A 115,343-nucleotide genomic window follows, 5' to 3' on the forward strand; every position below is an offset into this window, starting at 1 on the left:
CAGCAATCGGCCATCCACTACTTATCTCGGAATCAGCGCCCCTGGCACTTGAATGACCCGACTGGCCAAGCAGTGCCCCGCCTCCGCCGCCTGCGCAGGGTTTGCGCCCGACAAGCGACTGGCCAGATACGCCGCGCTGAACGAATCTCCCGCTGCCGTCGTATCCACCACCTTCTCGACCTTCTGCGCCGGCACTTCGAACGCCTCCCCGTCGCAACGGATCAGACAGGCTTCGGCGCCGCGCTTGAGAACCACCTCCGGCGTGCCGATCTGCGCATAAGCCTCGAACACCGCATCGCAATCGGCAAATTGAAACAGCGCCTGCTCATCGTCCACCGTCAGCAACGCCAGATCGACATAAGGCAGCACGCTGCGATACGCCGCCCGCGCCTCTTCCACCGAGGCCCACAGCCGTGGCCGGTAATTGTTGTCGAAGACGACTCGCGCATCGCGCTGGCGGGCCTCAATCAAGGTCTCGATCAGCTTTTCCCGACCCGACGCACCGAGTACCGCCAGCGTGATACCGCTGAAATACAACACATCGTAGTCCGGCAGCGCCGCCAGGATCGGCGCGGCCGCCGGAGTCGTGAAACAGTCGCGAACGGCCGCCTCGTTGCGCCAGTACAGAAAACGCCGCTCCCCGGCGGCATCGGTCTGGATGCAATACAGCCCCGGCAGGCGACCGGGCAAGCGCTGAACGAGATCCAGACCGATGTTTTCGTCGGCCCAACTGCGGCACATGGCGTCGCTGAAGCTGTCATCGCCCAGCGCGGTGACGTAATCCACCTGCGCCTTGTCGCCCATGGCGCGAGACAGGTAGACCGCCGTGTTCAACGTGTCTCCGCCGAAACGCTGTTGCAGACTGCCGTCGGCACGTTGCTGAAGTTCGATCATGCACTCGCCGATCAGGGCGATGCGCGGGGTGTTCGGACCCAAAGGACTGAGCGCGTTCATCAGAAGCAGGTTTCCATGGTTTCGATCACCGACAACTGCTCGTCCACCAGCAGCCCCACGCGCCATTTATCGAAGGTCAGGCACGGGTGCGAGGTGCCGAAGGAAATGATGTCGCCGACGCGCAATTGAACCCCGGGTGCCACGGTCATGAACGCATGCTGGTCCATCACCGCAGTTACCTTGCAGGCACCTGCATCATCGCCCACCGCAGGCACCACCCCTGCCTTGTAACGCCGCAAAGGCACCGGCATCCCGGCATCGAAGGCCACGTCACGCTTGCCCAGGGCAATCACCGCGAATCCCGGCTCCGGCATCGACTGCACGTGGGCCCAGACTTCCAGTGCCGGACGCAGGCCTTCGTGCAGATCGCTGCGACGGTCGAGCACGCAGCACTGCGCCTCTTTGTAGATGCCATGGTCATGGGCCACGTAACTGCCCGGACGCAGCACGCTGAGGAAGCGCCCGCCCGCGTTCTGCGCTTCGAACGATTCGGCGATCAGGTCGTACCACGCCGAACCCGACGCCGTGATGATCGGCCTGGCGATGGCGAACGCGCCGCTGTCTTGCAACTGCACCGCCAGGCGCACCAGCGAGGCCGCGAATTCACGGATGCCGCTGACGGCATGATCGCCATGGATCACGCCTTCGTAACCTTCGATACCGGTCAAGGCCAGCGACGGTTGCGCGCCGATGGCCTTGGCCAGTTCGATGACTTCCTGCTCGGTACGGCAACCACAACGGCCGCCGACGACGCCGTACTCGATCATCACGTTCAGGCGCACGCCGCGCGACGCGAAGTAAGCGCCCAGATCGGCGACATTGTCCGGATGGTCGACCATGCAATAGAAGTCGAAGCCCGGATCGGCCGCCAGCAGATCGGCAATCAACGCCATGTTCGGTGTACCGACCAGTTGATTGGCCATCAACACCCGGCGCACGCCGTGGGCATAGGCGGCGCGGGTCTGAGTGGCGCTGGCCAGGGTGATGCCCCAGGCACCGGCGTCGAGCTGACGACGAAACAGCGCCGGGGTCATGCTGGTCTTGCCATGAGGCGCCAGCTCGGCGCCGCTGTCGCTGACGAATGTCTGCATCCAGCGGATATTGTGCTCCAGCGCCTCGCGATGCAGCACCAGCGCCGGCAGGCTGATGTCACGCACCAGTTGCGCACCTAGGACAGCGTCGCCCTTTTCCACGGCAGCAGTGTTGTTGGCAGTCGTCATGGTCGAACTCCTCACAGTCGCGCCCGAAGGCAAGCGCGGTTATTCGTGAATACGCCGGGCGAGGCTGTTGGCGCTCTCGATCAACACCCGGCGATAGTCGTTGTAATTGTTCCTGGCATCGGCACGCGGCGCGACAATGCACAGGGTGCAGATGGCTACGCCATCCGGGTCTTTGACCGGGGCGGCGAAGCAATGGGTGAAGGTGTCGGCGACACTGTCGAACGAAAAGAAACCGTCGATGCCGGCCTGACGGATTTCCTTGAGAAAGGTCTCCATCGGCAGGCGCTCGCCATCCGGCAAAATGAAATCTTCAGGGTCGATCAGGTCGCTGATCTGCTGGTCACTCAAGTGCGCCAGCAGCAAGCGGCCGGACGCCGTCCACGGGATCGGTGCGTTTTCGCCGATATCGGAAGAGATGCGGAAATGCCGCTCACCCTCCTTCATCAGCGCCACCGTGTATTTGCGCCCGTTGAGCAGGCACATCTGCGCGGTTTCCCGGGTCTGGCTGACAATCTCCTGCAGCGCATGATCGGCCTCGCGGCTGAGGTCGAAATGACGCAGATGCGCCTGACCGAGAAAGTACAGCTGACGCCCGAGATAGACATGGCCGTCCTTGCCCACCGGTTCCAGAATCCGCCGTTCGAGCAACGAGGCCACCAGCTCGTAGACCGTGGATTTCGGGCTGCCGATGCCGTTGGCAATGTCGTTCGGACGCAGCGGCTGGCCGATCTCCTTGAGGAAATCGAGGATATCGAACGCCCGGTCCAGACCGCGTGCCCGGCGCTTGATGGTGTCTTCGGTCATGTCTTCAGTTCCCAATGAAAGTGCCGGGAGTTTAACGAGAGTGCAGCGTCGACCGTTAGATCGCTTTCGCGAGCAGGCTCGCTCCCACATTTGGAATGCGATCCCCTGTGGGAGCGAGCCTGCTCGCGAAAAAATCAATACAAGTTTCAGGCCTTCTTCTTGTATGCAATGCAATCGATCTCGACCTTGCAGTCGACCATCATGCTCGCCTGCACACAGGCCCGGGCCGGCGCATGTTCGGGCTTGAAGTACTCGCCGAAGACCTTGTTGAAACTGGTGAAATCCCGCGGATCGTCCAGCCACACCCCGGCACGGACCACGTCTTCCAGGCCATAACCGGCCTCTTCGAGGATCGCGATCAGGTTCTTCATGGTCTGATGCGTCTGCTCGACGATGCCCCCGACAATGATCTCGCCATCCACCGCCGGCACCTGCCCGGAAACGTGCAGCCAGCCGTCGGCCTCGACTGCGCGCGCGAAGGGTCGTGGCTGGCCGCCGGCGGCGGTGCTGCCGGTGCCGTAGCGCGTAATGCTCATGGGTGTTTCTCCTGATTGAAAAAGTGAAAGTCAGAACCGCGTGCTTTTGAGAAACTCCGCCAGCCGCGGTGATTGCGGACGCTCGAACAGTTCCCTGGGAGGCCCCTGCTCTTCAATGCGCCCCTGATTCATGAAAACGATCTTGTCCGAGACCTCGAACGCAAAACGCATTTCGTGGGTCACCAGCAACATGGTCATGCCGTCTTCGGCCAGGCCCTTGATCACGTTCAGCACTTCGCCCACCAGTTCCGGGTCGAGGGCCGAGGTGACTTCGTCGAACAGCATAAGGCTCGGGTTCATCGCAATCGCCCGGGCAATCGCCACACGCTGTTGCTGACCACCGGACAGCTGGCCGGGAAAGTGATTGCGCCGTTCCAGCAGGCCGACCCGCTCCAGCCATTTCTCAGCCAGCACCACGGCTTCGTCCTTGTGCATCTTTTTGACTTTGAGCAAGCCGAGGGTGACGTTCTGCAACGCGGTGAGGTGCGGAAACAGATTGAACTGCTGGAACGCCATGCCGGTCATCGCACGATGGCGGGCGATGACCTTTTCCGGATGGCGCACGCGTTTGCCGTTGAATTCGTCATAGCCGATGGATTCGCCGTCGAGCAGGATCTGCCCACCCTGAAATTCCTCCAGCATGTTCACGCAGCGCAGCAGCGTGGTCTTGCCCGAGCCACTGGAGCCGATCAGCGTCACTACGTTGCCGCGCTGCATGCTCAGGTCGACCCCCTTGAGCACTTCGACCGCGCCGTACTGTTTGTGCAGACCACGGATATCCAGCAGGGGCTGACCGTTCTGGACGTTGGAAACTTGAGCTTGAGTCATGGCAGGGCCACCCGCTTTTCAATGTGCCGGCCGAGTAATTCGATGCCGTAGTTGATGACGAAGAACAGAAAACCGGCGAACAGATAGAACTCCAGAGTCATGAACGTCCGGGCAATGATCTGCTGGGTGCTGAGCAGCAGCTCGGCCACACCGATCACCGACAGCAAGGTCGAGGCCTTGACGATTTCCGTGGACGAGTTGACCCAGGTCGGCAGGATCTGTCGCAAGGCCTGAGGCAACAGCACGTAACCGAGGGACTGATAGAACGTCAGGCCGATGGCTTTGCTGGCTTCCATTTGCCCGCGAGGCAACGCCTGCAATGCACCTCGCACGATTTCGGCGACGTGGGAGCCGCAGAACAGCGTCAGCCCCAGGGCTCCGGCCTGAAACGCGCTGATCTGCCATCCCAGTGCCGGCGCCATGTAGAAACAGGCAAGCACCAGGACGAACACCGGAGTGCCGCGAATCAGGTCGACATAAAAACGGAACGGCGCACGCTTCCAGAATTTGCCGTAGGTCAGTACCAGACCGGCAAACACACCGATGACCGTGCCGAACAGAATCGCCAGCGCCGACACCTGCACGCTGGTCAGAAAGCCTTGCCACAAGGCTTCGCGGGCAATCCACAACTCATGCAACCAACTGGGAGATTCGTACATCGCAGCCTCCTATCGGCGGATTGCCAGACGCTGCTCCAGGTAACGCAGCAGCATGGCAATGAGGTAACAGGCCGCGACATACAGCGCCGTGGTCACCAGCCAGGTTTCAATGACCCGGTAGCTCTCGACGTTGATCTTGCGCGCGTAATAGGTCAGCTCCGGTACCGCGATCGCGGCGGCCAGCGAGGTGTCCTTGAACAGCGAAATGAAGTTGTTCGACAGCGCCGGCAGCACATTGCGCAACATCACCGGCACGGTGACGTAGGCTTTCACCTGCCATTCGCCCAGGCCGATGGCCAGGCCTGCTTCGCGCTGACCCTTGGGGATGCTCAACAAACCGCCGCGGAACACTTCGGTCAGGTACGCCCCGGCATACAGCGACAGGGTGATGATGAACGACGGGATCTTGTCCAGCCGGATCCCCAGGCTCGGCAACGCAAAGTAAATCAACAGAATCAACACCAGAATCGGCGTATTGCGGATCACCGTCACATACACCGAGGCCAGCACCCGCAAGGCGCGATGCTTCGACAGCAAGGCAAACGCCATCAGCAGGCCGATCACGCAGCCGATGGCGATCGACACCAGCGCCAGCTCAAGGCCCAGACCCAGCCCCGCCAGCAAGGTGTCGAAATCGCGCCACACGGCGGCAAAGTTCAACTGATAGTTCATGGTTGGCAGTACCTTGAGCGGGGCGCGTCAGAGCGCCCCGCTCTCACGGGGATCATTTGAATTCGACAGGGAAACCGATGGCTGGCGATGGCAGATCGACGCCGAACCATTGCTTGAACGATGCCGCGTAAGTCGGGAATTCGACGCCGGTCATGGCTTCATGCAGGGTGGTGTTGACGAAGTTCAGCCAGTCCTGATCGCCACGCTTGACGGCGCAGGCGTAGGTCTGCGGGCTCCAGGCGTACGTCGGGCTGCGATAGCGACCCGGGTTCTGCACCATCAAGTATTTGACCGAAGACTGGTCGGTGGCGGCGGCATCGGCACGACCGGAGTTCACGGCCTGGTACATCAGATCAACGCTGTCGTATTGATCGACCTTGGCCTTGGGCAACGCCTGATGCACCAGTTCCTCGGCGTACACGTTTTGCAGCACCGCCACAGTCACGCTGTCGCCGGCAGCCTGCAGATCTTCGATTTCCTTGTATTTGCTGCTGTTCGGCAGCAGCAGGCCGACGCCCTCGCGGTAGTACGGCAGTGTGAACGCCACTTGCTGCGCGCGGCTGGCAGTGACGGTGATGAACTGGCAGCTCATGTCGACCTTGTCGGTCAACAGGTTCGGAATTCGCGCATCGGAGGACTGCACCACGAACTCGACCTTGTTCGGGTCATTGAACAGACCTTTGGCGACCATCCGGGCGATATCGATATCAAAACCCTGCAACTTGCCGTCCGCGCCCTGGAAGTGCCATGGCGCGTTGGTGCTGCCAGTGCCCACGATCAGTTTTCCACGGGCCAGGACGCTGTCGAGCTTGCTGTCGGCCGCCTGGGCCACGCCCATGACAGCGGACGAAGCCGCGAGAACAAAAACACACGCTTTGAACAAGGAAGGTCGGCGATGCATGGCAAGCACTCCAGGAAGTTGTTTATTCCGCTATACCGGAACGTGGTTTGTTACTACGGAATAGACAGCAGAAAGTGTGCCACAGGATTCCCGGGGAATCTGCAATGGATTGAATTTTGTTTTGAATCAAAGAGATGGCGATAACCCAGAAAACGGTGTAACCAAACGCGACTCCACATTTCGCTACTTTGCGTCACACCTGGCGGGTATCCGGGCCACATCCTGGTGCGCGATGCACGATTGGGCACGGCTGCACCTGTCAACTCTGACAGTTGCAGCAACGGCCGCAGCTCCCCTAACGTCGTGCTGTCCAACACATTGGATAAGGAAGCTCCAATGACGAAGCCGACTCGATATTCAGCGTTGCCCCCGACATACCGGAAGGTCTTGAAAGCCAGGCACCTTGTCGTCCTGTACTTCTTCAACGAGCACTGCGGCGCCTGCGTTTTCGCAAGTCCAGTGTTCCTCGATATCGCCAAACCTTTCCGCCCCTGGATGGATATCTTCATGCTCGATACCGCACAGTCGTGCCGACATCCGGACGTTACGGGGACACCGACAGTGTTGTTCTATAAGGAAGGCGTTCTGATCAAAAAACTGAAAGGCATCGGTACGGAAGAATCCCTGCTGCAAGACTTCACCCAACACCTGGGCAAACCCAGAACCTGCGCCGCTGTGCGCAAACCGGCCCATGACCTGAAGTGGCTGCGCCACACCCTCAGCACCCTCTGCACCATCCCCCGCGCAAAACGATGGAACTTTTCCTGAAAGTGCCACCTAAGAGCCATCAGGTAATGGCACTTTCGTTCCAATTGATCTGTACCAACTAGCCTCGAGGCCGGATTGGACAAGCTCCCGTCCGGCTGCTTTTCTTTATTTCTCAGAAAGAGATAGGTGCTGGTGGCCTGTTGGCCACGGCCTTGCTTCGTCCCAGGAGGGGTCAATGTCCTTTAATGTCATGATGGTTTTCGGTACTCGCCCGGAGGCCATCAAAATGGCCCCTTTGGCCCGGGTTCTGCGTCAGTGGCCCGATATCAAACTCAACATCTGCTCCACCGGCCAGCATCGGGAGATGCTCAAACAGGTGCTCGACGCGTTCGAACTGACCGTCGATGAAGACCTTCAAGTCATGACTCAGGCCCAGACCCTCAACGGTCTCTCGCAACATCTTCTTGCACAACTCGATCAGGCATACGAAAGGGTCAAACCGGACATCGTGCTGGTACACGGCGATACCACCACCAGCTTCATCGCCGCCCTCGCCGCCTTCAATCGCCAGTTGCCCATCGGCCATGTCGAGGCAGGCTTGCGCACGGGCAACCTGCGCGCGCCCTGGCCGGAAGAAGCCAACCGGCGCCTGACCGGCGTGATCGCTGACCTGCACTTCCCGCCAACCGGCAAGGCCGAAGCCAACCTGCTGCACGAAGGCGTACCGCAGGACAACATCGAAATCACCGGCAACACCGTGATCGATGCACTGCTGTGGATGCGCACACACCAGCAGCAGAGCCAGTGGCGTCCGGCGGCCGATTCCCCCTTGTCGGTGCTCGACGACAGCCGTCGCATGGTGTTGATCACGGGTCATCGCCGGGAAAACCTCGGCGACGGTTTCCAGAACATCTGCCAGGCCCTGGCCGATCTCGCCCTGCGCTATCCGGATGTGCAATTTGTCTATCCGGTGCACCTCAACCCACAGGTGCAAAACGCGGTGTACGGCATGCTCGCCGACAAGCCCAACATTTATCTGGTCGCTCCTCAGGATTACCCGAACTTCGTCTGGCTGATGGGCCGTGCGCACTTCATCCTGACCGACTCCGGCGGCGTCCAGGAAGAAGCCCCGGCCATCGGCAAGCCGCTGCTGGTCTTGCGCGACGTCACCGAGCGCCCCTCCGTACTCGAAGGCGGCACCGTGTTGCTGGTGGGTACCGACACCGCGAGGATCGTCAAGGAGGCCAGCCAGCTGCTCGATGATGAGGCAACCTACAAACGCATGAGCCGTGTCCACAGTCCGTACGGTGACGGCCACGCCAGCGAACGCATCGCCACTCGCCTCCACGCCTGGCTGAGCGCACGCTCGGCGGCGGGTAACGGCGTATGAGCCTGGGATGGGTCGACTTCTTTGCGTATGTGCTGTTCGGATTGAAATATGTGGCGATTATCCTCGCCCTGCTGATGTTCATCCTTGGTCTCGATGACCTTTTCATCGATCTGGTGTACTGGGGCCGCAAGTTCATCCGCCGTTGGCGCATCTACGAAAAATTCAAGCGTGCCGACGAGGAGCGCCTGTATTCGATTCCCGAGAAGCCCCTGGCAATCATGGTGCCGGCGTGGAACGAAGTCGGTGTGGTCGGCGAAATGGCGCGCCTGGCCGCCTCGACCATCGACTATGAGAACTATCAGATCTTCGTCGGCACCTACCCCAACGACGCCGAAACCCAGGCCGACGTCGATGCGGTCTGCCAGCACTACCCCAACGTGCACAAAGTGGTCTGCGCCCGCCCCGGCCCGACCAGCAAGGCCGACTGCCTGAACAACATCATCGACGCGATCCTGCGCTTCGAAAGCGAGGCGAGAATCGAGTTCGCCGGGTTCATCCTGCATGACGCCGAAGACGTGATTTCCCCGATGGAGTTGCGCCTCTACAACTACCTGTTACCGAACAAAGACCTGATCCAGATTCCGGTCTACCCCTATGCACCGGAATGGAAGGGCTTCACCGCCGGGCACTATGTGGATGAATTCGCCGAAAACCACGGCAAGGACGTCATCGTCCGCGAAGCCCTCACCGGGCAGGTGCCGAGTGCCGGGGTCGGTACCTGCTTCAGTCGCAAGGCCATCAGTGCGCTGCTGGAGGACGGCGACGGCATTGCCTTTGACGTACAGAGCCTTACCGAAGACTACGACATCGGTTTCCGCCTCAAGCAGAAAGGCATGAAATGCATCTTTGCCCGCTATTCGGTCAGCGATCCGAAACTGGCACTGGAACAACCGTGGGTGTTCGGGATGAACCGCGAGTTCTCACAAGTGATCTGCGTGCGTGAACACTTCCCGAGGGACTTGCAACATGCGATCCGACAGAAGTCGCGGTGGATCGTCGGCATCGTGTTTCAAGGTACCAAGAACCTCGGCTGGAGCCGCAAGGGCCTGCTCAATTACTTCCTGTGGCGCGACCGTCGCGGCTTGATCGCCTACCTCCTGAGCTTTCTGGTCAACCTGCTGTTCCTGGTGCTGCTGGCGATGTGGGCAGTCACGGTGATCTCTCCCGAGTCATGGCGTTATCCGTCGATCCTCGCCGACAGCTCGTTGCTCTCGGCGCTGCTGTGGCTCAACGGCCTGATGCTGTTCAACCGTCTGTTCCAGCGTGGCTGGTTCGTGACCCGTTATTACGGACTGATCGAAGGCCTGTTGTCCGCGCCGCGGATGATGTGGAGCAACTTCGTCAACTTCTTCGCCAACCTGCGCGCCCTGCGCCAGGTCATGGAAATGGGCGACTCGCGCCGCGTGGCCTGGGACAAGACCACCCACGAGTTTCCGGCGCTGACCAAGGCGCAGCGGACCCCGCTGGGCCATCGGCTGGTGGAAAAAGGTCTGCTCACCGAAGAACAGCTCGAAGCGGCGATCACCAGCCCGGTGCGCCGTCGTCTGGGGCGCGAATTGCTGCTGCGCGAATACATCGACAGTACGCAGCTCGTACAGGCCCTGGCCGAACAGCTGGATCTGGAATGGGCACCGCTCAACCCTTTCAAGCTCGACAAGCGTTTGATCGATGCCGTGCCACGCCGGGTCGCATCGCACTACGGCGTGCTGCCGGTGGCCGAAGAAGGCGAGACCCTGATTCTTGCTTCCGAAGGTCCGGTCAGCCAGGTCTCGCTCGGAGCCATCAGTCGTCAACTGAAACGCCCGGTGCGTAGCCGTCTGGCACCCCAGGGCCGCGTCACCTTGGGGATTCGCTACTGGTATGCCAGTCCCCGTCAGAATGAGGAAGTGCGTCATATGCTCGAAGTGCTTGAGCGCCATCAGGACGATGAAAACCTCCTGGAGCGGGTCAGCCGCCATCAGGTGCTGCTGGGTAATCTGTTGCAGGTGCGCGGCATGGTACCGCCGACCCTTTTCAATCAGGCGCTGATCGACTTTGACGCCGAACAGATGTCGCTCGGCGAACACCTGATTTCCCGGGGCATGATTACTCAGGAAATTCTGCAACAGGCCCTGGCCGACCAGGCCAGTGAACAGCAAGCCGCCTACCGCATTGTCCGGGAGGTCGCATGAAGCCTGTGCATCGTCACACCTTGCTGATGGGCAGCCTGCTACTGGGCCTGAGCACGGCTTACCCGCTGCAGGCTGCGCCGCTGAGCGACTTTGAACAGTTTCGCAGCTATCCCTACATGGACCGCAGTTACCGCGAAGCAAAAAAGGGCAACTGGAAAGAAGTCGAGCGCCTGATGCGCCACCTGCTGGAAAAGGTCCCGAAAAACGACGAGGCCCGAGCGCTGCTGGTCGAGTCGCTGGCCAAACAACGCCGCTACAAGGATGCCATGCAGGCAATGCCGGCCAACAGCGACGCCCTTCTTGACCTGCGCCTGACCTGGATCGAGCAGAATCCTCCCACCAGCACTCAGGTTGAAAGCTGGATGGCCACCAGTAACCTGAATGACCGCGTGCGCCTCTGGCAGGCCTACAGCCTGAGCCTGGCCAAGTTTGGCGGCGCAGCCAGGGCCCATGACTGGCTGGCGCAACTGTCGCCCAAGGGAGACGACAATATCCTGCGCCTGGCACGGGCCAACTGGTCGGAGCAACTGCGCGACTGGAGCGGCACCATCGATCAGCTCGCACCGCTCGCTGCGCGCAAACAGCTGGATGCCGACGGCTGGCAGCGTCTGGCCAACGCTTACGTGCAGCGTCTCGACGAAAAACCGCTGCAACAACTGCTGCAACAGGCCCCGAGTCCAGAGGCAGCACGCAAGATCCGTCTGGCAATGGTCGACCGCGCCATCGCCATGGGTCATGAACAGCAGGCACAACGCTGGATTCAGTCGTTGCCGGACTCCGACCTGGCCGACCCGGCGCAACGCCAGCGCTTGTGGGAACTGGCACGCAAGACAGAAGACGTGCCGACCGTGCAGCGTTTGAGCAATGACCTGCAGCGTCCTTGCCTGGAAACCACCGAATGGCTGTCGCGCCATGATCCGGAAGCAGCACTCAAGCAATTTCGCAGCTGCACGCCTGACGACGCCCCGCAAACCTGGCTGATACTCGCCCAGCGCCTGCAAGCCACCGACCTGTTGCAAAGCACGCGGCTGCCGCAGCCGTGGGAAAGTCGCCGCCAGGCGCAACTGCTGGATGTCTGGCAGGATCAGGGGCGCAGCGACAAGGTCGACGCCTGGCTGGCCGGCCAGACGCAAACGCCTGAAATCGTCAAACGTCGGGCGGAACTGTCGCAACGCATGGGCCGCATGACTGAAGCGCAGACCTTGTGGGAACTTCATTACCGGCAGACCGGCAACCTGAACTCGCTGGATCAGGCCACCTTCCTGGCGGTCAACAACGGCGATCGCGCACCGGCGCAACAACTGCTGGAAACCGCCTTCGACTGGTATCAAGGACGCCTGCCGGACACTGCACTCCAACGGCTGGCCGGGCTTTATGCCGCTTCGAAAACCACGACGCCGCAACAGCAACGACGAATGGCCCTGCTGATCAGCCGTGTCGACAGCGCCACCCGTGGTCAGTTGCTTGCGCAACTCGCGGAAAACGGCCAGTGCGACGCCGTTCAGCAAGCCATCGGCAACCACCCGCAGGTTGCCGGCGATTACCGCGCGCTGGGTCGCTGCGCGATGCCGGACCGACCCGGCGAGGCCGTTGTGTATTACCGGCAAGCGGAAAAACTCGGTGACCGCAGCGTTCGTCTGCCATTGGCCTACGCTCTGGAAGCCGCCGGTGATTCCGTTGGCGCACTGGCCATCTGGCGCAGCATTCCCATAACAGAACTGAGCGACAACGCCCGCCTTACCGCCAGCCGCAGTGCGCTGAATACCGGTGACAGTCAGACCGCCGAACATTACTGGCAGCAGAGCAGCACACGGGGAGCCAATGAATGGGCTCTGGGTGCAGCCATCGCCGACGCACATGGCGATCATGCCCAGGCACTGGAGCGTCAGCGCCAGGCGTTACAAAAAGCACCGGACGCCGGGCATTTCTACGCGGCGTCGGTCACTGCGCAAAAAGCCGGGAATCTGCCGCAAAGCACCGCATGGCTGGCCGAGGCTGTACGCCTTGACCCGAACAACCCGCGTTACCGCGCGGACTACGGCATGCGTCTGGCCGGTGCCGAAACTCGCGAAGAACGCGCCACCGCAATCCCCTATCTGCAACAGGCCACCCGCGACTTCCCCGAGGATTACCGACTCGGCGAAACCCTGGCCTGGCGGTATGACGAAGTGGAAGACAGTGCTGCTGCCCGCAAGGAGTTACGCCGGGTAATCGACCTGGAACAGAATCCGGTGGCCGCCGACGACGAGGATGGCAGCATGGAAGCCAGGCGTTACCGCCAGCGCCGTGCCCATGAAACCCTCTCCCGTCGCGACAGCCGGACGATCGCCAGCACCTGGTCACCGGCCGGCGTTTCAACGAATGACTTCGTGCGACCGGACGAAAGCAAAGGCTCGCGCCGCCATGCCGACTCGCAGAACGTGCAGCTGGCGATGTGGGATCACGCCCTCGGCGAAGAACCGAGCCGGGCCGGCAGCACGCTATCGGTGTATGGCCGGGTCCTGCTCGGTGGACAGGGACGCTCCAGTTACGCCGAATCCCTCGCCGCCGGTGTCGGCCTGCGCTACAAGCCGTGGGGCACGCAGAACATCAACTTCTACGGTGAAATCTACAAGCAGAGCCAGTTCAGCGATGACGACAGCCACAGCCTGAGCCTCGGCCAGATGCTGGTGCCGGAGAAGTTGCTCGATCAGATCAACGACCACCGCAAGGACGGTCACACCACCACGGACTACCTGCTGCGCGCCACGGCGTCGTTTCTCGATCAGGGCAAGTACCGTAACGACTGGCGCGTTGACGAAAACGATTGGGATGAGCGCTTCCTCTACCTCGATGCCGCCTGGTGGACGAAGGCTGGCGATCATCAGTGGCTGTCGCGGTTCCAGCAGGGGCACGCCTGGAAGCTGCCGGACAGCGGCGCCCAGACCATCATGCCTTACGGCTTTCTTGAGTTTGCCAGCCAGGATCCGAGCAATGACTGGCGGCAGGATCTGCGTACCGGTGTCGGGCTGCGCTGGCAATGGTGGTACGACGAGGACCGCTACAACGCCTACCGCTCGAAACTGACGGTACGCACCGAGTATCAACAGTCGCTGGGCGGCAACCTGTATGAAGGCGGCAACGGTGTGCTGCTGGGCGTGGAGTGGAATTTCTGATGGCTCGCTGGATGTTGTTGTTCTGCCTGGTGCTGGGTGCCACGCTCGTGCGGGCCGATGAGCGGGTGTTCTATCAACCGTTGAATGTCGATGCCGGTCTGACGCCTGCGCAATGGCAGAAAGTCTGGCAGGACACCGCCCGGCAAGGTGCGCGGACAGTCATCGTGCAATGGACGGCTTACGGCGATTCGGACTTCGGCGGCGCCAACGGCTGGCTCGCCGACAGCCTGAAACTCGCCCGACAGCAAGGTCTGCAACTGGTGCTGGGGCTGTCGATGGACCCGGCGTACTACAAACGCATTGATGAACTGGACAGTGCCGGCCTCGGCGCCTACTGGCAGGCGCAACTGGGGCAGTCGCTGGCGCAGCAACAGAAGCTGCGCCAGGAATGGAACCTCCCGGTCAGCGGCTGGTATCTGCCGCTGGAACTGGATGATTTGCACTTTCTGGCAGCCGACCGGCGGGCAACGTTACAGCGACAGCTGCAAGACTTCGCGGCCAAACTCGATGCCCCGTTGCATGTCAGCGCCTTCAGTGCCGGAAAACTTGCACCGACGGTCAACGCCCAATGGCTGGGGGATCTGACCGCAGCCGGCGCACACGTCTGGTGGCAGGACGGCGCCGGTACCGGGCGCCTGCCGCCGCTGGTGCGAAACGGCTACTCCAGCGCACTGCCCTGCTCCGTCGGCATCGTGCGCGAAGCGTTCCGCCAGGTCAGCCGCGAGGGCGAGCCGTTCCGTGCAGAACCGGCCCGCCCGGATGACACCGCAACCGGTTGTCATCAAAGTGCCGTGTTTTCCCTGCGATACCGGCCGTGGGGCCAGGTGATTCTCGACAACCAGCGCAAGCATTCGGGCAGCAATGTACAAAACCATTGAAGACGAAGTCCTGAAGCGAACCGCGCCCGCCGAGCTGTGGGACGAGTTCATCCAGCATGAGTTCGAACGGCTGCATTCGTTCTGCCTGCTGATCTATCTGGCCAGCATGGGCATCTGGCTGGCCTTCGACCTGATCGTCAGTTTCCTCGGGGATCAGGGTTTCACCTGGCGCTCGATGGTGTTCATCGCAGCGTTCGCAGTGCTCGCCGTGGTGCTGCTGTTCACGCGCAAGGCCCGTCATTTCGACTGGCTGAACCTGACGTTCGTATTGCTCATCACCCTGGGCATACGGATGGTGATCGACGGTTTACCGCCGACCTTTCATGGCATCTGGCTGGTACTCGCTGCCGCCACCACACTCTACAGCGCCTCCGTGCTGCCCCTCAGTCGCTGGTCGTTCTTCGCGGCGCAGGCCGTCACCTGGCTGATGCTCAACCCGTTCATGGGCACCGGGATCAGCCTGCTGGAGCTCAAAGGCGTCATGACCATCGCCTACAGCGTGTTTCTCTGTGCGCTGACGATCTATACGTTTTTGAAACTGCGCGAGACCAAGCTCTACAACTACATCATGTCCCGACTGTTGCTGGATCAGGCCTACAACGACACCCTGACGGAAATCCCCAACCGTCGCTCGTTCATGACCCGCGCCGAAAAAAGCCTGCAAGCATTACCCCGCGAGCAAGACCATTACCTGGCAATGATCGACATCGACAACTTCAAGAAAGTGAATGATGTTTACGGCCACGACATCGGCGATGAAGTGCTCAAGCGGATCGCGGCGGACATCAAAGCCGTGATGGCGCCATTCGAGTACGCGCGACTGGGGGGCGAGGAGTTTGCGATTTATCTGGCCGGCGTGCGCCGCGAGGACGTCGAAACATTGGCCGGTGAGTTGTGCCGGGTGGTGCGTGAGCAGACCACCCGACACCCGGTGACCATCAGCATCGGTGTGGCCCGCGTCGAGGACGACGACACCCTCAACCAGGCACTGATCAAGGCTGATGAAGCGTTGTACGAGTCAAAGCACGCCGGGAAAGACCGGTATACCTTTCATCAGTGAGGCAGTCAGGCCTCACGTTTGAGCAACACTCGTGTCACCCGCCGCTCCTCGACCGCCATCACGGTCATGCCCCAGCCTGCATGCTCCAGACGATCACCCTTCATCGGCAGCCGATCCAGCAGGCTCATTACCAGCCCGGCAAGGGTCTGGTAATCCTCGGTCGGTTCGGCAACGAAACCGGTGCGCTGGCGAATCCGCGTCAGGTTCAACGCACCACTCACCACAAACCCGCCCTGCTCTTCGACCACGTCCGGGCCGGCGATTTCGCTGGCGTCCGGCAACTCGCCGGCAATCGACTCGAGGATGTCGGTCATGGTCAACACACCGACAAAGTCACCGAACTCGTTCACCACGAAAGCGATGTGAGTCGATGCCGCCCGCATCTGTTCCAGCGCATTGAGGATCGAATAGCTGTCGAGCAGGTTCAGCGTCTTGCGGGCCAGATGCTCAAGGTCGGGTTCGTTGCCGGCCAGATACTCCTTGAGCAATTCCTTCTTGTGGACGAAGCCCAACGGTTCATCTACCGCACCGTTGCGAATCAGCGGCAGACGCGAGTAGGACGAATGCATCAGTCGCGTACGAATGGCTTGCGCACCGTCCGCCAGATCTACGTAATCAACGTCGGCACGAACCGTCATCAAAGTACGAATCGGCCGTTCGGCCAGTTGCAACACGCCGCTGATCATCACCCGCTCGCGACGGTCGAACAGCTCGGCACTCGGCGCTTCGCCATCATCCAGCAGGTCGGAAATTTCCTCACCCACCTCTTCTACCGCCAGTTTGCGGCCACCCAGCAGACGCATCACCGCGTGAGCCGTACGCTCACGCATCGGGCGCAGGCCCTGCATCGAACGCTTGCGGCGGGCCCGGGCGATCTGGTTGAACACCTCGATCAGGATCGAAAAACCAATGGCCGCGTACAGATAGCCTTTCGGGATGTGGAAGCCCAGGCCTTCAGCGGTCAGGGCAAAACCGATCATCATCAGGAAACCCAGACACAGCATGATCACCGTCGGGTGCGCGTTGACGAAACGAGTCAGCGGCTTGCTGGCCACGATCATGACACCAATGGACACCACCACCGCGATCATCATCACGGCCAGTTCATCGACCATGCCCACGGCGGTAATCACCGCATCGAGGGAGAACACCGCGTCGAGTACGACGATCTGCGCAACGATGGGCCAGAACAGTGCATAGGCGGTACTGGTCGAGCGTTCGCCGACATGGCCCTCAAGCCGCTCGTGCAGTTCCATGGTCGCCTTGAACAGCAGGAACACACCACCGAACAGCAGGATCAGGTCACGGCCGGAGAAGCTCTTGCCGAATATCTCGAACAACGGCTGCGTGAGCGTAACCAGCCAGGAAATGCTCGCCAGCAAGCCAAGACGCATGATCAGCGCCAGGCTCAGGCCGATGATGCGTGCGCGGTCGCGCTGATGCGGCGGCAGCTTGTCCGCCAGAATCGCGATGAACACCAGGTTGTCGATACCCAGCACCAACTCCAGCACGATCAGTGTCAACAAGCCCAGCCATGCCGTGGGATCCGCTAACCATTCCATAATCAGTCTCTTCTCTCTTCAGTGAATTCAGGCTGCCGGGCACGGCAAAGTGCGGCGCGAAAGCTCGGAAGCTGCGCCATCAACGATAGTCGGGAGTCGGAAAACCGGATGCTGCGAGTGCGTCAAGACCGCGCCATGGCGCGAGGGGAACGTGGTTCTTTGAGTCGAACCGGGAGGCTCCGAGAGCGTGTTCATGGAAATCCTGAATGAAAAAGGGTCTTGAAGCGTACAAGCTCTGATGACTTTTCCTACAGCCGGAAATCATTTCAAAATCTGTACGCCTTCAACCTTGCTCAGGATTCCGGGTAGATCGCGGCCAGGACCCGTTCGGCATTGGCACCGCAACTCATGCCTTCCGGTTTCGATTGAATGTTGTCGATGACCTCCAGCAACCGTGCCTTGCTCCGGGCCAGATGCTGCTGCATGACTTCGATCTGTTGCACCTTGCGCGTGAGCCCCTCCACCAGTTCATCGTGCTTGAACTCTCCGGTCCCTGCGAGTGGCAACAGCTGCTTGAGTTCTTCAAGGGAAAACCCGGCCTGCTGGGCACTGCGGATGATGTTGAGGGTTTGCAGCACTTGCGGCGGGTAACGCCGATAGCCATTGCCCAGCCGTTCCACTTTGGGAATCAGGCCCTGAGCCTCATAAAAGCGAATGCTCGAAGCGCTCAGCCCGCTCTGTTGCGCCAGTTCACCAATTTTCATTTCAGCCTCGTTTTGCCTGCTTGACATTAAAGTTGACTTTAAGCTTAGCCTCTCGCCATCACTGATGAGGAGTCAAGCAATGTCGCCCTTCCAGATTTTGAAACTGCCCAACGGTCAGACCGTCGGCAACCGCATCGCCAAAGCCGCCATGGAAGAAAACCTCGCGGATCGTGATCAGGCACCATCCCGCGAACTGTTCCGTTTGTACCAGGCCTGGGCCGATGGAGGCGCCGGTCTGCTGCTGACCGGCAACGTGATGATTGACCGTCGGGCCATGACCGGCCCAGGCGGCGTGGTCCTGGAAGACGAGCGACATCTGGAGCGTTTCCGCCAATGGGCCGAAATCGCCCGCAGTGGCGGCGCGCAGGTCTGGGTGCAACTCAACCATCCTGGCCGCCAGACCTTCGCCAATATGGGCCAGCAAGCGCTGGCGCCGTCGGCAGTGGCGCTGGAAATGGGCTCGTTCTCGAAACTGTTCGCCGAACCCAGACCGATGACCGAAGACGATATTGAAGAAGTCATTCAACGTTTCGCCAGGAGCGCCGCACTGGCCGAGAAAGCCGGGTTCACCGGCGTGCAGATCCACGCGGCCCACGGTTATCTGCTCAGCCAGTTTCTGTCGCCGCTGACCAATCGCCGTACCGACCGCTGGGGCGGTTCGCTGGAAAATCGTGCACGTCTGCTGCTGTCGGTGATCGAGGCTGTGCGTCAGGCCGTTTCACCACAGTTCTGCGTGGCAGTGAAGCTCAATTCGGCGGATTTCCAGCGCGGCGGTTTCGACACTGACGATGCCCGCCAGGTGATCGAATGGCTCAACGAACAGCCCATCGATTTGCTGGAACTGTCCGGCGGCAGCTATGAAGCTCCGGCCATGCAGGGCGAAGCCCGTGACGGGCGTACCCTGGCCCGGGAGGCGTTCTTTCTGGAGATGGCCAGCGAACTGGCCGGCGTGGCGCGCATGCCGGTGATGGTCACCGGCGGCATCCGGCGCCTGCCCATCGTCGAGCAGGTACTCGACAGCGGCATCGCCATGGCGGGCATCGCCACGGCAATGGCGATCGAACCGGGTCTGGTCAGACATTGGCGCGAAGGCCGCCACAGCGAGCCGCAACTGCCACCGATCCGCTGGAAGCGCAAGGCACTGGCCGCGCTGGCGAACATGGCCGTGGTGCGATTCCAGATGGCGCGCCTGAGTCGGGGTCGCAAGCCGCATCCCGAAGTCTCGGCACTCTGGGCGCTGATTCGCGACCGTTTGTACCTCAGCCGACGCACCCGCCAGTACCGTCAGGCGATGGGCGCATAAACCCTAGCGCCCGGCAAACCGCAGGCGCGACAGCTGACGCAGATCCCCTTCGACGTAATAGTCGTTGGTCCAGCTATCATCCGCCGCCAGCGGCTGCACCTGTTTCAGCTCGAGTTTTTTCGCGAAATAGCGGAAACGGTAGTGTTCGTAGAATCGCAGCAGTTCCAGGCCATAGCGGTCCGCCAGTTCGGTGTCGCCGCGGATGATCAGGAAGTTCTCGTCGTTGCCGTTGCTGGCTGCCGTGCTGAGATTGTGGCTGCCGCTGATGATGGTCGGGCTGTCGCTGGTGAAATCGGTGACGATTGCCTTGGTGTGCACCAGCAGATTGCCCTTCTGGCCTTTCATGTTCTCTTTCAGCCAGCCTTCCAGCCCTGTGTTGAGCAGCGCGGTGGCGGCGAATTCAGCCGTGCGGTCGGCGTGGAATCCGGTGATGCGACTGGCGGTGTTCTGCAGGCCGTAACGCAGGATGTCGTCATGGGGCTGACCGAGCAATGCGTTGAGAATGACGTCGGGCAAGGTGAACGCGGTGACGAACAGCACGTCCTTCTTCGCCGCATTGATGATGTCGACGAACTCGCGCAGATCGGCACCCCCACTGCGCGGCGAGAACCCGGCAAACAGCGGTTGCGCCGGATTCATCGGATTGTGCTGGGTGATCCAGTCGCGGGTGGCGCCGACATCCGCCGGCGTCGCCCAGACCTGCTCGAAGGTCTGCAGATAGCTCGCCGCGACAGCCGTGTCATCCAGCACATGCACCACGTTGGCCTGGCGATACACGCCATTGGCGGTGAAATTGGTACTGCCGCACAACACAGCCTGGGGCTGCCGCTCACCGCCGGCGATACGACTGAGGACAATGAACTTGTCATGGAAAATATCGTGGGTCACCCGCCCACGCTTGCTGGTTTGCGGCAGCTTTGCAAGACTGGCCTCGTTCATTGCGGTGTCTTCGTCACCGGGCCGGGCGTGATACAGCACCCGCACTTGCACACCGCGATCGAATGCAGCGTTCACCGTGTCGATAATGGCTTGCAGTTGATACTCGTAGATCGCGATGTCCAGCGCCCATTCGCCATCGGGCGCACGTTCGATGAACCCCTGCAGGCGCCCGAGCAGACCGTTCTCCAGCCATTGCCGTGCAGCGTCGGGCCAGGCTTCAATGGGCATGTTCTTGTTGGCGCTGATCTGTGCGTCAAGGTCGGGAAACTTGCGCTGGAACGCCTGACTGGCGGCCACGGCGCGGTTGAAAATCACACGTTGATTGGCCGGATGACCGTCGTCCGAGGTAATGCTCAGTTCCAGCGACTCCCCCAGGACCGGCGCATCGGGCGTGCCGTAAGTCAGGTGCACACGGTATTGCAGTGTGATGCCCGGATTGACCGCGTAATCGGCCCAGCGAAATTTCTGCAGCGGCGCGATATTACTGGGCGTGGCGTGAAACTGCGGGAAGGTGTGAGTCTTGCCGGGAAAGGTCAGGCTGTTGAACAGAAATTGCCACGGCTTGTCGCCCTGCTGTTTCTCGATGGCAAACCCCAGCAGGCCTTTGCGGCGGGGCTCGGCAAGATCCATTGCCAACAACACGCCGTTGGTGCCGGCGTAGGCCTTTACGCGAAAATCGTCCTGAGGGTTGGCGACCAGTACGCGCATGATTCACTCCTTGTGAGTTGGGCTGGATGCAGCATAGACCTCAAATGGACAACAAATCGTCGATATGACGGTAATCCGTGGCCAGGGCAGTGGCCAATTGTCTGGCCCGACCTAACCGGATCGGCCCGCGCTCGATATCGATGAGCAAGCCCGGACACTCGAAAGCCGGCAACCCGGACCAGTCTTTCAGGCGTCCATCGGTGAGCAGCAGCAGACGTTGTTGTTCGGCGGGAAATCGCTTGCGGCGCACCGCCAGCCATTGCTCAGCCTCGGTCAGCGCCGCCAGCAGGGGCGTGCCGCCGCCCGCCCCCAATTCATCCAGCCATGCTCGCAACCCGCTGGAAGCTTTCAAACCCTGCACCTGCCATTTCGGTGCCGCGCCGCTGGCGGTCAGCAAGGTGAGCCGTGCCCGTTGCCGGTAAGCGTCATCGAACAGCTGCGCCAGCAGACCCTTGGCATCGCTCAATGCCTGGTGACGGCGGGTCGAGGCCGAGGCATCGACGATCACCAGCCACAGTTCGTGGGGTGTCCGGGTGCGCAATTGAAACAACAGATCCCCACGCACTTTCGGTCGACCATTGAGTAACGTTCCTGGCCAGTTCACCGAGCCATCGCTGGCGGCATGACGCTTGCCCTGTCGGCCATTGTCCAGACGTCCGGCGCGGGGTCTGGCATTCGCCCCCGCGTCGGATCGGGGGCGAATGCCTAGGACTTTTTTGGCCAGGCAGGTACTTCGCGGCGCGCGCCGGTGGCCAGGGCCGGCGCCGGCATTTCACCCCACTGCCCCTGCCCTTCACTCGGCTCGGCCTGAGCGCCGGATGGCGATTGCGCGGGTGTTTGCGTGTTGGTTGATGACTGCTCACGGCGACGGTGACGCAGTGCGAAGTCAGCCACGGCCTCGATGTCCTGCTCCGCAATCGCCGACGCACCGCGCCAAGCCGCATGAGCCCGTGCAGCACGCAACCAGACCAGATCGGCGCGCAAACCATCGACGCCAGCGGCAAAGCAACGCTCGGTGATCTGCGCCAGGGTTTCATCATCAAGAGGAATGCTTGCCAAGGCGTTGCGGGCGTTTTCACAGCGCTCGCGCAGGGCTTGCTGTTCGGTTTCCCACTGTGCGCAAAAGGCCTGCGGATCGCTGTCGAAATCCAGTCGCCGACGAATGATCTGCCCGCGTTCGACTGGCGCCGTGTGGCCACTCAGGGCAACGTTCAAGCCAAAACGATCGAGCAGTTGCGGACGCAATTCGCCCTCTTCCGGATTCATGGTGCCGATCAGCACGAACTTCGCCGAATGCCGATGGGAAATGCCGTCGCGTTCGATCAGGTTGGTGCCGCTGGCCGCCACATCGAGCAGCAGATCCACCAGATGATCCGGCAGCAGATTCACTTCATCGACATACAGCACACCGCCGTCAGCCTTGGCCAATACGCCGGGAGAAAACTGCGCACGGCCGTCGCTGAGCGCCGCATCCAGATCCAGTGTGCCGACCAGTCGCTCTTCGGTCGCCCCCAAAGGCAAGGTAACAAACTGACCGCTGGCCAGCAGATCCGCCAGGCCCCGGGCCAGGGTCGACTTGGCCATGCCGCGCGGGCCTTCGATCAACACGCCGCCGATCTTCGGGTCGATGGCGGTCAGGTACAGCGCCAGCTTCAGATCGTCGGCGCCGACCACGGCGCAGAGCGGGAAATGCGGGATGTCGGTCATGTTCAGCTCTCTTCTTCAATATCCAGCAGCAGGTTTTCCAGGGCCTCTTTGTAGGCCCCCGGCTCCTGCCACATCCCACGCTGCTGCGCTTCGAGCATGCGCTCGGTCATGTCGCGCAGCGCGTGAGGATTATGCTCGCGCACAAATTCCCGGGTCGACGAATCCAGCAGATAGGCGTCGGCCAGCAACGCATACTGGTGATCGTCGATCAATTGTGTGGTGGCGTCGAAGGCAAACAGGTTGTCGACTGTCGCTGCCAGTTCAAACGCGCCTTTATAGCCGTGGCGTTTGACGCCGTCGATCCATTTCGGATTCGCCGCACGGGAGCGGATTACCCGGTTCAGCTCTTCTTTCAGGGTGCGAATTTTCGGCAGGTCCGGCTGGCTGTGATCGCCGTGATAACTGGCTGCCGCTTCGCCACGCAGGCTTTCCACGGCGGCGAGCATGCCGCCCTGAAACTGGTAATAATCGTTGGAGTCGAGCAAATCGTGCTCGCGGTTGTCCTGGTTCTGCAGCACGGCCTGCACCTGGCTCAGGCGCTGGACGAATTGCTCACGGGCGGCGGTGCCTTCATCTGAACCGCCGTAGGCGTAGGCGCCCCAGTTCAGATAAACCTCGGCCAGATCCTCGCGGGTTTGCCAAAGGCGACCGTCTATGGCGCCCTGCACGCCCGCGCCGTAAGCGCCGGGCTTGGCACCGAAGATCCGCCAGCCGGCCTGACGCCGTGCAGCCTCTTCATCCAGCCCGGACTGCCGCAAGGCCTCCCGTTCGGCACGCACCCTGGCGGCCAGCGGATTGAGGTCGTCCGGTTCGTCCAGGTCTGCGACGGCCTGCACGGCGGCATCGAACAGACGAATCAGGTTGGCGAACGCATCACGGAAGAAGCCGGAAACCCGCAACGTCACATCGACCCGGGGCCGGTCGAGCAGGCTCAGCGGCAGAATCTCGAAATCGTCGACCCGCTGACTGCCTGTGGCCCACACCGGGCGCACACCCATCAGTGCCATGGCCTGGGCGATGTCATCGCCGCCGGTGCGCATGGTTGCGGTGCCCCAGACCGACAGGCCGAGCTGACGCAAATGATCGCCGTGATCCTGCAGGTGCCGTTCCAGAATCAGCGTGGCCGACTGGAAACCGATGCGCCATGCCGTGGTGGTCGGCAGGTTGCGCACATCCACGGAATAAAAATTGCGCCCGGTGGGCAGCACGTCGAGGCGACCGCGACTGGGTGCGCCACTCGGGCCGGCAGGGACGAAGCGGCCGTTCAGGGCGTCGAGCAGACCGCGCATTTCAGCCGGGCCACAGGCGTCCAGGCGCGGGGCGATCACTTCGCGCAGGGTGTCGAGGATTGCGCTGACTTCGGACCAGCGCGGCTCCTGTGGGAGCGGGCTCCCACAGGTATTGTGCAAGGCTTGACTTTGGTTGAGTGTCTGCTCAATCAAATGCGCCGCGAACAGCTCAAGGCGTTCACGGGTATCCCCCGCCGTGCGCCAGACCTCGTCGCTGACCGAAAGCAGTTCCGATGGACGCAGGCCGGTCCAGGAATCAGCCAGTGCGCAATCCAGCGGATCAAACCCCAGTTCGAACGCCTTCGCCAACGCCCGCAACAGACTCGATTGCGCACCTTTGCCATCGCCACGGGGAATCCGCAGCAGCGCCAGCAAAGTATCAATGCGCAAACGCCCGGTCGGTGACTCTCCGAAGATGTGCAGGCCATCGCGGATCTGCGATTCCTTCAGATCACACAGATAAGTGTCCAGACGCGGCAACCAGATGGCTGCATCGGTATCGCTGTCGAGGCCTTCGTCGAGTTGCAGTTCGCGATCAATCTGCGTGTCACGCACCAGTTGCAGAATGTCGCGCTGCAATTCCCGGGCGCGGCGCGGGTCGAGCAGTTGAGCTTCGTAATACTCGTCGGCCAACAACTCCAGATTGCGCAACGGGCCGTAGGTTTCAGCGCGAGTCAGCGGCGGCATCAAGTGGTCGATGATCACCGCCTGAGTACGACGCTTGGCCTGCGCGCCCTCGCCCGGGTCATTGACGATAAACGGATAGATATTCGGCAGCGGCCCGAGCAATGCATCCGGCCAGCAATTCGCCGACAGGCCCACGCCTTTGCCCGGCAGCCATTCGAGGTTGCCGTGCTTGCCGACGTGAATCACACCGTGGGCACCGTAGGTCTGACGCAGCCAGAAATAAAACGCCAGGTACGCGTGCGGCGGCACCAGATCCGGGTCGTGATACACCGCGCTCGGGTCGACCTGATAACCCCGTGCCGGTTGAATGCCGACGAAGGTCAGGCCAAAGCGCAGACCGGCGATCATCATCCGCCCGTCACGGCACATCGGATCCTTTTGTGGTGCGCCCCAACGCTCCAGCACCGCCGCGCGATTGGCTTCGGGCAGCGCGTTGAACATTGCCAGATAATCGTCCAACGCCAGACTTTGCTGACACGGACGCTGATCGAGGGTGTCGAGATCGTTGCTGACGCCGCCGAGCAGTTGCCGGATCAATTCTGTGCCGCTGTCGGGCAGTTCGGCCGGCAGCGGATAACCCTCAGCCTGCAACGCTCGAAGGATATTCAGCGCGGCGGCTGGCGTGTCGAGGCCGACGCCGTTGCCGATGCGTCCGTCCCGGGTCGGATAGTTGGCAAGGACCAGAGCGATACGCTTTTCAGCGTTCGGCACCCGCGCCAGATCGACCCAGCGCCGCGCCAGCTCAGCGACGAAATCCATGCGCTCGGGCTGCGCCCGGTAACACACCACGTCGGACTGACTGCGTTCACTGCGCCAGGCCAGGTCCTTGAAGCTGACGGGCCGGCTGATGATCCGACCGTCCAGTTCCGGCAGGGCAATGTGCATCGCCAGATCGCGAGGCCCAAGGCCCTGCTCGCTGTCGCGCCAGCCGGGTTCGTTGTCCTGCGCGCAAATGGCCTGGATCACCGGAATATTTCGACGGAATGGCCGCAGATGCGGCGCTTCCGGGCTGGACTGGGCGAAACCGGTGGTGTTCAGAATCACCGACGCGTCTACTTCATCGAGCCAGTCCTCGACCACCGACAGGCAGCCGGGCTCTTTCAGACTGGCCACGGCAATCGGCAGCGGATTGAGTCCGGCCACCTGCAACCGTTGGCAGAACACGTCAATGAACGCCGTGTTGGCCGCTTGCAAATGCGAGCGATAAAACAACACCGCCGCCACCGCTTGACCGGGCCGCCAATCGGCTTGCCAGTCACTCAGTGCGGCGGTGTTTTTGTTCGGGTGGTATATCGCCGTGCGCGGCAGCGTTTGCGGCTCGCCCCACTCGTAATCCCGCGCCAGCCAGCGATTGGCCAGGCAGTGGAAGAAATCCAGTGCGTTGCCCATGCCGCCCTGACGCAGAAACTGCCAGAGCCGGTCGCGATCCTCGGCGCCCACGGTGCTCAAGTCGCTGAGTTCCGGATCGGGACGATCATCGCCCGGCACCAGAATCACCTGCACACCGCGCTCGGACAATTCGACCAGCCGCTCGACGCCATAACGCCAATAAGCGATGCCGCCGTGCAGCGAAATCAGAATGACCCTGGCGTGACGCAGCACTTCATCGACGTACAGGTCGACCGATGCATGGTTTTGCACCTGCATCGGATTGGCCAGGCGCAGGCTCGGGTAATCCTCGGGCAGTTGCTGTGCGGCCTCGGCGAGCAGCGCGAGACTGGAGTCGCCGCTGCACAGAATCACTAGCTCGGCGGGGGTTTGTCCAAGGTCGGCAATGTTGTCATCCGACACGAAACCGCCGGGCTGGGTCCTGAGCAGATGCATGGCTTAAACGCTGAGCGCGGCGCGCAGTTGCGCTTCGAGACTGGCCGCGTCCAGTTCCTGGCCAATCAACACCAGCCGCGTCACACGTGCCTCATCGGCTCCCCATTGACGGTCGAAGTGCTTGTCGAAACGCGTGCCCACGCCCTGAATCAACAGGCGCATCGGCTTGTTCGGGATCGCCGCGAAGCCTTTGACCCGCAGGATGCTGTGCTGGACCACCAGTTGCGTCAGCGCATCGAGCAGCAGGCTTTCGTCGGCTTGCGGCAGTTCGATGGAGATCGAGTCGAAAGCGTCGTGATCGTGGTCGTCGTGATCGTCATCACCGTCGTGGTGGTGATCATGATGGCTGTGGCGGCCGTCGATGTGATCTTCCGCGCCGGCACCCAGACCGATCAGTACATCCAGCGGCAGGCGACCGTTGCTGGCTTCGATGATCTTCACCGCCGGCGGCAGCTCTTCGGCGACTTCCAGGCGCACGCGGGCGAGATCTTCGGGGCTGGTCTGGTCGGCCTTGTTGAGAATCACCAGGTCGGCGCTGGCCAGTTGGTCGGCGAACAGTTCGTGCAGTGGCGATTCGTGGTCCAGGTTCGGATCGAGTTTACGCTGGGCGTCGACCTGATCCGGGAATGCGGCGAAGGTGCCGGCGGCCACAGCCGGGCTGTCGACCACGGTGATCACCGCATCAACGGTGCAGGCGCTGCGAATTTCCGGCCACTGGAAGGCCTGAACCAGCGGTTTTGGCAGGGCCAGCCCCGAGGTTTCGATCAGGATGTGGTCGAGGTCGCCGCGACGGGCCACCAGCTCGCGCATCACCGGGAAGAACTCTTCCTGTACGGTGCAGCACAGGCAGCCGTTGGCCAGTTCGTAAACGCGACCGGTGGCTTCTTCTTCGGTGCAGCCGATGGTGCACTGCTTGAGGATTTCACCGTCGATGCCCAGTTCGCCGAATTCATTGACGATCACCGCAATGCGGCGGCCCTGAGCGTTGTCGAGCATGTGCCGCAGCAAGGTGGTCTTACCCGAGCCGAGGAAACCGGTGACGATGGTGACGGGGAGTTTGGCCAGTGTTTTCATCGGATGCCCTTTGGCAAGGTGGCGGGCATACGGGACGAGGCCGGCAGCGCGCAAGCGTGCCTGGAGAGTTCGCCACCGGATCACCCCGCCCGGTTGAAAGTGAGAATCTGTGACGAGGCAGGTCTCCTGGCTGACGGTGTTCGGGCGTTGGCCCGGTATTCGCTGCGCCTTCCCGCTGGCTCCTGGATTGGGCTGGCAGTGGCGTGGCAGCGAACGGCACCGTTCACAGTTGCGGGGGCAGCCGCGGCTTGGACCGCGTTCCCTTCTTAGCTTCGGCGTAGGCCGAAGAACCTCGAAAGCGCAAGGCTACGCATCGTGTGTTGACCGGTCAATGTTTGGATTGGGGGGCATATCCGTTGCTGCGGGTGTTGCCGCTGGCGGTTTAGCTCTTACAGCGAGTCCCTTTTTCAAACGCCGGAATGCCGGCCCAGCAAAAAGGAACCAAAAGGCTTTGCCCCGGCGTACGGCACTTCGCCTAGGCTCAGTGTTCCCTCGCTACGGTGCCCATCAGGGGGCATCGCCTACGGTTTGCTTCGCTGCACCTCCTCTCGATGTATGCGGCTTCGCCGCACGGCGCTGCGCGCCTGCCCCCTGATGAACACCTCCGCTCGGCCTGCCGAAGAGGCAAAAAATCAAAAGCCAGAGCCAGATCGAGAGCCACTCACCACGATGAGCGTTAGCTCGAGAAAAGCTTTTGATCTCAAGGCCCGTCGGCAGGCTGAGTGGAGGGATTGCTCCGGGGGTGGGAGCGCAGCGACCGTTTGGCGAAGCCAAACACATCGAGAGGAGGTGCAGCGAGGGCCGAACGTCAGGGTAAAGCCTTTTGGGTTACCTTTTCGCTGGGCCGGCACTCCGGCGTTTGGAAAAGGTGACTCGCCGTAAGGGCGAAACCGCCAGCGGCAGCACCCGAAGCAACGGATATGCCCCCAATCCCAATCCCAATTGACTCAAATCCCCCCTCATGGTCTCCTACACAACTTGTTACGGGTGCCCTGCAAAGGGTGAAACGGGAAACCGGTGAATCATGTGCTTTACTCAAAAGCCATGTCAGTCCGGTGCTGCCCCCGCAACGGTAAGCGAGTGAAGTGTCAGATCCACTGTGCCCACGGGCATGGGAAGGTGACGCTTGCAGGTCGGCAGACAGCCACCCCTCGCGAGCCCGGAGACCGGCCCGCAACACACAGTGCGCATCCTGCGTCACTGAACATAACAACCCGCGGTGGGCGGGCGCTGTTCGAACCGCTGCGTGCCCGCTCGCAGGGGTTTTCATGCGCTCCATTCACCCGCTGACACTCCAGAGGGAAGCGCCATGTCGATCACCAGCAGCACCGCCGGCAACACGGACAAAATCGCCAGCACCACCACCCTGAGCCAACGCCTGACCGCTGCGATCTTAGCGTCGATCCTGGGTGCCAGTCTGGTCTACTTCGCCGGTTTCTCGCACATCGAAGCGGTGCACAACGCCGCACACGATACCCGCCACAGCGCCGCGTTCCCGTGCCACTGAGGCCTGACGACATGATCAAGCGTATTGCGCAGACCGCAGGCTTCAGCGGTCTTCTGGCCGCCCTGCTGTTGACCTTGCTGCAAAGCTTCTGGGTTTCGCCGCTGATTCTGCAGGCGGAAACCTTCGAGAAAGCCGAACCGGTGGCCGAGGTCCATGAACACGCCGCCGGCACCGCCGCACACACCCACGATGCCGAAGCCTGGGAGCCGGAAAACGGCTGGCAGCGCGTGGTCTCCACCACCGGCGGCAATCTGGTCGTCGCCGTAGGCTTCGCCCTGATGCTGGCCGGTCTGTACACCCTGCGTGCGCCTACCAAGACTTCGCAAGGCCTGCTCTGGGGTCTGGCCGGTTACGCGACGTTCGTGCTCGCACCGACAATGGGACTGCCACCCGAGCTGCCGGGAACTGCCGCCGCGGATCTGGCCTCGCGCCAGATGTGGTGGATTGGCACTGCCGCTTCGACCGCTGTGGGCCTCGCGCTGATCGTGTTCAGCCGCCACTGGCTGATGAAGATCCTCGGCGTGGCGATCCTCGCCGTGCCACATGTGATCGGTGCGCCGCAACCGGAAGTGCACTCGATGCTCGCTCCGGAAGCACTCGAAGCCCGGTTCAAAATCGCTTCGCAGCTGACCAACGTGGCGTTCTGGCTGGCCCTGGGCCTGATCAGCGCCTGGTTGTTCCGCGGTAAAAGCGATGGTCAGTACCACGCATGACCGATGACAGCGCAGCGCCGACCCTGGTGGTCGGCCTGGGCTGCCAGCGCGGTTGCCCCGCGAGTACGCTGCGCGCCTTGCTCGACCAGGCCTTGCAGGCCCATCACATCGAAATCGAAGCGGTCAAGGCTTTGGCGAGCATCGACCTGAAACGCGACGAACCCGGCCTGCAGGAACTGGCGGCGCAACTGGCGCTGCCGTTGCTGTATTTCAGCAGCGAAGAACTGGCCGGCTATCAGCAGCGACTGAGTCACCATTCACAGATTGCCTTCGAACGCACCGGTTGTTACGGCGTGGCGGAAAGCGCTGCACTGGCGCTCGCAGAACAGTTGATTCAAGCCCCGGCAAAACTGCTGATTTCCCGGCAAAAGTACGCTAAGGCAACCCTGGCATTGGCCGGCGCGGCGTAAATTTCCGATAATCCCCGCTTTCGATCATGAGCATTCTTCATCTGAAGTGCTTATGAAGCCTCGACCCGCCCTACTTTCACAGGATTGAGCGATGACCGTTTACTTCATCGGCGCCGGCCCCGGCGACCCGGAATTGATCACTGTCAAAGGCCAGCGGCTGATCCGCAGTTGCCCGGTGATCATCTATGCAGGATCGCTGGTGCCGGCGGCGGTACTCGAAGGTCATTCGGCTGAAACCGTGGTCAACAGCGCCGAACTGCATCTGGAACAGATCATCGACCTGATCAAGACAGCCCACGCCAACGGCCATGATGTGGCGCGTGTGCATTCGGGCGATCCGAGCCTGTATGGCGCCATCGGCGAGCAGATCCGCTATTTGCGAGAGCTGGAAATCCCGTTTGAAATCGTCCCCGGAGTGACAGCCACCGCCGCATGCGCTGCGCTATTGGGCGCCGAGCTTACGCTGCCGGACATCTCGCAAAGCGTGATCCTGACCCGTTACGCAGACAAGACTGCGATGCCTGCAGGAGAAGAACTGGGCAACCTGGCGCAGCACGGGGCGACGATGGCGATTCATCTGGGGGTCAATCATCTGGAGAAGATCCTCGCCGAGCTGCTGCCGCACTATGGCGCAGACTGCCCGATTGCAGTGATCCACCGGGCGACGTGGCCGGATCAGGATTGGGTGGTCGGGACGCTGGAAGATATTGCCGCGAAGGTGGCCGCCAAGGGCTTTCGACGTACGGCGCTGATTCTGGTCGGGCGGGTGTTGGGCAGCGATCATTTCAGTGAGTCGTCGCTGTATCGCGCGGGGCACGCGCATCTTTACAGGCCCTGAAAGCAATTGTGGCGAGGGAGCTTGCTCCCGCTGGATCGCATCGCGATCCCGAAACCAGGCAACCCACTCATCACGGGTCAATGCGTTGCCTGGTTTGTGACTGCCAAGCAGTCAAGCGGGAGCAAGCTCCCTCGCCACATGCCGTTCGACTGTGCAGCGTACGCCTTAGTAGTAGGCGTTTTCTTTCTGCGTGTGGTCGGTCACGTCGCGAACGCCCTTGAGCTCCGGAATGCGCTCGAGCAAGGTGCGCTCGATGCCTTCCTTCAGGGTCACGTCCGCCTGGCCACAGCCCTGGCAACCGCCGCCGAACTGCAGCACGGCAATGCCGTCGTCAACCACATCGATCAGACTGACCTGGCCGCCGTGGCTCGCCAGCCCCGGGTTGATTTCGGTTTGCAGGTAGTAGTTGATGCGCTCATTGATCGGGCTGCCGGCATTGACCATCGGCACCTTGGCGTTTGGTGCCTTGATGGTCAGCTGGCCACCCATGCGGTCGGTGGCGTAATCAACGACGGCGTCGTCCAGGAACGCTTCGCTGACCGAGTCGATCCAAGCGGTGAAGCTTTTCAGCCCCAGCGCGGTGTCTTCAGGTTTCTCTTCGCCCGGCTTGCAGTAGGCAATGCAGGTTTCGGCGTATTGGGTGCCAGGCTGGGTGATGAAAATACGAATGCCGATGCCCGGGGTGTTCTGCTTGGAAAGCAGATCGGCCAGGTAGTCATGGGCGGCGTCGGTGATGGTAATAGCGGTCATGGAAACTCCTCGCAGGCTTGGGCGGAGTTTACGCCAATCGGCGTGCGACACAAAGTCCCAGTATTTACGTAGGAATAGTTCGCAATCGCCTAATCCGCAGGTTTGCCGTCGATACGTGCTTTAAGCCACTGATAACTGCGCTTTTCTACCCATTCGTAGCTCAACCGGGAACCGATGAGGATGGTCAGCGCACAGACAAAAAACATCAGATACGGGTTGATCCCATAGCGTCGGGCCAGATAACCGCCGGTCGACAGTATCAGCACGTGCATCAGATACACCGAGTACGAACAGTCGCCCAACAGCTTGAGCAGCCTGTAACGTTGCACATGACGTTCCAAAGCCATGCTTGCCATCACCAGCACCGCACTGGGCACGCCCCAACTCAGCAATCGGGGTTGCGGCGGCAGTTGGTAGATCGTCAGCAATGCCGCACCGATCCCGAACAGCGGCAGCCAGAGCGCCGGCCCGATCCAGCCACGGCGATAGAGCATGCCGATGCCGATCCCCAGCAGGAACTCGTAAACGATGTCCGAGCGATAGAACTCGCTGATCCAGCCGAACCCGGTCCAGGCCTGGCACACCGCGAACAGCAGCGCCGCAACCACCCACAACCGGACTTGCAACCGAAACAACAGTGCCCAGGCGAACAACACGTAGAACAGCATTTCGTAATTCAGCGTCCAGCCGACATTGAGGGTCGGATAGATCCCGTAACCGCCGGGGTTTTCGGTCGGAATAAACAGCAACGACAGCAGCAAATGCCCCCAGTCCAGTTTCTGATCCGGCAACAGCGGTCGGGCGAACACCACCAGCAACGCCATCAGCACCGTGTAGAGCCAATACGCCGGAACAATGCGAAACAGTCGATACAGCAGAAACCGCGCAGGCGGCAGCGCCTTGCCCTCGGTGGACAGAAAAATCACCAGCCCGCTGATCACGAAAAAGATGTCGACGCCTACGGCACCCTTGTCGATGAACAGTTGGCCCAACGGCCCGCTCGCCTCGAAGCCGAAGAAAATCTGCATGAAGTGATGGCAGACCACCGCCCACGCAGCGAGCGCTCGCAGGGCCTGCACTGAAATCAACATCGATGGCGCTCCCGCCCAGGATTTGGAGAGCACCGCCGCTCCCACAATGGATTACGGCGCCCCTAAGGGTTCGGACAGCAGGCTGATCCCGAAAGATCAAAGATTCTCGTACCGGTTCATATCCAGCACCCCCTCTTCCACCGGGTCGGTTTCGTGGATGTACTGGCTCAGGTCATGAAAGTAGAACCAGAACTGCGGATGGCTGCGGCGTATGCCCCAGCGCTCGACGATTTTCTCGAACTGTGGCGCATCCTTCGCGTTTTCCATGGCATCGACAAACGCCGGCACCTGATCCGCCGGGATGTTGAACATGAAATTCGGGTAGCTGCTGAGCACGCCCGGATAAATGGTCACGGTGTCGAGCCCCGGCTGATAACGCAGTGACTCGCCCAGCAGGAACGCCACGTTGCTGTGGGCGCGATTGCGCAGCAGGCTGTAGACCTCGCGCTTGCCGCTGCGGGTTTCGATGCGCAGCATGGTGGCTTCCGGCAATTGATCGATCACTTTCAGACCGGCCGCGGGACGCGCCGTCAGGCGGCTCAGGGCCTGCTCGGCGTTTTGCAGCGCCGGGTCGATGTTCGGCCGCGAACAGTAAGCATCCTTGCATCGGTTGATCGGATCGGGCCGCGCATTGAGGTCGCCGTAACGGGCAAGCAACTGCATGGCGAAGTCGTGTTTCGGGTCTTTTGCGTCCAGTTTCAGCGCCGTCGGCTTGTCATCGTCGATGGACTCATAGTCCAGCCACATCTTGAACTGGCCGCTGCTCTGATACCAATCGTCGAGATAAGCCTCACGGGAATCGGCGGGCATCAGGCGCAGAAAGTTCTGCTCGGCACCATTACGGATCAGGTCGAAATACAAGCGTGTCTGCGCCTGATGGGAAACGTTGCCGAACACATCGAAATTCACCGCCAACTGGTAATAGGTGCGTTCCAGCAGCGGATAGTCGAACAGCCACATCGTCTGCGGCACCTCGCCGATCAGGCCTTTGGTCACCGAGGCGCTGTCGAAATGGCGGAAAATGCTCAACAGCGCATTGTCATTGCCGGCCCACAGGGTCGACCAGCTCGGCGGCGGCAGTTCGGCGTAGCTGTCGCGGCGCAGGGCCTCGTATTTATTGCGCTTGTTGCGATAGTCGTGCCACAGGCTCAGAACGCTTCCGACATCGTCGTTCTGCCCCGGCATGGCCAGCAACGGCGTGGCCTGGCCGCGATAGTTCGGATCGGTGATGTACAGGTCGTGTTCCGGCGCCTGAAACAAGGCCCAGAAATTGTCACGGATCACATCAGTCGCAATCTGCCCGCGGCACACCGGGCCACGAATGAAAGTGCGCACAAAATACTCGGCGTTATCGAGCATGAACTGATAACGCGCCTGCGCCGGAATCGCCTCGAAGGTCGCGAACGGATTGGCCCGGCTCTGCGGCCCGTAACCCGGCAACGCATGCACTTGCCAGTTGCCGTTGTAGAACAGGCTCTTGACCCGCGCCATCTTCGCCGCACTCAGCGGGTAGGTGATGTGAGTCTTGTGCACGATCACGCCCTGCACCGGCCACAAGCGGTAATACACCTGGGTGCCCGGGTCGTCGTTGGGGCGGCGGGTGGCGATCAGGTCGATCGGCTGGCCGGTCGGCGTGCGCGAACGCACCCACTGGAAGAAATGTCCCGGTTCACCGTCCTTGAAATAAACATGCGCCAGGAACCAGTGCTCGAACAGCCAGCGCCCGACCAGACTTTCCCGGGCCCCCGGCTGGTTGAGCAGGTTCTCCCACTGCACGATCTGCAGCGCTTCCCTGGCGCTCGGCGCCAGGCCTTGCTCATCGATCGGCGCGCCGGACGCCAGCCAGCGCTGCAACGTCTGATATTGCTGATCGGTCAGGCCGGTCACCGCCAGCGGCATGCCCTCTTTCGGGTGTGCGCCTGCATAGCCGTCAAATTCGGCGGGCATCGCGCACATGTTCTCGCGGTTGAGGCCCAACACGATGTCTTCAGGCAGTTTGGCGTTGGGTGTCAGCGGCGTTTTGTGCCCCAGCTCCAGCATGCGCGCCATTAGCGCGGCCTGGCTGCCCTGGGCGTCGAGCACCGAATAGAAGTCTTTCTGTTGCCAGGCGCGCTTGCCAAAAGCGTCGTAGAACAGCCGCGTGGTTGGCGCTGCCCGGGTGCGCTCACCGTCGTAGACAGGCATTTTGCTCGCACCACGGGCCGCGCCCTCGCCACTGCCCAGGTTCAACTGGCAGGCCGAGTCGTAGCACGCATGGCAGGCCACGCACTTCTCGGTGAAGATCGGTTGAATATCACGGGTGTAGGAAATCGAGGGTTGCTGCGCAGCGGCGCCCCAGCTTAAGAACAGCAAGAAAATGCTGACGACGCGATACGACATGTCCCTGATCCTGATCCTGAAGAAAATCGCCGCGATTCTACCGTTATGACGCCCGTGCCAACATGAGCGATATTCATGCAAAAGCCGCGCATGCTCTAAATCCGCACAGGTTTGTTATGATCCGGGCCCTTAGTCATGGTCTTTTTTCGAGTAGCCCCAATGTCCGATCGCAGCGTCCGCCTTCAAGCTCTCAAGCAAGCTCTCAAAGAGCGCATCCTGATACTCGATGGCGGTATGGGCACGATGATCCAGAGCTACAAGCTCGAAGAGCAGGATTATCGCGGCAAGCGTTTCGCCGACTGGCCAAGCGACGTCAAGGGCAACAACGACCTGCTGGTGCTGACCCGTCCCGACGTCATCGGCGGCATCGAAAAGGCCTACCTGGATGCCGGCGCCGACATTCTGGAAACCAACACGTTCAACGCCACCCGGATTTCCATGGCCGACTACGGCATGGAAGAACTGGTCTACGAACTCAACGTAGAAGGCGCCCGTCTGGCGCGCAAGGTGGCCGATGCGAAAACCCTCGAGACGCCGGACAAGCCACGTTTCGTCGCCGGCGTGCTCGGCCCTACCAGTCGCACCTGCTCGCTGTCGCCGGACGTCAACAACCCCGGCTACCGCAACGTTACCTTCGATGAACTGGTAGAGAACTACACCGAAGCCACCAAAGGCCTGATCGAGGGTGGCGCCGATCTGATCCTGATCGAAACCATCTTCGACACCCTCAACGCCAAGGCCGCGATCTTCGCCGTGCAAGGCGTGTTCGAAGAGCTGCACATCGAACTGCCGATCATGATTTCCGGCACCATCACCGACGCCTCCGGCCGCACCCTGTCTGGCCAGACCACCGAGGCGTTCTGGAACTCCGTGGCCCACGCCAAACCGATTTCCATCGGCCTGAACTGCGCCCTCGGCGCCCGTGAACTGCGCCCATACCTGGAGGAGCTGTCGGACAAGGCCAGCACCCACGTCTCGGCACACCCGAACGCCGGCCTGCCGAACGAATTCGGCGAGTACGACGAGCTGCCGGTGGACACCGCCAAAGTCATCGAAGAGTTCGCCCAGAGCGGTTTCCTCAACATCGTCGGCGGTTGCTGCGGCACCACCCCGGGCCACATCGAAGCCATCGCCAAGGCTGTGGCCGGTTACGCGCCACGGCAGATTCCGGACATTCCGAAGGCCTGCCGCCTCTCGGGTCTGGAGCCGTTCACCATCGATCGCAACTCGCTGTTCGTCAACGTCGGCGAGCGGACCAACATCACCGGTTCCGCCAAATTCGCCCGTCTGATCCGTGAAGACAACTACACCGAAGCCCTGGAAGTCGCCCTGCAACAGGTCGAAGCCGGCGCCCAGGTGATCGACATCAACATGGACGAAGGGATGCTCGATTCGAAGAAGGCCATGGTGACCTTCCTCAATCTGATTGCCGGTGAGCCGGACATCTCCCGCGTACCGATCATGATCGACTCCTCGAAATGGGACGTGATCGAAGCCGGCCTCAAGTGCATTCAGGGCAAAGGCATCGTCAACTCGATCAGCATGAAAGAAGGCGTCGAGCAGTTCATCCACCACGCCAGGCTGTGCAAACGCTACGGCGCGGCAGTGGTGGTGATGGCGTTCGACGAAATCGGCCAGGCCGACACCGAAGCGCGCAAGAAAGAAATCTGCAAACGCTCCTACGACATTCTGGTCAACGAAGTCGGCTTCCCGCCGGAAGACATCATCTTCGACCCGAACATCTTCGCGGTGGCCACCGGCATTGAAGAACACAACAATTACGCTGTGGACTTCATCAACGCTTGTGCCTACATCCGTGACGAGCTGCCGTATGCCCTGAGCTCCGGCGGTGTGTCCAACGTGTCGTTTTCGTTCCGCGGCAACAACCCGGTGCGCGAGGCGATCCACTCGGTGTTCCTGCTGTACGCGATCCGCGCCGGCCTGACCATGGGCATCGTCAACGCCGGTCAGCTGGAGATCTACGACCAGATCCCGCAGGAACTGCGCGACGCTGTTGAGGATGTGATCCTCAACCGCACCCCGGAAGGCACCGACGCCCTCCTCGCCATCGCCGACAAGTTCAAGGGCGACGGCAGCGTCAAGGAAGCCGAGACCGAAGAGTGGCGCAGCTGGGACGTCAACAAGCGTCTGGAGCATGCGCTGGTCAAAGGCATCACCACCCACATCGTCGAAGACACGGAAGAGTCCCGGCAGTCCTTCGCCCGTCCGATCGAAGTGATCGAGGGCCCGTTGATGGCGGGCATGAACATCGTCGGCGACCTGTTCGGCGCCGGCAAAATGTTCCTGCCGCAGGTGGTCAAGTCCGCCCGCGTGATGAAACAGGCCGTGGCCCACCTGATTCCGTTCATCGAGCTGGAAAAAGGCGACAAGCCGGAAGCCAAGGGCAAGATCCTCATGGCCACCGTGAAAGGCGACGTGCACGACATCGGCAAGAACATCGTGGGTGTGGTACTGGGCTGCAACGGCTATGACATCGTCGACCTCGGCGTGATGGTGCCGGCAGAGAAGATCCTGCAGGTGGCCCGCGAAGAGAAATGCGACATCATCGGCCTGTCCGGCCTGATCACGCCTTCGCTGGACGAAATGGTTCACGTGGCCCGCGAGATGCAGCGTCAGGACTTCCATCTGCCGCTGATGATCGGTGGCGCGACCACCTCCAAGGCGCACACGGCGGTGAAGATCGAACCGAAGTACAGCAACGACGCGGTGGTCTACGTGACCGACGCCTCCCGTGCCGTGGGCGTGGCGACGCAATTGCTGTCCAAGGAACTCAAGGCCGGTTTTGTCGAGAAGACCCGCGAAGAGTACATCGACGTGCGTGAGCGCACGTCCAATCGCAGCGCCCGTACCGAACGCCTGAGCTACGCCGCATCGATCGCGAAAAAACCGCAGTTCGACTGGGCTTCCTACACGCCGGTCAAACCGACGTTCACCGGCACCCGCGTGCTGGACAACATTGACCTCAACGTCCTCGCCGAATACATCGACTGGACGCCGTTTTTCATCTCCTGGGACCTGGCCGGCAAATTCCCGCGCATCCTCGAAGACGAAGTGGTCGGTGAAGCCGCCACCGCGCTGTACAGGGACGCCCGCGAAATGCTGACCAAGCTGATCGACGAGAAGCTGATCAGCGCCCGCGCGGTGTTCGGCTTCTGGCCGGCGAATCAGGTGCATGACGACGACATCGAATTGTACGGCGACGACGGCAAGCCAATGGCCCGCCTGCATCACCTGCGTCAGCAGACCATCAAGACCGATGGCAAACCGAACTTCTCCCTGGCCGACTTCGTCGCGCCGAAGGACAGCGAAGTAACCGACTATGTCGGCGGTTTCATCACCACCGCCGGCATCGGCGCCGAAGAAGTGGCCAAGGCCTATCAGGATGCGGGCGACGACTACAACTCGATCATGGTCAAGGCCCTGGCTGACCGTCTGGCCGAGGCGTGCGCCGAGTGGCTGCATGAGCAAGTGCGTAAAGAGCACTGGGGTTATGCCAAGGATGAAGCCCTCGACAACGAGGCGCTGATCAAGGAACAGTATTCCGGCATCCGCCCTGCTCCGGGCTACCCGGCGTGTCCGGATCACACCGAGAAGGCCACCCTGTTCGCCCTGCTCGACCCCGAGGCCCGGGAAATGCGCGCCGGCCGCAGCGGCGTGTTCCTGACCGAGCACTATGCGATGTTCCCGGCGGCAGCGGTCAGCGGTTGGTATTTCGCTCATCCGCAGGCGCAATACTTCGCCGTGGGCAAGATCGACAAGGATCAGGTGCAGAGCTACACCTCGCGCAAGGGCCAGGAGCTGAGCCTGACCGAACGCTGGCTGGCGCCGAACCTGGGTTACGACAACTGATCCAGCGTCACGCGACACCCTGTGGGAGCCTGTTGGCTCCCACAGTTATTTCTGCGGTCTGAAAAGGGTTGACTATGCTTGTCTGACACACACGGCAGACGAGGGATTTATGGACGATCCAGTCGACAACAAGCCACCGACCTTCTGGCAGATGCTGCACAGCGTCATGGCGGCAGCGTTCGGCGTGCAGAGCGGCAAGAACCGGGCGAGGGACTTCACCCATGGAAAGCCCAGCCACTTCATCTTCCTGGGCATCGCATTCACGGCAGTGTTCGCCCTGACGCTGTTCGGCATTGTGCAACTGGTGGTGCATCTGGCAGGCGCCTGAGCGGCGTCAGTGCATGAGGGTCTGCGAGTTGAACGGGTAGCGATACGAAACCGGACGGCCCTTCGCCGACATCTTGCTGAAGCGCACACCGTAATCCGGCGTCGTGCCCATGGCCAGCATTCGACGTGCCTGCTCCTTGTCGATCAATTGCAACAACGGGATCTGTCGGTCGCGGCCACCGTACTGATTCAGGTCGACGCCCTGAGCATGATCGTGCACTTCGACCAGCGCCCAGCCGCCGAGCGTGAAATGACCGCCGAGCAAGGCGCTCAGGCGACCGTCGACCAGAGCCTGCAACGCCGCAGGTGATGTGTTGACTGCGCTGAACAGCACGTCCTTGCCGGGCACTTTTCCGTTTTCCGAAACCGCCCGCATTGCACCGAAGGCCATTTCGTCGTTGGCGGCCCATACCAATGACACTTTCGGATAACGAACCAGCAACTGCCTGGCTTGTTCGTAGGCGCGCTGCTGTGTCCAGCCGCCGTAGACCAGTTGCCGCAAACGCACTTCAGGGTGCTCCGCCAGCGCCCGTTGCATGCCCTTCTCGCGCAACTGCGACGATGGGGTGATCTTCAGGCCGGAGAACGCCAGCAATTCGATGCTCTCGCCAGGCATCACTGGTGGGTGCAGACGGATCAATTCCTTCATCAACAGGTAGCCGCCCTCCTCGTCATTGGGCACGAGACTGCCGATCCGGTCGGCCCGATCCCCGACCAGCGCTTGCTGGTTAGGGGTCAGCGCAGCATTGACGATGAACAGTTTCACGCCGCTCTTGTCGGCCATTCGCAGGATCTGCGGCGCGATGTATTGCTCGTTGGCGAACATCAGATAGTCGGGACGATCAGGCCCCTGCAGGGCCAACCGTGCCTGGGCCAGTGTCATTTCGGGCCGGCGCTGGGAATAGAGGATACGCAGATCGACGCCCAGGTCCCGGGCGGCCGCCTGCATGAACTGTGAATAGCTGACCCAGAATGCTTCGTTGGTCGAACCGGGGTTCAGAAACAGCACGGACTCGGCCCGCACACCGGCACCAAAGGCCAGGCCCAGCAACAGCAGGCTGATGTGAAGAAACTTGAACATGAAGCATCCGGGCCCGGGGAAAAATGGCCACGCATTATAGCCATTCAATCGCCGGCCATTAGCGCCTGATCCCGCTTTTTGTCCGACAACCGTCGGAAGCGGGCCCGGAGAGGTCGTTTTACTGATGACTGACCCAGAACACCGCCGTTCCAACGACCAGAATGATCAGGAACAGAATGGCCCACGCATCGACACTGCTATCGCTTTTCCTTGCCTTGGTTGGATTGCTCATTGCATCGCCTCTTGTCGGTTTTATCGGTGATTGCAGAAAGACTCGACCACAGTTAAGACGATGATTGTCCGCACGACAAATGTGGGTTAGTTGACACGCATTCCTGTTAGGCGATTTGGTTCTTTACATATACTCAAACATCACTTTTGCGCATAACTGCAAACGGGTATATTGCTCCGGCTCCATCAGGGAGTGCGCGGCCGTGCGCGCGTAATTGCCGAGGCACCATCGGACTCCAGCAAGCGAAAACGCAGCGTTTTCCGAGTAGCCCAAAGCCTGAGAACAGGACTTATATGTACGTATACGACGAGTACGATCAGCGGATCATCGAGGACCGCGTCAAGCAGTTCCGTGATCAGACCCGACGCTATCTGGCAGGTGAGCTGAGCGAAGAAGAATTCCGCCCCCTGCGCCTGCAAAATGGCCTGTACATCCAGCGTTTCGCGCCGATGTTGCGGGTGGCGGTGCCCTACGGCCAACTGACCTCGCGTCAGGTGCGCATGATGGCCAAAATTGCCCGCGACTACGACAAGGGCTATGCCCACATCAGTACTCGCCAGAACGTGCAATTCAACTGGCCGGCAGTGGAAGACATCCCGGACATTCTCGCGGAACTGGCCACCGTGCAGATGCACGCGATCCAGACCAGCGGCAACTGCCTGCGCAACGTCACCACCGACCAGTTCGCCGGCGTCGCGGCGGACGAGCTGATCGACCCGCGTCCATGGTGTGAAATCGTTCGTCAGTGGACCACGTTCCACCCGGAATTCGCCTACCTGCCGCGCAAGTTCAAAATCGCCGTCAACGGTTCGACCTCTGACCGCGCAGCCATCGAAGTCCACGACATCGGCCTTGAGCCGGTACACAACGCCGCCGGCGAACTCGGCTTCCGCGTGCTGGTCGGTGGTGGTCTGGGCCGTACCCCGGTGGTCGGCGCATTCATCAATGAGTTCCTGCCGTGGCAGGACCTGTTGAGCTACCTCGACGCCATTCTGCGGGTCTACAACCGCTATGGCCGTCGTGACAACAAATACAAGGCGCGGATCAAGATCCTCGTCAAGGCGCTGACTCCGGAAGTCTTCGCCCAGAAAGTCGATGCCGAGATGGAACACTTGCGCGGCGGCCAGACCACCCTGACCGAAGCCGAAGTGCATCGCGTGGCCAAACACTTCGTCGATCCGGACTACAAGGCACTGAGCAATCAGGACGCCGAACTGGCCGCCCTCGACAAGGAACACCCGGGCTTTGCCCGCTGGCGCGCCCGCAACACCCTGGCCCACAAGAAGCAAGGCTATGTGGCCGTGACCCTGTCCCTGAAGCCGACCGGTGTTGCACCGGGCGACATCACCGACAAGCAACTCGACGCCGTCGCCGATCTGGCCGACCGTTACAGCTTTGGTCAACTGCGCACTTCCCACGAGCAGAACATCATTCTGGCCGACGTCGAACAGAGCCAGCTGTTCACCCTGTGGGGCGAGTTGCGGGAAAGCGGTTTCGCTACCCCGAACATCGGCCTGCTGACCGACATCATCTGCTGCCCGGGTGGCGATTTCTGCTCCCTGGCCAACGCCAAATCGATCCCGATCGCCGAATCGATCCAACGCCGTTTCGACGATCTGGATTACCTGTTCGACATCGGCGAACTGGACCTGAACATTTCCGGTTGCATGAATGCCTGCGGTCACCACCACGTCGGACATATCGGCATTCTGGGTGTGGACAAGAAAGGTGAAGAGTTCTACCAGGTCTCCCTCGGCGGCAGCGCCAGCCGCGATGCGAGCCTGGGCAAGATCCTCGGCCCGTCCTTCGCCCAGGAAGACATGCCGGACGTGATTTCGAAACTGATCGACGTGTACGTGGAACAGCGTACCGAAGACGAACGCTTCATCGACACCTACCAGCGTATTGGCATCGACCTCTTCAAGGAACGCGTCTATGCAGCGAATCATTAAGAACAACGAGGTCGTCGACGAAACCTGGCACCTGCTGCCCAAGGATTTCAACATCGACGAGATCAGCAACTGCGACGATCTGATCGTCCCGCTGCAACTGTGGCGCGATCACAGCCGCATGCTCAAGGCCCGCGATGGCGGTCTGGGCGTATGGCTGGATGCCGATGAAGAAGCCGAGGAAATCGCTGCCGACGTGGATCAGTTCCAGGTCATTGCGCTGAACTTCCCGGCCTTCACCGACGGCCGCAACTATTCCAACGCCCGCCTGCTGCGTGACCGTTACGGCTTCAAGGGTGAGTTGCGGGCGATTGGCGACGTGCTGCGTGACCAGTTGTTCTACATGCGCCGCTGCGGTTTCGACGCCTTCGCCCTGCGCGCGGACAAAGACCCGTACGACGCCCTTGAAAGCCTCAAGGACTTCTCGGTGACCTATCAGGCCGCCACTGACGAACCGCTGCCGCTGTTTCGTCGTCGTTGAGAAAATGCCCCGGACCCTCATCACGGGTTCGGGGCATTTCCTTGCATGTTCTCCTGCTGTTGTTCTTGCGTCCCCGTAGACTGCCTCGTGTCAGGGTGCCGAGCCAACACCTCGTTGGTCAGCCTTCTCAGCACGGCAGTATTTTCATTTCTCAGATTCTCCAGAATCACCGTCACCTGCCGTGAAGCCGCTTGCGGGGACAATTCGTTGCGCCTTTCCAGTTGCGCCAGTGACGCTGCGCAGCGTTCCAGAGCGGCCGAAAACTCCCCCTCATGGGATGCCCTCAGGTACTCGGACCAGAACTCCTGATTGCTCATCGACACTGACAATTGAGTCGTCTGCTCAAGACTCTGCACTTCCCGGTACACATGCTCGATCTGTGCATCAGTAACCTCGACATCGAGCCGTGTGTTCAACGCATCCGGCTGAGCAGGCAGTTCAAGACGTTGCGCCAGTCGTACGCGGTAAAGCAGGCTGAGTTCCAGCACCTGCTCGCGAGTGAACGGACCCGATCGCGCCCGTTGGGCGGCGTCAATCGATGCAAGCCTTTCCACTTCCCGCAATCGAAACCGTCCCCGCAACAGCCGGACCAATCGCCCTTCCACCGACCCGACCGACGATTGATCCGCCACGACCCGGTCGCACAGGACCCTGATTTCCAGATCACTGAACACCTCAGCGGCATTGACCATGCTCACCCTGCCCGCCCAGGCCATGCGAAAAAGCGTGCGGCGCAGCCTGTCACTTTCACAGGCCGCCTCCAGCATATTCCAGACTCGTTGAGACAACTCACCCAGCGAATGTGAATAATCGGCAGTACCACGCAACGCCTCCAGAACGTCGAAAAAGCTCCTGGATTGTGGATCGGCGGACAACGCCGACCACACCTCCTTGACCCGCGATATCCTCACAGCGGGCAAACCGATCACCCAGCCCGAGGCTGTACCATCGGCGACGGAGTGCTGCGCAGTGGCGTAATCAGACGTGATCACACCCAGGTTAATACCTTGAGACTGCTGATAGGTCGCAATCGCTTCAAGACTCGCCTCCGATAACGGATTGCCATCGACCTGGGTGCCTCTGTTCAACGCTTCAGGTGCATCGAAAACAGACCGAGGTATTTCGACGATCCGGTTGTCACGCAGGTCGAGGGTTTCCAGAGCCGTCAGCCCCTGCGTCTCAGCCGGCCACTCGCTGATGCCGGTTTCACGCAAACCCAGGTGACGCAATCTGCGCAGTGCGCCGACCCGTGGCGGGCGCCCCAGCGTCGGGTTGAAACTCAGCTCCAGTGACTGCAAATGCTCCAGGGATGCCAGGGTGCTCATCGCCTGCTCGATCAACTGAATCCGGTTGTCACTCAAATCCAGCACCGTCAGTCCGGACATTGCTTCAATGGCCCGGGGAATGCGCGTCAGTTCATTACCGGTCAGACTCAACATGCGCAATCCCGGGAAGTTGTGCAGGAAACTGTTCAGCCCGGAACCGGCGCCAACGGCATTCATGTGCAACGCATCGACATGGCTGAAGTCACCGATCAAGACCGGCAAGTCCCCCAGAGCAATGCCATCAAGCGTCAAAGGATGCTGGAAGTATCCGGCGTTTGAAGCAACGGCAGACTCCCTGCGCCAGGCGCGCAATATCGCTTGCGTTGCCCGCGCCTTGTTGTGCACGGGCACCTGACGCCTGGGACCGTCTCCAACCTGATAATAAGTCGTGCGATGGGTCCAGCGCTCCAGCGCTTGAACCATTGCCTGGTATTGCTCCCGCATGTGATCCAGCGCTCGGATGGCCAACACGTCATTGCTGTCGAGGGACAACAGAAACCGATCGATTTGAGCGGACGAAAATGACGGATACAGCTCCCGTGCGCGCTGTACCAGAACAGCTGACCTGCGCCCGACAGTCTCCGTGTCGCCGGTCAGAGGGACAGAGCGTTCGATTCGCCGATCCGCAAGCCCCATCGGTGAACGGTAACGCCTGTCCGACTCTGCGATGCCCAGAAGCCCGCGGATTTCCTCGCGTCGCTGCAGCGCCTTTGACGTGATCTTCTTGCGCAATCCCTGACCTCCCGTTTCGGGCCCGAGCGCCTGGCGACTGTGAACCGGCAGGCTTTCCCAAAGCACCCGAAAGAAATCCGTGCGGGTGCGCATCAGTGAGCTGGAAACCAGGTTCTCTTCAGTATCCAGCCCCGTATACCGGTCGGCGAAGGCTTCGATAATGACCTTGTAACGGGCGTCTGACGGGCCGATGCTGGCTGTTTCCTCGTTACTTGCTGCCCAGTCACGAATCTCGATATACACATCGCCCGGCCAGCCCGGAAGATGACTCAAGGTATCGAGAATCAGCCTGTTCACGTCCCGGCCGCAGGCAGCGTCGAGGTACAAACCTTCAAAGGCACGATTCAGACGCAGAATCCCTTGATAGCGTCGCGCTTCTTCGGCCAGGCGCAACGGCACCTTGCCAGCCACCAGTTGCTGCCACTCACTGCCGTAGGCATGCAGCACCAGCTCATCGGCGACACTTGCCGGCAGGTTCGCGAAAGCGGCCCGGACCTGTTCGGCCCTCGACTGTTCGACAGTGTCCGTTCGACGGTACAGACGGTCCGTCAATGCGATCCGCTGAAAGGGGGCGAGTTCGCCCAGGTGCTCGGCCAGTAATGTGCCTTGAAGGTCCGGGTCTTCGGTCACCTCCCCCAGCAGATGCAAGCGTTCGCGCTCGCCAAGTGCTGCCAACAACTGCGAATAAAACGCTGCTTTTCGAAGCGCCTCCTGTTTTACCGTGACGGATCGAGAGGCGTTGAGATCCCCATACCGTGCGACCTCGATGTCCCGGGCATCGGTGACAACAATCGCCAGGTCCTGCGGCCAGTGCCCCGCTGACGTCAGCAAAAACAACTGCAGATCGGCGTCTGCCTGTTGCGCAGACAAAGGTGATGCGACCGATGCCATGAAATGCCCGGCCTCGGTGTCAGCCTGAAAGCGGCGCACCGTGTCCGTCAGTATCGCCATGGGTCTGCTGCGGCTGATGATCGCCTGCCGCATCGCAGATTCGTCGACGTTGCTGGCAGCGAGAATCTGCAGGGCTCGGGCATCCGGTATCGCCTCTTCGCGATAACCCGTACGACGAAACAGCGTGAGCAAGCTCCAGTCCTGCGGAGTTTCACTGTGATGACGCCAGGCGCCGACGCCGTTGGTCTCAAGCGGGGGTCGATAACGCGCCGATGCCTGCAGATTGCCGATTTCCCACAACCCGCTGCCTGGCACGGGGCGCACCGTATAGACGTGGTTGCCCAATTTCAGTAGCCGGTGATGTTCGTGCAGGATCAGGCCTCGATCATCGGCCGGAAGTCTATCAAGCAAGCTCTCGGGCATGCGCAAAGCCGACACATCGGGATTCCAGAGTCTTCGGGACATCCAGCCAATCGGTACCTGTCTCAGTCCCTGCACGAAACGAGATGTCCGGACACTTCGATAGGCTCTGCCTGCGGCTGCGCTGCCTGCCGAAAAAGCCGCCATGGTTATAAGGTTTTCAAGGGTGTCGAACAGGTAGTCCGTCGCGCTTTCCTGATCAGCATGTGCCCAGCTGCCGATGCCTTCGTAAACCTCATTGAGCAACTGCAGGCCGGCCACGGCACACATGACCTCTCCAAGAACCGGTACAAAGGAGGCCAGGAACAGCAATGTATTGACGCCGATGGACTCGTAGGTTTCGAGCCTTTGCTGACGTGTTTTTTCATCTTCATCGTCCGTGGACACGACCAACACTCTGGCATCGGCCCGGACCTGTTCGGCTCGATGTTCGAAGAGGGCCAGAAAGAGCTCCATTTTCGCTTTACCTTCCGGGTACGCGACCGTAAGCGGCAAATACGGGGTATCGAAAGGAAGATGGAGCGGCCCGACATTCAGCAGTCGCACATCGATGCCCTTGAGGAATGACGGGCGATCCCGCAGCGTGACAAAGCGCATGAAAAAACTTCGGAAACCGGCGTCTTTCAAGCGCTTGCTCAAGCTGATCTCGAAGTCGAGAAAGGATGCGTACTCTTTCAACGGGTGATCAGGGTCCTCCGGTATGTAAACGACGCAACGATCAACGTCGCCCGCAGACACCATGACCGAACCGATAAACATAGGTCCTCTCAGCGTGACGCCAAGTATTTCAATATTCTGATATTCAAGTGCATTCTCGCCAGGCTGCGAAACTGCAACAGATTTGAGTCTTTGATAAACACTGACACTGATATGCCCGCGTAAATAGGCAATATGTCGATCGACTTCAAACCGATCACGAAAACAGGCAACGGAGGCATCAAGCAGAGTTGCAGGTCGTGCGCCATCGCCAAACAATGTCTCTATATGTTTCCGGTACTGTTTTCCAAGGTCGAGATCCCGACACAAGATGGCGAACTCGTGAGGTCTGATTGGCAGCACGCGACTCGTTTTCCCCGTTACCTGTTCCGGAATGTAGAGCAGCGAAAACTCGTGGTAATTGCCGGGCAACGTTTCGGACAGTTCGAAGTTCTCGCAGGCTGCGGTCAGCAAATCCCGGCCGATAGGCAGGATCAGTTTCTTGCGTAAGCCCAAAAGGCTCGACGTAGAACGCACATGCTGAAAAACCGCACCTGCGACATCGAATGTTTCGCCCAGCCTGTCTGACATGGCTTTGGCCAGCAATGGCGCACAAAAATGTTCCGGAGACTTCAGTGACTGCAACTGTTTGAGAAGAGTCTGTCGGGACTTAAAGCTGGATTTCAGATTGTTATAGAGAACATTTCGATCATTGACCGATGCATTGAGCAGCCAGGATGGCATCTGTTGTTTGAGTAAATCAAAGAAAATGCCCTGTTCTTCCGGCGTCATTACAGGCATTGCTTCAAGACGGTTGTCGACATCCATGTTCGACACTCCCTGATCTGAAAAGGAACATTCAGACTAAGGTGCACTCACACTCGAAAACAGCACAAATAACTGATGCTTTCAAACTCAATCAAACAACAATACGAGACAATGAAATAGATAAATAAGACAGGTTTGCGTATTGAAGTTGATATACGCCCGCACGGCATGGCCGCACGAGCGTAAAACCCGTTACCAGAAACGTTGCTGGGTCAAACGGCTCCACCAGCTCAGCAACAGACGGTCCACCGAACCGCTGGCCGCCATGCCGATGCGCTCCTGCAGGCTCTTGCGCTCGGCATAATGCAGGTGATAGACATCGGTTTTTTTCGCCCGGTCCGCCAGATATTCGTCACTGGTCTTGAGTTCGTCCACCAGTTGTTTTTCCAGCGCCGCAAGGCCGAGCCAGACTTCACCGGTGGCGACTTCGTCGATCGCCAGCTGCGGACGATAACGGGCGACGAAGTTCTTGAACAGCTGATGGGTAATGTCCAGGTCTTCCTGGAATTTCTCCCGGCCCTTCTCGGTGTTTTCGCCAAACACGGTCAGGGTGCGCTTGTATTCGCCGGCGGTCAGCACTTCGAAGTCGATGTCATGCTTCCTCAGCAGGCGGTTGACGTTCGGCAACTGCGCAACCACGCCGATGGAACCAAGAATGGCGAATGGCGCGCTGATGATCTTCTCGCCGATGCACGCCATCATGTAGCCGCCGCTGGCCGCCACCTTGTCGATGCACACGGTCAACGGCACGCCGGCCTCACGGATACGCGCCAGTTGCGACGATGCCAGACCGTAGCTGTGCACCATGCCGCCACCGCTTTCAAGACGCAGGACAACTTCGTCCTTTGGTGTGGCCAGGGTCAGCAAGGCAGTGATTTCATGACGCAGGCTTTCGGTAGCGGAGGCCTTGATGTCGCCATCGAAATCCAGCACGAACACCCGGGGTTTGCTTTCGGGATTCTTCTTTTGTTTCTTCTCGGATTTGGCCTCGCCCTTGCGCAGGGCCTTGAGCTGATCCTTGTCGAGCAGGCTTTGCTCCAGGCGTTCACGCATGCCTTTATAGAAATCATTGAGCTTGCTGACCTGCAACTGACCTGCGGCTTTGCGCCGGCCTTTGCTGCGCAATGCAGCGAAACTGGCCAGCACCACCAGAATGGCGATGACCAGTGTCACGGTCTTGGCCAGGAAACTGGCGTATTCAGTCAAAAACTCCACAGTGACTCCTTCAAACGATGCGCCGTTGCTTGCCAGGCGCGGAATGCTTCCAGCATACCCATGCCGTGCGTCGTCGGCCAGCCGTGAAACCTCTGGAAACAGCCCTGTAACGGGCATTTCAAACAAGCGTATGTTTTTTCATTGACAGCTCACCGTCATCCCCATAACCTCGCCACAACCTTCAACGTACCGGGATGACGCGGACGTGGGCAGCATCTACTTGATTCGACATGGCCAGGCCTCCTTCGGTGCAGACGACTATGACGTCCTGTCGCCGACCGGTGTACGCCAGGCAGAGATCCTCGGGCGCCATCTCGCCGACCTCGGAATCAGCTTCGACCGCTGCCTGTCGGGCGACCTGCGTCGTCAGCAGCACACGGCGAACAGCACGCTGGAACAGTTCGCCGCAGCCGGCCTGCCGGTTCCTGCGCTGGAAATCGATCCGGCCTTCAACGAATTCGACGCCGACGCCGTGATCCGCGCCCTGCTGCCGGCCATGCTGCCCGAAGAGCCCGAAGCACTGGACATCCTGCGCAACGCCGCGCAGAACCGCGGCGAGTTCCAGCGCATCTTTGCCCTGATCATCGAGCGCTGGCTGGCCGGTACCTACGACACGCCCGGCCTGGAAAGCTGGCTGGAGTTCGTCGAACGGGTCCAGACCGGTCTGAACCGTATTCTCGATCAGGCCGACAACACCCGGAAAATCGCAGTCTTTACCTCGGGCGGCACCATCACCGCCCTGCTCCACCTGATTACGCAGATGCCTGCCCGGCAGGCCTTTGAACTGAACTGGCAAATCGTCAACACCTCGCTCAACCAGCTGAAGTTCCGTGGTCGCGAGGTGGCTCTGGCTTCCTTCAACAGTCACGTGCACCTGCAACTGCTGAAGGCCCCGGAACTCATCACTTTTCGCTGAGTCCGGATTACTGTGACCCTGCTGCAACCAACCAAAAAGGATCGAACAATGACCTCCGTAGCCGATGCCGTAAAAGCAATGCAAGCCAAGTTCAACCCAGCTGCCGCTGCCGGCCTGGACCTGGTTTTCGGTTTCAACATCACTGACGAAGACAAGCACTACGCCCTGATCGTCAAAGACGGCACTTGCGACATCCAGGAAGGCGAAAACGCCGACGCCAACTGCACGCTGGTGCTGGACAGCGAAACCCTGAAAGGCATCGTCAGCGGCGAAACCGACGGCATGCAGGCCTTCATGGGCGGCAAGCTGCGCGTCGAAGGCGACATGATGCTGTCGATGAAACTGTCCGAGCTGTTCCCGGCGTAAGTCGCAGGCCAGCCAAAAAAAATCCCGCCTTGATGGCGGGATTTTTCGTTTCAAGCGCCCGATCCGGCAAAGGACGCCGCCAGCAGCTCCCTTGTATACGGATGCCGTGCCGAGCCGAACAACGCGTTCGTTTCCCCTCTTTCCACCACCTCACCATCCTTCATCACGATCAGATCGTGTGCCAGCGCTCGCACCACCGCCAGGTCATGACTGATGAACAAATATGTCAGCCCGTGCTCCTCCTGCAACCGGCGCAGCAGCGCGACGATCTGTTTCTGCACCGTGCGATCCAGCGCCGAGGTGGGTTCGTCCAGCAGGATCAGATCAGGTTTGAGCACCAGCGCCCGGGCGATGGCGATGCGTTGACGTTGCCCGCCGGAAAACTCGTGGGGGTAGCGGTGACGCGCGGCAGGGTCGATGCCTACTTCCCTCAAGACATCGATCACGGCCTGTTCACGTTCCCTCGCGCTCAAGTCACTGTGCACCTGCAACCCCTCGGCAATGATCTGCTCAACACACAAGCGCGGACTGAGGCTGCCGAACGGGTCCTGAAACACCACTTGCAGGCGCTTGCGCAATGGCCGCAGTTGTTTGCCGCTCAGCCTATCCAAGGCTTCGCCTGCAAAGCGGATGCTGCCGTCGGCGTCGATCAGACGCAGGATCGCCTGGCCGAGGGTGGACTTGCCCGAACCGGATTCGCCGACGATGCCCAGGGTCTTGCCTCGCTGCAGAGTCAAATCAATACCGTTGACCGCGTGCAGATACGACTTGCGCCGCAGCCAGCCGCCACCGAGGCGAAAACGCACGTTGAGATTGCGCACCTGCAGCAGATCCTCCGCCCGGTCCCGGCATGACGCCGTACCGCCGGGTTCGGCATTGAGCAACTCGATACTGTAAGGATGCTCCGGCGCCCGGAATAACTGCTCGCAAGTCGCCTGTTCGACGATTTCGCCGGCACGCATCACCGCCACCCGCTGGGCGATGGTGCGCACCAGATTCAAGTCATGGCTGATGATCAGCAGCGCCATGCCCAGTCGTTGCTGCAGGTCCTTGAGCAGCAGCAGGATCTTGCGTTGCACGGTGACGTCGAGGGCCGTGGTCGGCTCGTCGGCGATCAATAACCGAGGCTCACACGCCAGCGCCATGGCTATCATCACTCGCTGCCGTTGTCCGCCGGAGAGTTGATGCGGATAAGCCTTCAGACGCTCGCCCGGGCGTTGAATACCCACCAGTTCCAACAGCTCGATAATCCGTTTGCGCGCCGCCACACCCGCCAGGCCTTTGTGCAGCGCCAGGCTTTCCCCCAGTTGCCGCTCGATGCTGTGCAACGGGTTCAGCGAGCTCATGGGCTCCTGAAAAATCATGGCGATCCGGTTGCCTCGCAGTTGCCGCAGGTAACGCTCATGCACGCCAAGCAACTCTTCGCCAACATAGCGAATGCTGCCATGGATCTGCGTAATGCCCGGGTCAAGCAGTTGCAGGATGCTGTGGGCCGTCACCGACTTGCCGGAGCCCGACTCCCCTACCAGCGCCAGGCATTCCCCCGGACGAATGTCCAGATCAATACCGTGAACCACTGCCTGGCCTTTGAAAGCCACGCGCAGGTCGCGTATTTCGATCAAGTGTTCACACATATCAAGTCCTCGGGTCGAAGGCATCACGGCAGGCTTCGCCAATGAAGACGAGCAATGAAAGAATCAACGCAAGCGCAAAAAACGCCGTCAGTCCCAGCCATGGCGCCTGGAGATTGCTCTTGCCCTGACCGATCAACTCGCCCAGCGAAGCGCTGCCCGCCGGCATGCCGAAGCCGAGAAAGTCCAGTGCCGACAACGTCGCGATAGCCCCGGTGAGAATGAACGGCAGGTACGTCAGCGTGGCGCTCATGGCGTTGGGCAGGATGTGCCGCATGATCACCTGTGTATTTCCGACGCCCAGCGCACGCGCTGCTTTTACGTACTCCAGGCCCCGGCTGCGCAGGAACTCGGCGCGCACCACGTCCACCAGACTGAGCCAGGAAAACAGTGCCATGATCCCCAGCAGCCACCAGAAATTCGGCTCGACGAATCCCGACAGGATGATCAACAGATACAACACCGGCAGCCCCGACCAGACCTCCAGCAAACGCTGCCCGATCAAGTCGACCCAACCGCCGTAATAACCCTGCAGAGCGCCGGCGGCAATGCCGATCAAAGCACTGGCGACAGTCAGCGCCAAGGCGAACAGCAACGAAACTCGAATGCCGAAAATCACCCGCGCCAGCACATCGCGCGCCTGATCATCGGTACCCAGCCAGTTGTCGCCGGAGGGCGGGCTCGGTGCCGGCTCCGTGAGATCGTAATTGACCGTGTCGAAGCCGAACGGAATGGGCGCAAACCACATTCGGCCGCCCTGCCCTTCGATCAACTGGCGCACCTGGGCGCTGCGATAGTCCGGTTGAAATGGCAGCTCGCCACCGAAATCCTGTTCGGTATAACGCTTGAATGCCGGAGAAAACCATTCCCCTTGAAACGTCAGCAACAGCGGTTTGTCATTGGCAATCAGTTCACCGCCCAGACTCAACCCGAACAATCCCAGAAACAGCCACAACGACCACCAGCCGCGCCGATGAGCCTTGAACCGCGCCCAGCGGCGCTGCCCGATGGGAGAAAGTGTCAGCATCACGCAGCCCTCGCAGTCAAGTCGATACGCGGGTCAACCAGCGTGTAGCACAGGTCACCCAGCAGCTTTATCAGCAGCCCGAACAAGGTGAAGATGAACAGCGAACCGAACACCACCGGATAATCTCTCGATACTGCCGCCTCGTAACTCAGGCGTCCGAGGCCGTCGAGGGAGAAGATCACTTCGATCAGCAATGAGCCGCCGAAGAACACCGTCACCAGTGCCTGAGGCAACCCGGCGACCACCAAAAGCATCGCATTGCGAAACACATGTCCGTACAACACCTGCCGCTCACTCAGGCCCTTGGCCCGGGCCGTGACCACGTACAGCCGAGAAATCTCGTTGAGGAAGCTGTTCTTGGTCAGGATCGTCAGGGTCGCGAAACCGCCGATGACCAGCGCGCTGACCGGTAGCACCAGATGCCAGAAGTAATCCGCTGCCTTGCCCCAGAGCGTCAGCTCGGCGAAGTTGTCCGAGACCAGCCCGCGTACCGGAAACCAGTCCAGCACCGTGCCGCCGGCGAACACCACGATCAGCAGCAGCGCGAACAGAAATCCGGGCATCGCGTAGCCGATGATGATCGCTGCGCTGCTCCAGACATCGAACGCCGATCCGTTGTGCACGGCCTTGCGAATGCCCAGCGGAATCGACACCAGATAAGTGATCAGCGTCGCCCACAACCCCAGCGACAAGGTCACCGGCAGCTTCTGCCAGATCAGTTCGGTCACCGTGGCCCCGCGAAAGAAGCTCTTGCCGAAATCCAGTTGCGCGTAGCTTTTGAGCATCAGCCACAAACGCTCGGTGGCGGGCTTGTCGAATCCGTACTGACGCTCGATATCGGCCACCAGTTTCGGGTCCAGACCGCGAGTGGCGCGGGACTCTCCGCCAATGGTTTCGACATGGCTCGCTCCCACGGCACCACCGGCGCCGATCCCCTGCAACCGGGCGATGGCCTGCTCCACCGGGCCGCCGGGTGCGGCCTGCACGATCACGAAATTGACCAGCAGAATCGCCAGCAGAGTCGGCACGATCAGCAGCAGACGCCGCAGGCTATAACCCCACATGGGCGAACTCCTTTTGCTGTTTTTGCGCCTGAGTGGCGGTCAACGCCGTCGGGCTTATTTCCCACCAGGTATCCAGGCCTGCGTCGTACAGAGGGGCAATCGCCGGCCGACCAAAACGGTTCCACCACACCGTGGAGATTCCGGGCGGGTAATAGTTGGGAATCCAGTAGTAGCCCCACTGCAGTACCCGATCCAGCGCCCGGGCATGACGCAGAAGACTTGCGCGACTGTCGGCCTGCACCACGCCTTCGAGCAACGCATCCACCGCCGGATCACGCAGCACCATGTAGTTGTTGGAGCCCGGATCATCGGCGCCGTCGGAACCGAAGTAATTGAACATTTCACGGCCCGGCGCCTGGCTCACCGGATAACCGACCACGATCATGTCGTAGTCACGACTGCGCACGCGGTTGGTGTATTGCGCGGTGTCGACCTGACGGATTTCGAAACCGATGCCGATCTGCGCCAGGTTGCGCTTGAACGGCAACAGCAAGCGCTCAAAGCCTTTCTGGCCATTGAGAAAGGTGAATTGCAGCGGCTCGCCGGCAGCGTTGACCAATCGATCGCCGCGGGGTTTCCAGCCGGCGGCCTCCAGCAGTTTCAACGCCTGCAACTGCTGCGCGCGAATATTGCCGCTGCCATCGGTGCGCGGCGCTTCGAACACTTGGCTGAACACCTCGTCGGGGATCTTGCCGCGCCAGGGTTCGAGGATTTTCAGTTCCTCGACGTCCGGCAATTCAGTGGCCGACAGCGCGCTATGGGAAAAGAAACTGCGCTGGCGCAAGTACATGCTGCGCATCATCTGCCGGTTGCTCCATTCAAAATCCCAGAGCATGGCAATCGCCTGGCGCACCCGGCGATCCTGAAACATCGGCTTCTGCAGGTTGAACACAAACCCCTGGGCACCTTGCGCAGCGCCGGGTGCGAGGTGTTCGCGCAGCAGCCTGCCCTGCTCCAGCGCTGCACCGGCATAGCCTATTGTGTAACTGGTGGCAGAAAACTCGCGGTTGTAATCGAACCCGCCGGCCTTGAGCACTTGCCGTGACACGTCGGTGTCGGCAAAGAACTCCACGCTCAGCTGATCGAAGTTGTAGAGCCCGCGAGTGATCGGCAAATCCCTGGCCCACCAGTCCTTGATCCGCTGGAATTTCACGCTGCGCCCGGCATCTACCCCGCTGATCCTGTACGGTCCGCTGCCCGGCGGAATCTCGAACCCACCGCCTTCGGCAAAGTCCCGCGCGCGCCACCAGTGTTCAGGCAAAACGGGCAGCACCGCCAGATCCAGCGGCAAGGTGCGGCTGTCGTTGTTCTTGAACACGAAGCGCACCTGGGTGGGTGATTCGACCTGCACCTCGGCGACATCGCGGAACTGCTGCCGGTACTTCAGGCTGCCCTTGGTGATGAACAGTTCAAAGGTGTAGCGCACATCCTCGGCGGTGATCGGCGCGCCGTCTTCGAAACGCGCCTTTGGGTGGAGATAGAAACGCACCCAACGCCGATCCGCATCCAGTTCCATTCGCTGCGCCACCAGACCGTAGACGCTGTAGGGTTCATCCTTGCTGCGATAAGCCAGCGGCGCATATAGCCAGCCATCGACTTCGGCGACACCGGTGCCTTTGTCGACGTAGGGCATCAGGTGATCGAACGGACCGCTTTCCAGCGAGGAACGCCGCAGAGTGCCGCCCTTGGGCGCATCGGGATTGACGTAGGCCAGATGCTGGAAATCCGCAGCGTATTTCGGGGCTTCGCCGTAGACCGTGAGGGCGTGCCGTGGCTGCGCAAATATCGCCGGGCTCAGCAGAAGACATACACCCAGCAAAGTGATTCGGGAGAACATGGTCAAATCCTTCAACCCGCGCCCGCCTGATTGTGATGTGCAACAGGCGGGCATTTTTTATAGGGCCGGTTTTAGAACGATGGGTTACTAAAATCGGCCATGACTGGTCATTCTCAGAACTTGTAGTTGACCCGCGTGTACAGCGTCCGCCCGAACGGGTCGCCGTATTTCGGGTCGTAGCCGCTCTGGAACGTGTAGGTCTGATTACTGAATGGCGGCTCGCGATCGAACAGGTTTTTCACGCCCAGCGTCACGGCCAGTGTCTTGCGCCAGGTGTAGGTGCCGGCCGCGTCCCAGACGTTGTACGAACCGACGTAGTCGTGAGTTTCGCGATCCGAGTCGTGATAACCGCTGGTGTAGCGGTTGGTCAGGCTCGCGCCGAACGGGCCGTAGTTCCAGCTGCCGGTCAGGCTGTGACGCCAGCGGGCCACCGCGCCGGCCGACGCGAAGTCGCCACCCCGAAAATCGCCAAGCTTGTCGATGAAGTCGCCCTTGAGTTGCTGCTGATACTCGTAACGACTGACATAGGTGCCTTGCAGACCAATGCCGAAATCGCCGTACGGCGTGCTCGGCAGGCGATAGTCGAAACTGACGTCAACGCCGTTGGTCTTGATCTTGCCGAGGTTGGCCAGGCCGGTGACAACGTGATCGATGGAGCCGTCAGGCTTGCGGATCAAACGCTCCGGATACAGCTCCGGACTCTCGAACACTGCCGACTCGGGGAACTCGGCGATCTGGTTGGCGATGCTGATCCACCAGAAATCCAGCCCGGTGGTCAGTCGGTCGAAGGGCTGATAAACGAAACCGAGGGTGACGTTGCGTGCCGTTTCCGGACTCAGGTCAGTATTGCCGCCCGTGGTGCGGTTGAACTGCTGGGCGCAGTCGCGGTTGGCAATGCCGCCGTTGCTCGGATTGCCACCGGCACACAGGCGCGGGTCGTTGTAATTGGCGTTGGTGAAGGTGGTGAAGTTGGGGTTGTAGAGTTCGTACAGCGACGGCGCACGGAAGCCTTCGCTGTAGGCGCCGCGAACCACCAGTTCCTTGAACGGCTGGAAGCGGAACGAATACTTGGGGTTGGTAGTGCTGCCGAAATCGCTGTACTTGTCGTGCCGAACGGCGGCGGACAGCTCCAGACTGTCGAGCACCGGCACATTGACCTCGGCGTATTGCGCCGAGACGCTGCGATCCCCTGACACACTGCCATTGGGGTCCACACCGAGGCTCTGCACATCGCCGGCAAACGCGGCGAAGTCCTGATGAAAATCTTCCTTGCGATACTCGCCACCCAACGCAAGCGCCGAAGGACCGGCGCCGAACCAGTCGCCAATCTCCCGGCTGACGCGACCATCGATCGCCTTCACCCTGCCCACGGCTGTCGCGTAATCACCGTCCACAGCGTTGGCCGCCAGCAATGCTGAACCGGCAGCATTCTGCGGGCCGAACGGGTTGATCACGCCGTTGGCGATGCCCTGGCTGACGGCACGATCATTCACGTAACCGCTGCGAATGGTATTGACCACTTTGTTCTGGTTGTAGGAGGCGCCCAGATTGTAGTCCCAGCCCGCCAGCGCACCGTCGAAACTCAGCAGCAGGCGCTGGCCGGTGTTGTCGTCTTCGTGGCGGCGGGCGCCGACAGCGGTTTCACGCCAGTTCACATCCACCGGTTGCGTCGGATCAAGGTCGAAACCGCTCGGTCCGGGGGTAATGCCGTTGCCCGGATAGAACGCCGTGCCGGGATTGACCTGGTTGCCCATCAACGTGCCGGGGCCGATCCGGGTTCGGTTTTCATTGCGCGCCCAGAAGTATTCGAGGCTGACATTATGATCGTCCGACAGCTTGCCGGTGGCTTTGGCGAAGGCCGACGTTTTTTCGGTTTCCGGCACCAGGTCGAGGTAATTCCACAGGCTCTGACGGCAGATGCCGTTACGCAACAGCAAGCCTGGCGCGTTGCATCCGGAACCGGCCAGCGGGTTGGTGGCGTTGCGGCCCTGGCTCCAGTTGGCGGGCGATGCTGTGCCGGACGTGTAATCAAGCCCCCGTCCAGGCTGGTAGTTGTAGGTGTAACCACGGTCTTCGGCGGCCAGCCGTTGCTGCTTGTCGTAACTCACGACGCCGAAGACGTTGAAGCGATCGTCCTGCAAATCACCGACCCCCCAACTGCCGCTGAAGTTGCGGCTTTCACCGCCGCCGGAATGAGTCGGTGTGTCGTAGCTGGTGCTGATCTGGCCTTCGGTGAGGCTGGTTTTGGTGATGAAGTTGATCACCCCGCCGATCGCATCGGTGCCGTACAGCGCCGAAGCACCGTCGCGCAGAACCTCGACCCGGTCGATGGCGGCGAACGGAATGGTATTGAGATCCACGCCTGAACCATTGATGGCATTGGTCGCGTTGTTACTCAAGCGGCGCCCGTTGAGCAGCACCAGCGTCTTGTTCGGCCCGATGCCGCGCAGGTCCGCGTAGGACGCCCCGCCGCTGCTCGAACCCACCGAGCGCCCGGAACCGACGGAGGACTGGTTGGCCGAGATCCGGCTGACCAGTTCCTCAGTCGTCGTCACACCTTGCTTTTGCAATTCTTCCACCCGAAGGCTGGTGACCGGCACGGCGGTTTCGGCATCGACCCGGCGGATCGCTGTGCCGGTGACTTCGACGCGTTGCAGTTGGGTCGTCGGCTCGGTTGCCGTGCTGTCGGCGGCGACAGCCGGCAACGTGTTGATTGCCAGCAGCAAGGCCAGGCTCAAACGGGATTTAACGGGTGAAAAATGAATCATGAAAAGCCATCCCTGCGTTCTGTTTTATGCAGGGATGTGCGATGGCGAATGAAGATTTATAGAGTTCGGTTTAGACCGTTGGGTGCTGAGGTTATGCAAAATGCAGGATGGCGATTTATCAGACCAATGCCATTTCCCTGAGTAAACGGGTGTCGAGGCCGAACCGCTCCTGCGAGACCATCCTGAACTGCCCTTCTGCCAGTTCACAGCTCACCAGTAGATTCCACGAGTAGCGGGTCGCTGCCGACGGGATCAGCACAAATGGATGCTCCGCCAATAACGCGTCAGCGAACAATCGCTGATTGGGAGAAGGCCGTGCAGGGCTCAGCCAGTAAGGATTCGGTACCTCTTCGGGCTGCACGATTTTGACCTTCGCATTGTTGATGACTTCGAAACACGTCAAAACGTAAGGTTCGCGGTCCAGGTCATCGAAACTGCGGTTGGCTGCCACCTCCAGAATAGCCGAGGACGGATCGACCGATGCATAGACGACACGTCGTCCGGGTCTATTCCATCGACCGCCTCTCAGCTTTGATCCCATCCCGCTGTCCCACGTTCTTCCGTAAACCTCGCGATCCAGCCGCCATGCATACCAATGCTCGTCCCAAGGCAATGGGTTCATGGATAAACCCCATAGATAAGTTGCCCCAGATACTGCTCCACCATCTGAAAGCCCAGTGGGTGCCGGGTCAACTCCAGGGGAACACGACCGTGAAAATAGGTGGAGGGTTTCTGCATCCAGGCCTCCGCCCGAGGCTGCCCACCGAAGGCCTCGATGGCCAACTCCAGCACCAGTGCATATTGGTAGGCGATGACGCTCTGCCGGGGGTCAAGCCGTACCGGCCTGCCTTCTTTCAACAGGCGCCGAACCGTTCTGACAGACTTGCCAGTGATGCGCCGGACCATCTCGCCTTGCTGGTAAAGCGCGGAGGTCGAAAGCATGTCGACGACGTCGCTCAACTCGAAGCCTTCATCGGTCAGGTGAACGATCAGCATGGCGTCATCACCGATGTTCCGGCCATGCACAAGCAAATCGACAGGTTTGCCCTCCACCTTCTTCAAGCCCGCCAACCGGGGTACTTTGGCACTGGGCAACGCGACATCCTCCTTGGGGCACCTGGCAAGATCGTTGCGCCATTGCTGACGAGTGGAATAGGCAGGCGTTTCGTATTCGAGCTGTGCGGTTCGCATGATCCATCCATTATCAGAGGCCTTAAAGTCCAGGCCGATTGCGACTTCAATGTCAAAGCCGATGCTATAGATCATGCTTCCGACGACCAACCTGAAAAAGTCGTCGGAAATATCCCCGATTTCACGCAAAAACTTCTTGTTTCCGTAGGACGATACCGAGCACAGAGACTCAGCTCCCGAAGTGATAACTCACATCCAGCCACCACTGCCGCCCATACGGGTCGTAGTTGCCAGTGGGGTAATAAGGCCAGCCTGCGGAGTCGTCATGCTTGACCTGATTGAGCACGTTGTTCACGGTCAGTCCGACGCTCGCCCGGTCGTTCAAGCGGTAACGCGCACTGGCGTTGAATACCGTCCACGGAGACAGACGCCCGTCGCCCGCTCCGTTGGTGACCGAACCATAGCGAATGCCCATCAGCGTCGCCGTGGCCTTCTGGTATTCCCAGGTCAGGCTGGCGTTGACCTTGCTGCGCCAGTCGTAGTTGCTGCGCGAGGTGCGCAAGTCCTGGGTCGGGGCCTCGTCCGATTCCTTGTAGTAGTGCGATAAAACCAGGGTGTAACCCAGCGCCGAACTGAACGCTCCGTATTGCCCCGCCCCCCAACGGATGTTGCTCTTGAAATCGAGCCCGCTGACCCGCTCGCTGGCGGCGTTGATCGCATTCACCCGCACTCGCTGCAACTGGTCGGGATCGATGGCGGCATTGCCAGGATTGCGATCGACGCGGGCCAGCGTCGACTGACAGTTGGCCGAATTGATGTCTTGAGTGCCGTTACGGCATTCGTTCTCTTCCTGCAGCAGACGGTTTTCGTCGACGGTGGTCAGCAAATCATCGATCTCCACCCGCCAGAAGTCGGTAGAGAAATCGAAGTTGCGGGACGGCGACCAGACGAACCCGTAAGTCCAGGATTTGCCGCGCTCGGATGCCAGATCCGCCGTACCGCTCTGGGTGTAGTTGACCCGCCCGCGATCACAGGCGCCCTCCACACCCTGGCTGCAACCGTAGTAATCGATCTGCGCCGGGTAGTAGCCGTTGCTGTCGGACTGGTAGATGTAGTTCAGGTCCGGCGCCCGGAAACTGGTGCCGTAGCTGCCGCGCAACAGCAGACTGGTGACCGGTCGCCATTCCAGACCGAGGTTGTAGGTTTTCTGCTGCTCGGTGCGACCACTGAATTTGTACTGGTCCCAGCGCCCCGCCGCAGTTGCCAGCACCGTGTCGGTGACCGGAATGCTGAACTCTCCGCCGGCTGCGTAACGCTTGCGCGAACCGCCGGAGCCTTGCGCCGGCGTCACGCCGTAAAAGCTGCCGTCGTTGAGGCTGTCGTCCGGATCGATTCGGTACTCCTGCTTGCCCGCCTCCAGCACGCCGGCAAATCCCACCGGGCCGGCCGGCAGGTCGAACAGATCGCCATTGACCGAGGCGTTGTAACTGGTGGATACCGACTTGCTGCTCTGGGTCAGGTTGCCGCGAAACTGCTGCCATTCTTCGGGCGTCAACGGCCGGTCGAGGCGCGAGGCGTCCGGTGCGAACACCGGATAACCGTCACGGGTGCCGAGCTGCGGGCCGAGATAAAAGTCCTGAATCGACGACAGCGGCGTATAGCGCGTGGTGCGCACGCTTTTGTATTCCGAGCGGTTGGCCGCCAGGTCATAACGCCAGCCGGTATCGGCGATCTTGTCCGAAAGCCCCAACGTGCCGGTCCATGATGTATCGCGCCACTTGCTGTTGTTGCGGGTGCGCCCGCCGATTTCCTCTTCACCGAAGCGGCGATACCAACGCTCAAGATTGCCGCTGTTCCGGTTGATGAAATCCGGCGACGTAAAAGTCGGGCCACGGGTGTTGTTCTGGATATGATCGAGGCCGTACATCAGGTCAGCGAACACTTGCCCGCTGTCGCTGAAATGCCAGGTACCACGGGTGTAGCCGTCGTAATTTTCCTTTTGCGTCTGGATCGTCCAGTAATCGTTGTACATCTGGTCTGTGCGGCAACGCCCGCCGTTATTGAACAGCTTGTTGTCGAACGTGCCTTGATAAGCACCGCAGCCCGGCCCCAGATAACGGTTGTGGGTCAAGTCACGACGGTAGCCGACATCCGCCAGCGGACCGCTCTGCATGAAGCCGCGATCATCGGCCCAGATCGGGTCGCGGTTGGTCAGCTCAAGTCCGAACAACCCGTCGAAATCGCCCCAACTGCCGCCGCCGCTGATTTGCAGCCGCCGGTTGTCACCGCCGCCACGCTCGCTGGTGCCGCCCTTGAGATTGACGTCGACGCCATTGATCTTGTCCTTGAGGATGATGTTGACCACCCCGGCAATCGCATCCGAACCGTAGATCGCCGAGGCGCCGCTGCTGAGGATTTCGATGCGGTCGATGATCGCCGACGGAATGTTGGCAAGGTTGGTGAAGTTGACCTTGCCGTCGTACGGCGTCGGGTAATCGGCGACCCGCCGGCCATTGATCAGCACCAGCGTGTGGTTGGGTCCAAGGCCGCGCAGGTTGAGGGCGCTGGCCGCCGGTTGCCAGGTGTTGCCGTAGTCTTCGCCCTGGGTCATGCCGGTGTTCTGGGTTTGCGTGGCGAGGGCGTCGTAGACGTTCTTGTAGCCCCGCGCTTCCATCTCTTCATGGGTGATGACGTTGACCGGCGTCGCGCCATCGCTCTGCGCCCGGGCGATCCGCGAGCCGGTGACCGTGACCTTTTCCATGCGGTAATCGGCGCTGCTGGCGGGCACCACGGCGGCAGCCTTGACCGATGCGGCGCCTGGCGCATCGGCCTGGCGAATGCTCAGGCCTTGAGTGCCCTGCTCCACTTGCAGTCCGCTGCCGAGCAAAGCTCTCTCTACGGCTTGCCGGCCACCCAACGCACCCCGAACCGCGCTGCTGCGCTTGCCCTGAACCAGATTCTGATTGAAGGAAATCGGCACGCCGGTCTGGCGCGAGATATCCAGCAGTACCTCGTCGAGCGCACCTGGGGCGATGTCGAAAGTGAACACTTGCGTGGCAGCGTCTTGCGCCAGAACGGCCGAAGGAACGATGCCTGTCGCCAGCGCGACGGCCAGCGTCAGGAGGGGTAATTGTTGTTTGAATGAGAACATCGAGGGGCTTCCCTGTTGAAGGCGTCTGCAGGGAATGAGCAGCGGGCCGGCGCTTTTTATAGGGTGGCGGATAGACCGGGAAGTTATGGTTTTATAACCGCGCTTCGACGCTCACCCAGTACGGGTTGTGCCAGGTGACACGGATCGGCAGGGAACGCTCAAGCAATTGCAGCGTGCGGTCACTGTCGTCCAGCGGAAAAAGACCGCTGAGGCGCAAACCGGCGACCTCGGGGCTCAGGTGCAGGATGCCCCGACGGTAGTTGCGCAGGCTGTCGATGACTTCACTCAAGGGACGGTCGCGCACTTCGAGACGACCCTGAACCCAGGCACTTTCCTGTCCCTTGCTGCGTTCCAGAGAGAGGATTTGCCGTTCGTTGAACAACAGGCTTTCGCCCGCCTCCACCACCTGTCGCACGCCGCTGGCGGTTACGACTTCGACCTGTGAATGCAGCATCACCAGCCGCGTCGCATCTTCTGCGCGCTGCACCAGAAATGTCGTGCCGAGTGCGCGCATCCGTCCGTGGCCGGTTTCGACCACGAAGGGCCGGGCCGGATTTTTCGCCACATCGACCAACAGTTCACCGCTGCGCAAATCCAGCAACCGCTCGACGCTATCAAATCGCGGCACGACGCGGCTGCGGGCGTTGAGCGTCAGAGCGCTGCCATCCTCCAATGTGAACGCACGTCGCTCGCCTGTTCCGGTGGACAACTCGCCAGCCTCCGGCAGCCAGCCATAACGACGGCCGAGCAGACCGGCCAGCACCGCGATACCGAGCACGCTCAGGCTGCCGCTGATAAACCGGCGACGGCTGGACGGTGCATTGAGGCTGTGCAACAGACTTGCACGGGGCACCCCGCGCAAATCCGAATGGCGCAACAGGCTCAGCCCTCCGCCCATCTGCTCGATGATCTGCTGGTGCCTCGGATCCGCCGCACGCCAGGCTTCGAACGCTGCACGCTCCTGCAGGCTGACGTCCCCCGACTGCAACAGCGCCATCCATTGTGCGGCTTCATCGATCAGCGTTTCGTCCGGTCTCATGCCTGCATCGCCTGATAGCAACGCTTGAAGGCTTCGACCATGTATTGCTGCACACGGCTGGTGGACACGCCGAGGTGTTCGCCGATTTCGCTGTAGGTCAGGCCATCGAGTTGATGGTAGAGAAACGCAGCCTTGGCCTTGGCCGACAGACCGTTGAGCAAGCGATCCACCGCCAGCAACGCTTCGATCACCAGCGCCCGTTCTTCGGGTGACGGATGCACCGGCTCCGGTGCCAACGCCAGGCTCTGCAGATAGGCGCGCTCCAGATCCTGCCGTCGCCAGCCTTCATAGACCAGCCGCCGGGCAATCGTGGTCAACAGCGCGCGCGGCTCGCGAATGGCCAGCGGATCGGGCAGCGCCAGCACCCGCAGAAAAGTTTCCGAAGCAATGTCCTGTGCACTGTGCGGGCAACCGAGGGTACGGCTGACCGCGGCGCATAACCATCGGTAGTCCTTTTGGAACATCTGCCCGATGACCTGGTAATGCGGGTTGTGACTCCCCATGCCTTGCTCCCTGAAAACGGGCTCCACCCGCTGCGAAAATCCATGGATACGCCGGGATCGTCCGGCGTTGATCAGGGCTGCGACTGTGCAATAGCGTCGCGGACATTTGAAGTAATAAAAAATCAGGATATGCAAACCGTTGAGCATAAGACGTTTTATCGCCACGGCAACATTGGCTGACACAACGTTGATCTCGATCAGTGGCGCCCGCCACGCCAATCTCTAACCTTGCGCCTCCATCGATAGCCACGGACGGCTCACCGGGAGCTGCGGCTGACCTTTCAAGGAAGAGCAATCATGCGATCACTCAACATCATTCTTTTGTCTTCGGCGTTCAACGGTCTGACTCAACGTGCCTGGCTGGATCTGCGCCAGGCCGGGCATTCGCCCAGTGTGGTGCTGTTCACCGATGAAGCTGCCGTGTGCGAGCAGATCGAAAACAGCGGCGCCGATCTGGTGATCTGCCCGTTCCTCAAGGAGCGCGTACCCCATGCACTGTGGAGCAACCTTCAGCGTCCGGTGGTGATCATTCATCCCGGCATCGTTGGCGATCGCGGTGCCAGCGCACTGGACTGGGCCATCATGCGCGAACTGCCGACCTGGGGCGTGACGGCCCTGCAAGCCGTGGAGGAAATGGATGCCGGGCCGGTCTGGGCCACCTGCGAATTCAACCTGCCGGCAGGCCTGCGCAAATCCGAGCTGTACAACGGCCGGGTCGCCGACGCGGCAATCCGTTGCATACGCGAGGTGGTGGAAAAATTCATCGACGGTTTTGTTCCGGTACCCCTGGACTACACCGATCCCAAGGTTCGCGGCTGCCTGCAACCGAACATGAAGCAGGACGACCGCACCTTCAGCTGGCACGACTGCTCGCGCTTCATCAAACGCTGCATCGACGCGGCGGACGGCCAGCCCGGCGTGCTCGCCAGCCTCGCCGGCGGTCAGTATTACGTGTACGACGCACACCTCGATCAGCGCACCGGCATCCCCGGCAAGATTCTCGCGGTACACGACGACGCCGTGCTGGTGGCCACCGGTGATCACAGCCTGTGGATCGGCTCGCTGCGACGCAAACCGCAACCGGGCGAAGAAACCTTCAAGCGTCCGGCGCGGCATGTACTGGCCGGGCAACTGGCAGACGTGCCGGTGCTGGACTGGTCAATCGCCAATGCGCCGTTCAGCGATGAAGCGTATCAGCCGATCCGTTATCGCGAATCCGGACACGTCGGCGAGCTGACGCTGGAGTTCTACAACGGCGCCATGAGCACCGAACAGTGCCAACGCATGGTCGAAGCGCTGCGCTGGGCCAAATCCCGTGACACCCGGGTGCTGCTGGTCAAGGGTGGGCGCGGCAGTTTCTCCAACGGGGTGCATCTGAACGTGATTCAGGCCGCCGAAGACCCGGGCGACGAAGCCTGGGCCAATATCCAGGCCATCGACGATGTCTGCGCCGAGTTGCTCAGCGCGCGGCAACTGGTGGTCAGCGGGATCACCGGCAATGCCGGCGCCGGTGGCGTGATGCTCGCGCTGGCGGCGGATATCGTGTTTGCCCGTGCCGATATCGTGCTCAACCCGCATTACAAAAGCATGGGCTTGTACGGCTCGGAATACTGGACCTACAGCCTGCCCCGCGCCGTCGGCCCGGCCATGGCCGAACAACTGACCCAGGCCTGCCTGCCGGTCAGTGCTGCTCAGGCACTGCAACTGGGCATGATCCAGGAAGTCGGCCCGCGCTGCCCGGACGAATTTGGTCTGTGGTTGCTGCAACGGGCCAACGCGGCGCTGACCGATCCGACGTATGCAGCGGTGCGCGAACGCAAGCTGCGGCTCGATCACGAGCTGATCCGCCAATGCCGCGAGACCGAGCTGCAAGAGATGCAGGAAGACATGCTCTACAACCGCAATCAGTTTGCCGAGAAGTGCCGCAATTTCGTGTACAAGCGCAAGACGTGCTGCACGCCGGCGCGGTTGGTGGAGGATTGGGCGCGGGTGCGGGAGGCTGAGTTGGCCGGTTGAATCCCGATGCAGGTTCGCGATTGCACGATGACGTGATCGCGAACCTGCACCTACAATGCCGGCACCTCAACCACCGGCCCGCCCATGGACATCGACCTCGCCCGCACTTTTCTGGAAATCGTCCGCCACGGCAGTCTCGCGGCAGCGGCGGAAAAACTGTTCGTCACCCAGACGGCAATCACCGCCCGGGTCCAGAAACTCGAAAGCCACTTGGGCAGCACACTGTTCGTGCGCAACCGTGCCGGTGCGCGTCTGACCGCCAACGGCGAGGCCTTCGTGGTCTACGCCAATCAACTGGTGCAGACCTGGGAAGCCGCCCGCCGCGACTTGCCGCTGCCCGAAGGTTACGACAACGTGCTGCACATCGGCGGTGAGGTCAGCCTGTGCAACCCGTTGATGCTCAGTTGGGCTGCCGAGCTGCGGGAAAAAATCCCCAGCCATGCCCTGCGCATGGACATCCGTGACGGCGAGAATCTGCTGCGCCAGCTCGAACTTGGCGTGCTCGATGCCGCCCTCGTCTATCAACCGGAATATTGGCCGGGACTGCAGGTCGAGCAAGTGCTGGAAGAAAAACTGATTCTGGTCCGCACGCCAAACCGCCCCGCTCCCTACGTGTACATCGACTGGGGCAGCGACTTCCGCCGCCAGCACGATGCCGCACTGCCGGAAAAAGCCAAGGCCGCCCTGAGCTTCAACCTCGGCCCGCTGGCCCTGCAATACATTCTGGAGAACGGCGGCAGCGGCTACTTTCGCACCCGAGTGGTGCGCACTTACCTGGAAAGCGGCGCGCTGGAAGTGGTGACCAAGGCTCCAGAGTTCGGCTATCCGACCTACCTCGTCTACTCCCGCGACCGCGACTCGGCGACCCTGCAACAGGCGTTCGACCTGCTGCGCGAAGTGATCAGGGCCGATGACGACTGGTCGCAGCGCTGGAACCCGTTGAGCTGACGGCCACTTTGCACCGAAGCATGGCCGTTGTGTCGTCAAGGCAGGCCCTGCATAAACGGCGGGATCGACTAATCTGCCGGGATAACGACAATATCCGCAGGTGACCGCAGTGAGGCAGACCACCGAGGCATTTCGCAGCCGCTACCGTGCGGCGATTCATCCGCTGTACAACCCGTGGCTGCACGGCGCCTTCGTGCTGCTGTTCGGCGTGCTGGCCATCGGCGCGTTCTGGAGCAGCGTGCAGCAGGTGCGTGCGCTGGAATGGTTGACGGTGCCGCTGACTTTGCTGTTCTTCAATTTCGGTGTGTACGTGGTGCATCGCCACCTCGGGCATCACAAAAAAGCTTTCGCCAGGATGTTCTACGCCCGCCATGCCGGCGACCATCACAGTTTCTTCACCCCCGGCCACATGACCTGGGACAGCGCCCGCGACTGGCGGGTGATCCTGTTTCCGGCATGGCTGATCGTGGTACACACCCTGGTGATCACCCTGCCCCTGTGGTGGTTGTTCGCACAGGTCAACGCCAATGTTGCCGGGCTGTTCGGCGGCTGCATGGTGCTGGGTTATCTGACCTATGAGGTGTTTCACGCCTGTGAGCACCTGCCGCAAGAGCATCCCCTGAGCCGTCTGCCGTGGCTTCGTCAGATGCGTCGTCTGCACGAATTGCACCATCGCCGCGAACGCATGCAGGAGCGCAATTTCAATATCGTCTTGCCGCTGATGGATTACCTGTTCGGCACCCTCTACCGGGAGCCGGAGCCCGTCCCGCTGACTGACCCGAGACTCTCCATGACCCGCATACAGCACCCGATCGACATTACCGGCGAGCCGATTGCCGTTCTCGCCTACGCCGCCACGGTCAGCCGTTGGCCGGAGTGGCATCCGTCTTCGCTGAAGATCGACGGCCCTGCCGGCCCGCTGCATGCCGGCGCGCGTTTCGAGGAAGACATTCACGCCGGTGGCCGCGAAGGGCATCTGAGCTGGGAGGTGACTGAATACCTGCCGGGCCGGCGCTGGTGCGCCCGTGCCCAGGGCGATCATGGTCTGTCGCTGCTGCTGACCTATGAATGCTCGGCCCAAAGCGATGGCACGCGATTCGTACGCACACTGGATTACCGGTTCGAAAGCCTGGGCATGCGTATCGCCAATCAGCTGTTGCTCAAACGTCGTATCGAACGCGAGTCGGCCGCCTCGATGCTGGCCCTGCGCGACAGGGCGACCCGACACCTTTCACTCGCAGGGGCCCACGTGTGAAGCTGCGCCATCTGATCCTGCTGCTGGTGATGCTGATTCTGGCCTTCCTGCTGCTGATGCCGACCAAAGTCGAGCCTGTGGCGTGGACGCCACAAACGGCCCCGTCGCTCTCCGAGGGGCTCTACGCGGACAACCAGCGTCTCAAAGGTGTAAAGCAGGTGGGCCCGAGTGACATCGAAGGTCCGGAAGCCCTGCTGCTGGAAAACGACTTTCTGATCACCGGCCTGCACGACGGGCGCCTGCTTCGCACCAGCCTCGACGGCCAGCAACGCCAGGTGCTCGCCGACACGGGCGGCCGGCCGCTCGGGCTGGCGCGGCATCCCAATGGTTTGCTGGTGATTGCCGACGCCGTGAAAGGCTTGCTGTCCCTCGATGCCCAGGGCCGGCTGACCGCGCTGACCACTGAAGCCAACGGGCTGAAATTCGGTTTCACCGACGATGTGGCCATCGACAAGTCCGGGCATTACGCCTACTTCAGCGATGCCAGCAGTCGCTGGGGCTACGGCCACGACGGCGAAGCGATCATCGAGCATGGTGGCGACGGCCGCTTGCTGCGCTATGACTTCCAGAGCGGCAAGACCAGTGTCCTGCTGGACAGGCTGGAGTTCGCCAACGGCGTCACCCTCGGCCCGGATGACGCCTATGTGCTGGTCAATGAAACCGGCGCTTATCGCATCAGTCGCTACTGGTTGAGCGGACCGAAGGCCGGCACCCACGACCTGTTCATCGACAACCTGCCGGGGCTGCCGGACAACCTCGCCTTCAATGGCCGCGACCGCTTCTGGGTGGCGCTGTACACGCCGCGCAATCCGCTGCTCGATGGCACCGCCGGACACCCGTTCGTGCGCAAGATGATCGTGCGGGCGATGACGGTGCTGCCCAAACCGGTGGAGAAGCGCGCCTTTGTCCTGGGGCTGGACCCGGACGGCAAAGTGATCGCCAATCTGCAGGATGGCGGCCCTGGCAACTACTCGCCGATCACCACGGCGCGCGAGTATGGCGACTGGCTGTATTTCGGCTCGCTCAAGGCGACGCACATGGCGCGGATGCCCCTGGAGGCTGCCTTGAAGTGAACCCCGACCGGCGATAGCGGGCAGTCAGTTGCCGGATCGATCGAATTTTTCGGGATCTTCGTCTTCCGGCAAATCGTCTTCCGTCGGCTCTGCCTCGGGATTCGCAGTCGTGTGGGCCGGGCTGTTGCGCTCGGGATGGGTGGGGACCGGGTCGAATGCGCCCTGCTCTTCACTGGGGAATCGGGGATCGCTCATGAGGCACCTCGCAAGGGAGTCGATGACAATGGACTCTGAGCTTTCGAGGTGCCGATCGCGGGAATCGTTTCAATTGATCCGCCCGGCGGCCGGGAGATCGATCACGGGTCAGAGATGCGGCTGTAATTTATCGGCAATCTGATCCTTGATGCGCACGCGGGTTTCTTTCAGCTTGCGCAAGACATCGTCGCTCGGCGCATTCGATGTCGCGTTCTCAGCCTCGACGACGTCTTTGTCCGCCAGCAGGTATTTGTTGATCAGTGCATCCAGATGCGGGTCCTGAGAGCGTATCTGCTGGATCTTTTCCTTCGTGATGTTCAGATCCTGATAAAGATCGTGGGAAACCGGCATAAGACACCTCCATAATTGATCGAGGGCGAGCGCCACTGATTGCGCTGCCGGCTTCAGAATGGCCCGTCCGCCCCCCTTCTGTCGACCCCAGCGGCAAACCGCCGACAGCCGTTCGTCGCCCTGACGCAAATACGATAAAACCTTCCTTCACCCGCTTCCCTCCATTGAATGACACCTACAAAAACCTGCGTGGAGAAACATCAATGGACGGATTCAACCTGCGTCACCTTGCCCTCGCCATCGCCTTGAGCACCAGCGTGAGCGGTGCTTTCGCCGCCACCTCCAACAGCTTTGTCGATAACGCGGCGGCCGGCGGCATCGCCGAGATCGAAACCAGTCGTCTGGCGCTGGAAAAGAGCCAGTCGGCGGACATCAAGGATTTCGCCAACATGATGATCACCGACCACAGCAAGGCCAACGATGAACTGGCGGCCATTGCCCAGGCCCACGACATCAAGGTCCCGGATTCCACCACCCTGGTGAAACAGGCCAAGGAGAAAATCCTCGACATGCGCGATGAATCCTTCGATGCGGCCTACGCCAACAATCAGGTCAAGGCTCATGAGGAAACCATCGAGCTGTTCAAGAAAGAAGCCAATACCGTGACCGACGACAAGGTCAAAGGCGCCAGCGAATTGAAAGGTTTCGCCCAGAAGATGCTCCCGGCTCTGGAAAAACACCTCGCTGCAGCCAAGGAGCTGCAGGCCAAACACCCAAGCAAATAAGCGCCAGACACACGAAAAGGCCGTATCCGATGGATACGGCCTTTTCGTTTGCGCCCCCTTGCCAGCCCGCCAGCCGTGAAAAGTCCGCCCCCGTCCTCTACGCCGACTAGAGTTACTCGAGCGTTGCTTGCGGCAAATCAAAAAAATCCCTTCCGCAACGAACAACTATTTCAAACGGCAAATGTCATTGATTTCGCGCCGGGCATTTCTTTTGCACCGGCCCCCATTCGCGAAGGAGCAAGACCCCCATGGCAGCACTGCAGAACAGCACATTCGATGCAATGAAGAACAAACAGGCACAGCTGCTGGGTGAATGGATACAAAACATGGAGGACAGTGGCGCCACCCGCCACCTCAAGGAACAGGAAGTGCTGCAACAGACCACCGAGTTCCTGCAGCTGGTGGTCGATGGCATCGCCAGAAACAACGGCACCGACATCTACGCCCCCGATTGGGAAACCACCCGTCACTTCCTCGAACGGCTGTCCCACAGTCGCGCCCTGCTCGGCCAGGATTCGCAACAGACCGCCAGTTTCATCTTCGCGCTGAAGGGCCCGCTGTTTGGCCTGTTGCAAAGCCATTACCGGGAACAACCGGCATTGCTCGCCGAACAGCTTTGGGAAATCTCCGAACTCCTCGACGCCTTCGGCCTGCACACCGTGCGCACCTTCCAGAAATCCCGTGAAGCGGTGATCAAGCGCCAGCAGGAAGAACTGCTGGAATTGTCGACACCGGTGGTCAAACTCTGGGAAGGCGTCCTCGCCCTGCCCATGATCGGCACTCTGGATTCGCAACGCACTCAGGTTGTCATGGAGTCGTTGTTGCAACGCATCGTCGAGACCGGTTCGGAAATCGCCATCATCGACATCACCGGTGTACCGACCGTCGACACCCTGGTGGCCCAACACCTGCTCAAGACCGTGACCGCGATTCGCCTGATGGGCGCCGATTGCATCATCAGCGGCGTGCGTCCGCAGATCGCCCAGACCATCGTCCACCTCGGCCTCGACCTGCAAGGTGTGGTGACCAAGGCCAATCTGGCCGACGCGCTCAAAGTGGCCCTGACCCGCCTGGGTGTCAGCCTGAACAAGACGGTTTGAGTATGGAACGTATCCCGATTCTCCAGATGGGCGACTTTCTGCTCGTGACCATCCAGGTCGACATGCATGACCAGCTCGCCCTGACCCTGCAGGACGACCTGTCCGAGCGCATCAGCAAGACTTCTGCGCGCGGCGTGTTGATCGATATCTCGGCGCTGGACATGGTCGACTCGTTCATCGGTCGAATGATCGGCACCCTCTCCGGCCTGTCGAAAATCATGGACGCCGAAACCATGCTGGTGGGCATGCAACCGGCCGTGGCGATCACGCTGGTTGAGCTGGGCCTGAACCTGCCGGGTGTCAGCACGGCGTTGAATGTCGAGCGCGGCATGAAACTGCTGCAGGAACGAGTACGCCAGCAATGACCGTGCGCAGCAGTGGTACGCAATCGATTCACATCGAACAGGACGTGGTGCTGGCCCGGCAGACGGCGCGCAAACTGGCCACCGAATGCGGCATGCGCCTGATCGACCTGACCAAACTGGTGACCGCCGTCAGTGAGCTGGCACGCAACACCATGGTGTACGGTGGGGGTGGCGACATGGACTGGCAGATCCTCGATGACGACCACAAGGTCGGCCTGCGCCTGACCTTCCGCGACGAGGGACCGGGCATTGCCGACATCAAACTGGCGATGACCGACGGCTGGACCTCCGGCAACGGCCTGGGCCTGGGGCTGACCGGGGCCAAGAGGCTGGTGGACGAATTCGAACTGGACACCGCCCCCGGCAAGGGCACTCGCGTCACGATCACGCGATGGACATGAGTATCAGCGGGTCATTGACCCAGGTGTTGTTGATCGAAGAGAACAGTCAGATCGGTCACGCCCGGCGCATCGCGCAGAAACTTGCCGAACGGCACGGCTTCGACGAGCGTGACGCCGGACGTGTGGCGCTGGTGGCGACGGAACTCGCCAGCAATGTGCTCAAGCATGCCGGGCGCGGTGAACTGCACCTTCGCGTCTTGTTGCGTGGCACCGGTTTCGGTATCGAAATGCTGGCGGTCGACAGGGCCAACGGTTTCGACCTGGACAATTGTCTGACCGACGGGTTTTCCACCGGAGGCACCCAGGGCATCGGCCTCGGCGCAATATCCCGACAGACTGAAGTCTTCGACGTCTACTCCGACACACGGGGCGCCGTATTGCTGGCACGTCTCTATTCGCGCAATGACAGTCAACCCGACATGCGCTTCGGAGTCAGCCAGCACTCACTGCACAACGACCCGGCCTGCGGGGATGTCTGGCACCTGGCGTTCAACGGGGCAGACATCAGCGCCCTGATCATCGACGGTCTCGGCCATGGCGAAGACGCGGAGCGCGCCGCACGGGCCGGAGAGAAAGCCTTCGCCCTCACCCCGTTCGCTTCCCCGGCGTCGCTGATGGAAGACCTGCACCGTGAAATGATCGGCACCCGTGGCGGTGCTGTCGCGTTCGCGCAGTTTCAGGGCGAACGCGACAGCCTGACCTTCGCCGGTGTCGGCAACATCGGCGCCAGCCTGGTCTGCGCTGAAAAGGCCCGCGGGCTGGCCTCGCACCCGGGCATCGTCGGCGGCCAGTACCGGAAAGCCCAACCCTTTGACTATGCTCACGTGAACGGACATCTATTGATCATGTACAGCGACGGCTTGCAGTCCCGTTGGAACCTTCAAGACTATCCCGGCCTGGTGCATCGCCACCCCGCCGTGATAGCCGCCGTCCTGCACCGCGACTTCAGTCGTGGACGCGACGATGTAACGGTGCTGGTCGTTGCGCTGGAGGCCACCCATGGCTGAGTCCTCGAGCTTGAGCCACGAAGAACAGGCTGCGCTGATCGTCCGCTTGCAGAACGAAACCGCTGCGCTGCGCGATGAACTCGACGAAACCAATCAGGGTGTGCTGGCGTTGTACGCCGAGCTCGATATCCAGGCCGAACAACTGCGTCAGGCCTCGGATCTGAAAAGCCGCTTCCTGTCGTACATGAGCCACGAATTTCGCACCCCGCTGGGCTCGATCCTGAGCATCAACAGCTTGCTGGCCGATGAACTCGACGGGCCGTTGAGTCCCGAACAACACAAGCAGGTCGCGTTCGTCAGCAGCGCCGCCCGGGAGCTCAGCGACATGGTCGACGACCTGCTGGATCTGGCCAAGATCGAGGCCGGGCGCATTTCCATTTCCCCGGCATGGTTCGACATGTTCGACCTGTTCGCGGCGTTGCGCGGGATGTTCCGGCCAATTGTCGACGCCTCGGCGGTGGACCTGATTTTTGAAGAGCCCGTGGGCCTGCCGCGTCTGTACACCGACGACAAGAAGCTCGCGCAGATCCTGCGCAATTTCATTTCCAACTCGCTGAAATTCACCACCCGAGGTGAAGTCCGGGTTTCGGCGCGTCTCGAAGGCCAGGACAAGGTGCGTTTCGCCGTCAGCGACACCGGCATCGGCATCGCTGCGGAGCTGCACGGCGCGTTGTTCGAAGACTTTTCCCAGGTCGATTCACCGCTGCAGAAACGCCTGCGGGGCACCGGTCTCGGGCTTTCCCTGTGCAAACGTTTCGCTACGCTGCTGGGCGGCGAAGTCGGTATGCAAAGCGCACCGGGAATCGGCTCGACCTTTTTCGTGATCATCCCGCTGGCGATCGCTCAGGAGAACGTCGATGAAACCTGACATGCGCCTGTTGATCGTCGACGACAACGTCGCCACCCGCTACGCCCTGCGCCGACGGCTGGAGCGCCATGGCTATCAGGTGCTCGAGGCCGGTACCGGCGGCGAAGGTCTGGCGCTGATCGCCAGCGAAGCGCTGGATGCACTGATTCTCGACGTCAACCTGCCGGACATGAGCGGCTTCGACATCGTCCGGAAGCTACGCGCCGACCTGCGCACCGCCCTGCTGCCGGTGATCCACGTCTCGGCGGCATCGATCCAGACCGGTGACATCATTACCGGTCTGGATGCCGGGGCCGATGCCTACCTGGTTCACCCGGTGGACCCGGATGTACTGCTGGCCACCCTGCGCACGCTGTTGCGGGTGCGCGACACGGAAAACGCCCTGCGCGAAAGCGAGGCGCGGTTCCGGGAGATTTTCGTCAACGTCTCGGCGCCGATTGCGGTGCTCGACGCGACGCTGACCGTTCACGAATGCAATCACGCCTTCGCCCGGCTGATCCAGGACAACCGTGACGCGCAGCCGCTCGATGATTGTTTTGTCGAGGATCAAGGCACGATCCTTGACGAGCTGCGCCTGCGGGTGGTGGATGGCGAGCGCTGGAAAGGCACGCTGAACATGCGTGTGCAAGGCGAGATCCGCGAAACCGAATGGCAGATTTCTCCCTATCGCACGGCGGGACTGAGCCTGGTGTTCGTCGAGGACGTCACCGAACACCGTCACCGCGAACGCTCGCACCTGGCGCGTCTGGACGACACCACCACGCAACTGGCCAAGGAAGTCGCCGACCGGGTACGGGCCGAAACGCAACTGCTGCAAGTGCAGAAAATGGACGCACTGGGCAAACTCACCGGCGGCATCGCCCATGACTTCAACAACCTGCTGACGGGAATCATCACCAGCCTGGAACTGATCCACAAACGTGTCGTCGATACCCGCCTCGACAAGGTGCAGTTCTACGCCGACGCAGCGCTGAGCTCGGCGATGAGCGCCGCGTCACTGACTCATCGTCTGCTGGCCTTTGCCCGGCAACAGCCCCTCGACACCCGCCCGGTGGACATCAACGATCACGTGCGCTCACTCGAAGAGCTGCTGGTGCGCACCATCGGCGAACGCATCGCCCTCAAGCTCGAACTGACCAGCAAGCCGGCCATCGCCCTGGTCGATCCGATTCAACTGGAAAGCGCGGTGCTCAACCTGGTGATCAACGCTCGGGATGCACTGCCGCACGGGGGCAATATCTGGGTCAGCACCTATGCAACCTACTCCCACGGTGACCCGAACCTGACCGATGGCTCCTATGTGGCATTGTCGGTACGTGATGACGGCACCGGTATCGAGCACAGCGTTATCGACAAGGTGTTCGACCCGTTCTTCACCACCAAACCGCTGGGTCAGGGCACGGGGCTGGGGTTGTCGACGATTTACGGTTTCGCTCGCCAGTCCGGCGGTGATGCACACATCCGCAGCGTCGCCCGGCGCGGCACCGAAGTGACGATTCTGTTGCCGGCCACCAGCGATCCCACCGCCGTTGAAGGGGTGCCGCCGGCAGTCGATCCGCAAGGTTCCGGCGAGCATGTGCTGATCGTCGAGGACATGCCTTCGGTGCGCCTGTTCGTCACCGAAGTACTGGAAGACGCCGGCTATCGCTGCACCCAGGCCGGCGATATCGAAACCGCACGGGAGCACTTGCAGAACGACCCTTCGATCAACCTGCTGCTGACCGACGTCGGCCTGCCGCGCATGAACGGCCGTGAACTGGCAGACGCTGCCCGGGGCTGGCGCGAAGGGCTGCCGATCCTGTTCATGACCGGCTACGCGGAAACCGCAATCAACCGCCAGGTGTTTCTCGGGGCCGGAATGGAGATGCTGGTCAAACCGTTCCAGATCAGCGAGTTGCTGGACAAGGTGCGCCGCACCCTCGACGGTGCCTGAAACACCGCCATCGCGGGCAAGCCCGCTCCCACGCTTTTTGGTGCCGTACACACATTCGTGAACACATCAGACTCTGTGGGAGCGGGTTTGCCCGCGATGAGGCCAGCCAAGGCGCCGCACTCAGCAGCTCAAAGCCCGGGCAAGAAACGGCGCAGTCCGGCTTCTCTTGCTCGCCGCCACTTTTTGCGGGGTGCCGGCCACAACAATTTTGCCGCCCTGTTCCCCTGCTCCGGGGCCAATGTCGATCACCCAGTCGCTCTGCGCCACCACGCGCATTTCGTGCTCGACCACGATCACCGTGTGCCCGGCGCTCACCAGATTGTCCAGTTGTTCCAGCAAGCGGTCGACGTCACGCGGATGCAGCCCGGTCGTGGGCTCGTCCAGCACGTACAACGTCGCACCACGGGCATTGCGCTGCAGCTCGGTCGCCAGCTTGATCCGCTGCGCCTCGCCTCCGGACAGCTCGGTCGCCGGTTGCCCGAGACGCAGATAACCGAGGCCAATATCCCGCAGCACTTCCAGTGAACGGCGGATCGCAGGCTGCCCGGCAAATACGGTCACCGCCTCGTCCACGGTCAATTGCAGCACCTGAGTGATGCTCAACCCCTGCCACTCGATCGCCAGCGTCTCGGCGTTGTAACGTGCGCCATGGCAGGTCGGGCATGGCGCATAGACGCTGGGCATGAACAGCAATTCGACACTGACAAACCCCTCGCCCTCGCAAGTCGGACAACGGCCCTTGGCGACGTTGAAGGAAAACTGCCCGGCATCGTAACCCGCCGCTTTCGCCTCAACGGTCGCGGCGAACAGCTTGCGTACGTTGTCGAACAGCCCGGTGTAGGTCGCCAGATTAGAGCGGGGCGTGCGGCCGATGGGCTTCTGATCGACCTGCACCAGCCGCTTGATCGATTCCAGCCCGGCGCTGATATGACCGGTGCTGGCGGGTGGGGAGTCGTCTTCCAGGTTGAGTTCTTCCGGCTCGGCGTCACTGCTGCTGCGACCGAGCTGCGCGCCGACCAGTTCCAGCAGCGCCTGACTGACCAGGCTCGACTTGCCCGAGCCCGACACCCCGGTCACAGAGGTAAAGCAGCCCAGCGGAAACTCGACGCTGAGGTTATTCAGGTTATTGCGCGTGACACCTTCCAGTCTCAACCAGCCTGAAGGTTCACGGGCAGCTCGCGCCGACTGCTGATGTTCAGCGAACAGATAGGCACGGGTCTGCGACCGCTCGACTGCGGCCAGTCCGGCGGGCGGACCGCTGTAGAGAATCTGCCCGCCCTTTTCCCCTGCCGCCGGACCGACGTCAATCAGCCAGTCAGCGCGGCGCATGGTTTCCAGGTCGTGCTCGACCACAAACACACTGTTGCCGTCAGCCTTGAGCCGCTGCAAGGCTTCGAACAATGCTTCGCCGTCGGCGGGATGCAAACCGGCGGAGGGTTCATCGAGCACGTAGATCACACCAAACAGCTGCGAGCCCAGTTGCGTCGCCAGGCGCAGGCGCTGCAACTCCCCGGACGACAGGGTCGGCGTGCTGCGCTCCAGGGCCAGATAACCGAGGCCCAGATCGGTCAGGGTGCCGACCCGCTCCAGCAGATCCTGGGCAATGCGCTGGGCTGCCAGGCGCTTCTCCAGCGACAGGTTCGGCGTATGACGCACGTCCGGCGCGTTGGCGTGACCGCTGGCGCCATGGGCCACGCGCTGCGCCCGGGCTTCGCGGGTCTGGCTGTGGGTCAGGGTTTCGCCGGGCTCATCGGCGTGTTCCAGCCAACTCGCGTCCGCCACCGGCTTCAAGACTTCGGCGACTTGCAGCAGCGGCATCCGCGACAGCTCGCCGATGTCATGGCCGGCAAACGTCACCGACAGCGCCTCGCGCTTGAGGCGTTTGCCATCGCACAACGGACACAGGCTGCCGAGCATGAACCGGGAAACGCGCTTCTTCATCAGCGCACTTTGCGAATGCGTAAAGGTGTGCAGGATGTAGCGTCGGGCACCGGTGAAGGTGCCTTGATAACTCGGTTCCATCTTGCGCTCGAGGGCGACGCGGGTTTCTTCCGGCGTCAGCCCGGCATAGACCGGAACGGTCGGGGTTTCTTCAGTGAACAGGATCCAGTCGCGCTGTTTTTTCGGCAGTTTGCGCCAGGGGATGTCGACATCGATGCCCATGGTCACGAGGATGTCGCGCAGGTTCTGCCCCTGCCAGGCCAACGGCCAGGACGCCACGGCGCGCTGGCGGATGGTCAGCTCCGGATCGGGCACCATCAAGGCTTCGGTCACTTCATAGACCCGGCCCAGTCCATGGCACTCCGGGCATGCCCCTTGTGGGGTATTCGGTGAAAAGTCCTCGGCGTACAGCATCGGCTGGCCCGCCGGGTAACTGCCGGCACGGGAGTACAGCATGCGGATCAGGCTCGACAGCGTGGTCACGCTGCCCACCGACGAACGTGTGCTGGGCGTGCCGCGCTGCTGTTGCAGCGCCACCGCCGGCGGCAAGCCGTCGATGGCGTCGACGTCCGGTACGCCGACCTGATCGATGAGCCGTCTGGCATACGGCGCCACCGATTCGAAATAGCGGCGCTGCGCTTCGGCATACAACGTGGAAAACGCCAGTGACGACTTGCCCGAGCCGGACACCCCGGTGAACACCACCAGCGCATCCCGGGGAATATCGACATCAACGTTCTGCAGATTGTGTTCGCGGGCGCCGCGCACCCGGACCATGCCGGCGGCGGAATTTGAGCTGCGCTTGGAAGTCATCGGCCAACCCTGGTCTGAAGAGAAATTGCTCAGGCGCTCAGCACTGCACGGATCATCTGCAACAACGCCTCGGGGCCGTAGGGCTTGCCGAGCAAATGGGTGTCGGGGCTGAGCTGGTGATTGCGCGAGATGATGTCGCGGGTGTGGCCGGAAGTGAACAGCACCGCCACCGGCGGTGTCTGGACCTTGGCCCATGCAGCCAGGTCGGCACTCTTGATCAGCCCCGGCATGACCACATCGGTGAAAATCAGATCCACCCGGGCGCCGTCCAGCAGCATTTGCATGGCCGCGTCGCCATTACCGGCGACCAGGATCCGATAGCCTTCTTCGCGCAACAATTCGACCGCCGAAGTGCGCACCGCTTCGTTATCTTCCACCACCAGAATGGTTTCGTGGCCGCCCGCCTGTTGCCGGCGCACGCCAGGCGTTTCATCGAGCAATGGCCGCCGACTGCGCGGAAAATACAGCTGCACCCGCGTGCCCTCGCCGACCCGGCTGTCGATCTCGACATGCCCGCCGCTTTGTTTGACGAACCCGAACACCATGCTCAACCCGAGGCCCGTGCCCTGGCCGTCGGCCTTGGTGGTGAAGAACGGTTCGAACACCTGCTCCAGCATATGCGGAGCAATCCCCACGCCAGTGTCACTGACCGAGACCCGCACGAAATCCCCCGGCGCGATGCCCTTGCCGGCGCAGAACGCACGATCCAGCGACGTGTTGGCGGCGCCGAGCACGATGGTGCCCTCGCCTTTCATGGCGTCCCGGGCGTTGATCGCCAGATTGAGAATGGCGTTCTCCAGCTGGTTGCGGTCGACGTTGATGTGCCAGGGCGTTTGCGGCAATTGCACGTCGATCCGGATGGTTTCCCCCAGTGCACGTTGCAGTAACTCGCCCACGCCTTCGAAAATCTGCCGTGGATTGCACACCGCCGGCGACAGCGGCTGACGTCGGGCAAACGCCAGCAATTGCGAGGACAGCTTGGCCCCGCGCTCCACCGCTGCCAGCGAGGCGCTGACCCGGCGTTGCACATTGGCATTGTCCGGTTCGTGTCGCGCCAGCAAATGCAGGTTGCCGGCGATCACTTGCAGCAGGTTGTTGAAGTCGTGAGCCACGCCACCGGTGAGGCCGCCGATGGCTTCGAGTTTCTGCGACTGACGCAATTGCTCTTCGGCATTGAGGCGCGCTTCCACCTCATCAGCGACCCGCTGTTCAAGATTGCGGGTGAATTTGAGCAAGGATTCTTCAGCGGTCTTGCGCTCATGGATGTCGATCAGCACCCCGGGGAAACGGAACGGCTTGCCCTGTTCATCGAACTCGCAACAGCCGCTGGCCAGCACCCACAAATGGCTGCCATCGGCGCGCAACACACGGTATTCGGCGTTGTAAGGTTCGCCGGTGCGTATCGAGTTTTCGACGCACTCCTGCACCCAGGCGCGGTCGTCGGGGTGAATGTGCGCTTCGGCAATGTGCTGCGGCAGGTTGGTCAGGTCCTGATCCGGCGGGAAGGAAAAGGTGCGGGCGAATCGCTCGTCCGCCGACAGCACGTTGTTTCTCACGTCCCAGACAAACGAGCCAATCAGTGCCCCGGCGTTAAGGGCCAATCGAACCCGTTCGTTGTCGGCACGATAGGCATCTTCGGCGGCCTGGCGCAGACGTTCGGACAGTATCAATTCGGTGGTTTCCACCACCATTGCCATCACGCCTGAAGGCACTCCCGCATCGTCGGCGACCGGACTGTAATACAGATCCATCCAGACATCTTCCGGCACGCCGGCGCGTAGCAGGACCAGTTCCTTGTTGCGATAGGACAACGTGCCACCGGCCAGACAGGTGTCGACCACATGCCGGTTGAAATCGGCGACTTCCGGCCAGCCCAGTTCCACCGGCACACCGAGCAGGTACGGGTGACGGCCGCCGGCGAACCGCGAGTAGGCGTCGTTGTAGATCATGTAGCCGGCCTGGCCCCAGAGCATGACCATCGGCAACGGCGAGGCCAGCATCAGTTGCACCGTGCTGCACAGGCTGGCCGGCCAGGTTTCAAGCGGGCCCAGGTCGGTCTGGCTCCAGTCAAAGGCGCGGATGCGTCCGGCCATCTCGCCCTGCCAGCCGTCACACCCGTGGCTATCGGATAAAAACTGCATCGACTGCTTGAACGCCTTGTGGTTGGTTCGCTCGATCGCTACGTCCGTTGACGTGGCGCCCGTAAGCTTCGAGCGCTTCGGACAGCGATGGTTTCATAGAGGTATAGCCGATTTCACCGGGACCGACGGTCAGACCTCGATCAGGTGCTTGAGCGGATGGTAGCCAGTCTTGAGCTTGGCGGCCACATCGAGAATCGCCTTCTGAATGCCGTCCAGGTGCATGCAGGTCAACTCGATCGCCGCGTTCTGATTGCCGGCCTCGATGTACTCGATCAACCGCAGATGCTCGTCGTCGCGACAGGCTTCGTGGCTGTCGTCATCCAGCGCGGCGGCGTACAGCGAGGCGCGGGAGATCAGCTTCTGGAACCAGTCGAGCAGCACCGGGTTGTTGAGGCTGCGAGCCAGTTTGATATGGAACTCACCCAGCAGGTGAATCAGCCGCTCGTGGTCACCGGCTGCGTGGGCTTCATCTTCCAGCAACAAATGCTCGCGCAGGTCCTGCATCGCGGCGGAGTCCTTGCGTCGGCACAGTTCGGTGACGATGCCGATCTCGATCAGGCGCCGGGTTTCGAACAGAGAACGGATCTCTTCATCGCTGGGCAGCGACACCGATGCACCTTTATTGGGCTCGGTGGTGACCAGCCCGTCGGCCTCCAGTTGCTTGAGTGCGGCGCGAACCGACGTGCGGCTGACATTGAACAACTCCGCCAGCGACGCCTCCCCCAGTTTCATTCCCGGACGCAGCGAACGCTTGCTGATCGCCTCGTAAACCCCCTGGTAGACGCGGTCGACCGTGGTTTCCGTTTTTTTCTCGGTCATTTGAAAGCTCCTTCAATGCTGGCAACGCGGCCCGACGCACGACTCGGTCAGGGAAATGGGGGTTGCACAAGCAGATTAATCCGGGTATTTCTAAATTGCATTCATATATTGCATACAATAATTAGAGGATTGCACCATTATGGGTCAACCAATAGCAATTGAAGTGCGTAATGTCTCCAAACGGTATTCTGACGACCCTGGCCTGGCGCCAGCCCTCGACAACGTGTCGGTGAACATCGCCGACAATGAGTTCTTCACCCTGCTCGGCCCCTCGGGCTGCGGCAAAACCACCTTGCTGCGCACCATCGCCGGTTTCGAACACGTCAGCGACGGCGAGATCCGTCTGGCGGGCGAAACCGTGAACCACCTGCCGCCGTTCAAACGCCGGGTCAACACGGTGTTTCAGAGTTACGCGCTGTTTCCGCACATGAGTGTCGCGCAGAATATCGCCTTCGGCCTCGAGATGCAGGGTCTTGATCGCAAGTCGATTCCCGGACGGGTCGAGGAAATGCTCGCGCTGGTGCAGATGGAGCACCTGGCCGGGCGCAAACCGGCGGAACTCTCCGGCGGCCAGCAACAGCGCGTCGCTCTGGCCCGGGCCCTGGCGCCAAAGCCGAAAGTGCTGCTGCTCGACGAACCGCTGTCGGCGCTGGACCTGAAGCTGCGCAAGGAAATGCAGGTCGAACTCAAGCGTGTGCAGCAGGAAGCCGGGATCACCTTCATCTTCGTCACCCACGATCAGGAAGAAGCCCTGACCCTGTCCGACCGGATTGCAGTGATGTCCGCCGGCAAGATCCTGCAGATCGGCACGCCGAACGACATTTATGAACGTCCGCAGCACCGGTTCGTCGCCCAGTTCATCGGCGACATCAATTTTCTCCCCGGCCAGCTCAAGCGCGGCGACCACAACCAGAACCTCTTCGTGCCCAACGGCATGCCGGTGGAAATCCCCTGCCCGCCCCAAGGTGTCAATGGCAGCAGCGTGCAACTGGCATTCCGGCCCGAGCGCTCGCAACTGGTCACAGCAGATCAGCCCCATCACCTGCGCGGGGTGATCGAAGCGGTGCTCTATGTCGGTACTGCGACTCTGTACCAGTGCCGCTTGAACAACGACGTCAAAGTCATGCTGCGGGAAAACAATGAAGGTTTGAACGCCTGTCGCGCAGTCGGTGAGCCCGTGGCGGTGCATCTGCCACCCCAGGCCTGCCTGTTGATGGAGGCCTGAAATGAGCGTCAGCAGCACTTCTCCCTCTCTCAACCGTGCGCTGTTGCTCAGCCCGGTGGTGTTGACCCTGCTCGCCCTGATCGCCATTCCGCTGGGGATCATGGGCTACATCAGCCTGTTGCCGCGCAACACTTACGGCGGCGTCGACTGGCAGGCCCAATGGCAACTGCAAAGCTACGTGCAGCTGTTTTTCCAGGAAGGGTTCGACGGCGAACTGGAGCTGAACTGGGTCTATGCCCAGGCCTTGCTGCGCTCGGTGTTCCAGGCCGGCGGCACCACAGTGCTGTGCTTCCTGTTCGGGTTTCCGGTGGCGTTGTGGATGTCGAGCCTGACCCCGCGCCGGCGCAACCTGATGGTGTTGCTCATCACCATTCCGTTCTGGACCAACCTGCTGATCCGCAACTACGCGTGGCTGATCATCCTGCGCGAACAGGGCTGGGTCGCCCAGAGTCTCAACGCGCTGCTTCCGGGTGCCGGCGGCATCACCCTGCTTTACAACGACTTCGCGGTCAGCGTCGGTCTGGTCTACAGCTTCCTGCCGTTCATGATCCTGCCGATCTACTCGACCCTGGAAAAACTCGACTGGCGCCTGGTGGAAGCCGCCTATGACCTGGGCTCGAACCGCTGGCAGGCGCTGCGGCGGATCATTCTGCCGTTGTCGATGCCCGGCGTGATTGCCGGTGCGTTGCTGGTGTTCGTGCCGAGCCTCGGCGCTTTCATCACCCCGGCGATCCTCGGGGGCGGCAAGACGTTGATGATCGGCAACCTGATCCAGCAGCAGTTCGGCACCGCACGCAACTGGCCGCTGGGCAGTTCGCTGTCGTTCCTGTTGCTCGGGATCCTGCTGTTGTCGCTGGTGCTCTACGCCCTCTACAGCCGCAGCGCGGCGAAAACCCTGAATCGGGGAGCGAAAGCATGATTTCTCTGCACCTGAAAAAACTCCCGGCGACCCGGGAAATCAGCCTGCTGGTCCTCGCCTATCTGTACGTGCCGATCCTGGTGTTGATCGTCTACAGCTTCAACGCCAACCGCTCGGCGACGGTGTGGACCGAGTTCTCGTTCGCCTGGTACGGGCGGATTCTGGCCAACCCGTCGATCCAGACCGCCGCACTGAACTCGATCATCGTCGCGACCATCGCCACGGTCTGCGCCACGGCGATAGCGCTGCTGGCGGCACTGGCGACGTACCGGCCGTTCTACGGACAGAAAATGGTCGAGGGCGGGATCAACCTGCCGCTGATCCTGCCGGAGATCGTCACCGCCGTGGCCACCCTGCTGCTGTTCATGGCGCTGGGGATCAAGCTCGGTCTGGTCACGGTGATCGTCGCGCACATCGGCTTCTGCATTCCGTTCGCCTATTTGCCGATCCGCGCACGGCTCAACGATCTGGACAAGAGCCTGCTGGAAGCCGCCAACGACCTTTACGCCAACCCGTGGCAAGTCTTTCGCCGCGTCACCTTGCCGCTGTTGTGGCCGGCGGTGCTGTCCGGTTCGGTGCTGGCGTTCGTGGTCAGCCTCGACGATTTCATCATGACCTTCTTTGTCGCCGGTCCCGGCTCAACCACGTTGCCGGTGTACATCTTCTCGGCGATCAAGGCCGGCGTGACGCCGGAGATCAACGCGATCTCGACGCTGATGCTGATGATTTCCATCGTTCTCGTGGTGCTGGCCTTCTGGCTCGGCCAACGCGGCAAACAACAATAAACCTGGAGCGCGCTCATGAAAGTCAAACACATGCGTCTGGCAGTATCCGGTCTGGCCCTGAGTTGTTTCACCGCGTTCGGCGCCCACGCCGCCGAGCCCAAGGAACTGTTTTTCTACAACTGGACCGATTACTACCCGGTGGACCTGCTGGCCAAATTCGAAAAGGAGACCGGGATCAAGGTCACCATGGACGGCTACGACAGCAACGAAACTCTGCTCGCCAAGTTGCAGGCCGGTGGTGCGGCCTACGATGTGATCGTGCCGTCGCAGTCAATCATGCAGACGCTGATCAAGCAGGACCTGCTGCTGGAAATCGACACTCCGACCCTGAGCAACTTCCAGTACGTCAAAGGTCCGTTCCGCGACCCGGGCTTCGATCCGGGCCGCAAATATTCGGCGCCGTATCTGTGGGGCACCACCGGGTTTTCCTATGACAGTGCCCGGGTGCCTGGCGGCAAACTCGACGACTCGTGGAAAGAGTTCTTCGAACCGCGCAAGGAACTGCAGGGCCAGCTCGCCGCCCTCGACACCTCCAGCAGCGTGATCAACGCCGCCAGCCATTACCTGAACGTCGACGAATGCACGGAAAACCCGCAGGACGCCAAGCGCATCCTCGAACTGCTGCAAAAACAAAAACCGTTTTTGAAGATGTACAGCTCCGACAACACCGTCGATCGCATGGCCTCGGGTGAAGTGATCATGATGCAGAACTGGAACGGCTCGACGGCCCGCGCCACGTTGCAGAAGAGCACCATCAAGTACGTGTACCCGCGTGAAGGCCTGGCGATGTTCCAGGACAACTTCGCCGTACCGAAAAGCGCGCCGCATCCGGGCAACGCGAAGATCTTCATCGACTGGATGATGAAACCCGAAAACGCCGCCGCCGTGTCCAACGCGATCGCCTACGCCAACGGCATTCAGAGCGATCAGTTGCTGGATGCGAAATGGAAAGTCATGGATGCCATCAACATGCCCGAGGAATACGCCTCGCGTCTGCGCCCGGAAAAGGAATGCAGCAACAAGGCGCGGGAGCTGCAGGACCGGATCTGGTCGAAGCTCAAGGGTTGATCGCCTGACTCAGGACCCGGTTGCGGCCATCGCGAGCAAGCTCGCTCCCACAAGGATCGGTGGCGCTCACAAGTTCAATGTGGGAGCTGGCTTGCCAGCGATGAGGCCCGCCCAGACAACATAGAAACAGAGGTATGAAATGTCCCACCCCCGCTGGCTCAGAAACATCCGCCCCTACGGCGCCCCCGCCGAAGACTTGCTGATCGAAAACGGCCGGTTCAGCCAACGCCGCCCGGCCTCCAATGCGCCGTTGGCCGCCACTGACATCGACGGCCAGAACCAGCTGCTCACCGCCCCGCTGGTGGAAAGCCACGTCCACCTCGACAAAACCCTGTACGGCCAACCCTGGCGCCCGAACAGCGCCGGCCCGACGCTCAAGGACTACATCAGCAACGAACGCCACGTCCTGCGTGAAGTGAAAGCGCCGATTGCCGAACGCGCCGGCGCGCTGCTGGAAAACTGCATCGCCCGGGGTTCGCTGACGATGCGCTGCCACGTCGACATCGACCCGGAGTTCGGCCTGCGTCACGTCGAAGCCATGCAGCAACTGCGCGAGCGCTATCACGACCTGATCGACTTGCAACTGGTGGTGTTCCCGCAAACCGGCCTGATCAGTCGCCCCGGCACCGCCGAACTGATGCGCGAAGCCATGGCCCTGGGCGTGGAAAACGTCGGCGGGCTCGACCCTTGCGGCATCGACAACGACCCGATTGCGCAACTGGATTTCGTATTCAAACTGGCCGGCGAGTTTCAGCGCGGTGTCGACATTCACCTGCACGACAAAGGCGAACTGGGCCTGTGGCAGATTGCGCGGATCGCCGATTACACCGAGCGTTTCAACCTGCAAAACCGGGTGATGATCAGCCACGCCTATTGCCTCGGCATGCTGCCGTGGAGTCAGGTCAAGCCGGTCGCCGAACGCCTCGCGACGCAGGGTATTTCGCTGATGAGTTCGGCACCGGCCGACTGTGCGGTACCACCGTTTCTGGCGTTGCGTGAGACCGGCGTCAACGTCTGCCTTGGCTCCGACGGCATCCGCGATGCATGGTCGCCAATGGGCAACGGCGACATGCTGGAGCGGGCGATGCTGCTGGCGTTCCGTTTCGATCTGGGCAAGGACGATGAATTGGCGGCGGCGTTCGAAGCGGCAACAGTCAATGGTGCTCGCGCGTTGGGGATCGAGGGCTACGGCTTCGACATCGGACGGCCTGCGGACTTTTTGCTGATGCCCGTCGAGACCCTTGGCGAAGCGGTGGTCGCCCGACCTGTGCGTCAGGTCTATCGTGGCGGTGAACTGATCGCCAGCGGCGGTCGTCTGCTGGGCAGTCGGCTGTGAAACGGATCGGCCTGCGGGCGAGTTGCGTGGTCGGTTTCGACGGCACGCACCATGTGCTGTGGCGCGACGGCGAAGTGGTATTTGCCGGATCGCGAATCGAGTTTGTCGGGCGCGGTTATCCAGGGCCGGTGGATCAGTGGATCGACTACGGCAACGCGCTGATCGGCCCCGGTTTCATCGACCTCGATGCCCTCGGCGATCTTGATTCCACGGTGCTGACTCTGGACAACGGTGACGAACGCGCCATGGGCCGCATGTGGTCGGCGGAGTATCTGGCGGCCGGCCCTCGTGAATCGTTCAGCCCGGAAGAAGAAGTCTTCAAATACCGCTACGCCTTCACCCAGTTGCTCCGCAACGGCATCACCACGGCGATGCCGATCACCTCGATGTACTACCGCGAATGGGCGGAGACCTGCGACGAGTTCGCCGCCGTCGCCGACGTGGCGGGCGAACTGGGACTGCGCACATACCTCGGCCCCTGCTATATGAGCGGCATGAGTTACTGGCGCGCCGACGGCACCCTCGCCCACCACTGGGATGAGGCGCGGGGTCTGGCCGGCCTCGACGCAGCCGAACGATTCTTCAAGGATTTCGATGGCGCCCATGGTGGTCTGATTCGCGGTGCGCTGCTGCCGGATCGCATCCAGACCTGCACCCCGGCGCTGCTGCAACGGACGTCCGCATTGAGCCGTGAACTGAACGCACCGATGCGTCTGCATTGCTGTCAGGCGCTTGGCGAAGTGGCGATGGTCGAGCAGCTACGCGGCACCTCACCGCTGGGCTGGTTGCAGCAACTTGATTTGCTCACCCCGCGCAGTCTGCTGCCCCACGGCCTCTACACCTCGGGCGATGACGATCTGCAACGGGTCATCGACGGCGGCGCGAGTCTGGTGCACTGCCCGTTGGTATTTGCCCGTGACGGCGAGGCGCTGAATTCGTTCGGTCGCTATCGCGCCAAAGGCATAAATTTCGCCCTCGGCACCGACACCTGGCCGGCGGACTTGCTGGAGAACATGCGCCACGGGTTGAACATCGCCCGGTTGATGGAGGGCGGGCCATCGTTGACCAGCAGCCTCGACCTGTACAACGCCGCGACTCTCGGCGGTGCCAGGGCTCTGGGCCGTGACGACCTCGGACGTCTCGCCCCCGGCGCCAAAGCCGATATCACCGTGTTCAATCTGCGCGGCCTGCACCTGGGCCCGCTGTTCGATCCGTTAAAAAACCTGATGCTGGCCGGACGCGGCGATGACTGCATCGCCAGTTACATCGACGGTCGCTGCGTGATGCACGACGGCCAGGTCAATGGCGTCGACTACCCGGCCCTGCAACGCCAGGCCCAGCGCCAATACGAAAAACTGATGCGCAGCCACAGCGACCGGGCATTTGGTCGACCGGACTGGAAAACCCTGTTCCAGCCGGCCATTCCCTTTGCCGATGACTACAGCGCCGAAACGCCGTTGAGCGCCATTGATCCACTTTTTTAGAGAACACTGCCATGCACAGCTTCGATTTCAGCCAACTGAGCCCACGGGAAAAATACAAGCTACTGATCGGCAGCGTGGTGCCGCGCCCGATTGCTCTGGTCACCACCATCGATGGCGAAGGCCGGGTCAATGCAGCGCCGTTCAGCTTCTTCAACGCGCTGTCGGCGGATCCGCCCATTCTCGCGCTCGGTGTCGAGAACTACGACGACCAGAGCCCCAAGGACACCACGCGCAACATCCAGATGAATCAGGAGTTCACCGTCAACATCGTCAACGATGCGCTGGTGGAAGCCATGAACGTTTGCGCGGTGCCGTTCGCACCGGGCTTCGATGAACTGACCGCTGCCGGCCTGACGGCAATTGCCGGTACGTCGGTCAACTGCCCGCGAATCGGCGAAGCACCGGTGGCGCTGGAATGTCGGCGGATGATGGCGCTGAACATCGGTCAATCGCGGGAGATCATTTTCGGCGAGGTGTTGATGGCGCATGTGCGCGACGAATTGATCGACCCGAAAACCCTGTACATCGATCAATTGGGGCTGGATGCGATCGGCCGCATGGGCGGCCACGGTTATGCGCGGACCCGGGACTACTTCGATTTGCCGACCCGCTCGTTGCAAGCATGGACGGAGGCGCCGGGAGGCGGCGAACGGTTCTGGCCCGTCAAATAAAACGGCGGATGAACACATTGCCCCCCCTGTGGGAGCGAGTTTGCTCGCGAAGGCGGTCTGTCATTCAACATGGATGCTGACTGAACCACCGCTTTCGTCGGAGCGCCGCCCGGAGCAAGCTCGCTCCCACAGGACCTATATCGTTTGCTCAGTCAGTGCCGTACTTCGGCGATCGTGGCCCGTACAGCAGGCCCGCCGGATGTCCGGCCGACAGCAGTCGATTGCTGGCCACACCGGCAATCGGGTAACCGGCATCGGTGGAGCTGTTGACGATCTGTTTCACCGCAGCGGTGATCAGCGCGCCGATCAGGCCGCCACCACTGTTGTTGCCGCCCTCCTCGCTTGAAGCCCGGGCCGCACCGGTCCACAGGGTGGTGCCGGTTTTCAGGTCCACCAGTCTGGCGCTGGCCGTCACTGCGGTTTCGCTGCTGAGGACCATGTAGCGCGTGCCGTACTCGCTGACGGTGATGTACAGCGCCGCGTCGGCACCGAAGATTTCCTGCAGCTTGTTGACCGGTGCCTGATGAATGTCATCCGGCGTGGTCAGGCCGTTCTGGCGGAACGTCTCGTCGACCAGGGTGATCGGCAGCACGTAATAACCGGCCTCGGCCAGCGGGAACGTCACTTGCGACAGCAGGCTGTAGGACGCCTTGACGTCCGGCGAGGTGTTCAGCGGCGGCAAAACCAGAATGGACTTCGGGCGTGCCTGTTTGTACGCCGAATAGTCCACGGTCTTCGGTGCGACGCAGCCACCGAGAACCGTCAGCGCGAGGCCAGCGGCCAGCCGCTTCAAGGCACGGGAAATCATTGGGCATCTCCGGTCTTGGCATTCTTGAGCAGGAAATCCATATAGGTGCCGGACTCGGGGAACAGGGTCTTCTCGGTGCGCAGCTGCTGCACCATCTGATCATCCTTGCCCATGCTCAGGTACAGCAGACCAAGGTGCGCGTGGTAACCCGGCGGGACAGGCTTGCCACTGGCGCGGATCTTTTGCAGATCGGCCTCCAGCGCTTCGGCCTGGGCCTCTTTCGGCGTTTCGCTTTTGAAGTATTCGTAGACTTGTGGCTGATAGCCTTCCCACTGATACAGGGTCTGCGGGCTGCTGCAACCGGCCAGCAACGCGCTGGACGCCAGTGTCAGGGCCATCAGCGGCCGGGACAGGGACAGATTCATGGTGTGTTGCTCCTTGCGATGGGCGTCTATCAGTTGCCCGGTTTCCAGGCACCGGCGTTCATGCCATCGACCAGACGATTGATCGCCTCGCGCATGGCCAGATCGAGAACTTTGCCGTTGAGGGTGGAGTCGTAGGCAGCGGTGCCGCCGAAGCCGATGATTTCGCGGTTGGACAAGGCGTATTCGCCGGCGCCCTGGGTCGAATACACCACTTCGGAGGTGCTGATGTTGACGATGTTCAGGTTGACCTTGGCGTAGGCGACCTGGGTCTTGCCACGGCCGAGAATGCCGAACAGCTGGTGATCGCCGGTCTCTTTGCGGCCGAACTCGGTGACGTCACCGGTCACCACATAATCGGCACCTTTCAGACGCTGGGCCTGGCCCTTGATTGCCGCTTCCTGCTGGATTTCGCCCATGTTGTCACGGTCGAGCACGGAGAAGCGGTTGGTCTGCTGCAAGTGGGTGATCAGGATGGTCTTGGCCTGACCACCGAGACGGTCGACGCCGTCGGAGAAGATCCCGCGCATGTAGCTCGAACGGTTGTCGAACTTGCCCACGGCCATCGGGATACGGGCACCGGTCCAGACCTGGGTGGCACTTTCCACCTTGGCCACCGGCAATGCGCGGGAGCTTTCGGTGGCACAACCGGAAAGCGAACCGGCCAACGTGCCGAGAACGGCAATCGCAATGCCCGAAACCAACATCCGGGAGATCAATCTCACTGTGCATTCCTTCTGAAAAGTGATGTGTCCCGGCACGGCAGAAATCGTGGGGGATCGGAAAAGGGGCGGCATTATGCCAAAGTGCCACCAGTGAGGACAGGTTTTTTTGACGCCAGCAAATTGGCTAAATGTCGGGCACGAAACCCAGGGGGTATGCCGATCGTTCCCACGCTCTGCGTGGAACAGGCAGCAGGCTCAGTGGAAGTCGCGGCTCTGTACGCGGATGCCGTTGAGCAGCGGGGTCAGATCACTCAAGCGCCCGGCGATCAGATGCCGCACTTCGCCTTCCCGCTCCCAGCGGCCATCGACCTTGAGCAACTGCGAGCCCACCAGCACCTGACGTTGACGCTCGGCCAGATCGCGCCAGACCACCACGTTGACGTTGCCGAACTCGTCCTCCAGGGTCACGAAGGTCACACCGCTGGCGGTGGCCGGACGCTGACGGCCGGTCACCAGCCCTGCCACGCTGACCGGCCGGCCATGCTCGACCTCCAGCAATTCCCGGGAACTGCGACAGCGCCGTGCCCGCAACTCGTCGCGCAACAACGTCAGCGGATGCGGCCCCAGCGTGGTGCCGAGCGTGGCGTAGTCGGTGAACAGGTCTTCGCTGACACTCGGCGTTGGCAGCACCACCTGCGGCTCTTCCTGACCCGGCATCCCGGCAAACAACCCGAGCTGTTTCTGCACGCCCGCCACTTCCCAGCGCGCCCGATGACGGTGACCGGCCAGCCCGCGCAACGCGCCGGCATCCGCCAGCAACGCCTGGGCCCGACTGTCGAGCCCGGCGCGTTCGCCAAGATCGGCGACATCGGCAAACGCGCCCCTCGCCCGAGCGCTCTCAATACGGCGGGCATCGTCCTCGCGAAACCCCTTGATCATGCGCAGGCCCATGCGGATTGCCGGTTGCCCGCCGGTGATCGGTTCCAGGCTGCAATCCCAGTCACTGGCGCGCACGTCCACCGGGCGAATCTGCAAATGATGCCGGCGCGCGTCCTGAAGAATCTGATCCGGACTGTAGAAACCCATCGGCCAGCTGTTGATCAGCGCGCAGGCGAACGCCGCCGGTTCATGGCACTTGAGCCAGCAACTGGCATAGGTCAGCAAGGCAAAACTGGCGGCGTGGGATTCGGGAAAACCGTAACTGCCAAAGCCTTTGATCTGTTCGAAAATCTGCGCGGCAAATTCCGGGCTGTAGCCGTTTTTCTTCATGCCGGCGGCCAGCCGCTCCTTGTGCGGTTCCAGCCCGCCGTGGCGTTTCCAAGCGGCCATGGAACGGCGCAACTGATCGGCCTCGCCGGGGCTGTAGTCGGCGGCGACGATGGCGATCTGCATCACCTGTTCCTGAAACAGCGGCACGCCGAGGGTGCGCTTGAGCACCGCCTTCAGCTCCGGTGACGGATAGGTTTCCTCTTCTTCCTTGTTCCGCCGCCGCAAGTACGGATGCACCATCCCGCCCTGGATCGGCCCGGGCCGGACAATGGCCACTTCGATCACCAGGTCGTAGAAGTCTTGCGGGCGCAGACGCGGCAGCATCGACATCTGCGCCCGGGACTCGATCTGGAACACGCCGATGGTGTCGGCGCGGCTGATCATGTCGTAGGTCGGACGGTCGTCAGCCGGGATGGTCGCCAGGCTGAGATCTTGATTGCGGTGGCGACGCAGCAGATCGAAACAGCGACGAATCGCGCTGAGCATGCCGAGGGCGAGGATATCCACCTTGAGCAGCCCCACCGCATCGAGGTCGTCCTTGTCCCACTGGATGATGGTGCGGTCGGCCATGGCGGCGTTTTCCACCGGCACCAGGGTGTCCAGCGGTTGCTCGGAAATCACGAAACCGCCGGGATGCTGCGACAGGTGCCGGGGGAAACCGATCAGTTGCCCGGTCAGGCTCAGCACCCGGTGCAGGATCGGGCTGTCCGGGTCGAAGCCGTTTTCGCGCAGGCGTTCCACGGGCGGTGTTTCATCGCTCCAGTGGCCGCAGCAATCGGCCAGTGCATTGATCTGGTCCGGCGGCAAGCCCAACGCCTTGGCCACATCGCGGATCGCGCCGGTCGCGTGATAAGTGCTGACCACCGCCGTCAGCGCCGCACGACGGCGGCCATAACGTCGAAACACATATTGCAGGACTTCCTCCCGGCGCTCGTGCTCGAAATCCACGTCGATGTCCGGCGGTTCGTTGCGTTCTCTGGACATGAAACGCTCGAACAGCAGCGTGGTGCGATCCGGGTCGATCTCGGTGATGCCCAGGGCAAAACACACCGCCGAGTTGGCCGCCGAGCCTCGCCCCTGGCAGAGGATCTTCTGCTTGCGGGCGTAGCTCACCACATCGTGCACGGTGAGGAAGTAGCTTTCGTAGCCGAGTTCGGCGATCAGCTTCAGCTCATCGTCGATTTGTTTGAGCACCTTGGGCTGTGCGCCTTTCGGCCAGCGCCAGGCGATGCCTTGTTCAGTCAGATGCCGCAGCCAGGAACTGGCGTCGTGTCCCTCGGGTACCAGCTCTTTCGGATACTGATAACGCAATTGGCTCAAATCGAAGGTGCAGCGCCGGGCCAGTTTCACCGATTCGTCCAGCAAGGTCTGCGGATATAACTCACTCAACACATCGAGACTGCGCAAATGCCGCTCGCCATTGGGGTGCAGGCGCAACCCGGCTTCGGCCACCGGGACGTGATGACGGATCGCCGTCATGGTGTCCTGCAAGGCCCGCCGGCCCCGGGCATGCATGTGCACATCGCCGCTGGCCACCGCTGGCACTTGCAGCTCGTCCGCCAGACTCAGCAGTGCCGCCAGCCGTTGCTGATCGTTCTGCCCGCGATGCAACTGCACCGCCAGCCATAAAGATTCGCCGAAGGTCTGTTTCAGCCAACGGCCCTCTTCCACCTCACCGACCGCCTCCGGCACCCACAGCACCAGCAAGCCCGGCAACGGTTCGCTGAAGTCTTCGCGCAGCACTTGATACTGGCCTTTCTGCGTGCGCCGTCGAGCCTGGGTGATCAAGCCACACAACGCCTGATAACCCTCGATGTTCTCCACCAGCAACACCAGTTTCGGGCCGTTCTCGATGCGGATCTCACTGCCGATGATCAGCGGCAGCTCCACGGACTTGGCCGCCTGCCAGGCACGGACGATTCCGGCCAGTGTGCATTCATCGGTGATCGCCAGCGCCTGATAGCCGTGTTTCTTCGCACGCTGGAACAGTTCCAGCGCACTGGACGCGCCGCGCTGAAAGCTGAAGTTCGACAGGCAATGCAGCTCGGCATAACCCTCGCTCATGCAAACCAGCCCTGCAGCCACAACGGGCCGCTCTCACCCACCGCCCGGTACGCCCAACCTTGCTGGCCTGCACGGTTCTGGATCAGGTAATAGTCGCGGCGCACGTCGTCGCCGTCCCACCAGCCGGACTCGATGCGTTCCGGGCCCATGAGGATGCGTGCCGACCCTTCGGGCACGGTCTGCGGCTCGCCCAACAGCCAGCCCGGTCGCTGCACGCCCGGCAACGCAGGGCAACGCTGTTTGTCATCGGCGTTCTGCCATGCGCACTCAGGGCGATGATCGGCCTGAAAACGCAAGCCCTGCACCGCCTCATCCCCCAGCCGGGCCCGTAGGCGTTCGCGCAATTGCTCCCAGGGCAAGGTCTGCTGCGGACGCTCGTCGAACAATTCCTGAAACTGCGGCACGAAACTCGGCAAGTCCTCGGCGCGCAGACGAAAACCGCGCACCGGGGCCTCGACCTGCACCTGTTCCAGCCGGCCACGGGCCAGCTCGAAGAGCATCGCCGGGTCGCGCTCGGCGCTGAGCAGGCCGACCTTGATCAGCGTGTCCGGCAGCCCCGCATGTTCCAGGTGCAGATCGAAGCGCTGCACGCCACTGTCGCGCCCGCACAAGAACGCCGACAGATCGGCGGTCAGGCGACGCAACGGGAACAGCAGCGCCTGATGAGACTGCACGTCGAAATTGAGCTCGATGCGCACATCGAAACGATCCGGCGGCAGGTAGAACGCCAGCGCCAGTGGCCGTGCGCCGAACAGCGTGTCCAGGTGCTTGAGCACCGGCGCCTCGAAGCGCCGGGCCAGGGCCTGGCGCGGCAGGCTCTGTACCTGATGGAGGTGACGCAGCCCCATGCGCGACAACGCCGTGGCCACGCCCGGCTCCAGCCCGATGCGGTCGACCGGCAACTGCCCGAGGTGATGGCGCAGGGCTTCACCGTCGGGCACCACCAATCCGTCATAGGCGTTGGCCAATATCCGCGCCGCCACCGGGTTGGGCGCGGCGACGATGCGATGACGAAACCCCAGCTCCGTCAGTTCCGTGCGCAAACGTGCCTCGAACTGCACCCAGGAACCGAACAGCCCGAGGCTCGATTCGATCTCGAACACCACGGTGCGCGGGTAATGCACGCTGACCTGAGCGCTGAAGCGATAGGCCCAGGCGGCGAGAAACTGCTGCCAGTGCCCGACTTCCGCCATGTCGTAATCAACGGTGGCGAAGCCTTTGCTCAAGGCCTGCGCGGCAGTCATCGACTGCCCCGGACGCAAGCCCAGTGCCCGCGCCGCCGGATTGACCGCCTGCAGCACCCGGCGCTGGGCCGGACCACTGAGCAGCGCCAGGGGTTGCTCCGGATCGGGGCGTTGACGCATGACCGCGTCGAGAGCCAATTGCGGAAAAAGAATACAGACCCAGCGCATGGCGACCTCAATGCCCCACGGCAAAGGCAATCGGGGCGGAATGCGCCAGACCGCCCCGGCACTTGAGCACGCGCAACTGTGCCGGACGCGCATCGATGGCAATGCGCAGCGCGGCTGGCGACGGGTTGACCGCCTCGCTCAAGGGACGCCAGGCGAACGCCAGGGTCTGGCCGGTTTCCGCCGCCACCTGCAAACGGCGCAAGGCGCGGTCATCGGCCTTGTGCGGCCAGCACAGCACCGCGCCGCAACTGCCCGAGCGCAGACATTGTTCCGCCGCCCACAAGGCATCGCGTTCACTGGCCTGGATCACCGACAACTGCCGCAGATCGACCCCGGCATTGGCCCACGCCTGCGGGTATGGCACGAACGGCGGCGCCACCAGCACGATGCGTTCGCCCGCCACCGACAGCCGCGCCAACGTCGGCCACACCAGTTGCAGTTCGCCAACGCCGGGCCCGGCCAGGAGGATTTCGCTCAGCGCCGCTTCCGGCCAGCCGCCACTGGGCAAGGCCGCATCCAGTGCCGCGTGCCCGGTGGGTTGCGGGCTGGCGGTGGGTGGCGCAGGCCGGCCCTTCCAGACCTGGCCGCCATTGAACAGCGTATCCAGCGCAACGACGGCACCCATCAGCCTTGCCTCACCAGACCGCAGAACACGCCTTCGATGGCCAGGTCCTGATCGTCACGCACCACAATCGGCTGGTACGCCGGGTTGCGCGGCAACAGGCGAACCTCATCGCCGACCCGCTCGAAGCGTTTGATGGTGACCTCGCCGTCGAGCCGCGCCACCACGATCTGGCCGTTGAGCGCCTCGGGGTTGCGGCGTACGCCGACCAGATCGCCGTCGAGAATGCCGTCCTCGATCATCGAATCGCCCTGCACCCGCAGCATGTAGTCGGGTGTACGGGAGAACAGCGCCGGGTCGAGCATCAACCGATTGTGAATGTCGGCGTCGGCGCCGATGGGCGCACCGGCGGCCACCCGGCCGAGCACCGGCACGTCGAGCAGTTCCGGTCGCGGCGGTTGCCCGAGCAGGCGAATGCCCCGGGCCTGATGCGGATTGACCTCGATGAACCCGGCTTCGGTGAGCGCCAGCACATGCTTGCGCGCCACGCTGCGGGAGGCAAAACCAAAAGCCTCGCTGATTTCAGCGAGGCTTGGGGGCTGACCGTGTTCAGCGATGCGTTCGCGGATAAAGGTCAGGATGGCGGTACGGCGGGGAGTCAGATTAGTCATGGAGTACATTTGTACTCTTGTGGGAATTTCCTGACAAGCACCGCCAGTCAGCTCAAACCCCGCTCCGCCAGAAACCCTGCGATGTAGTCGATAAACGCCATAACCTTGGCCGTCGCCCGTCGATGGCTGGGGTACACCGCCAGAATGTGCGGGCCAAAACTGTCCGGGTCGATCTCGTAATCGGCCATGACCCGCACCAGTCGCCCGTCGGCGATATACGGCGCGGCGCTCCACAGCGGCGTATGCAACAAACCGCGTCCGGCGAGAGCGCTGGCCAGCAGCAAATCGTAATTGTCACTGCGCAACAACGGTGCCGCCGGCTGCGCCAGGCTCAGGCGCTGACCGTCGCGCTCGGCCCACCAGAATTCGCGGCTGAGCAACGGATGCCGATACAGCAGCCACTCATGCTGATCGAGGGTCTGCGGTGTGACCGGCAAGCCCTTGCGCGCCAGGTATTCAGGGCTGCCACACAGCGCCAGCCGATTGCTGCCGACCACCCGGGCAATCAGCCCCGGCAAATCATCGTGCCCCTCGCGCAGCGCCAGGTCGTAGCCGCTTTCCAGCAGATTGACGAATTCATCGCACAAATCCACTTGCAGGCTGATCTGCGGGTATTGCTGCAAAAAGCCGTCGCACACCTGATCGAGAAACGCCCGCCCGTAAGCCAGCGGCGCAGTGATTTTCAGGCTGCCGCGCAGGCCGTGCTGCAACTGCTCGATTTCCTCGCTGGCCTCGTCCAGCCGTTGCAGCACCAAGCGTGCGGTTTCCAGATAGAGCCGGCCGATTTCAGTCAGCAGTATCCGCCGCGTGCTGCGCTCGAACAGCCGCGCGCCGAGCTCGGATTCCAGATGATTGACCGCTTTGGTCAGGGCCGACGGGGTCTTGCCCAGTTGCTCGGCAGCACGGCTGAAACTGCCGAGCTGCGCGGTGACCACAAACATTTTCAGTGCACCCAGCTTGTCCATGCTTTTTCCATTCAGGCAAAAACGTTTTTCGTGAGGGAGGCGTTCTGTCGGGCGTTGGCAGCCACTAATCTGGCCATCAGACGCAATAACACGGAAATGTTCAATGAAAAGATTCATCCCGCATTTCGCAAAAAACGTGCTGATCGCCGCTGTGAGTTTTGCCTCGATGGAAGCCATGGCCGCGACCGATCTGGTGCTGCTCAATGGCAAGATTTTCACCGCCGACCGCGCTCAACCGAAGGCTCAGGCGCTGGCCGTGGAGAACGGCAAAGTGTTGAAAGTCGGCAGCGATGCGCAGATCAAGGCCTTGATCGAACCCGGCACCCAAGTGATCGACCTGAAAGGCCAGACGCTGATGCCCGGCCTGATCGACAGCCACTCCCACGCGATTTTCGGCGGACTGGAAATGGTCTCGGCGAACATGCAAGACGAGGTGGTCGAACTCGACGCACTGGAAAAACGCCTGCGCGACTGGCGTGACGACGGCAAGGCCCGGCATGGCGACGTATTGAGTGTGGCCGGCATGAGTTCGGCGTACTGGGCTAAAGCTGAAGCGCTGGGCAAGATCTTCAACCACGGCGAATGGGCCGACGTGCCGGTGGTGTTCACCGGCAGCGACCACCACACCGCTTGGGCCAACAACGTCATGCTCAAACGTGCGGGGATCGATGCCGCGCTGTTGAAAACCCTGCCGGACGCGGAAAAAGACACCATCGGCAAACTGCCCAGCGGTGAGCCGAACGGTTTTGTGGTCGATGCCGGCTGGGATCGCGTCGCCTCGAAAATACCGGCGCCGAGCCCGGCCGACCTGCTCAAGGCTGCGCAATCGGCGGTGCGTTTCAACAACAGCCTCGGCATTACCGCGTGGATGGACCCCGCCGCCAACGCCGCGCCGGGCGAGCCGGTGTTCGCCCTCAAGCCCACCGAGAAAACCGTCGGCGTATTGCCGGCCTACAAAGCCCTGTCGGAAAGCGGCGGCATGACCGCCCACGTCGCCGCGCTGCTCGTGGCCAACTCGAAAAGCGTCCCGGCCGATCTCGACACCCTCGACAAGGTTCGTCGGCAGTTCCAGGGCATCCCCAACCTGACGCTGCCGGGGATCAAGATCTTCGCTGACGGTGTGATCGAATACCCGGCCCAGAGCGCGGCGATGATCGATCCCTACAGCAACTCGCACAAACAGGGCGAACTGCTGATCGATCCGCAGCACTTCGGCGAACTGGTCAGCGCCATCGATGAGCGCGGCTGGCTGGTGCACATCCACGCCATCGGCGACCGCGCGGTGCGCGAATCACTGAATGGCATTGCTCAGGCGCGCAAGGACCGGCAGAGCGGCGTGACACACTCGATCACCCACCTGCAAATGGTCAACCCGAAGGAGTTCGCCCGCTTCAAGCCGCTGAACGTGATCGCCTCGATGCAACTGCTCTGGGCCAGCGCCGACGACTACACCACCGACATGATCAAGCCTTACGTCAGTGCCCTCGCCTTCCGCTATCAATACCCGGCACATTCGCTGCTCAAGCAGGGCGCGACGATTGCCGGCGCCAGCGACTGGCCGGTGTCCTCGCCAAACCCGTGGAACGCCATGGCCCAGGCCATTACCCGCACCGGCCCGCTGGGCGTGCTCAACGCCGACGAACGCCTGGACCGCGAAACCATGTTCTACGCCTACACCGCCAACGCCGCGCGGACCATCGGCCTGGAACGACAGATCGGCTCGCTGAGCCCCGGCAAACAGGCCGATTTCATCGTGCTCGATCGCGACGTGTTCAGCGTCGATGACAAAGCCCTGCATGACACCCAGGTCCTGCAAACCTGGTTCTCCGGCCGTCAGGTCTATACCGCCGCCCAATGACAACAACTGTTCCCTTGTGGGAGCGAGCAAGCTCGCTCCCACAAGTTTTCTCTTTCTGCCCCATAACAACCACAACAACGGGACTTCACATGAAAGCCTTGCCCCTGTTCGCCCTCACTTCCTTGAGCCTGCTGCCCCTGAGCAGCCACGCAATTGCCCTGAACGATGATTTTGCGGTGCTGGTCGACCTGACCCTGGCCAGTGATTACCGCACCCGTGGCATCTCCCAGACCCAGAACGATCCCGCCGTGCAGGCCGGTCTGACCCTGGCCCACAGCAGCGGCCTGTACCTGGGCGCGTGGAGCTCGAACGTCGATTTCGGCGGTGGCCTGAAAACCCGTCAGGAAGTCGACTACTACGCCGGCTGGCTGTGGCAGGCGACCGAAGCCGTGAGCCTGGATCTGGGCTACATCAAATACGCGTACCCCAAGGAGAGCCAGTTCAACCAGAGCGAGGTGTACTCGATTCTCAGCGCTTACGGCGTGAAACTCGCGGCGTATTACTCCAGTGACGCGCCGGGCATCGACAGCAAACAGAGCTCGCTCTACAGCTACATCGGCTATGAAACCGAATTGCCGTTCGATTCCGGGCTGAAACTGCGCTACGGCAACATGGACTTCAAGGACCCGCATATGTATTCGGCGTCCGGACACAGCGATGAGTCCTACCGGGAGTGGGAAGTCAAACTGACCCACAACCTGGCCGGCGTGGTGCTGGGTCTGAGCTACATCGACACCGATCTCTCGCAGAGCCAGTGCCTGAGCAGTTGGGGTTTCAAGGACGTGTGCACGGCGACGGTCGTCGCCAGCGTCAGCAAATCTTTCTGACCGAGCGCAAAACTCCGGTGGGGGCCAGATCGCTGGCCCCACATTTTTTTGCACTCAGCGTGATTTTGTTACTGGATGTTTACGGAATTTTTACCAATGCCCTTCTACAGTTACGCGCGTAACCGCATCGGTTTCGACTGACGTAGAGGAAAGTATCGAAATGGCTTTGGGCAAAGGACTGCGTTTACCGTCCATCACTCCGACCCGGCTGGTGCTGCTGTTTTCGCTGGCCTTGGTGGCGCTGTACAACCTGGCGACCTGGAAGGCGCTGGGAACACTGATTACCCTGCAAGGTGCACAGAAACTGGCGTTTTTCGCGTCCTTCGGGCTGTTTCTCTGGGCGGCGATCACGCTGCTGCTGACCCTGGTGTCGTTTCGCTGGACGCTGAAACCGGCGCTGACGCTGGTGGCCCTGCTCTCGGCCTGCGCGGCGTATTTCATGAACGAATACGGGATCACCATCGACACGGTGATGATCCAGAACGTGTTCGAAACCAATCCCGAGGAAGCCACCGCGCTGTTCAGCGGCAAACTGCTGGCTTATGTGCTGTTGCTCGGCGTGTTGCCGGCCGTCCTGATCTGGCGCTGGCCGGTGGTTTATCGACCGTTCTTTCGGGGCTTGCTGAACAAGGTGCTGGTGATCGCGGCTTGCGTGCTGGTGATCGGCGCTTCGGTGGGCGCGTTCTATTCGACCTACGCGCCGATCTTTCGCGAGGAAGACAAGCTCACCCACTTCATCAACCCGACCAACTACATCTACGCGATCAGCAAATACACCAAACAACGGCTGGGGATCAAAAAGCATTTCGTGGTGCAGGCCATCGGCGAAGACGCGGTAATGAGCGCCAAGGCAGCCAGTCGCGAGAAGAAATCGCTGATGGTGTTCGTAGTGGGCGAAACCGCCCGGGCCGACCATTTCTCGCTTAACGGCTACGAGCGCGAGACCAATCCGCAGCTGAGCAAACTCGACATCCTCAATTTCACCCAGGTGCATTCCTGCGGCACTTCGACGGCGGTGTCGGTGCCGTGCATGTTCTCGATGTTCCCGCGCGAGGACTACAGCGACAAGAAAGGCAAAACCTACGAAGGCCTGCTCGACATCCTGCAACGGGCCGGCGTGCAGGTGCTGTGGCTGGACAACAACAGCGACTGCAAGGGCACCTGCCTGCGCGTGCCGAACCGCGACATCGCGAAGAACCAGCCGGGACCGTTCTGTGACGGCAACAACTGCCTCGACGAAGCGCTGCTAGCCGACCTGCAAGGCTACATCGACAGCCTCAAGGGCAACGCGATCATCGTCCTGCACGCCGACGGCAGCCACGGCCCGGAATACTACGAGCGCTACCCCAAGGACATGGAGCGCTTCAAACCGATCTGCCACACCAACCAGCTGGGCAGTTGCAGCCGTGACGAGCTGGTCAACGTCTACGACAACACGATCCTCTACACCGACCATTTCCTGGCCAAGGTAATCGAACTGCTCAAACGCAATCAGGATCACCTCGATACGTCGATGCTGTACGTCTCCGACCATGGCGAATCGCTGGGCGAGAACGGTCTGTACCTGCACGCCGCGCCTTATGCGCTGGCGCCGGAAGCGCAGACCCATGTGCCGATGGTGATGTGGTTCGGCAACAACACCTTGGCGCAACTCGGCATCGACCGTGGCTGCCTGCAAGGCAAAAGCAGCCAGCCGGATCTGAGCCATGACATTCTGTTTCACTCGGTGCTGGGGTTGTTCGAGGTCAGGACGTCGCTGTATCAGCCTGGGCTGGATATTTTCCATGGTTGTCGGCCGGCAATGACGGCGGGACAGTGATCCCCTCCAGCTGCGCCAGATAGGCCCACGGGTAAATCCCGCGCTGATGGCCGTCGCTGAACACCAGTTGCAGACCGTACCCCTGAGCGTTCAATTCGATGACCCGCACACGCGGGTCAATCATTGGCGGCGAGCCCCGCAGGCGAAACGCCCGGCACTGCGAACACGGGCAATGGCGGCGCAGTTCGGCATGGTCGAGCAGTTGCTCGCGGCCATCCGGCCAGCTCAGCCGCAACCGGTGTTCACTTTGGGAATTGCCGATCGCCAGCGGATTCATTGCAACTGACTCAAGGCAATCCGCACGGCTTTGCGCACCTCCGGGTCGCCGTCGGCCTGCGCGGCCTGCAACGCGGCCACAGCACCACGATCATTCAGCTCGCCGAGCGCCAGCGCCGCCTCCTTGCGCAGGTTGCTGATGCGATGGCCGAGGGTGTCGATCAAAGCATCGAGTGCCGGTACGTAACGCAAACGACCGAGACTGCGGGTGGCACGCAAGCGCACTTGCCAATAGTCGTCAGCCAAGGCTTCGATCAGCGCCGGACCCGCGTCGGTGTGGCCGACCTTGCCAAGCGTTGTCGCGGCTTCTTCGCGCACTTGCCAGGCGTCGTCCTGCAACGCCTGACGCAAGGCTGGCAGCACATCGGCGCCACTCGCCAGGCCCAGGGCGCCGGTGGCGGCGCGGCGTACTTCGGTGTCCGGGTCATCGCTGGCCAAGTGTGCCAGTGCCGGTAAAGCATCCAGCTGTTTGAGCCAGCCAAGCACGCCGACCGCTTCGCGGCGCACACTCGCATCAACATCGCTCAACGCTTGAATCGCGGCAGAGGCAGCGCCGGGGTAACGCAATTCGCGCAAGGCCCGAAACGCGGCAATCCGTACGCGGGTTTCAGCATGGGCTGTCCACGGCAGGATCACCCTTCCCGCCGCTTCAGACTTGAGCAGGCTCAGACTCTGCGCCGCAGCAGCCTGCACTGCCGGAGACGGATCCGTCAGCGCCTGGCATAGCGCTTCCACCACTGGTCCGTCTTCCCAGGCTTCCAGCAAGCGCGCCGCTTCAGCGCGGACTTCTTCGGCCGGGTCTTCGGCCAGTCGTTCAACCAGCCAGAGCACGCCCTCCGGCTCTTCGAGGTCGGCCAGATCGATCAGTGCAATCCGGCGCACACCAGCGTCATCGGCGGTCAGGCGCGGTTTCAGGGCCAGAATCTCTTCGTTATCGGTCACAGCAAAAAATGAGCTCACAGGGCAAATCTCGGCAAGGCGTTTTCGGGAGGCAGGCCGAGCGGATTGAGGCGCGGCAGCGGTCGTTCGTTGTCATGGCGCAGCAGGTCGAGGCAGTGGCGCTTGAGGCGTGCGAATTCGCCGCTGGTGACCAGTCCGGTGGTGCGCGGGCGCGGGAAGTCGAGCCGCAGATCCTCGATGATCCGTCCCGGCCGTGCGCTCATCACCAGCAAGCGGTCAGCGAGAAACAGCGCTTCGTCGATGTCGTGGGTGACGAACACTACGGTGGTGCGGATGCGCGTCCAGATGTCCAGCAGCAGTTCCTGCATGTTCAGTCGGGTCAGCGCGTCCAGTGCGCCGAAGGGTTCATCCATCAGCAACAGCCGAGGCCGGTTGACCAGTACCCGGGCGATTTCCACCCGTTGCTGCATGCCGCCGGACAGTTGATCGGGCCAGCGCCCGGCGAAACCTTCGAGGCCGACCAGTTTGAGCATTTCATCAGCGGCGCGATGGCGCCCGGTCTTGCCGACACCGCGCATTTTCAGACCGAAGGCAACGTTGTCGCGCACCGTGCGCCAAGGAAACAACGTGTGATGCTGGAACACCATGCCGCGCTGCGGTGACGGGCCGGACACTTCGACGCCGTCGACTCTCAACTGCCCGCCATGGGGTTGCAGATGCCCGGCCAATGCGCCGAGCAAGGTCGACTTGCCGCAACCGGACGGGCCGAGCATGCACACGAACTGGCCGGGCTCGATCTGGCAATCCAGGCCCTGCACCGCTTCGAATGCCTGCGGGCCTTCGCCGAGGACAATGGATAAGTGGCGGATGTCGATCCGCCCTTCCGGGGTTTGCATCACGCTCATCAGGCTTTTCCTCGCGGTCGGTGCCAGGGCGTGAACAGCCCGCCCAGGCGTTTGATCAGCAGGCTGCTGCCCATGCCCAACACACCGATCAGCAACATGCCGACCACAATGTCGGCGTAGTTCTGAATGGTGTAGGACTCCCAGGTGTAGTAACCGATACCGAACTGGCCGGAGATCATTTCGGCGGTCACCAGACAGAACCACGACGTGCCCATGCCGATGGCGAGACCGGTGATGATGCTGGGGGCGGCGCCCGGCAGGATCACTTCCAGCAGAATCGCCCGGCGTCCTGCCCCGAGGCTTTTGGCCGAGGCGATCAGGCGCGGATCGACGCCTTCGACGCCGTGCACGGTGTTGAGCAGGATCGGGAACAGCGCGCCGGTAAAAGTGATGAAGACCATCGACAGTTCGGAGGACGGGAACATCAGGATCGCCAGCGGAATCCACGCCACGGCGGGGATCGGGCGCAGCACTTCCAGTGGTGGCAGCAGCAGGTCTTCGGCCCATGTCGAGCGGCCGATGGCCAGGCCCAGGGCGATGCCGGTCACCATTGCGGCGAGGTAGCCGGCGAAGACCCGGCCGAGGCTCGCGCTCAGGTGCTGGATGAGCTTGCCTGAGTCGCCCAGGCCGAAGGCGGCTTCGATCACGGCCAATGGGGTCGGGACGTTGGCGAAGGTCACGAGTCCGAGGTTCCAGTGGTGGCTGGCGGCGAGTTGCCAGAAGAACAGGCAGAGCAGCAGCGAGGCGGCTCGGGGGATCCAGCGTCGATAAGGTCTGAACACAACAATTCCTCTCATCCCGACTCTATGTGGGAGCGAGCTTGCTCGCGATTCGGATAGGTCAGGCAAAGTTGCACCGTCTGACCGGACGCCTTCGCGAGCAAGCTCGCTCCCACAGTTGACCGAGTTGTTATCGGGTTAACGACTGACCACGGCCTGCGCGGTGGCATCAGTGAAATCAAACACTTTGCCTCCCTGCGCCGAAGCAAACTGCTGCGCCTGCCCCTTCAACAAAAACGCACTCAGGCGCCCCTTCCCATCACTGGCAAACCACGCCTGCTCCGCCAGCAACTTGATCCCGCTGTCACTGGCCTGGGCATACACCGCCCGGATGTTCTTGCCTTCCGATTTGAGGCCGGCCAGTGCGGAAAACGCCTCTTCAGCCGAGGCATACCGCCGGACCTTGTCCTCACCCCGCACCCAGATTTCCGCGACATGGCTGAAATCGGTGATCGCCTTGCCGGTCGCCGAGTCGACGGCCTTCAACGGCGTCTGCGCGTAGTTGGCCAGTTGTGCGGTGTAATCCAGATTCGAGGCCTTGAACGCCGCGCGGATGTACTGATCGTCGATAAAGGTGTTCAGGTCGAGCCCGCGATCGGCCTTCTTCAGCAGCTTCAGCGTGTCGATGGCGGTGCCCACAGCCTGGCGATATTCCGGTTTCCAGCTCAGGTCGCGGGTCTGCACGCCGAGCAGGCCATGGAACAGGTAATTGACCTCGGCGTCGACGCCGGTGACCTTGGCGATCAGCTCGCTGTATTTCTCGGGTTCGGCGGCCAGCAGTTGATTGGCCTCGATGCTCGCCCGCAGGTAGGCGACGACGATTTCCGGGTACTTTTTCGCGTAGGCCTGATCCACCAGCGCCCCGTGGAAAGTCGGCGCATTGGCCTGGGCGCCGTCGTAGATCTTGCGGGCGAAGCCGCGGCTCGGGAACAGTTCGGCAAACGGTACGAAGTCGGCGTGAGCATCGATCTTGCCGGCCTGCAGTGCGGAACCTGCGACTTCCGGCGGCTGGGCGATGATGTTCACATCCTTCAGCGGGTCCCAGCCCTGCTCCGCCACCGCGCGCAGCAACATGCCGTGGGCGGTGGAAGCGAACGGCACGGAAAGGGTCTTGCCCTTGAGTTCGCTCAGCGACTGCACACCGGACGCACTCGGCACCACGATGCCGTTGCCGCTGCCCTTGATACTGCCCGACAGCACGCTGATAAACAGGCTGTGCTTGCCGGCGGTTTCAAACGCCACGCCATTGAACGCGCCGGGGAAATCGGCCATGGCGCCAAAGTCGAGTTTGCCCGCAACCATTTCATTGGTCAGCGGTGCGCCGCTGGTGAAGTTCTTCCACTGCACATCGTATCTGACGTCCTTGTAGGCACCGTCGTGTGGCAAGTATTTGTCGAGCAGGCCCAGCTCGCGGATCAACAGCCCGCCGGCGGCGCAGTTGATGGTGGTGTCCTGGGTGCCGATGGCAATGCGGATGGTTTCGGCCGAGGCCGACAGGGTGAACGAAGCCAGTACCGGACCGGCGATTGCTGCACGCAACATGGTTGAAGCCCCTCGAATCATTTATTGGATGTTCGTCTCCGCCGCGATCAGGGCGCGGTGGGAAACGAGGGGTGTCTTGAATCAGGCGTCCGGTTTTGCCGGATAGCTTTGGGTTGTTCAGGCTGGCCTCTTCGCGAGCAAGCCCGCTCCCACATTTGACTGCGTTTCAACGCAATAAATAAGGAATGTCGACTTTCACCGCACCGGTCGGGCAGTCCTTTTCGCACGGCATGCAGTACCAGCATTCATCGAACGCCATGTAGGCCTTTTGCGTGGCCGGGTTGATCGCCAACAGGTCCATCGGGCAGACGTCGACGCACACGGTGCAGCCCTTTTCGGCGATGCATTTGTCCTCGTCCACGGTGACGGGGGCATTGGAGCGGAAGAAGATTTCCTGGGCTTGGTAGGCCATGGTTCGGACTCTCTCTGGTGATGCCTCAAGCGGCGAAAGCGCCAACCCGAAGACGGTCGTAGGCCTGCATTTCCTCGGCATCGAGGGGGATGATGTAAGGCTCGACGGCTTTCTTGAAACTGGTCATGCGCCCGTCTTCGCCCTTTTTCAGGTGGCAATGGCAGAACCATTCGCGGTCATCCCGTTGCGGGTGATCGACGCGGTAGTGATACAGGCCCCAGCGGCTTTCGGCGCGGAACAATGAGGCGCGTGCGGCCATTTCGGCGCAGTCGCGGATCACGCTGGTTTCCATGGCGCGCATCAGTTCGTGGGCGTTGTTGGCCTTCATCTGGTCGAGATCGCGTTCGATGTCACTGAAGCGCTGCAGACCGATTTCCATCTTTTTCGTCACTTTCGGCGGTTGCAGGTAATCGTTGACGAAGCGCCGCAGCTTGTACTCGACCTGCGCCGGCGGCAGACCGTGTTCGCGGTCCAGCGGCGCGTAGACCCGGGCCTTTTCCTTTGCAATCTGCTCAGCATCCAGCGCAGTGAACTCACGCCCGGCGACAAACTCCGCCGCGTTGTGACCGGCAAACCAGCCATAAGTGAACGCGCCCAGCATGTAATTGTGCGGAACGGTGGCCATGTCACCGGCCGAGTACAAGCCTTTCACCGAGGTTTCGGCGCGTTCGTTGACCCACACGCCGGACGCCGAATGGCCGCTGCAAAAGCCGATCTCGGAGATGTGCATCTCGACCATTTGCGTGCGGTAGTCGGTGCCGCGATTGGCGTGAAACTGGCCGCGACTCGGGCGCTCGTTGCTGTGCAGGATTTCCTCGATGTTCTGGATGGTTTCCTCGGCCAGGTGATCGAGCTTGAGGAACACCGGGCCGTTGCCGCTTTCCAGTTCCTGATGGAACTCCCACATCATCTGCCCGCTCCAGTAGTCGCACTCGATGAAGCGCTCGCCCTTGTTATTGGCGGTGTAGCCACCGAGCGGGCCGGTGACGTACGCACAGGCCGGCCCGTTGTAATCCTTGATCAGCGGGTTGATCTGGAAGCATTCGAGGTTCGCCAGTTCGGCCCCGGCGTGATATGCCATCGCATAACCGTCGCCGGCGTTGGTCGGGTTTTCGTAGGTGCCCATCAGGTAACCCGAGGACGGCAGACCGAGTCGTCCGGCAGCACCGCAGGCGAGAATGACCGCCTTGGCCTTGATCACATGAAAGTCGGCAGTGCGGCAGTCAAACCCCATCACGCCGTTGACGGTGCCCTCCTCGTCGGTCAGCAAACGGGTGCAGACCAGGCGATTGGTGATGTTCACCCGCGCGCGTTTCAACTGGCGATACAGGACTTTCTTGATGTCGTGCCCCTCCGGCATCGGCAGCACGTAGGCACCCATGTGATGGACCTTCTTCACCGCATAATCGCCGGTTTCGTCCTTCTCGAACTTCACGCCCCAGCGGTCGAGCTGCTCGATGGTTTCGAAACTGTGGGTCGCGTAGGCATACACCGCGGCCTGATTGACGATGCCGTCGTTGGCGATGGTGATTTCCTTGGTGTACTGCTCCGGCGTCGAGTGGCCGGGAATGATCGCGTTGTTCAGACCGTCCATGCCCATGCTGATCGCGCCGCTGCGCTTGACGTTGGCCTTGTCCACCAGCAACACCCGCAGATCCCTGTTTTTTTCCTTGGCCTTGATCGCCGCCATCGGGCCGGCGGTGCCGCCGCCGATCACGACGATGTCGTATTCCTGTTCGAGCGTCGTTCGACTCATGCCTGCTCCCCTTTTTGCCGGTCGATCCGCAGGCGGTACTGGAACGCATCGCCACGGTAGTAAAGGTGTTCGAAGTCCAGCGGCTGGCCGTTGGCGTCGTGGGTCAGACGCTCGATGCGCATGATCGGCGAACCGGCTTCGACGTTCAGGGCCTGGGTCAGGTCGCTGTCGGCCAGCACCGCGTCGATGGCCAGATCGGCGTGGCCGAGCGCAATGCCGCAGTCGTTTTCGAGGATCAGGAAGATGTCACGGGTCACCAGATCGGCCTTCTCCAGCCGTTCGCCGACGGCTTTGGGCAGGTAGGTGATTTCCAGCGAGATCGGCTCGCGGTTGATCAGCCGCACCCGTTTGATCTGCGCGACGATCTCGCCTTCGGCGACCTGCAAGCGCTCGGCGACCCGTTTGTCGGCGGCAATGAATTTGAAGCTGCGCAGACGGTTGATCACCTCGTAGCCTCGGCCGGTCATGGACTCGGCGAGGCCTTGCAGGGAGCTGACGTTTTGAAAGGTCTTGGGTTTGGCGACGAAGGTGCCTTTGCCGTGGATCTTGAAGATCAGCCCTTCTTTCTGCAGATCGCCCAGCGCCTGGCGCACGGTGATGCGGCTGACCTTGAACAGCGTGCCAAGCTCGCTTTCGGACGGCATCTGGCTGTCTTGCGGGTATTCGCCGTCGAGAATCCGGGCGCGCAGTACGTCGCGCAGTTGGGTGTGCAGCGGGACGCTGCCTAAGGAGAGAACGTTATCGGTCATCACGGGATCACTTGTCATAACGAGTTATGACGTGATCTTAGAGACGTTATGACAAGCGTGAGAAATACCGAATGAGCATAAGGTTAGATGCGCAACACCATCCCCTGTGGGAGCGACGGTGTGGGCTGGGGAATTATTGGCGCTTGAGGATCTGATCCATGACCCAATCTGTCTTCAGCGCTTCGTCGGCGATTGCCGGATGCTGCGACTCACCGCGAATCTGCGCGTTCATGCCCAGCACGTGATGCCACTGAATGTGTTCGTGATGGGGGATTTCAAGGCTGATGTGCTCATCGCCACGTAACTCGACCGGATGCTCGTCGAACACCGAAAAACCGATCCGCCCCTGGCTGCCGATGATCTCGACCCGATCCTCGCGTCGGTCCGCCACAAAACTCCAGCAACCCGTGCCCAGCGCACCCGAAGCGAATCGCCAACTGGCGCTGACTGCATCTTCCGCCACGTACAGTCCGGCCTGACGCGCCGTGAAACCGGCGACTTCAACGATGTCGCCAAGCAGGTACTGGAACAGGTCGAAGCCATGGCTGGCCAGATCCGCGAAATACCCGCCACCCGCCACCGCCGGATCGGTGCGCCAGTTGGCGCTGCCATCCAGATCCTTCGATGAGGGTGCCTTGGTCAGGGTCCAGCTCAGGTGGCGAACCTCACCGATACACCCCTGCTCCAGCCATTGCCGAACCTGCTGGAAACGCGGCAACGAACGGCGGTAATAGGACACGAACAGATGCAGACCGGCGTCGGCAAACACCTGCTGCATCTCACGACTTTGTCCGGCGTTGAGCGCCATCGGTTTTTCCACGCAGCAATGTTTGCCGGCAGCGGCGACCTTCAGGCTATAGGCGTGGTGACTGTCGGGTGGCGTGGCGATGTACACCGCGTCCACCTCGGGGTCGTTGATCAGGGCATCGACATCGGTGTAAATCCGGGCGATGCCGTGGCGCGCGGCGTAATCGGTCACGGCTTCGAGGCGGCGCCCCATGACGGCCACCAACGCCGAGCCGGGGGCCTTGTAGAAGGCCGGCCCGCTCTTGCGTTCGGCGACACTGCCGCAACCGATCATGCCCCAGCGCACCACGTTCATGCTTGCGCCTCAGCCGATGCGCAACGCGCGCAGGTCGAGGTGGCCGTTTTGCAACGGCGGGCACCAGTAATAGCCGCCAGTGATCGGCCGGCTGATGCGGTACAGGCCGTCGGTGATGCCGTCTTCCAGACCGCTCATGCGCCGCAGTTGCGCTTCGAAGGCATCGAGGGAGAAACCGAACGCCAGGAACATCAGGCCGGCGCGATCACCTTCGATCCACGGCATCGAACGGCGCACGACGAAGGCTTCGGGAGCGAAGCTTTCCTGGGCGGTGCGCTTGACGTGGGCGGACACCGGGGCGTCATCGATCTCTTCGTTGTCGCTCAGGCGACGGCCCATGATGTTGTCCTTGTCTTCGGCGGACAATGCATGGAAGCCCTTGAGGTCGTGCTGCCACTGCTGGATCGCGGCAAAGCTGCCACCGACCAGCCCCTCGGCACCTTCACTTTGCAGTGCGGCGGCGATGGCAGCTTCGTCATGGGGGTTTTCGGTACCGTCTTCATAACCGGTGAGGTCATGGCCGTCCTTGTGGCGGAAGGCTTCCTGCATCTGCACCAGACGCAACGCCGGGGCCAGTGCGGCCTCAAGCGCGGTGCTGCGGTTGAGCAGTTCACCACGATCGACGCCGTGCAGCCAGACCCACAGGGCGTGCTGGGTCGAAGGGTTTTCCACGCCGACGCCGGTCAGCGCCGGAAAGCTGCGCAGGCCGTCGATGTTCACGTTCAGGGCCTTGACCAGGGATTCACCGAAGCCGACCACCGCCGATTTGCCGTCCACCAGATTCAGCAGGTTGTCGATCGCCTGCGGCAGCGCTTCAACCGACTCGAGGGCGAAAAACAGGTGACGTGCTTGCGGCGGAACTGGGGTGGCGAGGATGCCCGGCTGGTAGTAACTCATGTGAACTCCTTGGGAAAGAGCGCGGAGTTTAACTGTAGCCGGAAGGTTTGTGTGGGATCAGATGACGCACTCGTTGCGCCACGCACTCGGGCTTTTGCCGGTCCAGCGCTTGAAAGCCCGCCGAAAACTGCGCACGTCGCTGTAGCCGACTTCCTCGGTGATGCGTTCGATGGGCATGTCGGGATTGGCCAGCAGGCTCATGGTACGTGCCTGACGCACTTGTTCCAGCAATGCCTCAAACGTCAATGAATGCTCGGTCAGTCGCCGACGCAAGGTACGGCTGCTCATGTTCAGATCACCGGCGATCTTCTCGATATGGCTGCCCCGGCTCAGGTCCCGGGCAATAGCGCGCTCCACGGCCTGGATCAGATCGAGTTTCTGATGGACTTGCGCCGCCTCCAGCTCCAGCAGTTTGACCGCCTGACGCAACGCCAGCGAATGATGGTTGGGCAGGTTCACATCCAGCCACTGCGCGTCGATCAGCATGCGATTGTGCAGACAGCCGAAGCGTATGTCCGGCCCCAGCAGCCGCCGGTATTCATCGACGTAATCCGGGGCGGCGTGAACGAACTCCACGGCAATCGGTTTGAACGCCTCACCCACCAGCGCCCGGCCGTAGACCAGCAGGCTGGCGTAAAACTCTTCGACAGCAAACACCTGCACGTCGGCAAACGGCAGCCGGCATTCAACATCCAGGTAGATCTGATCGCCCACCACATCGACGCTGGATACGACGATCCCGCCGGACGTGTGCTGATGCCGGACCCCGATTTCGAAGGCATCGCGCAAGGTCTTGCACAGCGAAAGCACGTGTCCCAGCAGACCGAGAGTCCCGAGCACGTTCTGCGCACCGACCCACAGCCCCAGCCCCTGATTGGGCACCGCCTTGAGCGCACGCTGGATCATGGCCACGGCCTGCCGGTAGGAAATGCGTTGCGAAGGATCCTGCAGATCCTCGACGTCAAAGCCCAGGCCACGGCACAGGCTTTGCGGCTCGATGCCTTTGCCGGCGACGACTTCGGCCAGGGTCTGCAACAGAAATGGCGACACCAGCGCCAGATCGAAGGTGGGGTCTTGGAGTTTGACGTTCATGGGGGCTGACATTCCGGATCACGTTGAATTGTTATTTTTGTTACCGGTTATGTCGAAGGAAGTTAGCACAGGGTTGATCGACTGTCCGCAGAAGCCCCCTTCCGTGTCCGCCAATACCCTGCCCCGGTGTGCGCCAAGGGCTTATTTCTATCGTGGCCGGGCGCCCTGCGCGCCGGCAGTGCGCCCAAACACAATAATAATGAGGACAGACATGATCCCGAACCGCGCGACACTTCCTGTGCGACTGGCGCTGAGCCTGCTTGGCTGCGCCGCCACCCTGCCGGCCCTGGCCACCGAAGCCGGCGTCGACAACATCGGTACCGGCACCGACGGTTTTTTCGTGCTGCCGCTGGACGTCGACAACCTTCCCGAAAACATGGTTGCCTTCAATCTCTACTACAACCACTACAAGGCGACGAAGCTCAACATCAGCTCATTCGGCGGGAAGGTGCCGAACGTCGAGATCGAATCCACGGCGGTCATCCCGCGCATCGACTACCTGAGCCCGGTGCGGGTGCTCGGTGGACGTCTCGCCGGCTACATCGCCCAGCCATGGCTGAAGCAGGAAGTCTCGGTATTCGGCCAGAGCGACACCCGCGAAAGCATGGGCGATACCACCTTCGCGCCGATCATCCTGTGGGACATGGGCAAGAACCTGACCCTCGGCGCCGCCGTGGAAATCACCGTGCCCACCGGCGAATACAGCGTCGATCGGCTGGCCAACACCAGCAACAACTTCTACACCTACAAGCCGCTGTTCTCCTTCACCTGGCTGCCGACGGACAAGACCGAAATCTCGATGAAGACCACCTACAGCTTCAACGAGAAAAACAAGGACACCGACTACAAGTCCGGGCAGATCTTCCACTTCGATTACTCGGCCAGCTACAAGATCACCGACGACCTGATGCTCGGCGTCAACGGCTACTACCTGAAGCAGACCACCGACGACAAACAGTTCGGCCACACTGTGCAGTTCGCCGGTCAGGATGTCGACGATGGCGTACGCGGCAAAGTCTTCGCCATCGGCCCGGCGCTGCACCTCACCTTCCTCAAGTACGCCAGCGCGGAAATCCGCTGGGCCAGGGAGTTCGACGTGGAGAACCGGCCGGAGGGGGACATGTTGTGGGCGAAGGTGAGTATTCCCTATGCATTTTGAGCGTATTTGTAGGAAAGCGCGCCTGAATGTGTAGCCGGAAAAGTTGAAAAACACTGGGGTGGAATAGGCCTACAGCGGCGGTCGAGATTGCCGGACAACGGTGGGAAACGTCCGGCAGATTTCAATGGGGGTACTTGCAGATACTGGATCCC

Annotated in this window: 93 protein-coding genes, 1 pseudogene and 2 riboswitches; of the genes and pseudogenes, 39 read left to right on the forward strand and 55 right to left on the reverse strand. The window is 61.5% G+C overall.

The annotated features are described in order from the left end of the window. Positions 1–21: 21 nt before the first annotated feature. The 8 genes from NWV16_RS14970 to NWV16_RS15005 all read right to left on the reverse strand — a co-directional run bounded on the left by NWV16_RS14970 (position 22) and on the right by NWV16_RS15005 (position 6,574). A complete protein-coding gene (locus NWV16_RS14970; protein WP_260519675.1) occupies positions 22–954 on the reverse strand; it encodes a sugar kinase in 933 nt (310 codons plus the stop codon). Then, on the reverse strand, positions 954–2,174 hold the full coding sequence (locus tag NWV16_RS14975; protein WP_260519676.1) for an amino acid deaminase: 1,221 nt from the start codon (positions 2,172–2,174) through the stop codon (positions 954–956). The genes NWV16_RS14970 and NWV16_RS14975 overlap by 1 nt, the downstream gene beginning before the upstream one ends. A 39-nt stretch (positions 2,175–2,213) precedes the next feature. Continuing rightward, the gene (locus NWV16_RS14980; RefSeq protein WP_260519677.1) at positions 2,214–2,978 is read right to left on the reverse strand and encodes an IclR family transcriptional regulator; all 765 of its coding nucleotides are present in this window, start codon (positions 2,976–2,978) and stop codon (positions 2,214–2,216) included. A gap of 146 nt (positions 2,979–3,124) precedes the next feature. Further along, the gene (locus tag NWV16_RS14985; protein ID WP_039768794.1) at positions 3,125–3,514 is read right to left on the reverse strand and encodes a RidA family protein; all 390 of its coding nucleotides are present in this window, start codon (positions 3,512–3,514) and stop codon (positions 3,125–3,127) included. Between the two features lie 30 nt (positions 3,515–3,544). Next, a complete protein-coding gene (locus NWV16_RS14990) occupies positions 3,545–4,342 on the reverse strand; it encodes an amino acid ABC transporter ATP-binding protein (RefSeq protein WP_260519678.1) in 798 nt (265 codons plus the stop codon). After that, entirely contained in the window at positions 4,339–5,001 is a 663-nt protein-coding gene (locus NWV16_RS14995) for an amino acid ABC transporter permease (RefSeq protein ID WP_260519679.1), read from the reverse strand. Before NWV16_RS14995 ends, NWV16_RS14990 begins: the two co-directional genes overlap by 4 nt. A 9-nt stretch (positions 5,002–5,010) precedes the next feature. Continuing rightward, complete coding sequence (locus NWV16_RS15000; RefSeq protein WP_059405928.1) at positions 5,011–5,673, reverse strand: amino acid ABC transporter permease; 663 nt, start codon at positions 5,671–5,673, stop codon at positions 5,011–5,013. A 52-nt stretch (positions 5,674–5,725) separates the two neighbouring features. Next, positions 5,726–6,574, reverse strand: coding sequence for a transporter substrate-binding domain-containing protein (locus tag NWV16_RS15005; RefSeq protein ID WP_260519680.1), 849 nt, complete (start codon positions 6,572–6,574; stop codon positions 5,726–5,728). Positions 6,575–6,910: 336 nt separating this feature from the next. On the opposite strand from NWV16_RS15005, the gene NWV16_RS15010 reads away from it, so the two are divergent. The 6 genes from NWV16_RS15010 (at position 6,911) to NWV16_RS15035 (ending at position 15,936) form a co-directional block, all read left to right on the forward strand. Continuing rightward, entirely contained in the window at positions 6,911–7,342 is a 432-nt protein-coding gene (locus tag NWV16_RS15010; protein WP_260519681.1) for a thioredoxin family protein, read from the forward strand. A 175-nt stretch (positions 7,343–7,517) separates the two neighbouring features. After that, positions 7,518–8,672 (forward strand): non-hydrolyzing UDP-N-acetylglucosamine 2-epimerase, encoded by a 1,155-nt coding sequence (wecB, locus tag NWV16_RS15015; protein ID WP_260519682.1) that lies wholly within the window; start codon positions 7,518–7,520, stop codon positions 8,670–8,672. Next, on the forward strand, positions 8,669–10,843 hold the full coding sequence (gene nrfB, locus NWV16_RS15020) for a cyclic di-3',5'-guanylate-activated glycosyltransferase NrfB (protein WP_260519683.1): 2,175 nt from the start codon (positions 8,669–8,671) through the stop codon (positions 10,841–10,843). Before wecB ends, nrfB begins: the two co-directional genes overlap by 4 nt. Continuing rightward, positions 10,840–13,998, forward strand: a complete 3,159-nt coding sequence (locus NWV16_RS15025; RefSeq protein WP_260519684.1) for an NfrA family protein — start codon at positions 10,840–10,842, stop codon at positions 13,996–13,998. The genes nrfB and NWV16_RS15025 overlap by 4 nt, the downstream gene beginning before the upstream one ends. Then, positions 13,998–14,876, forward strand: coding sequence for a DUF4434 family protein (locus tag NWV16_RS15030; RefSeq protein WP_260519685.1), 879 nt, complete (start codon positions 13,998–14,000; stop codon positions 14,874–14,876). The genes NWV16_RS15025 and NWV16_RS15030 overlap by 1 nt, the downstream gene beginning before the upstream one ends. Continuing rightward, positions 14,860–15,936 (forward strand): sensor domain-containing diguanylate cyclase, encoded by a 1,077-nt coding sequence (locus NWV16_RS15035; RefSeq protein ID WP_260519686.1) that lies wholly within the window; start codon positions 14,860–14,862, stop codon positions 15,934–15,936. The genes NWV16_RS15030 and NWV16_RS15035 overlap by 17 nt, the downstream gene beginning before the upstream one ends. 5 nt (positions 15,937–15,941) lie before the next feature. Here the strand turns inward: NWV16_RS15035 and NWV16_RS15040 are convergent, their stop codons facing one another. Together NWV16_RS15040 and NWV16_RS15045 are read right to left on the reverse strand one after the other, a co-directional pair. Beyond that, positions 15,942–17,498, reverse strand: coding sequence for a TerC family protein (locus NWV16_RS15040; protein ID WP_260519687.1), 1,557 nt, complete (start codon positions 17,496–17,498; stop codon positions 15,942–15,944). 293 nt (positions 17,499–17,791) lie between these two features. Continuing rightward, entirely contained in the window at positions 17,792–18,202 is a 411-nt protein-coding gene (locus NWV16_RS15045) for a MerR family transcriptional regulator (RefSeq protein ID WP_065260540.1), read from the reverse strand. Positions 18,203–18,281: 79 nt separating this feature from the next. Here NWV16_RS15045 and NWV16_RS15050 point away from each other — a divergent pair, with 79 nt between their 5' ends. Further along, a complete protein-coding gene (locus tag NWV16_RS15050; RefSeq protein ID WP_260519688.1) occupies positions 18,282–19,505 on the forward strand; it encodes an NADH:flavin oxidoreductase/NADH oxidase family protein in 1,224 nt (407 codons plus the stop codon). A gap of 3 nt (positions 19,506–19,508) precedes the next feature. Here the strand turns inward: NWV16_RS15050 and NWV16_RS15055 are convergent, their stop codons facing one another. Genes NWV16_RS15055 through cobW form a run of 5 tightly spaced genes read right to left on the reverse strand, consistent with a single transcriptional unit; the run spans position 19,509 to position 27,733 of the window. Next, positions 19,509–21,152: a phospholipase D-like domain-containing protein gene (locus NWV16_RS15055; protein ID WP_260519689.1), complete on the reverse strand. Its 1,644-nt coding sequence runs from the start codon at positions 21,150–21,152 to the stop codon at positions 19,509–19,511. A gap of 40 nt (positions 21,153–21,192) precedes the next feature. Further along, positions 21,193–21,876 carry a vWA domain-containing protein gene (locus tag NWV16_RS15060; RefSeq protein ID WP_409519386.1) on the reverse strand — a complete coding sequence of 228 codons (684 nt, stop codon included), beginning with the start codon at positions 21,874–21,876 and terminating at the stop codon, positions 21,193–21,195. Beyond that, positions 21,858–22,859, reverse strand: a complete 1,002-nt coding sequence (locus tag NWV16_RS15065; RefSeq protein ID WP_260519690.1) for an ATP-binding protein — start codon at positions 22,857–22,859, stop codon at positions 21,858–21,860. Before NWV16_RS15065 ends, NWV16_RS15060 begins: the two co-directional genes overlap by 19 nt. Before the next feature lie 2 nt (positions 22,860–22,861). Beyond that, a complete protein-coding gene (gene cobN, locus NWV16_RS15070) occupies positions 22,862–26,659 on the reverse strand; it encodes a cobaltochelatase subunit CobN (protein ID WP_260519691.1) in 3,798 nt (1,265 codons plus the stop codon). Between the two features lie 3 nt (positions 26,660–26,662). Continuing rightward, positions 26,663–27,733 carry a cobalamin biosynthesis protein CobW gene (gene cobW / locus NWV16_RS15075; protein WP_312846907.1) on the reverse strand — a complete coding sequence of 357 codons (1,071 nt, stop codon included), beginning with the start codon at positions 27,731–27,733 and terminating at the stop codon, positions 26,663–26,665. Positions 27,734–27,831: 98 nt separating this feature from the next. Further along, positions 27,832–28,043, reverse strand: a riboswitch (cobalamin riboswitch). A 658-nt stretch (positions 28,044–28,701) separates the two neighbouring features. Further along, positions 28,702–28,923: riboswitch (cobalamin riboswitch) on the forward strand. A gap of 119 nt (positions 28,924–29,042) precedes the next feature. Here cobW and NWV16_RS15080 point away from each other — a divergent pair. From NWV16_RS15080 to cobM, 4 genes are all read left to right on the forward strand, one after another. Continuing rightward, complete coding sequence (locus NWV16_RS15080) at positions 29,043–29,240, forward strand: CbtB domain-containing protein (RefSeq protein ID WP_260519693.1); 198 nt, start codon at positions 29,043–29,045, stop codon at positions 29,238–29,240. 11 nt (positions 29,241–29,251) lie between these two features. Continuing rightward, complete coding sequence (locus tag NWV16_RS15085) at positions 29,252–29,953, forward strand: CbtA family protein (RefSeq protein ID WP_260519694.1); 702 nt, start codon at positions 29,252–29,254, stop codon at positions 29,951–29,953. Next, a complete protein-coding gene (locus NWV16_RS15090) occupies positions 29,950–30,363 on the forward strand; it encodes a cobalamin biosynthesis protein (protein ID WP_260519695.1) in 414 nt (137 codons plus the stop codon). The genes NWV16_RS15085 and NWV16_RS15090 overlap by 4 nt, the downstream gene beginning before the upstream one ends. A gap of 91 nt (positions 30,364–30,454) precedes the next feature. Further along, positions 30,455–31,201 (forward strand): precorrin-4 C(11)-methyltransferase, encoded by a 747-nt coding sequence (gene cobM, locus NWV16_RS15095; RefSeq protein WP_260519696.1) that lies wholly within the window; start codon positions 30,455–30,457, stop codon positions 31,199–31,201. A gap of 165 nt (positions 31,202–31,366) precedes the next feature. Here the strand turns inward: cobM and nfuA are convergent, their stop codons facing one another. The 3 genes from nfuA to NWV16_RS15110 all read right to left on the reverse strand — a co-directional run bounded on the left by nfuA (position 31,367) and on the right by NWV16_RS15110 (position 35,421). Then, the gene (gene nfuA / locus NWV16_RS15100; RefSeq protein WP_260519697.1) at positions 31,367–31,951 is read right to left on the reverse strand and encodes a Fe-S biogenesis protein NfuA; all 585 of its coding nucleotides are present in this window, start codon (positions 31,949–31,951) and stop codon (positions 31,367–31,369) included. 89 nt (positions 31,952–32,040) lie between these two features. Further along, the gene (locus NWV16_RS15105) at positions 32,041–33,042 is read right to left on the reverse strand and encodes an acyltransferase family protein (protein ID WP_260519698.1); all 1,002 of its coding nucleotides are present in this window, start codon (positions 33,040–33,042) and stop codon (positions 32,041–32,043) included. 96 nt (positions 33,043–33,138) lie between these two features. Beyond that, positions 33,139–35,421, reverse strand: coding sequence for a fatty acid cis/trans isomerase (locus NWV16_RS15110; RefSeq protein WP_260519699.1), 2,283 nt, complete (start codon positions 35,419–35,421; stop codon positions 33,139–33,141). A 159-nt stretch (positions 35,422–35,580) separates the two neighbouring features. Here NWV16_RS15110 and metH point away from each other — a divergent pair, with 159 nt between their 5' ends. After that, positions 35,581–39,291 carry a methionine synthase gene (gene metH, locus NWV16_RS15115; RefSeq protein WP_260519700.1) on the forward strand — a complete coding sequence of 1,237 codons (3,711 nt, stop codon included), beginning with the start codon at positions 35,581–35,583 and terminating at the stop codon, positions 39,289–39,291. 109 nt (positions 39,292–39,400) lie between these two features. Next, positions 39,401–39,619, forward strand: a complete 219-nt coding sequence (locus tag NWV16_RS15120) for a DUF2970 domain-containing protein (RefSeq protein WP_065257810.1) — start codon at positions 39,401–39,403, stop codon at positions 39,617–39,619. A 6-nt stretch (positions 39,620–39,625) separates the two neighbouring features. On the opposite strand, the gene NWV16_RS15125 is transcribed toward NWV16_RS15120, so the two are convergent. Next, the gene (locus tag NWV16_RS15125; protein WP_260519701.1) at positions 39,626–40,699 is read right to left on the reverse strand and encodes an ABC transporter substrate-binding protein; all 1,074 of its coding nucleotides are present in this window, start codon (positions 40,697–40,699) and stop codon (positions 39,626–39,628) included. Positions 40,700–41,224: 525 nt separating this feature from the next. Here NWV16_RS15125 and NWV16_RS15130 point away from each other — a divergent pair. Together NWV16_RS15130 and NWV16_RS15135 are read left to right on the forward strand one after the other, a co-directional pair. Further along, on the forward strand, positions 41,225–42,883 hold the full coding sequence (locus NWV16_RS15130; protein WP_260519702.1) for a nitrite/sulfite reductase: 1,659 nt from the start codon (positions 41,225–41,227) through the stop codon (positions 42,881–42,883). After that, complete coding sequence (locus tag NWV16_RS15135) at positions 42,867–43,361, forward strand: DUF934 domain-containing protein (RefSeq protein ID WP_065257813.1); 495 nt, start codon at positions 42,867–42,869, stop codon at positions 43,359–43,361. Before NWV16_RS15130 ends, NWV16_RS15135 begins: the two co-directional genes overlap by 17 nt. A gap of 20 nt (positions 43,362–43,381) precedes the next feature. Here NWV16_RS15135 and NWV16_RS15140 read toward each other — a convergent pair whose 3' ends face one another. Both NWV16_RS15140 and sohB read right to left on the reverse strand, forming a co-directional pair. Beyond that, positions 43,382–48,253, reverse strand: a complete 4,872-nt coding sequence (locus tag NWV16_RS15140; RefSeq protein WP_260519703.1) for a dermonecrotic toxin domain-containing protein — start codon at positions 48,251–48,253, stop codon at positions 43,382–43,384. Between the two features lie 192 nt (positions 48,254–48,445). After that, on the reverse strand, positions 48,446–49,468 hold the full coding sequence (gene sohB, locus NWV16_RS15145) for a protease SohB (RefSeq protein ID WP_260519704.1): 1,023 nt from the start codon (positions 49,466–49,468) through the stop codon (positions 48,446–48,448). A 205-nt stretch (positions 49,469–49,673) separates the two neighbouring features. Here sohB and NWV16_RS15150 point away from each other — a divergent pair, with 205 nt between their 5' ends. Then, positions 49,674–50,384 (forward strand): histidine phosphatase family protein, encoded by a 711-nt coding sequence (locus NWV16_RS15150; RefSeq protein ID WP_260519705.1) that lies wholly within the window; start codon positions 49,674–49,676, stop codon positions 50,382–50,384. A gap of 48 nt (positions 50,385–50,432) precedes the next feature. Then, positions 50,433–50,750: an SCP2 sterol-binding domain-containing protein gene (locus NWV16_RS15155; protein WP_010223709.1), complete on the forward strand. Its 318-nt coding sequence runs from the start codon at positions 50,433–50,435 to the stop codon at positions 50,748–50,750. A gap of 50 nt (positions 50,751–50,800) precedes the next feature. On the opposite strand, the gene NWV16_RS15160 is transcribed toward NWV16_RS15155, so the two are convergent. The 10 genes from NWV16_RS15160 to NWV16_RS15205 all read right to left on the reverse strand — a co-directional run bounded on the left by NWV16_RS15160 (position 50,801) and on the right by NWV16_RS15205 (position 64,901). Next, positions 50,801–52,384, reverse strand: coding sequence for an ABC transporter ATP-binding protein (locus NWV16_RS15160; RefSeq protein WP_260519706.1), 1,584 nt, complete (start codon positions 52,382–52,384; stop codon positions 50,801–50,803). Position 52,385: 1 nt separating this feature from the next. After that, entirely contained in the window at positions 52,386–53,408 is a 1,023-nt protein-coding gene (locus tag NWV16_RS15165) for an ABC transporter permease (RefSeq protein ID WP_260519707.1), read from the reverse strand. Then, positions 53,408–54,472, reverse strand: coding sequence for a microcin C ABC transporter permease YejB (locus tag NWV16_RS15170; protein ID WP_260519708.1), 1,065 nt, complete (start codon positions 54,470–54,472; stop codon positions 53,408–53,410). The genes NWV16_RS15165 and NWV16_RS15170 overlap by 1 nt, the downstream gene beginning before the upstream one ends. Then, positions 54,459–56,309 (reverse strand): extracellular solute-binding protein, encoded by a 1,851-nt coding sequence (locus tag NWV16_RS15175; RefSeq protein WP_260519709.1) that lies wholly within the window; start codon positions 56,307–56,309, stop codon positions 54,459–54,461. Before NWV16_RS15175 ends, NWV16_RS15170 begins: the two co-directional genes overlap by 14 nt. A gap of 113 nt (positions 56,310–56,422) precedes the next feature. Further along, complete coding sequence (locus NWV16_RS15180) at positions 56,423–59,077, reverse strand: TonB-dependent receptor (protein ID WP_260519710.1); 2,655 nt, start codon at positions 59,075–59,077, stop codon at positions 56,423–56,425. 118 nt (positions 59,078–59,195) lie between these two features. Continuing rightward, positions 59,196–59,699: an RES family NAD+ phosphorylase gene (locus NWV16_RS15185; protein ID WP_065257823.1), complete on the reverse strand. Its 504-nt coding sequence runs from the start codon at positions 59,697–59,699 to the stop codon at positions 59,196–59,198. Beyond that, on the reverse strand, positions 59,696–60,172 hold the full coding sequence (locus NWV16_RS15190; protein ID WP_260523533.1) for an antitoxin Xre/MbcA/ParS toxin-binding domain-containing protein: 477 nt from the start codon (positions 60,170–60,172) through the stop codon (positions 59,696–59,698). Before NWV16_RS15190 ends, NWV16_RS15185 begins: the two co-directional genes overlap by 4 nt. 265 nt (positions 60,173–60,437) lie before the next feature. Beyond that, complete coding sequence (locus tag NWV16_RS15195) at positions 60,438–63,359, reverse strand: TonB-dependent receptor (protein WP_260519711.1); 2,922 nt, start codon at positions 63,357–63,359, stop codon at positions 60,438–60,440. Positions 63,360–63,450: 91 nt separating this feature from the next. After that, positions 63,451–64,398, reverse strand: coding sequence for a FecR domain-containing protein (locus NWV16_RS15200; RefSeq protein WP_260519712.1), 948 nt, complete (start codon positions 64,396–64,398; stop codon positions 63,451–63,453). After that, on the reverse strand, positions 64,395–64,901 hold the full coding sequence (locus NWV16_RS15205) for a sigma-70 family RNA polymerase sigma factor (protein ID WP_065257826.1): 507 nt from the start codon (positions 64,899–64,901) through the stop codon (positions 64,395–64,397). Before NWV16_RS15205 ends, NWV16_RS15200 begins: the two co-directional genes overlap by 4 nt. Before the next feature lie 297 nt (positions 64,902–65,198). On the opposite strand from NWV16_RS15205, the gene NWV16_RS15210 reads away from it, so the two are divergent. From NWV16_RS15210 to NWV16_RS15225, 4 genes are all read left to right on the forward strand, one after another. Then, on the forward strand, positions 65,199–66,917 hold the full coding sequence (locus NWV16_RS15210) for a hydrogenase maturation protein (RefSeq protein ID WP_260519713.1): 1,719 nt from the start codon (positions 65,199–65,201) through the stop codon (positions 66,915–66,917). Positions 66,918–67,001: 84 nt separating this feature from the next. After that, entirely contained in the window at positions 67,002–67,865 is an 864-nt protein-coding gene (locus tag NWV16_RS15215; protein ID WP_260519714.1) for a LysR family transcriptional regulator, read from the forward strand. Positions 67,866–67,974: 109 nt separating this feature from the next. Then, the gene (locus tag NWV16_RS15220) at positions 67,975–69,120 is read left to right on the forward strand and encodes an SRPBCC family protein (protein WP_260519715.1); all 1,146 of its coding nucleotides are present in this window, start codon (positions 67,975–67,977) and stop codon (positions 69,118–69,120) included. Positions 69,121–69,149: 29 nt separating this feature from the next. Next, complete coding sequence (locus tag NWV16_RS15225; RefSeq protein WP_409519387.1) at positions 69,150–70,193, forward strand: SMP-30/gluconolactonase/LRE family protein; 1,044 nt, start codon at positions 69,150–69,152, stop codon at positions 70,191–70,193. Between the two features lie 24 nt (positions 70,194–70,217). Here NWV16_RS15225 and NWV16_RS15230 read toward each other — a convergent pair whose 3' ends face one another. Together NWV16_RS15230 and NWV16_RS15235 are read right to left on the reverse strand one after the other, a co-directional pair. After that, a complete protein-coding gene (locus tag NWV16_RS15230) occupies positions 70,218–70,388 on the reverse strand; it encodes a hypothetical protein (RefSeq protein WP_260519717.1) in 171 nt (56 codons plus the stop codon). Positions 70,389–70,496: 108 nt separating this feature from the next. Then, positions 70,497–70,739, reverse strand: a complete 243-nt coding sequence (locus NWV16_RS15235) for a hypothetical protein (RefSeq protein WP_260523534.1) — start codon at positions 70,737–70,739, stop codon at positions 70,497–70,499. 203 nt (positions 70,740–70,942) lie between these two features. On the opposite strand from NWV16_RS15235, the gene NWV16_RS15240 reads away from it, so the two are divergent. From NWV16_RS15240 to NWV16_RS15270, 7 genes are all read left to right on the forward strand, one after another. Beyond that, positions 70,943–71,464 (forward strand): DUF4142 domain-containing protein, encoded by a 522-nt coding sequence (locus tag NWV16_RS15240; protein WP_260519718.1) that lies wholly within the window; start codon positions 70,943–70,945, stop codon positions 71,462–71,464. 248 nt (positions 71,465–71,712) lie between these two features. After that, positions 71,713–72,564, forward strand: a complete 852-nt coding sequence (locus NWV16_RS15245; protein ID WP_260519719.1) for an STAS domain-containing protein — start codon at positions 71,713–71,715, stop codon at positions 72,562–72,564. 2 nt (positions 72,565–72,566) lie between these two features. Then, entirely contained in the window at positions 72,567–72,929 is a 363-nt protein-coding gene (locus NWV16_RS15250) for an STAS domain-containing protein (protein WP_260519720.1), read from the forward strand. Beyond that, the gene (locus tag NWV16_RS15255) at positions 72,926–73,330 is read left to right on the forward strand and encodes an anti-sigma regulatory factor (protein ID WP_260519721.1); all 405 of its coding nucleotides are present in this window, start codon (positions 72,926–72,928) and stop codon (positions 73,328–73,330) included. The genes NWV16_RS15250 and NWV16_RS15255 overlap by 4 nt, the downstream gene beginning before the upstream one ends. Further along, complete coding sequence (locus NWV16_RS15260; protein WP_260519722.1) at positions 73,327–74,337, forward strand: ATP-binding protein; 1,011 nt, start codon at positions 73,327–73,329, stop codon at positions 74,335–74,337. Before NWV16_RS15255 ends, NWV16_RS15260 begins: the two co-directional genes overlap by 4 nt. Next, positions 74,330–75,205, forward strand: a complete 876-nt coding sequence (locus NWV16_RS15265; protein WP_260519723.1) for a sensor histidine kinase KdpD — start codon at positions 74,330–74,332, stop codon at positions 75,203–75,205. Before NWV16_RS15260 ends, NWV16_RS15265 begins: the two co-directional genes overlap by 8 nt. Next, on the forward strand, positions 75,195–77,138 hold the full coding sequence (locus NWV16_RS15270; protein ID WP_260519724.1) for a response regulator: 1,944 nt from the start codon (positions 75,195–75,197) through the stop codon (positions 77,136–77,138). The genes NWV16_RS15265 and NWV16_RS15270 overlap by 11 nt, the downstream gene beginning before the upstream one ends. Before the next feature lie 120 nt (positions 77,139–77,258). On the opposite strand, the gene NWV16_RS15275 is transcribed toward NWV16_RS15270, so the two are convergent. From NWV16_RS15275 to NWV16_RS15285, 3 genes are all read right to left on the reverse strand, one after another. Next, a complete protein-coding gene (locus NWV16_RS15275; protein ID WP_260519725.1) occupies positions 77,259–79,892 on the reverse strand; it encodes an excinuclease ABC subunit UvrA in 2,634 nt (877 codons plus the stop codon). Between the two features lie 29 nt (positions 79,893–79,921). After that, complete coding sequence (locus NWV16_RS15280) at positions 79,922–82,033, reverse strand: PAS domain-containing sensor histidine kinase (RefSeq protein ID WP_260519726.1); 2,112 nt, start codon at positions 82,031–82,033, stop codon at positions 79,922–79,924. 129 nt (positions 82,034–82,162) lie between these two features. After that, complete coding sequence (locus NWV16_RS15285) at positions 82,163–82,852, reverse strand: GntR family transcriptional regulator (RefSeq protein WP_065257839.1); 690 nt, start codon at positions 82,850–82,852, stop codon at positions 82,163–82,165. Between the two features lie 139 nt (positions 82,853–82,991). On the opposite strand from NWV16_RS15285, the gene NWV16_RS15290 reads away from it, so the two are divergent. The 7 genes from NWV16_RS15290 to NWV16_RS15320 all read left to right on the forward strand — a co-directional run bounded on the left by NWV16_RS15290 (position 82,992) and on the right by NWV16_RS15320 (position 90,340). Continuing rightward, the gene (locus NWV16_RS15290) at positions 82,992–84,077 is read left to right on the forward strand and encodes an ABC transporter ATP-binding protein (protein ID WP_260519727.1); all 1,086 of its coding nucleotides are present in this window, start codon (positions 82,992–82,994) and stop codon (positions 84,075–84,077) included. A 1-nt stretch (position 84,078) separates the two neighbouring features. Further along, positions 84,079–84,996, forward strand: coding sequence for an ABC transporter permease (locus tag NWV16_RS15295; RefSeq protein ID WP_260519728.1), 918 nt, complete (start codon positions 84,079–84,081; stop codon positions 84,994–84,996). Continuing rightward, positions 84,993–85,781, forward strand: coding sequence for an ABC transporter permease (locus NWV16_RS15300; protein WP_260519729.1), 789 nt, complete (start codon positions 84,993–84,995; stop codon positions 85,779–85,781). The genes NWV16_RS15295 and NWV16_RS15300 overlap by 4 nt, the downstream gene beginning before the upstream one ends. Before the next feature lie 15 nt (positions 85,782–85,796). Further along, positions 85,797–86,849: an extracellular solute-binding protein gene (locus NWV16_RS15305; RefSeq protein ID WP_260519730.1), complete on the forward strand. Its 1,053-nt coding sequence runs from the start codon at positions 85,797–85,799 to the stop codon at positions 86,847–86,849. Between the two features lie 139 nt (positions 86,850–86,988). After that, positions 86,989–88,185, forward strand: coding sequence for an amidohydrolase family protein (locus NWV16_RS15310; RefSeq protein WP_260519731.1), 1,197 nt, complete (start codon positions 86,989–86,991; stop codon positions 88,183–88,185). After that, positions 88,182–89,669, forward strand: coding sequence for an amidohydrolase family protein (locus tag NWV16_RS15315; RefSeq protein ID WP_260519732.1), 1,488 nt, complete (start codon positions 88,182–88,184; stop codon positions 89,667–89,669). The genes NWV16_RS15310 and NWV16_RS15315 overlap by 4 nt, the downstream gene beginning before the upstream one ends. 11 nt (positions 89,670–89,680) lie before the next feature. Next, the gene (locus NWV16_RS15320) at positions 89,681–90,340 is read left to right on the forward strand and encodes a flavin reductase family protein (protein ID WP_260519733.1); all 660 of its coding nucleotides are present in this window, start codon (positions 89,681–89,683) and stop codon (positions 90,338–90,340) included. Positions 90,341–90,488: 148 nt separating this feature from the next. On the opposite strand, the gene NWV16_RS15325 is transcribed toward NWV16_RS15320, so the two are convergent. The 8 genes from NWV16_RS15325 to NWV16_RS15360 all read right to left on the reverse strand — a co-directional run bounded on the left by NWV16_RS15325 (position 90,489) and on the right by NWV16_RS15360 (position 99,118). Further along, positions 90,489–91,148: a DUF799 domain-containing protein gene (locus tag NWV16_RS15325; RefSeq protein WP_260519734.1), complete on the reverse strand. Its 660-nt coding sequence runs from the start codon at positions 91,146–91,148 to the stop codon at positions 90,489–90,491. Next, on the reverse strand, positions 91,145–91,513 hold the full coding sequence (locus NWV16_RS15330; RefSeq protein WP_065257848.1) for a DUF4810 domain-containing protein: 369 nt from the start codon (positions 91,511–91,513) through the stop codon (positions 91,145–91,147). Before NWV16_RS15330 ends, NWV16_RS15325 begins: the two co-directional genes overlap by 4 nt. A 29-nt stretch (positions 91,514–91,542) precedes the next feature. Then, positions 91,543–92,217 (reverse strand): CsgG/HfaB family protein, encoded by a 675-nt coding sequence (locus NWV16_RS15335; protein ID WP_176704413.1) that lies wholly within the window; start codon positions 92,215–92,217, stop codon positions 91,543–91,545. Between the two features lie 213 nt (positions 92,218–92,430). Further along, the gene (locus NWV16_RS15340) at positions 92,431–95,508 is read right to left on the reverse strand and encodes an error-prone DNA polymerase (protein WP_260519735.1); all 3,078 of its coding nucleotides are present in this window, start codon (positions 95,506–95,508) and stop codon (positions 92,431–92,433) included. Continuing rightward, positions 95,505–96,920, reverse strand: coding sequence for a DNA polymerase Y family protein (locus NWV16_RS15345; RefSeq protein WP_260519736.1), 1,416 nt, complete (start codon positions 96,918–96,920; stop codon positions 95,505–95,507). The genes NWV16_RS15340 and NWV16_RS15345 overlap by 4 nt, the downstream gene beginning before the upstream one ends. A gap of 7 nt (positions 96,921–96,927) precedes the next feature. Further along, on the reverse strand, positions 96,928–97,545 hold the full coding sequence (imuA, locus tag NWV16_RS15350) for a translesion DNA synthesis-associated protein ImuA (RefSeq protein ID WP_260519737.1): 618 nt from the start codon (positions 97,543–97,545) through the stop codon (positions 96,928–96,930). Next, positions 97,545–98,162, reverse strand: a complete 618-nt coding sequence (gene lexA, locus NWV16_RS15355) for a transcriptional repressor LexA (RefSeq protein ID WP_260519738.1) — start codon at positions 98,160–98,162, stop codon at positions 97,545–97,547. The genes imuA and lexA overlap by 1 nt, the downstream gene beginning before the upstream one ends. 38 nt (positions 98,163–98,200) lie before the next feature. Further along, positions 98,201–99,118, reverse strand: a complete 918-nt coding sequence (locus NWV16_RS15360; protein ID WP_085701870.1) for a LysR family transcriptional regulator — start codon at positions 99,116–99,118, stop codon at positions 98,201–98,203. Positions 99,119–99,221: 103 nt separating this feature from the next. On the opposite strand from NWV16_RS15360, the gene NWV16_RS15365 reads away from it, so the two are divergent. From NWV16_RS15365 to NWV16_RS15375, 3 genes are all read left to right on the forward strand, one after another. Further along, entirely contained in the window at positions 99,222–100,976 is a 1,755-nt protein-coding gene (locus NWV16_RS15365; protein ID WP_260519739.1) for an amidohydrolase, read from the forward strand. A gap of 89 nt (positions 100,977–101,065) precedes the next feature. Next, positions 101,066–101,803 carry a TorF family putative porin gene (locus NWV16_RS15370; RefSeq protein WP_085701868.1) on the forward strand — a complete coding sequence of 246 codons (738 nt, stop codon included), beginning with the start codon at positions 101,066–101,068 and terminating at the stop codon, positions 101,801–101,803. A gap of 160 nt (positions 101,804–101,963) precedes the next feature. Then, the gene (locus NWV16_RS15375; RefSeq protein WP_260519740.1) at positions 101,964–103,622 is read left to right on the forward strand and encodes a phosphoethanolamine transferase; all 1,659 of its coding nucleotides are present in this window, start codon (positions 101,964–101,966) and stop codon (positions 103,620–103,622) included. A 7-nt stretch (positions 103,623–103,629) separates the two neighbouring features. Here the strand turns inward: NWV16_RS15375 and NWV16_RS15380 are convergent. From NWV16_RS15380 to NWV16_RS15430, 11 genes and pseudogenes are all read right to left on the reverse strand, one after another. Beyond that, a pseudogene (locus NWV16_RS15380) lies at positions 103,630–103,899 on the reverse strand (DUF971 domain-containing protein); the annotation flags it as partial. Then, on the reverse strand, positions 103,896–104,858 hold the full coding sequence (locus NWV16_RS15385) for a HEAT repeat domain-containing protein (RefSeq protein WP_260519742.1): 963 nt from the start codon (positions 104,856–104,858) through the stop codon (positions 103,896–103,898). The pseudogene NWV16_RS15380 and the gene NWV16_RS15385, both read right to left, overlap by 4 nt. Continuing rightward, the gene (locus NWV16_RS15390) at positions 104,855–105,703 is read right to left on the reverse strand and encodes an ABC transporter ATP-binding protein (protein ID WP_260519743.1); all 849 of its coding nucleotides are present in this window, start codon (positions 105,701–105,703) and stop codon (positions 104,855–104,857) included. The genes NWV16_RS15385 and NWV16_RS15390 overlap by 4 nt, the downstream gene beginning before the upstream one ends. Then, positions 105,703–106,500, reverse strand: coding sequence for an ABC transporter permease (locus tag NWV16_RS15395; protein ID WP_409519304.1), 798 nt, complete (start codon positions 106,498–106,500; stop codon positions 105,703–105,705). Before NWV16_RS15395 ends, NWV16_RS15390 begins: the two co-directional genes overlap by 1 nt. A gap of 120 nt (positions 106,501–106,620) precedes the next feature. Further along, on the reverse strand, positions 106,621–108,024 hold the full coding sequence (locus tag NWV16_RS15400) for an ABC transporter substrate-binding protein (RefSeq protein WP_260519745.1): 1,404 nt from the start codon (positions 108,022–108,024) through the stop codon (positions 106,621–106,623). Between the two features lie 166 nt (positions 108,025–108,190). Further along, positions 108,191–108,436 carry a ferredoxin family protein gene (locus NWV16_RS15405; RefSeq protein ID WP_003225615.1) on the reverse strand — a complete coding sequence of 82 codons (246 nt, stop codon included), beginning with the start codon at positions 108,434–108,436 and terminating at the stop codon, positions 108,191–108,193. A 25-nt stretch (positions 108,437–108,461) separates the two neighbouring features. Next, the gene (locus NWV16_RS15410) at positions 108,462–110,192 is read right to left on the reverse strand and encodes a fumarate reductase/succinate dehydrogenase flavoprotein subunit (protein WP_260519746.1); all 1,731 of its coding nucleotides are present in this window, start codon (positions 110,190–110,192) and stop codon (positions 108,462–108,464) included. Then, a complete protein-coding gene (locus NWV16_RS15415; RefSeq protein WP_260519747.1) occupies positions 110,189–110,941 on the reverse strand; it encodes a GntR family transcriptional regulator in 753 nt (250 codons plus the stop codon). Before NWV16_RS15415 ends, NWV16_RS15410 begins: the two co-directional genes overlap by 4 nt. 133 nt (positions 110,942–111,074) lie before the next feature. Beyond that, on the reverse strand, positions 111,075–112,043 hold the full coding sequence (locus tag NWV16_RS15420; protein ID WP_260519748.1) for a Gfo/Idh/MocA family protein: 969 nt from the start codon (positions 112,041–112,043) through the stop codon (positions 111,075–111,077). A gap of 9 nt (positions 112,044–112,052) precedes the next feature. Beyond that, a complete protein-coding gene (locus NWV16_RS15425; protein WP_260519749.1) occupies positions 112,053–112,940 on the reverse strand; it encodes a Dyp-type peroxidase in 888 nt (295 codons plus the stop codon). 57 nt (positions 112,941–112,997) lie between these two features. Further along, positions 112,998–114,032 (reverse strand): AraC family transcriptional regulator, encoded by a 1,035-nt coding sequence (locus NWV16_RS15430; RefSeq protein WP_260519750.1) that lies wholly within the window; start codon positions 114,030–114,032, stop codon positions 112,998–113,000. A 211-nt stretch (positions 114,033–114,243) separates the two neighbouring features. Between NWV16_RS15430 and NWV16_RS15435 the strand changes: the two genes are divergently transcribed. Then, on the forward strand, positions 114,244–115,191 hold the full coding sequence (locus NWV16_RS15435; protein WP_260519751.1) for a transporter: 948 nt from the start codon (positions 114,244–114,246) through the stop codon (positions 115,189–115,191). The last annotated feature ends 152 nt before the right edge of the window (positions 115,192–115,343 follow it).

Source organism: Pseudomonas sp. BW7P1, from assembly GCF_024981055.1.
GTDB classification, from domain to species: domain Bacteria; phylum Pseudomonadota; class Gammaproteobacteria; order Pseudomonadales; family Pseudomonadaceae; genus Aquipseudomonas; species Aquipseudomonas bananamidigenes.

Bases quoted from the DNA above. Each gene is read 5' to 3' on its own strand.
- NWV16_RS15065 (WP_260519690.1), bottom strand. From the start codon at position 22,859: ATGACCGACATCCCGCATTTCCCGCTCTGCGCCGTGGTCGGCGCCGAC.
- NWV16_RS15375 (WP_260519740.1), top strand. From the start codon at position 101,964: ATGGCTTTGGGCAAAGGACTGCGTTTACCGTCCATCACTCCGACCCGG.
- NWV16_RS15345 (WP_260519736.1), bottom strand. From the start codon at position 96,920: ATGCGCTGGGTCTGTATTCTTTTTCCGCAATTGGCTCTCGACGCGGTC.
- NWV16_RS15135 (WP_065257813.1), top strand. From the start codon at position 42,867: ATGCAGCGAATCATTAAGAACAACGAGGTCGTCGACGAAACCTGGCAC.
- NWV16_RS14980 (WP_260519677.1), bottom strand. From the start codon at position 2,978: ATGACCGAAGACACCATCAAGCGCCGGGCACGCGGTCTGGACCGGGCG.
- NWV16_RS15275 (WP_260519725.1), bottom strand. From the start codon at position 79,892: ATGACTTCCAAGCGCAGCTCAAATTCCGCCGCCGGCATGGTCCGGGTG.
- nrfB (WP_260519683.1), top strand. From the start codon at position 8,669: ATGAGCCTGGGATGGGTCGACTTCTTTGCGTATGTGCTGTTCGGATTG.
- NWV16_RS15160 (WP_260519706.1), bottom strand. From the start codon at position 52,384: ATGTGTGAACACTTGATCGAAATACGCGACCTGCGCGTGGCTTTCAAA.
- NWV16_RS15405 (WP_003225615.1), bottom strand. From the start codon at position 108,436: ATGGCCTACCAAGCCCAGGAAATCTTCTTCCGCTCCAATGCCCCCGTC.
- NWV16_RS15330 (WP_065257848.1), bottom strand. From the start codon at position 91,513: ATGAATCTGTCCCTGTCCCGGCCGCTGATGGCCCTGACACTGGCGTCC.
- NWV16_RS15420 (WP_260519748.1), bottom strand. From the start codon at position 112,043: ATGAACGTGGTGCGCTGGGGCATGATCGGTTGCGGCAGTGTCGCCGAA.
- NWV16_RS15205 (WP_065257826.1), bottom strand. From the start codon at position 64,901: ATGGGGAGTCACAACCCGCATTACCAGGTCATCGGGCAGATGTTCCAA.
- NWV16_RS15270 (WP_260519724.1), top strand. From the start codon at position 75,195: ATGAAACCTGACATGCGCCTGTTGATCGTCGACGACAACGTCGCCACC.
- NWV16_RS15415 (WP_260519747.1), bottom strand. From the start codon at position 110,941: ATGACCGATAACGTTCTCTCCTTAGGCAGCGTCCCGCTGCACACCCAA.
- metH (WP_260519700.1), top strand. From the start codon at position 35,581: ATGTCCGATCGCAGCGTCCGCCTTCAAGCTCTCAAGCAAGCTCTCAAA.
- imuA (WP_260519737.1), bottom strand. From the start codon at position 97,545: ATGGGTGCCGTCGTTGCGCTGGATACGCTGTTCAATGGCGGCCAGGTC.
- NWV16_RS15175 (WP_260519709.1), bottom strand. From the start codon at position 56,309: ATGTTCTCCCGAATCACTTTGCTGGGTGTATGTCTTCTGCTGAGCCCG.
- NWV16_RS15005 (WP_260519680.1), bottom strand. From the start codon at position 6,574: ATGCATCGCCGACCTTCCTTGTTCAAAGCGTGTGTTTTTGTTCTCGCG.
- lexA (WP_260519738.1), bottom strand. From the start codon at position 98,162: ATGTACTCCATGACTAATCTGACTCCCCGCCGTACCGCCATCCTGACC.
- NWV16_RS15170 (WP_260519708.1), bottom strand. From the start codon at position 54,472: ATGTGGGGTTATAGCCTGCGGCGTCTGCTGCTGATCGTGCCGACTCTG.
- NWV16_RS15240 (WP_260519718.1), top strand. From the start codon at position 70,943: ATGGACGGATTCAACCTGCGTCACCTTGCCCTCGCCATCGCCTTGAGC.
- NWV16_RS15425 (WP_260519749.1), bottom strand. From the start codon at position 112,940: ATGAGTTACTACCAGCCGGGCATCCTCGCCACCCCAGTTCCGCCGCAA.
- NWV16_RS15165 (WP_260519707.1), bottom strand. From the start codon at position 53,408: ATGCTGACACTTTCTCCCATCGGGCAGCGCCGCTGGGCGCGGTTCAAG.
- NWV16_RS15305 (WP_260519730.1), top strand. From the start codon at position 85,797: ATGAAAGTCAAACACATGCGTCTGGCAGTATCCGGTCTGGCCCTGAGT.
- NWV16_RS14975 (WP_260519676.1), bottom strand. From the start codon at position 2,174: ATGACGACTGCCAACAACACTGCTGCCGTGGAAAAGGGCGACGCTGTC.
- NWV16_RS15085 (WP_260519694.1), top strand. From the start codon at position 29,252: ATGATCAAGCGTATTGCGCAGACCGCAGGCTTCAGCGGTCTTCTGGCC.
- NWV16_RS15035 (WP_260519686.1), top strand. From the start codon at position 14,860: ATGTACAAAACCATTGAAGACGAAGTCCTGAAGCGAACCGCGCCCGCC.
- NWV16_RS15195 (WP_260519711.1), bottom strand. From the start codon at position 63,359: ATGTTCTCATTCAAACAACAATTACCCCTCCTGACGCTGGCCGTCGCG.
- NWV16_RS15000 (WP_059405928.1), bottom strand. From the start codon at position 5,673: ATGAACTATCAGTTGAACTTTGCCGCCGTGTGGCGCGATTTCGACACC.
- NWV16_RS15045 (WP_065260540.1), bottom strand. From the start codon at position 18,202: ATGAAAATTGGTGAACTGGCGCAACAGAGCGGGCTGAGCGCTTCGAGC.
- NWV16_RS15430 (WP_260519750.1), bottom strand. From the start codon at position 114,032: ATGAACGTCAAACTCCAAGACCCCACCTTCGATCTGGCGCTGGTGTCG.
- cobM (WP_260519696.1), top strand. From the start codon at position 30,455: ATGACCGTTTACTTCATCGGCGCCGGCCCCGGCGACCCGGAATTGATC.
- NWV16_RS15050 (WP_260519688.1), top strand. From the start codon at position 18,282: ATGTCGCCCTTCCAGATTTTGAAACTGCCCAACGGTCAGACCGTCGGC.
- NWV16_RS15300 (WP_260519729.1), top strand. From the start codon at position 84,993: ATGATTTCTCTGCACCTGAAAAAACTCCCGGCGACCCGGGAAATCAGC.
- NWV16_RS15120 (WP_065257810.1), top strand. From the start codon at position 39,401: ATGGACGATCCAGTCGACAACAAGCCACCGACCTTCTGGCAGATGCTG.
- NWV16_RS15370 (WP_085701868.1), top strand. From the start codon at position 101,066: ATGAAAGCCTTGCCCCTGTTCGCCCTCACTTCCTTGAGCCTGCTGCCC.
- NWV16_RS14985 (WP_039768794.1), bottom strand. From the start codon at position 3,514: ATGAGCATTACGCGCTACGGCACCGGCAGCACCGCCGCCGGCGGCCAG.
- NWV16_RS15235 (WP_260523534.1), bottom strand. From the start codon at position 70,739: ATGCCGGTTTCCCACGATCTTTATCAGGATCTGAACATCACGAAGGAA.
- NWV16_RS15260 (WP_260519722.1), top strand. From the start codon at position 73,327: ATGAGTATCAGCGGGTCATTGACCCAGGTGTTGTTGATCGAAGAGAAC.
- NWV16_RS15320 (WP_260519733.1), top strand. From the start codon at position 89,681: ATGCACAGCTTCGATTTCAGCCAACTGAGCCCACGGGAAAAATACAAG.
- NWV16_RS15040 (WP_260519687.1), bottom strand. From the start codon at position 17,498: ATGGAATGGTTAGCGGATCCCACGGCATGGCTGGGCTTGTTGACACTG.
- NWV16_RS15130 (WP_260519702.1), top strand. From the start codon at position 41,225: ATGTACGTATACGACGAGTACGATCAGCGGATCATCGAGGACCGCGTC.
- NWV16_RS15140 (WP_260519703.1), bottom strand. From the start codon at position 48,253: ATGGATGTCGACAACCGTCTTGAAGCAATGCCTGTAATGACGCCGGAA.
- NWV16_RS15025 (WP_260519684.1), top strand. From the start codon at position 10,840: ATGAAGCCTGTGCATCGTCACACCTTGCTGATGGGCAGCCTGCTACTG.
- NWV16_RS15210 (WP_260519713.1), top strand. From the start codon at position 65,199: ATGCGATCACTCAACATCATTCTTTTGTCTTCGGCGTTCAACGGTCTG.
- NWV16_RS15280 (WP_260519726.1), bottom strand. From the start codon at position 82,033: ATGCAGTTTTTATCCGATAGCCACGGGTGTGACGGCTGGCAGGGCGAG.
- NWV16_RS15230 (WP_260519717.1), bottom strand. From the start codon at position 70,388: ATGAGCGATCCCCGATTCCCCAGTGAAGAGCAGGGCGCATTCGACCCG.
- NWV16_RS15215 (WP_260519714.1), top strand. From the start codon at position 67,002: ATGGACATCGACCTCGCCCGCACTTTTCTGGAAATCGTCCGCCACGGC.
- nfuA (WP_260519697.1), bottom strand. From the start codon at position 31,951: ATGACCGCTATTACCATCACCGACGCCGCCCATGACTACCTGGCCGAT.
- NWV16_RS15295 (WP_260519728.1), top strand. From the start codon at position 84,079: ATGAGCGTCAGCAGCACTTCTCCCTCTCTCAACCGTGCGCTGTTGCTC.
- NWV16_RS15200 (WP_260519712.1), bottom strand. From the start codon at position 64,398: ATGAGACCGGACGAAACGCTGATCGATGAAGCCGCACAATGGATGGCG.
- NWV16_RS15265 (WP_260519723.1), top strand. From the start codon at position 74,330: ATGGCTGAGTCCTCGAGCTTGAGCCACGAAGAACAGGCTGCGCTGATC.
- cobW (WP_312846907.1), bottom strand. From the start codon at position 27,733: ATGAAAACACTGGCCAAACTCCCCGTCACCATCGTCACCGGTTTCCTC.
- NWV16_RS15340 (WP_260519735.1), bottom strand. From the start codon at position 95,508: ATGAGCGAGGGTTATGCCGAGCTGCATTGCCTGTCGAACTTCAGCTTT.
- NWV16_RS15365 (WP_260519739.1), top strand. From the start codon at position 99,222: ATGAAAAGATTCATCCCGCATTTCGCAAAAAACGTGCTGATCGCCGCT.
- wecB (WP_260519682.1), top strand. From the start codon at position 7,518: ATGTCCTTTAATGTCATGATGGTTTTCGGTACTCGCCCGGAGGCCATC.
- NWV16_RS14995 (WP_260519679.1), bottom strand. From the start codon at position 5,001: ATGTACGAATCTCCCAGTTGGTTGCATGAGTTGTGGATTGCCCGCGAA.
- NWV16_RS15255 (WP_260519721.1), top strand. From the start codon at position 72,926: ATGACCGTGCGCAGCAGTGGTACGCAATCGATTCACATCGAACAGGAC.
- NWV16_RS15225 (WP_409519387.1), top strand. From the start codon at position 69,150: ATGCTGATTCTGGCCTTCCTGCTGCTGATGCCGACCAAAGTCGAGCCT.
- NWV16_RS15155 (WP_010223709.1), top strand. From the start codon at position 50,433: ATGACCTCCGTAGCCGATGCCGTAAAAGCAATGCAAGCCAAGTTCAAC.
- NWV16_RS15325 (WP_260519734.1), bottom strand. From the start codon at position 91,148: ATGATTTCCCGTGCCTTGAAGCGGCTGGCCGCTGGCCTCGCGCTGACG.
- NWV16_RS15105 (WP_260519698.1), bottom strand. From the start codon at position 33,042: ATGTTGATTTCAGTGCAGGCCCTGCGAGCGCTCGCTGCGTGGGCGGTG.
- NWV16_RS15435 (WP_260519751.1), top strand. From the start codon at position 114,244: ATGATCCCGAACCGCGCGACACTTCCTGTGCGACTGGCGCTGAGCCTG.
- NWV16_RS15400 (WP_260519745.1), bottom strand. From the start codon at position 108,024: ATGTTGCGTGCAGCAATCGCCGGTCCGGTACTGGCTTCGTTCACCCTG.
- NWV16_RS15030 (WP_260519685.1), top strand. From the start codon at position 13,998: ATGGCTCGCTGGATGTTGTTGTTCTGCCTGGTGCTGGGTGCCACGCTC.
- NWV16_RS14970 (WP_260519675.1), bottom strand. From the start codon at position 954: ATGAACGCGCTCAGTCCTTTGGGTCCGAACACCCCGCGCATCGCCCTG.
- NWV16_RS15185 (WP_065257823.1), bottom strand. From the start codon at position 59,699: ATGAACCCATTGCCTTGGGACGAGCATTGGTATGCATGGCGGCTGGAT.
- NWV16_RS15180 (WP_260519710.1), bottom strand. From the start codon at position 59,077: ATGATTCATTTTTCACCCGTTAAATCCCGTTTGAGCCTGGCCTTGCTG.
- cobN (WP_260519691.1), bottom strand. From the start codon at position 26,659: ATGCATCTGCTCAGGACCCAGCCCGGCGGTTTCGTGTCGGATGACAAC.
- NWV16_RS15110 (WP_260519699.1), bottom strand. From the start codon at position 35,421: ATGTCGTATCGCGTCGTCAGCATTTTCTTGCTGTTCTTAAGCTGGGGC.
- NWV16_RS15285 (WP_065257839.1), bottom strand. From the start codon at position 82,852: ATGACCGAGAAAAAAACGGAAACCACGGTCGACCGCGTCTACCAGGGG.
- NWV16_RS15010 (WP_260519681.1), top strand. From the start codon at position 6,911: ATGACGAAGCCGACTCGATATTCAGCGTTGCCCCCGACATACCGGAAG.
- NWV16_RS15250 (WP_260519720.1), top strand. From the start codon at position 72,567: ATGGAACGTATCCCGATTCTCCAGATGGGCGACTTTCTGCTCGTGACC.
- NWV16_RS15055 (WP_260519689.1), bottom strand. From the start codon at position 21,152: ATGCGCGTACTGGTCGCCAACCCTCAGGACGATTTTCGCGTAAAGGCC.
- NWV16_RS15390 (WP_260519743.1), bottom strand. From the start codon at position 105,703: ATGAGCGTGATGCAAACCCCGGAAGGGCGGATCGACATCCGCCACTTA.
- NWV16_RS15360 (WP_085701870.1), bottom strand. From the start codon at position 99,118: ATGGACAAGCTGGGTGCACTGAAAATGTTTGTGGTCACCGCGCAGCTC.
- NWV16_RS15090 (WP_260519695.1), top strand. From the start codon at position 29,950: ATGACCGATGACAGCGCAGCGCCGACCCTGGTGGTCGGCCTGGGCTGC.
- NWV16_RS15395 (WP_409519304.1), bottom strand. From the start codon at position 106,500: ATGAGAGGAATTGTTGTGTTCAGACCTTATCGACGCTGGATCCCCCGA.
- NWV16_RS15410 (WP_260519746.1), bottom strand. From the start codon at position 110,192: ATGAGTCGAACGACGCTCGAACAGGAATACGACATCGTCGTGATCGGC.
- NWV16_RS15335 (WP_176704413.1), bottom strand. From the start codon at position 92,217: ATGTTGGTTTCGGGCATTGCGATTGCCGTTCTCGGCACGTTGGCCGGT.
- NWV16_RS15125 (WP_260519701.1), bottom strand. From the start codon at position 40,699: ATGTTCAAGTTTCTTCACATCAGCCTGCTGTTGCTGGGCCTGGCCTTT.
- NWV16_RS15290 (WP_260519727.1), top strand. From the start codon at position 82,992: ATGGGTCAACCAATAGCAATTGAAGTGCGTAATGTCTCCAAACGGTAT.
- NWV16_RS15080 (WP_260519693.1), top strand. From the start codon at position 29,043: ATGTCGATCACCAGCAGCACCGCCGGCAACACGGACAAAATCGCCAGC.
- NWV16_RS15245 (WP_260519719.1), top strand. From the start codon at position 71,713: ATGGCAGCACTGCAGAACAGCACATTCGATGCAATGAAGAACAAACAG.
- NWV16_RS14990 (WP_260519678.1), bottom strand. From the start codon at position 4,342: ATGACTCAAGCTCAAGTTTCCAACGTCCAGAACGGTCAGCCCCTGCTG.
- NWV16_RS15310 (WP_260519731.1), top strand. From the start codon at position 86,989: ATGTCCCACCCCCGCTGGCTCAGAAACATCCGCCCCTACGGCGCCCCC.